Origin of the sequence: Caballeronia udeis (genome assembly GCF_001544555.2) — a bacterium.
GTDB classification, from domain to species: domain Bacteria; phylum Pseudomonadota; class Gammaproteobacteria; order Burkholderiales; family Burkholderiaceae; genus Caballeronia; species Caballeronia udeis.
Map to the genome: position 1 here is coordinate 169174 of NZ_FCOK02000001.1, position 115343 is coordinate 284516.

The following is a 115343-nucleotide window of genomic DNA, read 5'->3' on the forward strand; positions in this document are numbered from 1 at the left end:
CAATCTCGCGGGCTTCGACGCGGTCTATGTCCCCGGCTGGGATTGCCACGGCATGCCCATCGAAATCCAGATCGAGAAGCAGTTCGGCAAGTCGCTGCCGGCGCGTGAAGTCATGGAAAAGGCGCGCACCTACGCGAGCGCGCAGATCGAAAAGCAGAAGCTCGGCTTCCGGCGTCTCGGTGTGCTCGGCGACTGGGACAATCCGTACAAGACAATGAATTTCACCAACGAAGCGGGCGAAATCCGCGCGTTGGGAAAGATCCTCGAGAAGGGTTATGTGTATCGCGGGCTGAAGCCGGTGAACTGGTGTTTCGACTGCGGGTCGGCACTGGCCGAAGCCGAAGTCGAGTATCAGGACAAGGTTGATCCGACCATCGACGTGCTGTTCGCGTTCGCCGAGCCGGAAAAGACCGCGCAGGCGTTCGGCCTGAACGCCCTACCGAAGCCGGAAGGCGGCATCGTGATCTGGACGACGACCCCGTGGACCATCCCCGCGAACCAGGCGCTCAATGTGCATCCGGAGATTGTCTATAGCCTCGTCGATACGGAAAAAGGCCTGCTGATCTTAGCCGTTGATCGCGTGGAAGAATGCCTGAAACAGTACAAGCTGACGGGTTCGACCGTCGCGACCACGACGGGCGCGAAGTTGAGCGGCCTGCGCTTTCATCATCCGTTGAGCGTGGCCCACCCCGGCTATAAACGCACGGCGCCCGTGTATCTGGGTGACTACGTGACGACTGAAAGCGGCACGGGGATCGTCCATTCATCGCCGGCGTATGGCGTGGAAGACTTCTTGTCGTGCAAGGCGCATGGCATGACGGACTCGGACATCATCAATCCGGTCATGGGCGATGGGCGTTATATCGAGTCGTTGCCGTTGTTCGGCGGACTCTCGATCTGGGAAGCGAACGACCAGATCGTGGAAGCGCTGCGCGGCGCCAGGTCCCTGCTGAAAACCGAGCACTACAAACACAGCTACATGCACTGCTGGCGCCACAAGACGCCGATCATCTACCGTGCGACATCGCAGTGGTTTGCCGGCATGGACGTGAGGCCCAACGATACGTCGCGCACGCTGCGCGAAACCGCGCTGGAAGGGATCGAGAACACCGCGTTCTTCCCGTCGTGGGGCAAGCAGCGCCTGTACAGCATGATCGCGAACCGGCCGGACTGGACGCTGTCACGGCAACGCCAGTGGGGCGTGCCCATGGCGTTCTTCGTCCACAAGGAAACCGGCGAACTGCATCCGCGTACGCTGGAATTGCTCGAAGAAGTGGCCAAGCGCGTGGAAGTGAGCGGCATTGAAGCGTGGCAAACGCTCGATCCGGCAGAACTGCTTGGCACCGAAGCCAACATGTACGAGAAGAATCGCGACACGCTCGACGTGTGGTTCGATTCCGGCACGACGCATTGGCACGTGCTGCGCGGCTCGCACAAGGATTCGCTGCAATTCCCGGCGGACCTGTATCTGGAAGGCTCGGACCAGCATCGCGGATGGTTCCATTCGTCGCTGCTCACCGCCTCCATGCTCGATGGCCGCCCGCCGTACAACGCACTGCTCACGCACGGCTTCACGGTTGATGGCGAAGGCCGCAAGATGTCGAAGTCGCTGGGTAATGGCGTCGATCCGCATGAAGTGTCGAACCGGCTGGGCGCGGAAATCATCCGCCTGTGGATTGCATCGACGGATTATTCGGGCGAACTCGCGATCTCGGAAGAGATCCTGAAGCGCGTGACGGAGACGTATCGGCGGATTCGCAATACGTTGCGCTTCCTGTTGTCCAACCTCTCCGATTTCGACTTCGAGCAGCATGCGCGTCCGGTGGAAGACTGGCTCGAGATGGATAAATACGCCGTCGCCCTCGCGCAGAACCTGCAGGACGACGTGCTCGCGCACTACGAGAAATTCGAGTTCCACCCGGTTGTATCGAAGCTCGCGACGTTCTGCTCGGAAGACCTCGGCGGTTTCTATCTGGACGTGCTGAAGGATCGGCTCTACACCATGAAGCCGGATTCGCACGAACGCCGCGCGGCGCAGACGGTGCTGCATCACATCGCGCATGGTTTGCTGCGGCTGATCGCACCGTATCTGTCGTTCACGGCGGAAGAGGCGTACAAGGTGCTGCAACCTGGGCGCGACACCATTTTCACCGAGGTGTATCACACCTATCCGCAAGTGCCCGAGGCCGGCGAACTGCTCGACAAGTGGACGCTGATCCGCTCGGCGCGCAGCGACGTCACGAAGGCGCTGGAAGAAGCGCGGACAGCCAATCTGATCGGTTCGTCGCTGCAGGCCGAAGTGGACGTACGGGCGAGCGGCGCGCGGTATGACGCACTGACCAGTCTCGGCGATGACCTCAGGTTCGTGCTGATCACATCGGCGGCGCGGGTGGTCAAGGTGGCGAGCGAAGCGGAAGAAGGCGTCGACGTGCTTGCGTCGACGTACCTGAAATGCGAGCGCTGCTGGCACTATCGCGACGACGTGGGGGCATCGGCGGAACATCCTGGATTGTGCGGCCGCTGCATCACCAATCTCTTCGGCAACGGCGAAACGCGGAGCGCAGCATAATGGCAAGAACGATGTCGAAACAAAGCAGTGGTTCACTCGCGCCGTGGCTGGGCGTGGCGCTGATCGTGATCCTCTTCGACCAGTTGTCGAAGATCGCCGTCAGCCGCGTGTTCACGTATGGAGAACCGCACGCGCTCACACCGTTCTTCAACCTGTTCCTGATCTACAACCGCGGCGCGGCGTTCAGCTTTCTCGCCACCGCCGGCGGCTGGCAGCGTTGGGGCTTCACGGCGCTTGGCGTGGTCGCGGCTATCGTGATCTGCTACCTGCTGAAACGGCACGGCACGCAACGGCTGTTCTGCACGGCGCTGGCGCTGATCATGGGCGGTGCCATCGGCAACGTGATCGACCGGATCGTGTACGGCCATGTGATCGACTTTCTGGACTTTCACGTCAACACGTGGCACTGGCCGGCGTTCAACCTCGCCGACAGCGCAATCACCATCGGCGCGGTGCTGCTCGTTTTCGATGAGTTGCGGCGCGTGCGCGGAGCAAAGTAGGCGGCGTTATTCGGCATGTAAGCCGTCATGTGTACGGAGGCCAGGTTTGGACAACGCAGAACTCGCAGGAAAGCATCTCGTACTTGGGCTGTCGGGCGGTATCGCGTGCTACAAGATCGCCGAACTCACGCGTCTGCTGGTGAAAGCCGGCGCGACCGTGCAGATCGTGATGACCGAGGCCGCCACGCAATTCATCACGCCTGTCACCATGCAGGCGTTGTCGGGCCGTCCCGTGTACACGTCGCAATGGGATGCGCGGATTGCGAACAACATGGCGCATATCGATTTGTCGCGTGAAGCCGATGCAATCGTGATCGCGCCCGCCTCCACCGACTTCATCGCCAAGCTCGCGCATGGCAATTGCGACGACCTGCTCTCCACGCTGTGCGTGGCGCGCGATTGTCCGCTGCTCGTCGTGCCCGCGATGAACCGCCAGATGTGGCAGAACCCGGCGACGCAACGCAACGTCGCGCAACTGCGTGCCGACGGCGTGCAGGTGCTTGGGCCCGACTCCGGCGCGCAAGCGTGCGGTGAAGTGGGCGATGGCCGGATGCTGGAACCCTCGGCAACCTACGAAGCCATCTGCGCGTTCTTCCAGCCGAAGATCCTGCAAGGACATCGCGTGTTGATTACGGCCGGTCCGACCTTCGAACCGCTCGATCCCGTACGCGGCATTACCAACCGCTCGTCCGGCAAGATGGGCTTCGCGCTCGCACGTGCGGCGGCTCAGGCCGGTGCCGACGTACATCTTGTGGCCGGGCCAGTCGCGCTGGAAACGCCCTGGGGGGTGGTTCGCGAAGACGTGCAGACCGCGCAGCAAATGCACGACGCGGTGCTGCACGCCACGCCGGACTCGGACATCTTTATCGCGGTGGCGGCAGTCGCGGATTGGCGCGTCGATCACCTGAGCGAGCACAAGATCAAGAAGACCGCGAATCAGCCGATGCCAAGCTTCACGTTCGTCGAAAATCCCGACATCCTCGCGACCGTCGCACATCTGCCGAACCCGCCGTATTGCGTTGGTTTCGCGGCGGAAAGCGGCGATCTCGAAGTGCATGGCGAGGAGAAACGCGCACGCAAGAACGTGCCGCTGCTGATCGGCAATCTCGGACCGCTGACCTTCGGTCTCGACGACAACGAAGTCGTGCTGTTCGAAGCGTCGGGCATCACGCGCCTGCCACGTGCCGATAAAAAGCTGCTCGCGAAGTTGCTGATTGCCGAGATTGCGAAACGGGCGCCGCGTGGCGGTTCCCTGCTGTCTTAGCCTGCTCTTTTAGCCCATTGTCCGGACCATGACGACGAAACTCTCCGTACTCGATCAAACGCCGGTCATTCACGGTCACAGCACCGCCGACGCAATCGCGGCCACGCTGGATCTCGCGCGACTTGCCGATGACCTCGGCTACACGCGTTACTGGTGCGCCGAGCATCACGGTTTGCGCGGGGTATCGAATCCCTGTCCTGAAGTCATGCTCGCGCGAATCGGCAGCATGACGCAGCGAATCCGGATCGGCTCGGGCGGCGTCATGCTGCCCTACTACAGCTCGTTCAAGGTTGCGGAACAGTTCCTGATGCTCGAAGCGCTGTTTCCGAATCGCGTGGACCTGGGGGTTGGGCGCGCACCCGGCGGCGACATGCGTACCGCGCAAGCGGTGGCGGCAGGCGACTACAATCGCGGCGATATTTTCCCGCAGCAAGTGGGCGAACTTGTCGGCCTGTTCGACGGCACGCTGCCCGAGGATCACCTCGCGCATGGCGTGTTGCTGCAGCCAGAAATTGCCACGCGCCCCGAGTTGTGGATGCTCGGTTCCAGCGACTTCGGCGGCCTGCTCGCAGCGCAGCTCGGGATTCGTTTCGCGTTCGCGCATTTCATCAACGCGCAGTACGGGCACCGGGTGGCGGAGGCGTATCGCGAGCGGTTTGTGTCGCGCAATGACTCCAAAGCTTATCTCGCAGCGGCCGTGTTCGTGATTTGCGCCGATACCGAAGCGGAAGCCGCCGCGCTGGAACGCGCGGTCGACCTGCGCCGCGTGCAGATGGCGTACGGACTCAACATGCCGATTCCATCGATTGCGCAAGGCGCCGGGCAAGCATTCGGCGAACGCGAACTGAGCGTTATTGCCCGGGAAAAAAGTCGCAGCATCATTGGCACGCCCGAACGCGTGACTGAACAATTGCATGAACTCCAGCAACGTTTCGACGCCGACGAACTGATCGTGTTGACCGTTGCGGGAAGTTACCCGGCGCGCATGCGCTCGTATGAACTGCTGGCCGAAGCATTCGAACTCAACAAACAAACCCCATGAAACTCGACATCAAGATCCTCGATGCGCGCATGCGCGACTATCTGCCCGCCTACGCCACGCCCGGCAGCGCCGGACTCGACCTGCGTGCGTGCCTGGACGAAGCCATTACGCTCGAGCCCGGCCAGACCGTGCTGGTGCCCACGGGCCTGGCGATTCATATCGAAGATCCGGGTTATGCAGCGGTGATTCTTCCGCGTTCAGGACTTGGGCATAAGCATGGCGTGGTGCTGGGGAATCTGGTTGGCTTGATCGACTCGGATTACCAGGGCCAGTTGATGATCTCGACGTGGAATCGCGGCGCGACCGCGTTCACGCTGAACCCGTTTGAACGCCTCGCGCAAATGGTGATCGTGCCGGTGGTGCAGGCAACGTTCAATATTGTCGATGACTTCGCCCAGAGCGAGCGCGGCACCGGTGGTTTCGGCAGCACGGGCAAGCACTGAGCGTTTGGGCCGCTAAAAGCCTTATGCGCGGCACGCCGCCGCGTATATTCGAATGACCTGCCGCACGCGATCTTGCACCAATGCGAGCGGCTCGTTTTTCAACTGTCCGCGCCGCACCGCCCAATACTGCTCGGGCAAGTACTGGCTGAGCAGGTTCTCCGGAATCTTCAAGGCGCTCAGGTTGTCCAGCAGCGTTTGCGCCGCCGCGCCGATCTCCTGATCTGCCCAGTAATAACGCACGCGATCGCTGTAACTATAGGTGCGTAACACGCGTTGCTGTTCTGCATCGCCGTGATAATACCTCTCCCAGTAGCCGGGTTTGCTCACCATCACGCGTTCCACGACATCGCGCAGGTTCGATCGTTTACGCCCACCGACCAACTGCGTTTCGATATCCGCCAAAGCGTACAACGCCTCGCGCAATGCAAACGTCACGCCGGGACCGACCTTGAGAATGCGAAAGCCATCACGGACCAAGGCGCTTAGCGCTTCCGGCGTTTGGTAGTCAGTGGAATGCGCTTCGAAGACCATGCCATGCAGGTCATCCAGGGCGCTCTTCAACGACTCGGCGCGTGCCGGGGCATAGTCGATCACCTTCGTGTGATCGAACTCCACGCCGGGTTGCACAACGAGCGCAATGACACGCGGCCACGTGTCCTGTACGCCATATTCCTGCCACGCTTGCCTGTGGACCAAAGCCGTTTCAATCGCCGCTTCACGCGATGTCGGTTCAACGATATCCAGCTCTTCCGCCGCCCCGCCCGGCACGGGTACTTCGGTGCCGATCACGTACACAGGACTCACGCCGAGACCCGCACGTTTCACCGCGGCCTCCGCCACCGCGCACAGGCGCGCCGCCCTTGCAGCAACCACCGCATCCGACAAACGCTCGGGATCATCGGCGCACGACATGCTGGTATCGAGGTGAATCTTCGTGAATCCCGCCGATGCATACGCGTCGATCAACGCGTCCGCACGTTGCATGGCCTCATCGGCGGGAAGATGGCGCCACGCGTTTGGCCCAAGGTGATCGCCGCCGAGAATCAGGTGCTCGTGCGGGAAGCCGACGCGTTCAGCGATCCCTCGCACGAAGTCCACAAAATCAGCGGGCTTCATGCCGGTATACCCGCCGTACTGATCGACCTGATTCGACGTCGATTCGATCAACAACGGCGTCTGGTCTTCCAGCGCTTGCCGCATGGCCGCTTCCAGCACCCACGGGTGCGCGGAGCAGATCGAATAGATCCCGGCAAGCCATGCCGACGCCGGGTGTGCATTGCTCAGACGCGAGACGATAGAGTTCATGGCGTCACTCCTTGGCTGATTGCAGGAACGTATCGAGCTCGGCGAACGTTGCCGTGCCTTCCATCGGACCTTTCACGCCGACCGCGCGCGCGCCGCTTGCGCACGCATATTTCAACGCGGTGTCCACATCCTTGCCCTGCGCACGGCAACTGATATACGTTGCGCCGAAGCAATCGCCCGCGCCAGTGGGATCGAGTTCCTGCACCTTGAAAGCGGGCCGATGCGTCTCGCCGTTGGCATCGAAGTAACTGCAACCTTGCGCGCCTCGCTTCACGATCACTTCCTTTACGCCGCGCTTCAGCAGTTCATCAATTGCCCCCCGCTCCGACTTCGCGCTGGCGAGCAGGGTCACTTCGTGACCGCTTGGCAGGAAGACATCCGTGTAGTCGAGGATAAAGTCGAGCGCGTCGCGCATCTCCGGAATCCGCAGCATTTCCTTGCGGATGTTCGGATCGAAGCTCACCGTGCCGCCGTGCGTCTTCACCGTTTCAATGGCCTGCTTCATCGCCTCGATGATCCTGAACGAGAACAGCGACGACCCCATCACATGGAAGTTGCCGCACTTCGCGAGCAGGTCCTCACGCAGGTTCGCCACCGACAACTGCGCCGACGCGCTGTTCGTAATGTTGTAGATGAAATCACGGTCACCATCCTCGCGATACGTGACGAACGCGCTGCCCGTGGTCGCGTCTTTCAGTACCGCGATGCCCGACACATCCACGCCGTCACCGCGCAAGCGTTCGACGTTGAGCACGCCAAAATCGTCATCGCCCACGCAGCCGATCATCGCGCATGGGCTGCCGAGCTTCGCGACCTGATCGATGAAAATGGCCGGCGCGCCGCTCGCGAACGGCCCAATGAGCGTGCCCGGTTCACGAAAGCTCTGGCCTACGCGCGTGGCCATGATCTCGACCAGGATCTCGCCCATCGCGACGATGGTGCCGGGCCTGGAGGTAACAGCATTTGGATTAGGCATGACGTTTCTTCGTTTGAACATCGATACACACCGCGACCAGGATCACGATGCCTTTCACGATGAGTTGATAGAAATACGGAACGCTGAGCAGGTTCATCCCGTTGTTGATGACGCCGATAATCAACGCGCCGATCAGCGTCCCCGTGATCGTTCCGTAGCCGCCCGAGAGACTCGTTCCACCGAGAACCGCGGCAGCGATGGCGTCGAGCTCATAGCCAATTCCCGCATTCGGCTGCGCGGAATAGAGCCGCGACGTCATCAGTACGCCGCCAATACTCGCGAGCAAACCCGAAATCATGAAAATCATGATTCGCAGCCTGTTTACATCGATGCCTGAGTACAGCGCCGCCTCGCGATTTCCGCCCGCCAGATACGCCTTGCGTCCAAATACGGTACGCGAGAGCACGAAGTGATTCAACAGCAGCAAAACGGCGAGAATCCAGATCGGCAGCGGAATGCCCAGCACGAGGCCGTTGCCGAGGAAAGCAAAGCGGTCGTCGTCGATCGAAATGGGTACGCCGTTCGACGTCAGGTAGGCCAGGCCGCGAAAAACGCCCATGGTGGCGACCGTGACAATAAACGACGGGATTGTGAGCAAGGCGGACAGCGAGCCGTTCACGGCCCCCAGGACGAGCCCAGTGGCCATGGAGGCGAGCACGGCGGCGAGCGGCGAGGCGCCATGCTCCAGTGCGAACGCGCAGACGGTGCCGACCAGGGCCATGGTCGCGCCGACCGACAGGTCGATATCGCCGAGCAAAAGCACGTACGTCATGCCAAAACCGAGAATGGCGATGATGGACACCTGCATCACCACGTTCACGAGGTTGTTCACCGACATGAAGTTGGGCGACAGTGCCCAGAAGAAGCCGCACAGCACGATCAGCCCGACGACGATCCCGCCGTAGTGCCGGACCGCGCGCTGCAGCGCACCGCTTGCGTGAGAGCGGCGCGTGGACGCGGCGCCGCTGAGTTGAGTCGGGTTCATGCTGTTTTGGCTCCCGTTGCGTACGACATCACTTCTTCCTGCGTGATGGGTTGCGTGATCGGCAATTCACCGTGCGCATCAAATTCATGGACGATGCGTTTCTCGCGCATCACGACGAGGCGATCGCTCATGGCGAGCGCTTCCGGCAATTCCGACGAGACAAGAATGATCGCGGTCCCGGTCGCAGCCAGCTCGCGGATCACGCGATAAATCTCGAACTTCGCGCCTACGTCGACGCCGCGCGTGGGTTCATCGAGGATCAGGACCTTGGGTTTCAACGCCAGCCATTTCGAGAACACCACTTTCTGCTGATTGCCGCCGCTCAGGTTTCCGACCGCCTGAAACGGCCCGGACGCACGGATGTTCATGCGCGTGATCGCGTTCGCGGTTTCATCACGTTCGAAGCGGCGGTTCAGGATGCCGAAGCGCGAACCGTGTTCTTCGAAACTCGCCATGGTCACGTTGTGGGCGATCGAATGCATCAGCACGAGGCCTTCGTGCTTGCGGTCTTCCGTGACGAACGCAATGCCCTCGCGGATGGCATGCGCCGGATTGCGCAACTTAAGGCGCTTGCCGCTCATGGTGATCTCGCCACCTGGCCGCCCGATCCCGAACAACGCCTTCATCACGTCCGAACGACCCGCTCCGATCAAGCCGAAGAAACCGAGGATTTCGCCTGCGTGAATCTCGAAGCTGATGTCTTCGAATTGACCGGGAAGCGTGAGATGACTGACCGTGAGCAGCGGCTGCGGCGGACGAACATAGTGCGTCTCGCGGCGTGGATACACATCGCTCATTTCCCGGCCGACCATCATCGCGATCAAGGTGGCAATGGTGGTTTCGTCCTTTTGCAATGTCGCGATGTAACGACCGTCTCGCATGACCGAGATGTCGTCGGAGATGCGCATGATCTCGTCCATCCGGTGCGAGATATAGACGACCGCCGCGCCCTTCGCCGTCAGCTTCGTGACGATATGAAAAAGGATCTCCGCTTCGCGGTCACTCAGCGAGGACGTCGGTTCGTCCATGATCACGAGCGATGCATCGCGGCTCAGCGCCTTGCCAATTTCCACGAGCTGACGCTGCGCCATGGAGAGACGCGACACGGGCGCGGTGGCATCAATATCGATACCCAGGCTGTCAAGCAACGTCTGCGCTTGCACATACAACCGCTTGAAATCGACGACGCCAAACCTTCGCGGTTCATGCCCGGCAAACATGTTTTCAGCCACGCTCAAATTCTTCGCGAGGCTCAGTTCCTGATAGATGATCGCGATACCCGCCTTCTGCGACTCGCCGGGATTCGCAAACGTGGCCAATGATCCGTTCAGGAATATCTCGCCGCGCGTGGGCGCGTGAACGCCCGCGAGAATCTTCATCAGCGTGGACTTGCCCGCGCCGTTCTCGCCGAGCAGCGTATGAACGCGGCCCGGCAAGATGGAGAGCGACACGTCCTTGATCGCCTCCACCTGCCCAAACGATTTCGCGATACCGCGCAACTCGAGGAGCGGCACGGGGTCGCGAGGTTTTAAAACCGTATTCATTTCACTGAAGCATTCAGGTACTGACCCGGCGTCACCGGTTGCAGCTTCGGCACGGCCTGTTTCTCTGCAACCTTCACGGCGGTATCCACGGCGAGCGCGCCCATCTTGTCCGGGTACTGGCGGATCACGCCGACGAAGTTCGGGTTCTTGTCGACTGCTGCGCGTGCTTCCGGCATGCCGTCGAAACCGATCACTTTCACGTGATTCCCCGCCGATTTTCCCGCCACCGCTGCGGCCATGGCAGCGTCATCGCCAAAGCCGAAGATGCCCGCGAGATCAGGATTCGCCTGTAACATGTTTTGCGCCGCGCTCAATGCGTCGGCGCGTGTGATGCCCGGCTGCACCGCGACGATCTTCACATCGGGACATGCTTCCAGCGCCTTCTTGAAGCCCGTCACGCGGTCAATCACCGATTGAACCGTCGGATAGTCAATCACACCGACCTTGCCTTTGCCGCCCAACACCTTGCACATCAGCGCACCGGCTTGCAGGCCGCCCGCGTAGTTGTCGGTGGCAATGTGCGACGCGACTTCAACGCCTTGCGCGCTGATATCGACGGTGATCACGGGAATCCCCGCGCGCTGCGCCGTCAGCACGGCAGCCTTCACGCCTTTTGAATCCACGGGCGAAAGCACGATGACATCGACCTTTTTCGTCACGAAATCCTGGACGTCGGCAATCTGCTTGCTCAGGTCCTGGTTCGCGATCGCAATATCGATCTGCGCGTGATCCTTTGCCGCCTCCGCCTTCATCGCGTTGGCGAGTTCAACGTAGAACGGATGTTGTTGCGTGAGCAGCGACGCACCAATCTTCACATCCGCGGCGTGAGCGGCCGTTGCCGCGAACGTGGTGACGAGGACAGCCAAAAGTGAACGACGAAACATGCGATTGTCTCCAGTTATTGTTTAGGGTTACTGACTACGAAACTCAAGAATTCCTTCTTCCCGCCGATGCACGTCCAGTCCGGCCTTGAGAATCAGGTCGAGTGTCGGCGGGTCAATGGCGTCATCGAGCACCAGTCCGCCCAGGTGGCTGACGCGGCAGAAGGCCTCTCCATCGCCTTGCAATGCGGGCTGGTAGGCCACGACCACGCTGCGCTTCGCGTTCTTCAATGCGGCCTTGTACACGCCTGCCAGACGCGGATCGGCGCACAGCAAATTGCCTTCACGATCGATACCGCTGGCCTCCAGCACCACCAGATCCAGCGACAGCGCAAACAGCGAGCGCTCGGCGTCCGGCCCTAGCAGCACGGTGGAATTGTCGTCCAGCGAACCACCCGTGAGACGCAATTCGCAGCGCATGAAACGCTGGACGGTCGGCACCATCGAAATGTCGTTGAGCGTCAGCGCGAGGTTCGCGCGGTCGGCGAGCAGCGGCAGCAGCTTATGCGTGATCAGACCCGCGCCAATGAACGCCGACGCATGGTCATCGATGAAATCCGCGGCCATTCGCGCAATCGCCATGTCCGCAGCCTGCCGCATCGCGCCCGAAGGCTCTCCTGCCAACGGGTTCTCGCCGGGCCGCTGGGCGACGTACCGCGCCTTGCCGAACGCCCGGATCAGGTAGCGCTGCTGCTCCAGGTAGTTCAGGTCCGAGCGGATCGTGACGCTGGAGACGTCGAACGCCGTAGCGAGCTCGTCGACCGACACCTCCCCGCGCTTGCGGACAAGTTCGACGATACGCAGACGCCGATGAAGCGAGTTCTTGTTGGCCAACACAGGCAGTACCACCTTTGCACTTTCGTTTCGAAAGATTTTAGTTTCGAAACGAAAGTCATGCAAAGAAGTTTGTGGTCGGTGTTTACCCGCGCTTTCTGTACCAGAGCGCGTACGCGGAGACGAGAACGACCATGAATGCGAGGCCGTAGACGAGCGTCATGCGGAATTCGTTCGTGAAGGCGGTCGTGATCATGATTGCCGCCATCAAACCCGCCCCGGCCAAGCTTCCAAGCGGATGCAGCACCATCCGGAAGGACGGCGCCGGTCCGTCATAGCGGGCGCGAAAAAAGAGGTGCGTGACGAAGATCATCAGCCACGCGAACATCGCGCCGAAGATGGCGATCGACATCATCAAGCCGAACGCCATATCCGGCCAGAACGCGGTGAGGATGGTGGCCAAGGCGATACCACCGGTCGACAAGGACAGCGCGGCGGTGGGCACGCCATTCGCGCTCAGGCGCCCGAAGCGCGCCGGCGCGTAACCGGCCCGCGACAGGCTGAACATCATGCGCGTGGTGATGTAGAGCTGGCTGTTCATCGCGGAAAGCGCCGCGACCAGCACCACGAAGTTGATCACGCCCGCAGCAAACGGCACGTGCGTCGCGGCCATCACTTTGACGAATGGACTTTCGTCGGTGCTTGCCTGCGTCCAGGGGACGATTGCGAGCATCAACGCCAGCGTGAGCAGATAAAAGAGCACCAGCCGGAACACGGTCGAGCGAAACGCTCGCGCCACGGCACGTTGCGGGTCGCGCGCTTCGCCGGCCGCGACTGCGATTGTCTCGATGTTCAGGTAACTGAAGATGGAAACAATGACCGCGAACCACATGCCCTTCAGGCCGTGGGGAAAGAACCCGCCGTGCGCCGTGAAGTTGTTCAGCCCGACGCCGGATGACACCGGCGCGCCATACACGAACACCGCGCCGAGCAAGATAAACGCGACAATCGCCACGATCTTCAGCATCGAGAACGCGTACTCGATCACGCCATACACCTTGACGCTCGCGGCGTTCACGCCAATCAGCCCGGCGGAAAAACCAACGATCCAATACCAGCCCGGCACGTTCGCGAACCAGTACTTCATGAACACCGCGACTGCGCTGACCTCGGTACCGACCGCGAATACGACGGCCGACCAGTACGCGTAGCGGACGAGAAATCCCGCCAGCGGCCCGATGTAAAACTCCGCGTACGCGCCGAACGACCCGGAGGTCGGATGCGCGACGGTCATTTCCGCCAGCGCGCCCATCAGCAACAACGCGATCAGCGCGCCGATCGCGTAACTCACCAGGACGCTCGGTCCAGCGAAACCGATTGCGAAACCGCTACCTAAGAAAAGCCCCGTTCCAATCGCCCCGCCGATAGCGATCATCGACATCTGTCCGGCGGTCAAACTCCGGTGCAGCCCCTTCTCCCGTTCGACGATGGTCTCGAACGATCCCCGTTTAAAGCTCAAATCAACCTCTTGAAGTCATTATCCGCACCAAACGCGGACGCAAAAAAAGCGAGGCGGCGCGGGAAACTTCCCCGCGCCGCCTCGCCGATCATGACACACCTCAAGCGTGTGTCACCTGACTTCGGTCATTGCTACTACCCTGTCACTCGACCTCGACCGCTTCCGGATTCGGATTGCGCGGCACCGGACTTTCATCGAACGTGAGCGCCACCTTGTCGTTCTCGTCCACATCCACCGTCACACGTCCGCCCGACATCAGCTTGCCGAACAGCAGTTCGTCCGCCAGAGCACGACGGATCGTGTCCTGGATCAGGCGCTGCATGGGGCGTGCGCCCATCAGCGGGTCGAAACCGTGCTTCGCCAGATGCGCGCGCAAGCTGTCGGTGAAGACCGCGTCGACCTTCTTCTCATGCAACTGATCTTCCAGTTGCATTAGGAACTTGTCGACCACCCGCATGATGATTTCTTCGTCCAGCGAGCGGAAGCTGATGATCTGGTCCAGACGATTGCGGAACTCAGGCGTGAACATCCGCTTGATATCGGCCATTTCGTCGCCGGTTTCCCGACGATTCGTGAAACCAATCACCGACTTCTGCATGGCTTCGGCGCCCGCATTCGTCGTCATGATAATGATGACATTGCGGAAATCCGCCTTGCGGCCGTTGTTGTCGGTCAGCGTGCCGTGGTCCATCACCTGCAGCAGCACGTTGTAGATATCCGGATGCGCCTTTTCAATTTCGTCGAGCAACAGCACGCAATGCGGCTTCTTCGTGACGGCTTCTGTCAGCAAACCGCCTTGATCGAATCCAACATATCCCGGCGGCGCGCCAATGAGCCGGCTGACCGCGTGACGCTCCATGTACTCGGACATGTCAAAGCGCAGCAATTCGATACCCAGCGTGAACGCCAGTTGCTTGGCCACTTCCGTCTTGCCGACGCCCGTTGGGCCCGAGAACAGGAACGCGCCAATTGGCTTGTCCGTCTTGCCGAGACCCGCCCGCGCCATCTTGATAGCGGCAGCGAGTGCATCAATAGCCTGATCCTGACCAAACACCACGCTCTTCAGGTCGCGATCGAGCGTCTGCAGCTTGCTGCGATCGTCCACTGACACGCTTTGCGCCGGCACGCGCGCGATCTTCGAGATAATCTCTTCGATCTCGTTCTTGCCAATAGTCTTCTTCTGCTTCGATTTCGGCAGGATGCGTTGCGCCGCGCCCGCCTCGTCGATCACGTCGATAGCCTTGTCGGGCAGATGCCGGTCCGTTATAAAGCGTGCCGACAACTCAGCCGCCGCGGACAGCGCACCCGACGAATACTTCACGCCGTGGTGTTCTTCGAACCGCGACTTGAGACCGCGCAGGATCGCGATGGTCTGCTCGACGGTCGGTTCGGCAACGTCGACCTTCTGGAAACGACGCGACAACGCTGCGTCTTTTTCGAAGATCCCGCGATATTCCGTGAACGTGGTCGCGCCGATGCACTTCAACTGACCCGACGACAGCGCCGGCTTCAGCAGATTCGATGCATCCAGCGTGCCGCCGGAAGCTGCGCCCGCGCCAATCAGCGTGTGAATTTCGTCGATGAACAACACCGCGTGCGGGCGTTCCTTCAACTCCTTCAGCACCGTCTTGAGGCGTTGCTCGAAATCGCCACGGTATTTAGTACCGGCCAGCAAGGCGCCCATATCCAGCGAATACACCTGGGCGTCCGCAAGAATGTCCGGCACTTCGCCACGCGTAATGCGCCAGGCGAGCCCTTCCGCGATAGCGGTTTTGCCGACGCCGGCCTCACCCACCAGCAGCGGATTGTTCTTTCTGCGACGGCACAGCACCTGCACCACACGCTCGACTTCCAGTTCGCGGCCAATCAGCGGATCGATCTTGCCGTCCTTCGCGAGCTGGTTCAGGTTCTGCGTGAACTGCGCAAGCGGCGTTTCCTTTTGCGCAGCCGCGTCTTCCGCTTCGGGATTCGCGTCGCTGCTGGCCTTCGCGGCGTCGCCCGTATTCGTCTTCGCAATGCCATGCGAGATGAAATTGACGACGTCCAGGCGCGTCACTCCCTGCTGTTGCAGGTAGTAGACGGCATGTGAATCCTTTTCACCGAAGATAGCGACAAGCACGTTCGCGCCGGTCACTTCCTTCTTTCCATTCGATGTCGATTGCACGTGCATGATCGCGCGCTGAATCACGCGCTGAAAACCAAGCGTCGGCTGGGTATCGACGTCGTCCGTGCCGGGCACGGTCGGGGTGTTGTCGTGAATGAAATTGCGCAGGTTCTGACGCAAATCTTCAATATTTGCTGCGCATGCGCGCAACACTTCAGCCGCGGTCGGGTTGTCCAACAAGGCCAGTAAAAGATGCTCGACCGTAATGAACTCGTGCCGCGCCTGACGTGCTTCCATAAACGCCATGTGCAGACTGACTTCCAGTTCCTGGGCAATCATGCTTCCTCCATCACACACTGCAGCGGATGACCCGCTTGCCTCGCGTGGCTAACGACTTGCTCAACTTTGGTCGACGCGATGTCCCGCGTATAGACCCCACAAACTCCCCTGCCTTCGCGATGAACCTTCAGCATGATTTGCGTCGCAGTCTCACGATCTTTATTGAAATGTTCCTGCACGACGAACACGACGAATTCCATCGGCGTGAAGTCGTCATTCAGCAGCACCACTTTGTACATGGACGGCTGTTTCAGCTTTTGCTCCTGCCGCTCCAGTACGGTGCCATCCTGCTTGTTGGGATTGATCGCCATACGCCCATTCTAAACAACTCGGACAGGCTCGCCATCTCGCCAAAACTCCGTTCGCCGTGAGAACCGAACGGGGCCGCCGCACACTTCGCGCAACCTGTCGCTTGCTGAATTCCGCCAGCCTTTGTGACACAGGCCAGCCCTCTTGAAACATCGTTGAATCCAGTATCGCACAGCTCTCAAAAAAACGAATTGTCCATGCGGACGCGGCCGGCCTTGGGCGCCAAATTGGGCACTCTGCCGCTGCGGCTGATTCTGCGGCTGACTGAGTGACCGAGTTGTTCGAATCACTCGTGCGACGTACTTCTGCAACCCGCTGCGGCTATGGGTGGCAGCCGCCTGTTGCCTGTACTGCTCATGTGCGTCGATTATGCGACTTTTCAAGATGGAGTGCTTGTGCGGCGGGATACGCGCAAAGCGGGAAAAACCCTTGAAATGAGTTCTTTACAACGCCTTCGGCACCATCTCAAAATTCTCTTGACACTTGATTTAAGAGATTAAACAATCAATTTGGCACTTTTTTCCGACGTGGTTCAGGTGAAGAAAGGCCGCGGTGAGCTTGTGAGGAGGGGGCGTTTCACATTGTGGGTCGCCAAGCTTTTCGAGCGTGCTCGTGGTAGCGACGAGAGTAAGAGGGGAAGTGATGTCAACTGGTACGGTCAAATGGTTCAACGACGCGAAAGGCTACGGATTCATCACGCCCGATGAAGGCGGCGAGGATCTGTTTGCACATTTCTCGGCGATACAGATGAATGGTTTCAAGACACTCAAGGAAGGCCAGAAGGTCAGCTTTGAGATTGTCCAGGGACCCAAGGGCAAACAGGCATCGAACATCCAGGAATCTGCCTGACCGTTCGATAGCTCACTGTCCTCGAAACCCGGCTGCGTGCCGTAAAGCCGTTCAGATAAGTGTTTTGGCTATCCGGCGGTTGAATGGAACGGCGGGATTCAACGGTCCGAACGCATCGCGCTCGGGCCGTTTTTCATTGAGGCGCGGCTGAAGCTGTTTAGCGCCGCGCGAGAAACATCGGCGAGCCCGCCGAGGAGTCCGGCTTACTTGTCGAAAGAAAAGGTCTGCTGAAAGCGGGCTGGGTTGACGGGTGGGTGATTGCTGGCGTTTGCGCGGACCGAATGCGTCATTTGTTGGTGAGGCGTCAATTCTCCCAATGCCGTCTGCCTAAAATCAAAAGCAGAAAACAATTGAACGTGGCCCCGAGAGGACCCGTTACACGTGCTCGTGTTCCGGTCGAACCTTGCGCGGGCGGCCACCTTTCTTGCCATTTTCCCGGGACGACGCGGCCTTCGCGTCCGACCTGACCGAACCGGCGCGGCTCGCCAACTGCTTCATCCAGACCTTTGAACCGTAAATGCCCTCGAACAGCGCAGGCGCGTACAAGTCCACATCGAGCTTAGGAAAATGCAAGCCCCAACCCGTCGGGGAAATCTCGATCACTTTCAGGTCCGCATCGCTCGCGCCGCCGAGGCCCTGGATCAGGGCAACCGGGACGGCCAGCGTCACGCCGTTGTCGAAATCGACCTCTATTTTGGCGATGGAGCGACGGTAGCGCGCTGCGACTGCGCACGGGCCGATCGCCTCCCCCGCCTTTCGAGCCGCAGCGATGGACTCATTTGTAATTGCCATGAATATCTCTCCAGGCTCCGCACAGGGTGGATAAGGACGGCACAATCAGTTTCGCCACGCGGCGGATACTAGCGTTCGAAACATTCCCTTTGATATTGCGTACATCAAGAGGGCCATCAGGGCAATTCAGATCAAACACAATCTCGAATCCTGCTCCTTGCACATGAACGTGTGCCGGCCTATGGTCCGCCGGGTAGATCACTACTTTGAGGCCGTTCAGCGTAAGGATAGCGGGCATGGGAAGATCATAAACCTAACAGATAGGTTTATCAAATCCCAAGCGCGTCGCCCCCACGCAATTGCGCTTCGTTCGCAGTGCTCAAATCACGAGAGTGACTTACGCCGCCGAGATTGCGCCAATGCAGGGCGCACAGAAAAAACCCCGGCGAGTCAAACTCAGCCGGGGCTCCAGGGACTTCGTGAAGTTACGCGATACGAACTTACATATTTTCGATCAGCACCTGCCCGAAACCCGAGCATGAAACCTGCGTCGCGCCTTCCATCAAACGCGCGAAGTCATACGTCACGCGCTTTTTCAGAATCGACGCTTCCATCGCCTTGATGATGACGTCGGCCGCTTCGGTCCAGCCGAGGTGGCGCAGCATCATTTCCGCCGACAGGATTTCCGAACCCGGATTCACGTAGTCCTTGCCCGCATATTTCGGCGCGGTGCCGTGCGTGGCTTCGAACATGGCCACCGAATCTGACATGTTCGCGCCCGGCGCAATGCCAATACCGCCAACCTGAGCCGCCAGCGCGTCCGACACATAATCGCCGTTCAGGTTGAGCGTCGCGATCACGTCGTACTCAGCCGGGCGTAGCAGGATCTGCTGCAGGAACGCATCTGCGATAACGTCCTTCAGCACAATGTCGCCGCCCTTCGGGCTCTTGATCTTCATCCACGGGCCGCCGTCGATGAGTTCCGCACCGAACTCCTTCTGCGCCAGCGCATAGCCGAAATCACGGAACGCACCTTCCGTGTATTTCATGATGTTGCCCTTGTGCACGAGCGTGACGGTGTTGCGATTGTGGTCGATGGCGTACTGGATCGCCTTGCGAACCAGGCGCTCCGTGCCTTCACGCGACACCGGTTTGATCCCGATACCCGACGTGTCCGGGAAGCGGATCTTCGTCACGCCCATTTCTTCGCGCAGGAACTTGATGACCTTCTTCGCCTCTTCCGACTCGGCCGCCCATTCGATGCCGGCGTAGATGTCTTCCGAGTTCTCGCGGAAGATCACCATGTTGACCTTTTCCGGCTCGCGCACCGGTGAAGGCACGCCCTTGAAATACTGCACCGGGCGCAGGCAGACGTAGAGGTCGAGTTGCTGGCGCAGCGCGACGTTCAGCGAACGGATGCCGCCGCCGACCGGCGTGGTGAGCGGCCCTTTGATAGAGACGACATATTCCTTCAGCACGTCCAGCGTTTCATCCGGCAGCCACACGTCCGGTCCATAGACCTTGGTGGCCTTCTCGCCCGCGAAGATTTCCATCCAGTGGATCTTCTTCTTGCCTGCGTAGGCTTTTTCCACCGCTGCGTCGACGACCTTGATCATCACCGGCGTGATGTCCACACCCGTCCCGTCACCTTCGATAAAAGGGATGATCGGCTGGTCGGAAACGTTGAGCGAGTAATCCGCATTAACGGTGATCTTGTCACCGCCCGTCGGAACCTTGATGTGCTGATACGGCATGGTCGACTCCAAAGATGGCTGGGCTAGCTAACTACAGAAATGCGCAGAATGCGTTCGGAAATTCGGCGAAAAGGCGGACGAGCGAACGGTGGCCAGGGCCGCCAGCGCCAATACCCGCGCGGCGCCCAAGGCAACCAGAAGGCTATTCTAGCCCACCGTGTGGAGAGCCTGCCCGGCCCCCGCTTCGTTGCATTGCAGCAAAACGATGCCCGTGGACACGATCCGGACATGGCCCGCTGGTGACGTGGCTGCGATCGGCATTCGCCCGATTAATGTCTTATATCTTATATAAGACTAAGGATTTGATGTTTTGGATTATGCATTAATATCGCGCCATCCGCCATAGCCGGATTCCCGCGCGGCTCTTGGGCGCCACCTCGTTTTCCTGTCGATTTTCCCACCATGCCGTTGCTTGCTCTTAACAAACCGTTCGGCACGATCTGTCAATTTTCGCCGCACGAAAAGCACCCTTCGCTCGGCGTTTGGGTGAAGACGCCCGGCGTTTATCCGGCCGGTCGCCTGGACACAGACAGCGAAGGCCTGCTGCTGCTCACTGACGACGGCGCGCTTCAGGCACGTATCGCCGAGCCGCATCACAAGCTGGTCAAACGGTATTGGGCACAAGTGGATGGCGCGCCCGATGCAGCCGCTCTCGAGCGTCTGGCCGCGGGCGTCGACCTCGGGGATTTCGTGACGCGGCCATGCGGTGTGAAGCGGGTGGAACCGGTGGAACAGATAGAGCAACTGTGGCCGCGCAACCCGCCCATCCGGTACCGCGCCGCTATTCCGACCACCTGGATCGAACTGTCGATCACCGAGGGTCGTAATCGCCAGGTGCGTCGAATGACCGCAGCAGTCGGGTACCCGACGCTGCGACTCGTGCGCGTAGGTATCGGCGCACTCGATATCTTCACGCTCGGATTAGAGCCGGGTGCATCGATCAATCTGGCGCCACGCGCGCCATGGAACGGCATCGTCTGAAACGCGCCAAGTCGCTTCGATATTCAAACATTACAAATTCATTTCGTTTTCCAAACGATCGCTACTGCACGATCGCAAAAAAACACGTCAACGGACTCCCCGCATGCCGCGTTATTCGCAGCAGATGCCTTAAACCCGCCATCCGGCATTAGCGAAGAACCCCAACACACTGCCTGTATGCGAAGGCTTTATGTAAGGTTCAAGCGCTCGCAGCGGGATCGAAGTTTTGTTCGGATCCCCTGTCAACCAAAAGGTGGATGGCTCGTTTACCGACATGACTCCATCGACCGGGTCACAAGGTTAAATCAAACTAAAGCTGAGGATTCACAACATGAACAAACTGATCGCTGCTCTCGTCGCTGGCCTGTTCGCAACGGCTGCATTCGCACAAGCTTCGGCCCCGGAAGCATCGGCTCCTGCAGCTGCTTCGACCGCTCACAAGGCGTCGCACAAGAAGTCGACGACGCATAAGAAGGCTATGCACAAGAAGGCGGCTTCGGCTGCTGCTGCTTCGGCCGCGTCGGAGTAAGTTGGTAATAGATCGCGGCAACGCGACGCTACAACCAAGTAGTGCTGCCGCGAAAGCGGCATTGAAAGGCAGACACCCGCAACGGTTTCTGCCTTTTTCTTTGGGTCTCTGCGTGAGTCTGGTTATTTGCGCAGGGTGCATCCGCCACGCGCTTTTTGTCGGCGTGCGCGCGCTCAAGTAACATGCGCCAGTTCTTCACCGATTCTTCAGCTAACCGGCTTCATCTCATCAGGAGTTTCGCCGTGCGTCTTTCAGGACTCTCGCGCCGTTCGGTTTCATCGTTTGATCTTCGTCGCCTGGTGCGCCGCGCACTTGTTGCACTCGCCGTTCCGCTCGTCTCGTTCATTGCAGTCGCGCCGCTGACAGCTCACGCCCAACCGCTCGCCGCAGAACCGGGACAAATGCCGCCGGGTGCGAAGAAGCCCGCCGACTTCCCGCACACCAAACTTACCGCGGGCATGTATGTGATCGACGCCGCCGTTGCAGCGAACGACGCCGATCGCGAACAAGGCCTGATGTATCGCACGAAACTCGAACCCAACGAAGGCATGCTGTTCGTCTTCAATGAAACGGCCGTGCATTGTTTCTGGATGAAAAACACCCTGATCCCGCTGTCGATCGCGTTCATGCGCGCGGACGGAACGGTCACGGATATCGACGAAATGCAGGCTGAGACGGAAAACAACCACTGCCCGCGCAACAATGGCGTGTACGCGCTGGAAATGAGCAAGGGCTGGTTTGCGTCGAAAGGGATTCAGCCGGGCATGCAGATCAAGGGCTTGCCTGCACCGCAATAACGCGTGCCCCGAGCGGGATAGTTAGCGTCTCACGCCCCCGTTCACCCGGCGCCAGCCGTTCCGTTCGTGTCCGAAGCCGGCCGCCCGCTTTTTGCGCGCGCCGGCTTTTTGCTTGGTTTTGCTTATACGCTGCACAGGACGCCACGCGGGACTAAGCGCGGAATACGGTCCGCGCGTCATCAAAGATTCATCTTTTGCGGCGAGCTGGCAAGAATCCTGCAAAGACCCTGTCGACGCGCTATCCTAATAAACCAGCGAAGCGGCCACCCAGCACGACAAAGCTTCGCTCCGGAGCTGCCGGCCGGGCCATTGCGCCCGGTTCGGGCTACCAGGCTCCAACCAATCAACAGGAGGTTCAAGTGCCCCGCAAGACTCCCATCGACCGCTATCGGAATATTGGTATCAGCGCTCATATCGATGCCGGCAAGACCACCACCACCGAACGCATTCTTTTCTACACCGGTGTGAATCACAAAATTGGTGAGGTTCACAACGGCGCGGCCACGATGGACTGGATGGAGCAGGAGCAGGAGCGCGGCATCACGATTACCTCCGCCGCCACCACGGCCTTCTGGAAAGGCATGGCGGGGAATTATCCGGAACACCGGATCAACATCATCGATACCCCGGGACACGTCGACTTCACCATCGAAGTGGAACGCTCCATGCGCGTGCTCGACGGCGCCTGCATGGTCTATGACTCGGTCGGCGGCGTTCAGCCGCAATCCGAAACGGTCTGGCGCCAGGCCAACAAATACAAAGTGCCGCGCATTGCGTTCGTCAACAAGATGGACCGCGTGGGCGCCGACTTTTTCCGCGTGCAACGCCAGATCGGCGAGCGCCTGAAAGGCGTCGCCGTGCCCATGCAAATTCCCGTGGGTGCCGAAGAGCACTTCCAGGGTGTGATCGACCTGGTCAAGATGAAGGCAATCATCTGGGACGAAGCCAGCCAGGGCGTGCTGTTCGAATACCAGGAAATCCCCGCGAACCTGCTCGCCACCGCCGAAGAATGGCGCGAGAAGATGATCGAGGCCGCAGCGGACGCGAATGAAGCGCTGATGGACAAGTACATCGGCGGTGAACCAATCAGCGAAGACGAAATCAGGGCAGCCATCCGCGCGCGCACGCTCAGGAGCGAGATCGTCCCCATGTTCTGCGGCAGCGCGTTCAAGAACAAGGGCGTGCAGGCCATGCTCGATGCGGTGATCGACTACCTGCCGTCGCCGGCCGACGTGCCCGCGATCATGGGCGTGGACGAGTACGACAAACATGCGGAACGTCATCCGACCGATGAAGACCCGTTCTCCGCGCTCGCCTTCAAGATCATGACGGACCCGTTTGTCGGCCAGTTGATCTTCTTCCGGGTGTATTCGGGCGTGGTCAATTCCGGCGATACGGTCTACAACGCGATCAAGGAAAAGAAGGAGCGGCTTGGTCGGATTCTCCAGATGCACGCGAACGAGCGTCAGGAAATCAAGGAAGTGCGCGCCGGCGATATTGCCGCGGCCGTGGGCCTGAAGGAAGCGACCACCGGTGACACGCTCTGCGATCCGGCTCATCCGATCATCCTCGAACGCATGATCTTCCCGGAGCCGGTGATCTCCCAGGCTGTCGAGCCGAAGACGAAACCCGACCAGGAAAAGATGGGTATTGCGTTGAACCGGCTGGCGCAGGAAGATCCGTCGTTCCGCGTGCAGACCGACGAGGAATCCGGCCAGACGATTATTTCGGGCATGGGCGAGTTGCACCTCGAAATTCTGGTGGACCGGATGCGACGTGAGTTCGGCGTCGAAGCGACGGTCGGCAAGCCGCAGGTGGCGTATCGCGAGACGATCCGTATTCCGGTCGAGGATATTGAAGGCAAGTTCGTCAAGCAGTCGGGCGGGCGCGGTCAATACGGTCACGTGGTGCTGAAGCTTGAACCGCAGAAGCCGGGCGGCGGTTACGAATTCGTCGATGCCATCAAGGGCGGTGTCGTGCCGCGCGAATACATTCCGGCGGTCGACAAGGGTATTCAGGAAACGCTGAAAGCCGGCGTGCTGGCAGGGTATCCGGTGGTGGACGTGAAGGTGACGCTGACCTTCGGTTCGTACCACGACGTGGACTCGAACGAAAACGCGTTCCGCATGGCTGGATCCATGGCGTTCAAGGACGGCATGAGGAAAGCCAAGCCGGTGCTGCTCGAACCGATGATGGCCGTGGAAGTCGAAACGCCTGAGGATTTCATGGGCAACGTGATGGGCGATTTGTCCTCACGCCGCGGGATCGTGCAGGGCATGGAGGACATCGCGGGCGGCGGCGGCAAGATCGTGCGCGCCGAGGTGCCGCTGGCTGAAATGTTCGGCTACTCGACCACGTTGCGCTCGCTCACCCAGGGCCGCGCCACGTACACGATGGAGTTCAAGCACTACGCAGAGACACCGAACAACGTTGCGGAAGCCATCGTGAATTCGAAGGTCAAGTAGACGCTGTCCGGCTCGCCAGGCCAGGTTGGACGATTGAATCAAGTCCGTTGTTGCCTCCCGGCGGCAACGGACTTTTTGCTTTTTACGAGCGCCATTGTGGCGTAGATTGACTGCAACTTTCCATGAATAGGCGGAGACGAAGACAATGAGCGACGACCCTCAACACGAACACGAGCACGAGCACGACCATGAGCACACCGACTGGCGCGAGAACGGCGTCAAGGTGATCAAGGGCGATCAACTCGATACCAACACCGCGCAGACGCCCGGCATGAATCGCGCGGCGGCGATCAACGCGGCGCGCGTCGGCGCGCAGAAGATCTGGGCGGGCACGGTCACGATCCATCCGAACGCCAAGACCGGCGCGCATCATCATGGCGCGCTGGAAAGCGTGATCTACGTCGTGCGCGGACAGGCGCGCATGAAGTGGGGCAATCACCTGGAATTTACCGCTGAAGCCGGGCCGGGTGATTTCATCTTCGTGCCGCCGTACGTGCCGCATCAGGAGATCAATGCGCGCACCGACGAACCGCTGGAATGCGTACTCGTGCGCAGCGACAACGAGGCGGTGGTGGTGAATCTGAATATCGATGCGGTGGAGGAGCCCGAGGAAGTGTTCTGGGTCGATCCGATTCATAAACATCCGCATCAGCATTGAAAGCAGCGGCCTGACCCAAGCCCCACGGCGCGGAATTTCCTACCGCCCTCCCGACGCCGTGTCCGCCCACTTTCAGCAAGCTTTTCCGTAACGTCGCGCTCGTCCGACAGCCGCGCAATTAATTGATCCGCGATGCGCGCGGCGGGAATCGGAACAGTCTTTGCTCCGCTAAACTGAAAGCGCATCCGATTCCGTCACTGCCGCCGCCAAGACCGGATATCCGAACCCGGTTCAGCCAACGCAGTGTCGTCGAGTCAAAACAACAACCGCCCCCGAACCGGACAGCCCGATGAAAAAGACCGTACCCGATCTCACTTCGCGTTTCCCCTTCCATGCAGAGCTGGAACAGTCGAGGGGATCGGCGGGAGAACTCGGCAACCACGCGATCGATGAATTCAAGGCCGGCCGGCTTTCGCGGCGCGAGTTGCTGCGGCACGCGAGCTTGGCTGGTTTGTCGCTCGCCGCCGGCGGCCTGATCGGCATGCCGCACGCACGTGCGCAGACGCCCGCGGGGAAACCCGGCGGCACGATCCGCGTGGCGCATCTGACACCGTCGGGCCAGGTCGATCCGCTCACCGTCACCGACCCTGCCGGCCTCGCGTTGATCAACCAGACCGGCGAATTTCTTATCGACGACGACGGTCAGGAGCTCAAGCTCCGACCTTCCCTCGCGCTCTCGTGGAAGCCAAACGACAAAGGCGATATCTGGACCTTCAAGCTGCGCCCGAACGTCAAGTTCCACGACGGCCAGCCGATGACAGCCAAGGACGTGGCCGCCACCTTCAACCGCCTCGCCGATCCGGCCAGCGGGTCAGCCGCGCTGTCGGTGCTGAAGGGGGTGTTATCGAAGGGATCGGTGAAGGTTATTGACGACATGACGGTTGAGTTCCATCTCGACGCGCCAAACGGCAATTTCCCGTATTACGTGTCATCGGATACGTACAACGCCGTGATCCTGCCGGCGAATTTCAGCGGCACATACGAGAAGTCGTTTCCGGGCACCGGGCCTTTCAAGTTCGAGTCGTACACACCTAAAGTGGGCGCGGCGTTCGTGCGCAATCCCGGCTACTGGGGCGAGAAAGCGCTGCCGGACCGGGTGACGTTCGCGTTCTACGCCGACGAACAATCGGAACTGCTCGCGCTGCAAGGCCGGCAAGCCGACGTGATGGGGGATTTCACCGTGCAGGGCGGGCTCAGCATGATGACGAACCCCGAGTTCAAGGTGCTGGGTGTGAAGTCGAGCGCGCACAGGCAAATGCATATGCGTACCGACACCGGTCCGTTCAAGGACAAGCGCGTGCGTCAGGCGCTGGCGCTGGCGGTGAATCGCGACGTGTTGGTAAAGGGGCTGTTCAAGGGCCGCGCGGCGCTGGGCAATGACAGCCCGTTCTCCCCGGTGTTTCCGTCCAGCGACCTGTCCGTGCCGCAACGCAAGCTCGATGTCGCGAAGGCAAAACAGCTGCTCGCGGCGGCAGGCGTGCCGAACGGTTTCGACGTCACGCTCACGACCGAGAAGTACATGGAGATTCCCGATCTCGCGGTCGTGATCCAGAACGCCGCGAAGGCGGTCGGCATCCGCATCACGCTGAAGGTGGAAAGCCAGGAGCTGTATTACGGCGCCGGCACGTACGGCAAGTCGGACTGGCTCGACTCGCCGCTTGGCATTACGGACTACGGGCATCGTGGCGTGCCGAACGTGTTTCTCAACGCACCATTGACCAGCGGGGGCACCTGGAACGCCGCGCATTTCAAGAATCCGCAATACGACAAGCTGGTGGCGGATTTCGTGGCGGCACTCGACGTGGCATCGCAGAAAAAACTGTCGGGCCAGATCCAGGCCCTGTTGCTCGATGAAACGCCGCTTGTGATTCCCTATTTCTACGATCAGTTGATCGTCACGCGGGCGAACGTGAGCGGCGTGCGCTTCAATGCCATTTCGCAGTTGTACTTCCAACGCGCGACTATCGGCGCGTAGGCGGTTCTTTTTGAGTCTCGCGCTCATTGAAGTCTGCTGAATGAAGCCTGACCCGAGGACGCTCCGATAATGAACACGGTCTCTCCTCCCGCCGCGGCGGGCGCGTCGAAAACAAGCTCACGCAGCAACGCCGGAAGCGCCGCGCGCATTGCGCGGTTCGTAGGCGTGCGGCTGCTGCTCGCGATCATCACGTTGTGGCTGTTGTCGGTGATCGTGTTCGCCGGCGGCCAGTTGCTTCCCGGCGATGTCGGCCGCGCCATCCTCGGGCCGCTAGCCGACGCCCGCGCGGTCGCCGCACTCAATCATCAACTGGGTGTCGACCGGCCCTTGTTCACGCAATATGCCGGCTGGATCACCCACTTCCTGCGCGGCGACATGGGCGAGTCGTATTCGTATCGCGCGCCGGTGGCGCCCTTCATAGGCCAGGCGTTGCTGAATTCGGCGAAGCTTGGCGCGTTGGCGTTTATCGTGGTCGTGCCGCTGGGCATTGCCGGCGGTGTCTACGCCGCGCTGCACGAGGGGCGCTGGATTGACCGGACCATCAGCATTGCGGGGTTATCGGCGACGGTGGTGCCGGAGTTCGTCTCGTCCATCGTGCTGATCCTGATCTTTGGCATCTGGCTGCAATGGCTGCCGATTGAAGCGACGTATCCGCCAGGGTCGAACGGTTTCGTCCAGTTGCAGCATCTGATCCTGCCGGTACTGCCGCTGGTGCTGGTGTTCTTCGGCTACATCGCGCGAATGGCGCGTGCAGGTACCGTTGAAGCGCTCGATGCCGACTACACCCGCACCGCGATCCTCAAGGGCCTGCCGCGCCGCGTGGTGATCATGCGGCACGTGCTGCGCAATGCGCTGCTGCCGACCGTCACCGTCGCAGCCACGCAACTCGGCTACATGATCGGCGGCCTGGTGGTGGTGGAGACGCTGTTTCACTACCAGGGCATTGGCTCGCTCATTTATAACGCAGCCAAGGGCAAGGACTTTCCCATGCTCGAAGCGGGCGTGCTGACTGTGGGCGTGATCTACACGGTGGCAAACCTGATCGCGGATGCGTTGTATGTTGTGTTGAATCCGCGCTTGCGGGTGGGGAACGCACAATGAGTACCGCAACCGTCGCCCCCGCGCCGCACAAGGCACCGCGTTTTGAACGCAGCAAGGCTCTGCTGCGCTCGCCCACGTTCGTGATCGGCGCGCTGATCCTGTTGTTCTGGGTCGCATGCGCACTGATAGGGCATTGGGTCGTGCCGCAGGACCCGTATGCATCCGATCCGTTGAACTCGCTCACGCCGCCCGACGCCACGCACTGGTTCGGCACCGATCAGCTCGGCCGCGATGTGTTCGCCCGCGTGATCGTCGGCGCACGCGACATTCTCACCATCGCACCATTGGCCACGCTGCTTGGCACAGTGGCGGGGACGGCGGTTGGCTTGATCGTCGGTTATTTCGATGGATGGGTGGACAACGTGGCCGGCCGGCTGATCGACGCGGTGCTGGCGTTGCCGCTGGTGATCGTTGCATTGCTCGCCCTCGCGGCGGTTGGAGCGAGCAACCTCACCGTGATCCTGGTGATCGGCATCACCTTCACGCCAATCACCGCGCGCACCGTGCGTGCCGCGGTGTTCGCCGAACGCAATCTCGACTACGTGCTGGCCGCGCAATTGCGCGGCGAAAACGCGTTCTACATCATGTTCGCGGAGATCCTGCCGAACGTGCTGCAGCCGATCATCGTGGAAGCCACCGTACGGCTGGGTTATGCCATTTTCGCGGTCGCCACGCTGTCGTTTCTCGGCTTCGGCATTCAACCGCCGTCCGCGGACTGGGGCCTCGCACTCTCGGAGTGCTACACGCTGATGGCGGGCGGCGCGTGGTGGACGGTCGTGTTCGACGCCGCGGCGATCGCCTCGCTGGTTGTCGGCGTGAACCTCGTCGCCGACGGCATCCAGGGAGTGCTCGATCGATGAACGGACCGCCGCCCTCTGCCTTCCCCATCTTCGATGGATCGAAGAGCGCCGAAACCGACGCACTGACTATTGTCGGCCTGACGGTTGCGTACCGCTCGCGCGGCCGCGACCGCGAAGTATTGCAGGACATCTCGCTGCGGGTGAAACGCGGCGAGGCGTACGGGCTGGTCGGCGAATCCGGCTGCGGCAAATCCACCGCCGCGCTCGCAATAGTGCGTTATCTGCCGCGCAGCGGCCGCGTGAAGTCGGGGAAGATTTCGATCGCCGGCCGCGACATCGCTGCGATGGACGCCGACGTCTTGCGGCACATGCGCGCCAACGCGGTATCGATGGTTTATCAGGACCCGGGCCGCGCGTTGAATCCGTCGCTGACCATCGCGCGGCAGGTGTCTGAAGCATTCGAACTCGCGGGCGCGTCGGCGACTGAAGCGCTGGAACACACCATCGAGATCTTGCGGCGCGTGCGGATCGCGTCGCCCGAGCGCGTGATGGATAGTTATCCGCATCAATTATCGGGCGGCATGCAGCAGCGCGTGGTGATCGCCATGGCGCTCGCGTGCAATCCGGAGTTGCTGATCCTCGACGAACCCACTACCGGGCTCGACGCCACGGTGGAAGCCGAGGTGCTCGACCTGATCGCGCAACTGCGCAAAGAGCTGGGTACAGCGGTGCTTTTTATCAGCCACAACCTGGCGGTGATCGGACGGATGTGTGATCGCATCGGCGTGTTGTATGCCGGCAAACTGGTCGAAGAAGGCACGACACGCGATGTATTGGCGCGGCCGCGGCATCCGTACACGGTCGGTTTGCTGCGCTGCCTGCCGACCACGGGACGCAGCAAGGACACAGGGCGGCTCGACACCATCCCCGGGTCGCTGCCGCTGCCGGGATCGGTGACGCAGGGGTGTATCTATGCGCAGCGCTGCAAGCTCGCCGATGACCGTTGTCATCGTGACGCGCCGCCGCCGTATCGTGTCAAGGCCGCGCACGGCGACCAGATGGCGCGCTGCCACTATCACGAACGCGCGACCGAATTGCCGCGTGCAACCCCCGAGGTCCTTGGCGCGGGTATCGATCGGACGGATGCACCGGTTGCGTTGCGCGCGGAGAATTTATCGAAGACGTTTCATGTCGGCGGGGAATCGCTGAGAGCGGTGCACGATGTATCGCTTGAACTCGCGCTGGGCGAAACGCTTGGGCTTGTCGGTGAATCCGGCAGCGGTAAGACAACCCTCGCTAAGCTCCTGCTGGGCTTGCTCTCGCCGGACGCGGGCGGGTCCATAGAACTCGATGGCGCCGCCCTGCCCGCGCGCGTGACAAGCCGCAATGACGAGCAGGTCAAGTCGCTGCAGATCGTGTTCCAGAATCCGGATTCCGCGTTGAACCGGGCGCATTCGGTGCGCCGGCTGATCGCACGGTCGTTGTCGAAACTCGGCGCGTTGCGCGGCGCGGCGAAGGAAGCGCGGCTGCAATCGCTCACTGCCGCCGTGCGTTTGCCCGAACGGTACCTGAGTTCGCGCACGCGGCAATTGTCGGGCGGGTTGAAACAGCGTGTGGCGATTGCGCGTGCGTTCGCCGGCGATCCGAGAGTCGTGGTCTGCGACGAGCCCACCTCCGCTCTCGACGTCTCCGTGCAAGCCGCCATCCTGAACCTGCTCGTCGACTTGCAGCGCGAACGCGGCGTGAGTTACGTGTTTATCTCGCACGACCTGCATGTGGTGCGTTATTTATCCGATCGTATCGCCGTGCTGTATCTCGGCCGGCTGATGGAGATCGGCCGGGCGACGGACGTGTTCGACGGACCGCATCATCCCTATACCGAGGCGTTGCTGTCATCGATTCCGGCGATCGGCGATGAACCGCGGGCGCACGAGCGCATCCGGCTTTCAGGCGAGCTGCCGAGCCCGGCGAATCCACCCTCCGGCTGCGTGTTTCATACCCGATGTCCGCGCAAGATCGGTGCGATCTGCGAGCAGCAGGAACCACCGTACGCGCACGCCACCGATGGGCACCGGATTCGATGCCACATTCCCGTGGCCGACCTGAGGCGCTTGCAAAAGCCTGAATGAGCGCTTGGGTCCGCGCATGCGCATCAGGCCAGCATGTCTGCGTGTCAGCGGCCTGAAGGTTTAAAGCATTTCCAGCGAGCGTTTTGATTTCGGCGGTTTGAACTGGGTGTCGATGAGACTCAGTTCTTCCGTCGACAAATTCACCTCTCGCGCCGCCGCATTCTCGATCACGTGGGCGACACTCCCCGCTTTCGGGATCGCCATGACCTGCGGTTGTTGCAGGACCCAGGCGAGCGCGATTTGCATCGGGGACAACCCGCGGGCCTTCGCAATGTCATTCAGTACGCTTTGTTTCGGCAAGCGTGCGTGATCGACGGGGCTGTACGCCATTGCAGGCATATTGCGTTCGCGCAGCCATGGCAGGAGATCGAATTCGGGACCGCGCCGTGCGACGTTGTACAAGATCTGGTTGGTCGCGCACCGGTTGCCGTTTTCCAGCGCGAAGAGTTCGACCATGTCTTCCGTGTCGAAATTGCTCACGCCCCAGTGGCGGATCTTGCCCTGCGTTTTCAAGGCCTCAAAGCCACCGATCACCCCTTCAAGATCCTCGCCGCCACGCCAGTGCAGCAGGTATAAATCGATGCGGTCAGTCTGCAGCCGCTTGAGGCTTCGTTCGCATGCGGCCTTCACCCCGGCTTCGCTACCGTTATGCGGATAGACCTTGCTGACGATAAAAAGCGCGTCACGGCGATCCTTCAATGCTTCGGCGATCAGTTTTTCACTCTCGCCTTCGCCGTACATTTCCGCTGTATCGATCACGGTCAGGCCCAAGTCCACGCCGGCGTTAAGCGCTGCGATTTCCGCGTTGCGGGTTCTGGCGTTATCGCCCATTTCCCAGGTGCCCTGGCCCAACGCCGGAAGTTGCTCTCCCTTGGGAAGATGAACGGTTTTCTGCTGCGAAGTCATGGACGCTTCTCCTTTTATGCTTGATGTTGTTGGGCTCACGCCATGGCCCCCGGTTCAAACTTTTTTGAGTGCACGTGAGTGTGCATGAGTTCGCGCTATCCCGTGCACTCAACCCTTCATCAGACCAATCCCACCACCAGCGGTCCCAGCAGCGTCAGCAATACATTCGCCAACGCATAGGTGATCGCGAACGGAACCGTAGGCACCGCGCTTTCCGCCTTGTCCAGCACACCGCCAAACGCAGGATTCGCGCTACGCGATCCGGTCAGGGCACCTGCCAGAAGCGCTGCGTTTGTGTATCGCAACACGTATCGGCCGAACAGCATGGTGAGAACGAGCGGCAATATCGTGACAACGGCGCCCAGCAAAAAGATCGTGAGGCCGCTGTTCTTCACCGTCACCACAGCCGCCAGCCCGGAGTTCAGGCCGACCGCCGCCACGAACGCCGCGAGCCCGAAATCCTTCATCAATTGCGACGCCGCCGACGGCATCACGCCATACATCGGGTGCTTGCCCCGCATCCAGCCGAATACCAGCCCGGCCAGCAAACAGCCCCCGCCGGAGCCCAATGTCAGCGGCACGCCACCCACATTCACCACGATCACCCCGATCAACAAGCCGATCACAATCCCCACACCCATGTAGATGAAATCAGTCTTGTTGGTAATCGGCAATTCATAGCCCGCCGCATCGACGGCGCGCTTCGTATCCTGCGGCGAACCGTAGAACGTGATCACGTCGCCATGTTCGAGCTGGGTCTCCGGGAGAATCGGCAACGGCTGGTCCGCCCGGCGAATCTCCTGCACGAATACACCGTGCCGCAGATCACGATCCACGGTGGTGCGCACCGCGGCAATCGTCATGTGATTCATGCCCTTGCGCGTGAACACGCCCTGCCGGTTCTGCATCACGACACTGATGCCGTCGGTGTCCGCCACCTCTTCGCCAATGTTGGACGCCGCCGTCACCATGACCTCGCGCCGGCCGACGACCAGCACGATATCGTCGACTTGCAGCATCACGTCCGGCCTCGGCTCCACCGCCTTGCCCGCACGGCGGATTCGCTCGATCGTGATCATGTCGGATTCAGCCATCTCGATCTCGGCGACCGTCCGGCCTGCAGCTCCGCTCGCACTCACCGTGCCCGGACCAGCCTTGACGGCCAGCCCTCCCGGATCGGCACCGCCTGAGCGCACCGCCGCGCCTCTGCTGCCGCTGCTGCCCGTCACGCGATAAGCCCGCCCGACGAGCTCCGGCATCGCCGCCGTCTGTCCGGCCCCGTGCTCGGGCGCGCCGCCGAGCAAACTTTTCTCAGCCTCCGCGGCGGCTTCCTTCAAACCCTGCCCCATGAACTTCGGCAGGATGTTCACGCACACGATGATCGCGCCCAGCGACCCGAATACGTACGTCACGGCATACGCCACCGCCACGTCGCCCTGGAGCGCCTTGGTTTGCGCAACCGGCAGGCCGAGCCGGGCGATGGCATCGCCCGCCGTGCCGATGATCGCGGACTGGGTCAACGCGCCGCCTGCCAGCCCCGCCGCAATGCCCTTGTTCAAGCCGAACAGCTTCGCGCAGACGAGCACCGTCGCGAGCGCCGATACCGCGAGGAACACCGCCATCGCGATCTCACGCAAGGTCTTGCGCGACAGCGAATTGAAAAACTGCGGCCCCGAGTCGTAGCCGACCGCATAAATGAAGATCGCAAACATGACGGACTTGACGCCGTTATCGATCTGCACACCGAACTGGCTGATGACCACCGCCGCCAGCAAAGACCCACCCACCCCGCCAAGCTGGAACTTGCCGAAGTTGATCTGACCGATGAAGTACCCCACCGCTAGCGACAGGAATAGTGCAATCTCCGGCGATTTCGTCAATATCTGATGTATCCAATCCATAGTGCCCTCGCTAGTTTCGTGTGTCCTGCCCTACCCGCCTACGTGCCTATGCCACCTGTTACAACGTAAAAAGGATTCATCCCAGCTTGCCTGCCAGCCCGACGATCACCGGCCCCATCAGCGGCAGCAATACATTCGACAATGCATAAGTGATCGTGTAGCCGATTACCGGCGTCGCATTGCCGGTCACGCCGACCAGCGCGCTGATCGCGGGCGTGCTGCATTGCTGCCCGGCGATCGCGCCGAGCAGCATCGGCACTTCCAGTTTCAGCAACCAGCGCCCGACCGCGAGCGACACCAGCGCCGGCCCGAGCGTGATGACCACGCCCGCCAGCGGCAACGCGAAGCCATACTCTCGGATCAGGCGGATGGCGTCCGCGCCTGCCCCCAACCCGACCGCCGCGATAAACGTGCATAAGCCGAAATCCTTGAGCACTTGCGCCGCGGCGGAAGGCAGCGAACCGATCACGGGATAACGCGAGCGGATCCAGCCGAACAGCAGCCCGGACAGCAAACAACCGCCGCCCGTTCCCAGTGCGACCTGTACGTCGCCGAGGGGCACGCTCAAGTGCCCCGCGACAATCCCGGCAATCACACCCAGGCCCAGGAACACGAAGTCAGTCTTCAGCGTTGTGCGCACCACGTAGCCCAGCTTCGCCGCGCCGCGCCGCGCCGCACGTCCTCGGCCGCCCCGATCAGCGTCAACACGTCGCCGCGATGCAACTCCGTCCCCGGCAACGCCGGGATCGTGCTGTCCAGCCGCGTAACGGCCGATATATAAACGCCGTGACCATCGGCGGGCGTCGCACGGGCGCGCACCTGCGCTACCGTCAGGCCATGCACTTCGCGCCGCGTGAGCATGACGTCGAGGGTGGTGGCATAGACGTCGGCAACATCGCTGCCGGTGACTTCCTCACCAATCGCGGGCAACGCCTCCACGAGTGCCGCGCGACGCCCGCCAATCACGATCCGGTCGCCCTTCTTCAACACAAGATTTGGCTGTGCCTTGACCGGCGAGCGGCCGCGCATCACCCGTGCGACGGTGAGTTCGTTGCCATAGCGGCCTTCGAGGGTATCGACGCTCAGGTCCGCCGCGCCCGTGACGCTGACCTCGCGCGCCACCAGCGACGGTGCGGCCAGCCGCTGGCCCTCCGCCAGCACGCTGTCGCCACCGAGCGCGCGCCACAGGCGCTCGGCTTCATCGCGCAGATTCACGCGCAGCAACAGCGGCGCGATCTGGCTGGTGAACAACACGATGGTGACGAGCCCGAACAGGTAGCTCACGCTGTAGGCGGTGACAATGTTGGCCTGCAGCCGGGCAATCTCGGCAGCAGGCAGCGCGAGCTTGCCAATGGCTTCGGATGCCGTGCCAACCACGGCCGATTCCGTCGCGGCGCCGGCGAGCAAACCGGCCGCGGTGCCGCGATCCAGCCTGAAGAGCGCGACGGCGCCGAGCACGAGTCCGAGTACCACCACCAGCTCGACAACGGAAAGGAGCCCATAACGCCAGCCCCGGCCGATGTTCGCAAAGAATTGTGGTCCGCCGGTGAAACCCAGCGCGAAAATAAACAGCGCAAATGCAATATTCTTCAGATCCGGTGAAAGGCGCGCACCGCTTTGTCCGAGAATCAGCGCCACAATCAAGGTGCCGCATACCCCGCCGAGCTGTATGGGTCCGAACTTGAAAGAACCAATGAAAAAGCCGATTGCCAGGCTCGCGAACAATGCAATTTCGGGTTGACTCGCCAACAAGTTCCAGATCATGAAATTATCACCTCTATTGATTATTCAAATGCAACGATCAAGCGGCTTGAATTATTAAATTAAGGATTCGATTAATTATGATCGCGATTCTGAAATCGATGAATAGTGCGCCTCTTGGATGTGAGTTTGCCAGCCGTCAAGCCGGGACGGTATGAATTTAACTTCCTCCCTGATTTTTGACGCACGACCAACGTGTTTTTACTCAATAAAACAGCTGTTTGACTAAGTCCGGCAGAGTACCTCCCGGTTCGGCAAGGCGGATTGCCTGTTTGTATTCAATAAGCCAGGAGGCTTATCAGTGCCTCAAAAAACAGAATGACGTAACACAACTCTTGAAACAAGCATTTGAATAAATCAGACGATCCATTCCAAAATTTGCGCAAGTGTAAATTTTCATTGCAATGAATAAACAGATATGAAAGTCTTGCGGTTAATGCGGAATGCAAACGAGAAACGAAGGAAATATTGCAATTCCGCATAGGTGTCAATACGTTTTTTTTGGCGCCGATCAAAAAATGCCGTATGCGTGGTCATGCGCAATACGGTCCCACGCTGAGTTGGACCCTGAGAGGTAAGAGACGATGAATCAAATTCATGCCATGCGTGTGTTCGTACGAGTGTCGGAAACCGAGAGTTTTCGGAGAGCGGCACAACAACTCGATGTATCAAACGCGCTCGTTACTCGCGCAATTGCAATGCTCGAAGCGCATTTGCGCGCCCGGTTAATCAATCGCACTACTCGTAACCTCTCACTGACAGAAGCCGGCACGCGTTATCTTGAAGGCTGCCGCGCATTGCTCGAAGAACTCGATCATCTCGAGTCGATGGTGGCGCATACCGAGGGCGACCCCAGCGGCACATTGCGCGTTGTGGCTTCCGGATCGCTTTCGCTGATGGCGCTGACACCGCTGATAGACGGTTTCCGGCAGGTCTATCCAAAGGTGAACGTACGGCTCACCTTGTCCGAGCGTCATGCGGATCTGGTGGAAGACGGATTTGACGTTGGTATTGTCACGGCATTCATGGTCTCGAGCACGGCATTGGTCGAACGCCCGGTCGCCACCAACACGCTGATTCCCGTCGCGACGCCGGCTTATCTTGAAGAACACGGCTCGCCCAGCACCCCGGGCGACTTGCTGCACCACTCGTTCGTCGCGCTGCCCAGCGAAATGCGCAGCGCGACCTGGCACTTCCGGCATCGCAACAACGGCAGCGCGGATCAAGTCACGCTCGCGCCTGTCTATACTGTCAACAGCGCGTTGATGGTACGGCTGGGGACGCTTGCGCACATGGGCATTTCCATCATTCCCGAAGGGATTGTTGCGGCGGACCTGGAGGACGGTTCCCTGGTACGCGTGCTGGGCGATTACGCTACTGATGATCCGGACGTGAAGGTGTCGATCGTTTATCCGGGACGCCAGTATCTGCCGGCCAAGACGCGCGCGTTCATTGACTACACGCTCGAGCACATGGGCCCGGGCGGAGAAGTCGGATTGCCGCAGCCGGAAACCGTTCTCGCACGGCTTTCGATGGTGCCCCCGACAAGCGCGGTGGTTAATTAACTGACACAGATTTTCCAGGCTGGCGGGGAGACCGTTCGATGCCGATTCACATGATCGTCTTCAGCAGCCGGCAATATGACCGGGACGTCTTCACTGCAGCAAACGCGGCGTTTGGTTACTCCCTGCAGTTCCAGGAATCACAGCTCGACGCGCAAACCGCCGTGCTTGCTCACGGTTGCGCAGTGGTATGCCCTTTCGTGAACGACATCCTGGACGAAGCCACCCTGGAAACGCTTCACGAAGGCGGCACGCAACTCGTGGCGCTACGCTCGGCAGGCTTTAATCACGTCGATCTGGCAGCGGCAGTCCGGCTCGGAATTGGCGTCGTACGTGTGCCTGCGTATTCATCGCATGCGGTGGCCGAGCATGCCGCCGGGCTGATCCTGACGTTGAATCGCAAACTGCATCGGGCGTATGCCCGGACTCGCGATGGCGATTTTTCGCTTAACGGCCTGCTGGGTTTCGACCTGCATGGCAAAACGCTTGGGATTATTGGCACGGGCGTGATCGGACGGGTATTCGGACGCATCATGGCCGGGTTTGGAATGAAGCTGCTGGCGTTTGATCCTGGCGCGCCAGCAGCCGATCTTCTACAAGCGGGGGCGCATTATGTGCCGCTGGATACACTGCTGGCGGAGTCGGACATTGTCAGCCTGCATTGCCCGCTTTTACCTTCCACCTATCACCTTATCGACACCGCCGCACTCGCCCGCATGAAACACGGGGCAATGCTGATTAATACGGGCCGCGGCGGCTTGATCGACAGCCAGGCGCTCATTGGCGCCTTGAAAAGTGGCCAGTTGGGCCATCTCGGCCTCGACGTTTATGAAGAAGAAGGCGGGCTGTTTTTCGAAGACCATTCCGATCACATGCTGCAGGACGACGTCCTCGCGCGGCTATTGTCGTTTCCGAATGTTATCGCTACCTCGCATCAGGCTTTCTTCACACGCGAAGCGCTCGGCGAGATCGCCAATACCACGCTTGGGAATGTAAAAGCGTGGTTCGATGGCTCTCCGCGCTATCAGGTACTTCCCTGAGCAATTCATTTACCTGATTCGAATGCAGGCGGAATGTTTTTTATAGTTTCCGTCCGATAAATCGGCTTTTCCGATAATCCATCAATTCTTCATACAATTAATAATTACAAAATCATTTCAGCTTTATTGCGCAGGTGGCACGCCATTTGCTGTGGTTCAATGCCGTTTAGACGGCTGGGCTATCTGCGTCAGTCGTTCAGGGTCGCCCCGTTTCCGGGCCGGTCTTAGTCTGGCGTTATCGATTTATTCGCGAGTGGGGACCGGTTGGACGCATCGCAAGACTTGATTGTCGCGAGGCCGGAAGGCCTCTATTGCCCGCCGGGCGATTTCCATATCGACCCTTGGCGGCCCGTCGAGCGGGCAATCATTACCCACGCCCATGCCGATCACGCCCGCTTCGGGCATGCGAGTTATCTGGCGGCTGAACCGGGTGTCGGCGTGTTGCTGTCTCGGCTGCCGGGTATTTCGTTGCAAGGTGTTCCGTACGGCGAGCGCCTTATCGTCAACGGGGTCGCCGTGTCGCTGCATCCGGCCGGACACGTGCTCGGCTCCGCTCAAGTACGCGTGGAACATGCGGGGCGCGTCTGGGTCGCCTCCGGCGACTACAAGGTCGAACCCGATCCCACTTGCGCGCCGTTCGAACCGGTTCGCTGCGACACCTTCATCACGGAATCCACGTTCGGCTTGCCGATTTATCGATGGGACCCGTCCCGCACGATCTTCGACGGCATTAATTCGTGGTGGCGGCATAACGCAGCCGAAGGCCGGGCTTCCGTGCTGTTCTGCTATGCGTTCGGCAAGGCGCAGCGAATTCTTGGCGGAGTCGATCCGGCCATTGGCCCGATCTTTTGCCACGGCGCCGTGGAACCGCTGAACCGGGCGTACGAGCAAGCAGGCGTCCATTTGCCATCCACGCGGCCCGTCAGCGACATCGCTGCGAAAGACAAGACGGCGTTCAAGGCCGCGCTGATTATCGCGCCGCCATCGGCGCAGGGCAGCGCATGGATGCGCCGCTTCGGCGACTATAGCGACGCGTTTGCGTCGGGCTGGATGCGACTGCGTGGCACGCGGCGGCGGCGCGGCGTGGACCGCGGTTTCGTGCTCTCCGATCACGCCGACTGGCCTGGGTTGCAAACCGCGATCGATGCAACGGGCGCGCAACGCGTGATTGTCACGCACGGACAAATCGAGCCGATGGTCCGATGGCTGCGCGAACAGGGTCTGGAGGCGAGCGCGTTCAAGACCGAATTTGGCGACGACGCGATAGAAGCCGACGCAGCGGAGAGCGCCGCCGACCCCGCTCCTTCGCCCGCGGCCGACTCACAATGAAACGCTTCGCCGCGCTCTACGCCGCCCTGGACGCCACCACGTCGACGAAAGAAAAGCTCGAGGCGCTGATCGCGTATTTCTCGGCGGCCGAGCCCGAGGACGCCGCGTGGGCGTCGTATTTTCTGAGCGGCGGCAAACCTCGCCAGTCGGTACCAACCCGTCTTCTCACCGAGTTCGCCCGCGAGCGCGCCGGCTTACCCGAATGGCTCTTCGACGAGTCGTATCAAGCGGTCGGCGATCTGGCCGAAACCATCGCGCACATCCTGCCACCCGCACAGCGCACATCCGAACTCGGCCTCGCGCAATGGATCGAGGGACGCGTGCTGACCTTGCGCGGTCTGGAGCCCGCCGAACTTCGAACCCGCTTGCTCGGCTACTGGGACGAACTCGACTGGAGCGAACGTTTCCTGCTGACCAAGCTGATAGGCGGTGGCTTTCGGGTGGGCGTCGCGCGGCAGCTCGTCGTGCGCGCGCTCGCCGAAGTCGCGGGGGTGGATCACAAGCGCATTGCGCAGCGCATGGTCGGCTGGACCGACTCGCAGCAAGCGCCGGGCGCGGCGCGTTATCTGCGGCTGATCGGACCGGAAAGCACGGCCGAAGAAAACACCGCCACGCCGCACGAAAGCGATCTCGGTTTGCCCTATCCGTTTTTCCTCGCACATCCCTTGCAAGCCGATCCGACGACGCTCGGGATGCCGTCGGATTGGGTTATCGAATGGAAATGGGACGGCATTCGCGCGCAACTCGTGAAGCGCGGCGGCCGGGTGTGGTTGTGGTCGCGCGGCGAAGATCTCATCACCGACCGCTTTCCCGAACTCGCGTCGCTGGGTGCAGCGCTGGCCGACGGCACCGTCATCGACGGTGAAATCCTCGCGTGGGAACCCGGCGGCGACACGCCGTTGCCGTTTGCGCGGCTGCAACCGCGGATCACGCGCAAGACCTTGTCGAAGAAAGTGCTTGCCGACTCGCCCGCCACGTTTCTCGCCTACGACCTGCTGGAAGCCGGTGGCCGCGATCTGCGCGTCACGCCGCTGATCGAACGCCGCGCGCAACTCGACGCATTGGCCGCCGCGTTGGGCGAAACATTGGCGGTGGACTTGCTGCGGGTCTCGCCCATGGTCCATGCGCCCGATTGGGAATCCCTCGCCGCGTTGCGCGACGAAAGCCGTAGCCGGGGTGTTGAAGGCCTGATGCTGAAGGGACGCGAGTCGATGTATGGCGTAGGGCGAACGAAGGCGTCGGGGACCTGGTGGAAATGGAAGATCGATCCTTACGCCATTGACGCGGTCCTGGTTTATGCGCAACGCGGCCATGGCCGGCGCGCAAGTTTGTACACCGACTTCACCTTCGCTGTGTGGGACGAAGCCGATGGCGTGCGCACCCTCGTGCCGTTCGCCAAGGCGTATTCGGGCTTGACGGATGAAGAGATGCGCAAGGTCGATGCGGTCGTGCGCAAGACGACCATCGAAAAGTTCGGACCGGTGCGCAGTGTCACGCCGACGCTCGTGTTCGAGATCGGCTTCGAAGGGATCCAGGCGAGTCCGCGCCACAAGTCCGGGATTGCCGTGCGATTTCCGCGCATGTTGAGATGGCGCACGGACAAGCATATTGACGACGCCGATACGCTCGGCATGCTCAAGGGTTTCCTCGACGGGGCAGCGCCATGAGCGCACCGGCCGATGAGGATGAACGCAATGATCAGGATGCCAAATCAAAGCGCCATGTACCGCGTGCGCGCCGGGTACCGAAAACACGCGCGGCACAGGCGAAGGCCGATGCAGTGGCAGAGTTGTTTCGGCCCGCGCCGATAACCATCGACCCGGACGTGGCGAACCTGCCGTTCCAGGCACGTCTGGCCGCATGGTTCGAACGGCGCGGTTGGCAACCGTTTCCGTTTCAACGCGAAGTGTGGACCGGGATTCCAGGAGGCGCGAGCGGCCTGCTCCACGCGACCACCGGCGCCGGCAAGACGTGGGCAGTATGGCTGGGCGCGTTGGCGGCATACGTTCCCGAGGACACGAGACGCACCACGCTGCCCGCGCCGCTGACCGTGCTGTGGATCACGCCCATGCGTGCCCTCGCCGCCGATACCGCCCGCGCATTGCAGACTGCCGTGACAGAACTCGCGGTGCCGTGGAGCATCGGTTTGCGCACCGGCGATACCCCTTCCGCGGAACGCGCCCGGCAAAACAAGCGCATGCCGAGTGCGCTGGTCACCACGCCCGAAAGTCTCACGCTGATGCTCACGCGCGCAAATGCCAAAGACGAGATGAAGCACGTGCGGCTGATTGTTGTCGATGAATGGCACGAGCTGCTCGGCAATAAGCGCGGCACGCAAACGCAGCTCGCCCTCGCTCGTCTTGCGCACTGGCGGCCCATGCTGCAAGTGTGGGGGTTATCGGCGACGCTCGGTAATCTTGATCTCGCCCACGACGCGTTGCTCACGCCGGTGAAAACGCCGCGCGTCGTAGTGCGGGGCGCGCAGCCGAAAACGCTGATCGTCGATACGCTGATTCCTGGGACCATCGAGCGTTTTCCGTGGGGCGGCCACCTCGGCACACGTCAGGTTGGACCGGTCGCCGCCGAGATCGACCATGCACGCAGTTCGCTTGTTTTTACCAACACGCGCTCACAGGCCGAGGTCTGGTATCAAGCGCTGCTTGAATCGCGTCCCGACTGGGCGGGTCTGATCGCACTGCATCACGGTTCCCTCGATCAGGAAGTCCGCCAGTGGATTGAACTCGGGCTTAAAAACGGCCTGTTGAAAGCGGTGGTTTGCACGTCGAGCCTTGATCTGGGCGTCGACTTCCTGCCGGTCGACCGCGTGTTCCAGATCGGCTCGCCGAAAGGCGTCGCGCGTCTGATGCAGCGCGCGGGACGCTCGGGCCACGCGCCAGGGAGGACGTCGCGGGTGACGATCGTGCCCACCCACGCGCTCGAACTCGTGGAAGCGGCTGCCGCGCGCTGGGCCGTCGAGGAACGCCGCATAGAAGGCCGGGAGATGCCCGACAAGCCGCTCGATGTACTAGTCCAGCATCTGGTGACCATTGCGATAGGCGGTGGTTTCAAGGCACCCGATCTCTTCGATGAGGTACGCACGACGTACGCGTATCGCAACCTGACGCGGCAGGAGTTCGACTGGGCGCTGGCGTTTGTCGAACGCGGTGGCGCTTCGCTGGCGGCGTATCCCGACTTTCACCGTGTGACGCGCGATGCAGACGGTGTGTATCGCGTGCCGCGTGAGGATCTGGTCAGGCGCCACCGCAACAACGTCGGCACGATTGTCGCGAACGCGACCATCAACATCGCGTATATGACAGGTGGCCGGATTGGCGCAATGGAAGAGTCATTCATCTCGCGCCTGAAGCCTGGCGACGTGTTCACATTCGGCGGCCGCGCACTGGAGCTCGTGCGCGTGCGCGAGATGACCGCGTATGTGAAACGCGCAACGTCCTCGCGCGGCGCGATGCCTCAATGGGCCGGCAGCAAGATGCCGCTGTCATCCGAACTCGCCGATGCCACGCTGATGATGCTGGCCCGCGCCGTGAACGGCGTCTACAACGAGCCCGAGATGCAGGCTGTGCGGCCGCTGCTCGAACTGCAGGCGAAGTGGTCGGCGCTGCCCGAGCCGGGTGTGCTGCTGGTCGAGCTGATTCGTTCGCGCGAGGGGCATCACCTGTTCTGTTATCCGTTTGCAGGACGAATGGCGCATGTCGGGCTTGGGTCGCTGATCGGCTGGCGCATGGCGCGCGACCAACCGAGCACTTTCTCCATATCGATGAACGACTACGGCTTCGAGTTGCTGTCCGCGCAACCGTTCGACTGGGAAACGCTCATACGGGACGGACTTTTTTCGCCGGATAATCTCGAACACGACATCCTCGCGAGCCTCAATTCGTCGGAGCTTGCAGCACGGCGTTTTCGCGAGATCGCGCGGGTGTCCGGGCTGGTCTTCCAGGGTCACCCCGGGCAACAAAAAAGCGCGCGCCAATTGCAGGCATCGAGTGGACTTTTCTATGAAGTTTTTCGCCGGCACGACAGCGGCAACCTGCTGCTTGCGCAGGCCGAGGAAGAGGTCATGTTGCAGGAACTCGACCTGGAGAGGATTCGCACGGCGCTCGGGAGCATGAGCGCGAGCCGGCTGGCACTGACTCGCCCGAAGAAACCAACGCCCTTTGCGTTTCCGCTGATCATCGCGCGGTTGCGGGAGAAGGTGAGCACCGAGAAGCTGTCCGATCGCGTCGCGCGTATGCTCGCCGATCTGGAAAAGGCGGCACGCGCATGATGCTCGAGGCGTTGACGGTGGATATTGGCGGCCATGCGCTGGTGTTGTCGGCGGAGCGGGCGGCATTCGATCCGGTGCGGCAAACCTTGTTCATCGCCGATGCACATATCGGCAAGGACGCCGTGTTTCGCGCTCGCGGTATTCCTGTCCCGGAGGGCTCGACGGGGGAAACGCTTGCGCGCCTGGACGCCCTGATCCTGACGCATCGGCCGGTGACGATCGTGTTCCTCGGCGACCTGCTGCACGCACGTGAGTCGCATGCGTTGAGCACGCTTGGCGCGTTGGCCGAATGGCGCGGGCGGCATGCCGGCTTGCGGCTGATCCTTGTGGAGGGCAATCACGATCGGCACGCGGGCGGCCCGCCGGATGCGCTGGCAGTCGAGGTGGTTGCGGAGCCGTACAGACTCGGGCCTTGGGCGCTGTGTCATTACCCGCAGCGCGTGGCGGGCGCGTATGCGTTGGCGGGGCACGAACATCCGGTGTACCGGGTCGCGACCCGGCGCGATAGCGCGAGATTGCCGTGTTTTCGTTTCGGTGCAGAGGCCGGCGTGCTGCCCGCGTTCGGCGCGTTTACCGGCGGCTTCGAGGTGAACGAAAGCGCGCGCGGCGAGCGGGTCTTCGTGGTCGCCGGGGAACGGGTAATGGCGGTGCGGACTCAGTGATAAGTCATCTTCGACGAAGTCAGTTTCGTGAGCGTCCCGCGCTGGAACCTGTACCAGCCATCGGTGCTTTTCAGCACCACTTCATCGCGCTGCCAGAACACGCCGGTGAGTTTCATGCGTTTTGTCAAACGCTCGACCGTGGGTGGACGCCTGCTGAAATCGTAGAGAACGAGTTCGGGTGCGCCGGTATCGAACGCTTCGACAATCATCCGCGCACCCGACGGCTCGTCGAAATGCGCAATGCGGCGGGCGTTCAGTCGGTCGAAGGGTTTGCCATCGATCTGGGCTTCCATACTGTCTCCTTGCTGAACGAACACCACGCTGCCGCCCGTGGTGCGGATCGGCCCGGCGCTCACGTTGGCTTCCTGAGCCAATGCCCCCGGCGCGACCGCGAACGCCAGCAGCGCGGCAACAATCAACGGAAAAAATTGCCGGAGCGCAGTCATCAAGGTCCTTGTTGGAAAAGCAGGAATCCGCAACCTAGTCCGCGCGATGACAAAAAGCAACACGGATCGCCAAAGGCGTAAGGCCGAAAGCCCAACTGCTTGAATCAACTGCACAAATCTCAGGGTTTTCACTAAGAAAACCAGCAACGTTCGGTACAATTTGATTCCTTCAGCTCGCCCGAGCCTGCGTCCTTCACTCCGATAACGCGCGACCGGCCAGCACACAGTCACCGCTTACCCCATGCCTCTGCCCCTTCTTGCCCTCGCCATTGCCGCGTTCGGTATCGGCACGACCGAATTCGTCATCATGGGCTTGCTGCCCAACGTCGCGCGGGATCTCGGGGTGTCCATCCCCGCGGCCGGCATGCTTGTGTCGGGTTATGCGCTGGGCGTGACCATCGGCGCCCCCATTCTCGCGATCGTCACCGCGAAAATGCCGCGCAAGAAAGCGCTGATGAGCCTGATGGGCGTATTCATAGTCGGCAACTTGCTGTGCGCGATCGCGCCGGGTTACTGGATGCTGATGGTGGCGCGCATTCTGACCGCGTTCTGTCATGGCGCCTTCTTCGGCATCGGTTCGGTGGTCGCCGCGGATCTGGTCGCGCCCAACCGCCGCGCGCAGGCCATTGCGCTGATGTTCACGGGCCTTACGCTGGCGAATGTGCTCGGCGTGCCGCTTGGCACCGCGCTCGGTCAGGCGGCCGGCTGGCGTGCCACGTTCTGGGTCGTGACGCTGATCGGGCTGGGCGCGGCCGGCGCGCTCGCCGTGTGCCTGCCGAAGCACATCGAGATGCGCGAATCCAGCATCCTGCGCGAATTCAACGTGCTCAAGAATCCGCAAGTGCTGATGGTGCTGGGCATCAGCGTGCTGGCATCGGCGAGTCTGTTTTCCGTGTTCACCTACATCACGCCGATCCTCGAAGACGTCACCGGCTTTTCGCCTCATGCGGTCACGCTGGTGCTGCTGTTGTTCGGGCTTGGGCTGACGGTAGGAAGCACGCTCGGCGGCAAGCTCGCGGACTGGAAGCTATTGCGCTCGCTGCTGACGTTCCTTGTATCGATCATCGTGATCCAGGCCATTTTCGCCGTTACGATGCACGCAGCCATTCCCGCGATGATCACCATCTTCGTCTGGGGCGTGCTCGCTTTCGCGATCGTTCCGCCCTTGCAGATGTTGATCGTGAACCGCGCCAGCGATGCGCCGAATCTCGCGTCCACGTTGAATCAAGGCGCATTCAATCTCGGCAACGCGACAGGCGCGTGGCTCGGCGGCATGACAATTGGTGCGGGTGCCGCGCTCACTGCGCTGCCGTGGGTGGGCGTACTGATGGCCTGCGGCGCGTTTGGATTGACGCTGCTGTCGGCGTCGCTGGATCGACGGACACGGCGCGCGAGTATCGGGCAGGCGGTTTAGGTTCAGCCTTCTGAGAAGCGCAGCGCCGAGGCGCTGCGCTCTACTCGGCGACGCCACGCGCGGGCAAAATCACACCTTTGCATTCGCCGAATCCCACACGATACCCTTCGCCCTGACACCATCCGGTGAGCGTCAATTCATCGCCGTCTTCAATGAACCTGCGCTCGCCGCCCTCCTCCAGCGTGATCGGGCGCTGTCCGTTCCACGTCATTTCAAGCAGGCTTCCACATGAATCCGGCGTCGGGCCGCTGATCGTGCCGGAACCCATCAGGTCTCCCACGCGTGTGTTGCATCCTGCCACCGCGTGATGCGCGAGTTGCTGCGCCATCGACCAGTACATCAGCTTGAAATTGGTTCGCGAGAGCTTCGTTGCCGACTCAGCCAACGCGGGCCGCAGATGCACTTCGAGTTCGATATCGAATGCGTGATTGCCGGTATGGCGCAAATACGGGAGCGGTTCGGGCTCCTGTTTCGGCGTGGCGGTACGGAACGGTTCGAGCGCGTCGAGTGTGACGATCCACGGCGAGATGGTGGTCGCGAAACCCTTCGAGTTGAACGGCCCGAGCGGCACGTATTCCCATTGCTGGATATCGCGGGCGCTCCAGTCGTTAAGCAGCACCATGCCGAAGATATGCGACTCGGCCTCTTCACAGCCAATGGGTTCACCCAGCGCATTTCCCGCGCCGATGACAAACCCCGTCTCCAGTTCAATATCCAGCTTGCGGCACGCGCTGAACACGGGCCGCTCCGCATCGGGCAGCTTGATCTGGCCGCTCGGCCGGCGCACTGGCGTGCCGCTCACTATCACCGATGAAGCGCGCCCGTTGTACCCAATCGGCATCTCCGACCAGTTCGGCAGCAGCGCGTTCTTCGGATCGCGGAACATGGAGCCGACGTTGGTCGCGTGTTCCTTCGATGAATAAAAATCCGTGTAGCCGGGGATATCTATGGGCAGATGCAGTGTTGCGCTCGCCCTCGGCACGAGCGCTCGCGAACGTAACCCCGGATCGTTTTTAAGCGTGTCGCAATCGGCGGCGAGCAGCGCACTCACCTGGACACGCACGCTTCGCCACGCGTCGCGTCCCAATGCGATAAACGCATTCAGCGTGGGCTGCGCGAACACGGGGTCGCCTTCGATCAACCCCGCGCGATGCACGACGGCGAGATCGAGAATCCAGTCGCCGATCGCAACGCCCGCGCGTGGCAGCGGATTGACTTCATCGGAGAAAATGCCGAACGCCAGGTTCTGGACCGGGAAGTCGCTTGCCGGATCGTTCGCGGATTCTATCCAGCTTTTAAGCCTTGAATCACGCGTCGCTTCAAGCACTTCATGAGTCGGGCCGGCTGAAAAACTCATCGTTGCTCCGGGTTGAAATGTTTGGTCAGCCCCTGCCAGCACTCGTAGTAATGCGCCTGAAGCTGCGCGGTTTCCAGGGCGAAGCGGGTCGGCTTGATCAGCGTGCGCGTTTCGAACATGAACGCCATCGTGTCGCCTACTTTCACCGGCGTCGATGTATCCGCGTTCGATGCCTTCTCGAAGGTCTGCGCGTCCGGCCCGTGTCCCGACATGCAGTTGTGCAGGCTCGACCCGCCAGGCATGAACCCTTCGGCTTTCGCGTCGTAGACACCGTGCACCAGGCCCATGAACTCACTCGCGACGTTGCGATGAAACCAGGGCGGCCTGAAGGTATCCTCATTCGCGAGCCAGCGCGGCGGGAAAATCACGAAATCGATGGCATCCACACCCGGCGTATCCGTCTGCGATTGCAGCACGAGGAAGATCGACGGATCGGGGTGGTCGAAGCTGATCGAACCGATGGTGTTGAACAGGCGCAGATCGTATTTGTACGGCGCATAGTTGCCGTGCCACGCGACCACGTCGAGCGGCGAATGACCAATATCCGCGCGCCACAACACGCCGTTCATCTTCGCGACGAGTTCGAACGCGCCTTCGCGGTCCTCGTAGGCCGCATGCGGCGTGAGAAAGTCGCGCGGGTTCGCAAGACCATTCGAGCCGATAGGTCCAAGGTCCGGCAGCCGCAATAACGCGCCGAAGTTCTCGCAGATGTAGCCGCGCGCGGTGGTATCGGGAAGCGAGACGGAAAAACGCACGCCGCGCGGAATGACCGCTATTTCGAAGGGTTCTATATCGAGCCGGCCGAGTTCGGTCGCAATGGACAACCGCCCTTCCTGCGGCACGATCAGCAGTTCGCCGTCGGCGCTATAGAAGAAGCGGTTCTGCATCGAACGGTTCGCAGCGTAGAGATGGATCGCGCAACCGTGCATGGATTCAGCCGCGCCGTTACCGGCCATTGTCACCCAGCCGTCGATGAAATCCGTGGGCGCACCGGGCATTGGCAGCGGGTCCCAGCGCAGCTGATTCGGCGGAGTGGGCGGCACCTCGGCGAAGTTCGCGACGAGTTTGGCGCGTAGTTCATCACCTTCCATTTGAGTGAACGGTTGATGCACCGCCGCCGGCCGTATCCGATACAACCACGAGCGCCGGTTATGCCCGCGCGGCGCAGTGAAGGCAGTGCCGGAAAGCTGCTCGGCATACAGCCCATAGTTCACGCGCTGCGGTGAATTGCGGCCGAGCGGCAGCGCGCCGGGCAACGCCTCGGTCGCGAAGTCGGCGGCAAAGCCCGATTGATAGTGGCGGCTCGTTTCAGTGTGACTCGTGAATGCGCCAGGCGATTCTGGTTTCATGGCTTGTCCTTTTCTACAATTTCATACCCTGGCGGTTGAGGCCGCAACACCGCTTCGGGCCATCGACATCGCTTCGCGCAGCACATCCATATCGCCGATCTGGTTCGACAGCAGCAGGATCAATTTCGCGTTCACCAGTTGGCTTTCGTTGTTGCCAAGATCGCGATGCATGTCAATCAGCGCTTCATAGAAGGCATCGGGATCGGCGAGACGCAGGGTGGTATCGAGCATGGCGGACCTCATCATGCAGGCTGGGTTTCGTTCAGGGAGCAAGTCGTGCGGGAGAGTGCTTCGCGCACGGCGTGAGGATCGAGGCGACGGGCGCGCATGGCGACGTGCTGGTCAGGGCGAAGGAGATAGAACGTGCCGGGATGCGCATCGAAACGTTGGGCCAGCAGACCCTTCACGTCTTCCAGTACTTCAATGCCTTCGCGCACTTTGACCTCGGAACCTGACGGCACGATCAAGACAAGCTTCACTGGCGGACGCAGATCTTGCAGCGCGGTCAAGGCATCTGCGGATTCACCAAACAGTACACCCGCAAACGATGACCCCATGCGCTGCAAGAACCATGCGTTCTGGCCGCCAAAAAACACAGGCGCATCCGCCGCCACCGCACCCGGCACGAGCGCGCAATTGAAGGTATCGCGATCCGGCGTGTTCAGCGGCGAGTCATGCAGCACCGAAGCCGTCGATAACCGCCCGCTGTTCACAATCCGCCGCGCAAACGCGCAATCTTTCGCAAGCCGCAAAGCAGCGTCGCGGAACACACGCGATACATCGCTCTTCGGCGTGATGAAATCGGTCGAACGCGTGGAGTGGCGGATGTTTTCATCGGCGGCGGCTTCACGCTCGCTGGCGTAGGTGTCGAGCAAAGCATCGGGTGCATCACCATCGATCACCAGTTTCAACTTCCAGCCAAGATTGTCCGCGTCCTGCACGCCGCTGTTCGCGCCGCGCGCGCCGAATGGCGACACGCCGTGCGCCGAATCGCCAGCGAACAGCACGCGGCCGTGACGAAACTTGTCCATGCGCTGGCATCGGAACGTATAGACGCTCACCCATTCCAGTTCAAATTCGACGTCGGGTCCGAGCAACGCGCGCACACGCGGAATCACCCGCTCGGGCGCTTTCTCCGCGATGGGGTCGGCGTCCCAGCCCAGCTGGAAATCGATGCGCCACACGTTGTCCGGCTGGCGATGCAGCAGCACCGATTGATTCGGATGAAACGGCGGATCGAACCAGAACCAGCGCTCGGTCGGGAAGTCGGCTTTCATCCGCACATCGGCGATCAGGAAGCGGTCCTTGAAGGTGCGGCCGTGGGTATCGAGATGCATGAGCGCACGCACCGGGCTACGCGCGCCGTCAGCGGCGACTACGTAACTTGCTCGCAGCGTGTACGGACCGTCAGGCGTCTCGATCTGCAGCAAAACGCATTCATCCGATTGCGTGATGCCCGTGACCTTGTTATGCCAGCGGGCATCGAGCAAGGGCAACTGACGCGCCCGCTCAGCCAGATACCCTTCGACGTAATACTGCTGCAGATTGATGAACGCGGGCCGCGCATGATCCGCTTCGGGCAACAAATCGAACGCATAGAGCAGTTCCTTTTGCAGGAACACCTTGCCGACGTTCCAGCTCACGCCCTTCGCGATCATTGGTTCGCCGCAGCCGAGCCGATCGAAGATCTCAAGCGTGCGCTTCGCAAAGCAAATGGCGCGCGATCCCGACGACAACGTGTGGTCATCGTCGAGCAGCACGACGGGCGCGCCCTGCTGCGCGAGGTCGATCGCGGTCGCGAGACCCACCGGCCCCGCGCCGATCACAACAACCGGATGCGGCGGCGCGGGGGCGTTCTGATGGCCGTCCTGGTCGGGTGAGCGGCGGTACTCGAATGTGAGCGCCTGAAAGTCGATAGCCATGATCGTTGTCGTCGCCATTCAGCTTTCGAGCGTTTCCCACATTTCCTTGTCGCGCTGCGCCGTCCAGATGCGCGGATCGCGATATCGCGTGGCTTCGTCGAAAGCGCGCGTGACGTCGAACGGCATGCAGTGGTCGAAGATGACCCAGTCGCCGAACTTCGGCTTGAGCGCGGCATAGGTGAGCTTGTAGATCTCGTTCAGGTCCTTGCCCGCTGCTGCACCCAGCTTCACCTGGTTGAACAGTTCGCTCACGAAAGCCCGGGTTCCCGCAATACCGTCCGCCACTTGCTGCGGCGTCTTCAGCGCCGCGCCACGGCCCGGTACGAGCTTCTCGGGATTGAAGGCCGCGAGCGCGTCGAGCGTTGCGGGCCAGTCCTGGTAATAGGCGTCGCCACAATATGGCGTCGCGCCGTATTCAACCAGGTCGCCCGACAACATCACCTTGTCCTCGGGCAGCCACAGCACCGTGTCGCCTTTGGTGTGACCCCGGCCGAGTTGCATGATCTTCACTTCCAGCTTGCCGAGCCACAGCGTCATCTCGCCCTTGAAGGTGAGCGTTGGCCACGTGAGCCCCGGCACCGATTCCACCGCGTTGAACAGGCGCGGAAAACGCTCGATCTCGCTCTTCATGTCCTGCTCGCCGCGCTCGACGATCAGGTCGTACGTGTCCTGGCTCGCGATGATCTGCTGCGCGCCATACGCTGACGCACCGAGCACCCGCACCGCGTGATAGTGCGTGAGCAGCACATATTTGATGGGTTTGTCGGTCACTTCGCGGATCCGGCGAATCACGTCCTGCGCCATGACCGGCGTGGCTTGCGTGTCGGCGACGAGCACCGCGTCGTCCCCAATCACAATGCCCGTATTCGGATCACCCTCCGCCGTGTACGCATAGGCGTGCTCGGAGAGACGCTCGAACGTCACCTTCTTTTCCGTGAGGTCGGCCTGCGACGCAAATTTCTTCTCAGCTGCCATGCGAGTCTCCTGATAGTTTGCCATTTCAATTACGCATAGTAAAACGAATTACGTTAAGTGAAATTAATGTTAACCCTAGTCATACGCGGCGAGTTGGTTTCGGCTCATATCAATATGTGGATTTTGTGCAAGGCACCACCCGCGGCACTGCTACCATCGACGCTATACCTCCTACATACTCGTCTTCATGATCGCGCCAACCGTCCAGCAACTCGTTTCGCGTGCCGCGGATTACCCGTTTCCCGGCGCGCGCATTGTCATGGGCGACGGAGCGAGCGCGGGCACGGCCATCGCGTTCTACGAAGGGTTTTGCCTGGCGAGCGCCTACGAACCTATCTTCGATGTCACCACGCGAGGGCTGCCGCAATCGCTGACGGCGTCGGTGGAAAGTGCCGAACGATTCGGCGATGAACTCGGCTTCCAGGCGATGACGCTCACCGGCGACGGGGCGTCGTTTGATCCGTTCGCGCAACTCGACGACGACCCGAAGCTGGTCGAACTCGACCGGCTCTCACGCGCATTGCACGCGTTTAATTTCTTTGGCGCGCAGCGGCCGGGGTTGTTGTTCCTGAGGGTGCACGAGCGTCTGCTGAAGAGCGTGAAATATGACCACGGCAAGCACTTTTCTTCCGTGTTGATCGAGTTTGGGTTGAACCCGGCAAGGATCGTCATCGAGTTGCCGCCGGCCGCGGTCGCGCATAAGACCTTCCTCGGGTATCTCGTGAAGAGTTATCAGAAGTACGGGTTCAAGGTTGCGGGAAATTTGCCCAATGCCGGACAGATCATGTCGGTGTCGGACATGGCGCGGCTGGATTTCATCAAGATGGATGCGGGTCTGGCGTTGCGGGATTCAGTGGTAAAGCCGTTGGTTGGCTATGCGCACCGGCTGAAGATTCCGCTGATATTCAACCACGTCGACGACGAAGCGCAGTTCGAAGCGCTTCAGCAATTCGAAGTGAGTTTTGTGCAAGGGCCCGCGTTTGAGGCTCATGCGATTGTTCCCGGACGGGTTTGAAGGGTTCGTTCGCACTCGCCTACCAGCGGCAACAACGCCGGCCAGTGGGCTATCTGACGAGCACGGGCAGTGGTGGACATAGCGAGCCACCACGGAAAATTCACCTCGCAGTAAACCCGCCATCGATCGGCATGACGATGCCTGAAATCATCGCGGCGGCGTCACTCAACAAAAACAAAATGGGCGCGGCCACTTCGTCCGGCTCAACAAAACGCCCCAACGGAATCCCCTTCAACGCGGGATCACGTTTAGCGGGTTCGCTCCATGCCTTGATTGCCATCGGGGTAAGCGTGACAGTCGGATTGACGCTGTTCACGCGAATTCCATGCGGCCCAAGTTCCAGACACAACACGCGCGTAATAGCATCGAGTGCAGACTTCGATGCGCAATACGCAAGGTGATCTTCAATCCCCACCAGCGCCGCCTGACTCGATACATTCACAATACTGCCGTGCTTGCCCGCCGCTATCATCCCTCGCGCGACCTGCTGCGCAACGAGCGCAGCACCTCGAGCATTCACCGCCATGAGCTGATCGAAATCCGCAGCAGAAAAATCAACGCCCTTATCCAACGCCGTCGTGCCTGAACAATTGACGAGACCATCGAAAGCATCGAGGTCTTTCAACGCAAGCGCTATCTGCGCCGGATCGGATACATCAAGAACCAACGGCTCGCAGCCTGTTTCATCTGCGAGCGTTTGCAACGCATCCAGGTTGCGCGCCGCCGCCACCACCCGCGCACCCGCCGCACGCAAATGAACGACCGTCGTCCGTCCAATACCACTCGATGCCCCCGTAACCAGCACCGACCGCCCGTTGAAATCGAAGTGTGTCTGCATGATTCAGGATGCCTGCAAGCGATGCATGATCGGCTTCAACGCCGGATATAAATCGACATAAACACCAAAGCGCTCCGCGTACAACTTCTGCCGCTCCGCGTCCGGCTTCGCGCGTTCGACCAGCGTGACCCAGCCGCCCTCAGCGGTCTCCCGCGTGATCAGGTTCGTGCCTAATGCCGCAAGCAACGCGGCGCCCATCGCGGCTTCCACCTCCTCTTCGATTGACCAGACCGGATACTCCGTGACATCGGCGATGATCTGCATCCACAAGTCCGAATGCGCCGCACCGCCGACCACAATAAGTTTGTCGTCAAGCGATTGCGCACCTCGGCGACCCGCCTCCATGTTGTGCCTGAGCGCGAATGCCACGCCCTCCAAAACCGCGCGATACAGCGTGGCACGTGTGTGGTACAGGCTCAGGCCAACAAATGTGCCACTGGCTTTTGCATCCCACACGGGGCTGCGCTCACCCATCAGGTAGGGCAGGAAGACCACTCCATCGGAGCCCGCTTTTATGTTCGCCGCAGCTTCTTCCAGCAACCGATGCGGATCGCCGTGAGGGGTCGCTTTAGCGGCTTCTGTCTCTGCACGACAAAACTGTTCGCGATACCAAGTGACCGACGCACCCGCGGTAATAGCGCCGCCGAAAATGTATATGTCCTTCTGCGAGTTGTAGACGTGCGGCATGCTGATCAGGCCATGACTCGCATCGACGCTCTGATTGATATACCCCCAGCACATGCTCGTACCGATCATGGCAACGTGATGGCCTGCGCGCGTCACGCCTGCTGCGAAAGTTGCAACCGCTGCATCCACTCCACCCGCAATCACCGGCGTGCCCTCTTTCAATCCAAGTTCAGCGGCCCATTGAGGCAACAGTCCACCCACTATCTCTGACGAATCCACTAACCGCGATGGCATCATCTCCACTGGAATGCCGAGCATGGTCAGCGCTTCTTCCGACCACCCACGCTTCTCTATGTCGTACACCCCGCCGATATTCCCCGCCGAGCTATGGTCCACCGCCAACGCTCCCGTCAGCTCACGAATGATGTACGCGTTGGGCGGCAGGAAGTATTGGGTCTTGCTCCACACCTCGGGATGATTGTTCTTCAGCCAAAGCATCTTCGTATAGCCGTAATAGCTGTCTATGCCATTGCCCGTGATCTGCTTAAGGCGGGCGGTATCGATGCTCTTCTCGACCCACTCCACTTCCTGCGTCGCCCGGCGGTCCATCCAGATCAGGCACGGATATAACGCGCGTTTTTCTTGATCTACAGGAATCCCGGAACCGCCATACAAGCTGCTTATGCAGATAGCCTTGATGTCTTCTCGGGCTATCCCCTTCGCGGCGGCTTTTTCCGCGCAGGCCTTGATCGTCGCCTTGACCGCATCCAGCCAGACCGAAGGCCATTGCTCCGCCCACAATGGTCGTGGCGTGTCGGGATGGTATGCACTCGAATGCTGGGCGACGATCTTTCCTTCCACGTCGACTAACAATGCCTTCGTGCTCTGGGTGCCAATATCAACGCCTATTACATAAGCCATTGCGCTTGCTCCACGTCTCGATCTTTTCAGCCCCGCTTGTTTGCAGGGCTTTTCTGGTTTTTTATATTATCGCGGCTTTAGCAAGACCTTGATGGAATCCAGTGAATCCGCCACCTTGATCGCTTCGTCCCATTCCTCAAGCGAAAAGCCATGCGTCACAATACCCTTCGATGTAACCAGGCCACGCGCCAACAGATCAATCGCGATGGGGTAGCAGTACGGCCCAAGGTGCGCGCCCCGCACATCCAGTTCCTTCCGGTCGCCGATGATCGACCAGTCAACCGTCGTATCACTTCCGAACACCGAGAACTCAACAAAACGCCCCAGCTTTCGGATCATGTCCAGACCCTGCGACACGCCTATGGGTGCACCCGTCGTTTCTATATAGACATCGCATCCATATTGATCCGTGATCGACTTGATGATCGCCAATGCATCTTCGTTCTTCGGATTGATCGTGATGTCCGCGCCGTATTCGCGCGCCAGCGCCAGGCGTTCCTCCACTAGATCGATTACCACCAGTTTCTTCGGTGTCTTCAGATGCGCGACCTGCGTCATCATCAACCCCAGCGGTCCCGCGCCCGCAATTACAACCACATCATCCAGCTGGATGTCACCACGATTCACCGTGTGGATCGCGCACGCCAACGGCTCGATGATCGCGGCGTCCTCCAGCGAAATACCGTCCGGAATCTTATGGACGATGGCAGTCGGCGGGATACGCATGTACTCGGCCATTCCGCCATCCGCCACTTCGCGCTGGAAGCCGAAGATGTTGTGCACTTCGCACATCCAGTACTGCCCCGACTTGCAATAGCGGCATTTTCCGCAAGGCACGATCTGCTCGGCGATAACACGCTCGCCCAGCTCCACGCCGAAATGTTCTGCCGCGCCTTCCCCCAGTTCTTCGACGTATCCAAAGAACTCGTGCCCCGGAATGACCGGTGCCTTGACCCAGGGGCTGGGGCCGCCCCAGAACATCTTGGCGCCCGAGTGGCATTTGCAATCGCTCGCGCATATCCCGCAAGCGGCAATGCGAATAACCAGTTCATTGCGCCCGGCCGTTGGTCGCCGTACCGACTCGACCCGGTAATCCTTGGGCGCGTGGCAAACAATTGCGGTCATCCGGGTTGCTTCGTTTGATGTGCTCATAGTGCTCTCGTCTCGTTCTGCGCAGGTTCGTGGTTCTTCCCGGAAAACACCTTTAAACAAGGGTTTTCCGTCTCTGGTCATGACCGCTTCTTTAATCACTTACGGCGTCGATCGCGGCTGATGTAAATCGCCAGCAAAATGATTCCGCCCTTGATCACATTCTGGACATACGGGTTCACACCAACCATGTTCAAGCCGTTGTTCAGCACGCCCAGCAGCAAGGCGCCAATCAACGTGCCGACGATCGAGCCGCGCCCGCCGGAAATGGAGGTCCCGCCCATTACCACCGCCGCGATTGCATCGAGCTCAAAACCAACCCCGGCGTTAGGCTGCCCGCTCATCAACCGCGCGGTGAGGACGATGGCCGCCAGCGCCGATGTCAGCCCCGCCAGTCCGTACACAATCAGCTTCACCCGCGCCACGCGCACGCCGGACAACCTCGTGGCGTCTTCATTGCCGCCGATTGCGTAGACGTATCGCCCGAACGGCATGCGCTCGAGCAACACCCACGCAAGCAGGTAGACCACGAGCATGATGACCACGGGCATCTGGACGCCCAGCACCTTGCCGTTACCAAAGAAGGCGACCCAGTCAGGCAAGCCGTCGATCGGATAACCACCCGTGTAGATCAGCGCCAGCCCGCGAGCGATACCCATGGTCGCCAGCGTGACGATGATCGGCGGCATGCCGGCAAACGCGACGAAGATGCCGTTCGCCACACCAAAGCCAAGTCCCACGGCAATGCCGACCACGAGCGCCGCCACCGCGTTCATGCCCGATACCATCAAGCCGGCCGCCAGCGTGCCGGACAGCGCCATGACCGACCCCACCGACAGATCAATGCCTCCCGTCAATATCACGCACGTCATGCCCACTGCGATGATCGCGTTGATGGACACCTGCCGCGCGATGTTCTCGATGTTCGCCGCCGACAGGAAACTGTTACTCGCGAACACCATCACCAGGCACACGACCACCAGTCCGACGAACGGATAAAAGATGGTTGATCGTTTAAGACCGGCCCACGTCAATCGCACGGGTGCGCCGGGCGATACCGAATCGACTGTGGCGATTTTAGGTTCCATCGTTAATTTACTCATGGCTGACTCCCTGCCCGACCGACGCGGCACTGGCCGTCGTCGCGTGCGTCATGACTGCATTCGATGTGATCTGCTCACCTTCAAGAATGGCTTCTATGCGACCCTGCCGGAACACAGCCACGCGATCGCTCATGCCCACGATCTCCGGCAACTCCGACGAGATCATGATGATTGCGTAACCCCGCCCGGTCAGCTCGCGCATCAACACGTAGATCTCGGCTTTCGCCCCCACGTCAATGCCGCGCGTGGGTTCGTCGAAGATCAGGATGTTCGCGTGATGATTCAGCCAGCGTGCAATCACCACCTTCTGCTGATTGCCGCCGGAGAGCGTGGACACCTGCGTGTTCATGGTCGGCGCCTTCACGCCCACACGCTTCATGATCGCGGCGGTCGTACGCGCTTCGTTGCGTTGATCGATGAAAAATCGCGCTTGGACGTACTTGCCGAAGTTGTTGATCGAGATGTTCTGCTTGATCGAGAAGTCGGTGATCAGCCCTTCGGTCTTGCGGCTTTCCGGCAGGATGCCGATACCCGCATCGAGTGACGCAGCCGGGTCCGCCAGCTTCGTCTCCCGCCCGTTGATCTTCACCTTCTTCACATGGGCGGGATCGGCGCCGATCACCGCGAGCGCGGTCTCCGTACGACCCGACCCCACCAGACCCGCGAAGCCAAGGATCTCGCCTTCACGCAACACGAATGCGTTGACGGGCCCGTCCTTGTCGATCTGCAGCGTCTCGACTTCGAGCACGGCTTTTGCATCGGCTCGTGGCGGGGGCTTCGGCGGAAAGCTGTTCTCGATCTTGCGGCCGACCATCATCTCCACGAGGCGGCCGACGTCAGTATCGGCGACGGCTGTATCGCCGACATACTGGCCGTCGCGCAGCACCGTGATGCGATCGCAGACTTCAAAAATCTCATCGAGGTGATGCGAAATGAAGATCATCGCAACGCCCTGCGTTTTCAGCTCGCGCATGATGTCGAAGAGATGTTCCGCTTCGGAAGGCGTGAGCGTGGCGGTGGGTTCATCGAGGATCAGGATGCGCGCTTCAAGAGACAACGCCTTGCCGATCTCGACGAACTGCTGCTGTGCCACCGACAACTCCCGGATAGGCACCGACAAGTCAATATCCACTTTCAGCCGCGCAAAAATTGCCGCCGCCGAACGCCGCATGGCCGCTCGATCCAGCATGAAACCCTTCTTCAGCTCACGCCCGAGAAAGATATTTTCGACCGCGTTGAGAAACGGAATCAGGCTGAATTCCTGGAACACGATACCAATACCCGCCGCCACCGCGTCGTGATAATCCGTGAAGGTACGGGTCGTGCCGTTGAGCGTGATCGTGCCTTCGTCAGGCTGATAAATGCCGCTGAGGATTTTCATCAGCGTGGACTTTCCCGCGCCGTTTTCGCCGAGCAGCGCGTGCACTTCACCGGCGGCGACGTCGAGATGAATGCCCTGCAACGCCTTCACGCCGGGGAAGCTCTTCGTGATGTTGTCGAGTCTGAGAATGGAGTTCATCCTGGTCACCTGCCGGACCGTGCATTAAATGCGTGATATGAAAATCGCTTACCAGCTGAAGCCCTTGGCATTGCTCTTGTCGATCAGCTTCACGTCAATAGGAATCACCTTCGGCACATTGGCGCCCCACTTCTTCGCAAGAGCGATCCCAATTGCAATACGCACCTGGTCGCGCGGAAACTGCGCCGACGTTTCAATGAACTTCGAGTCCGGCTTTTGCATGGCCGTGATGGCTTCCGGCGCACCGTCTACGCTCGTCAGCTTGATGTCCTTGCCCGATGCGTCAATCGCCGCAAGCGCGCCCATCGAGCCGCCATCATTCACGCTGAATACGCCCTTGAGATTCGGATGCGCCTGGATCATGTTCTCGGTCACGCTCAGCGCGGTCGCGCGTTCCTGCTTGCCGTTTTGCGTATCGACAAGCTTGATGTTCGGGAACTTGGCGAGTGCCGCCTTGCAGCCGCGTACGCGCTCCAGAATAGGGACGACCGGAATGCCGTCGAGGATGGCCACCTCACCCGTGCTGCCAATCGCCTTGCCCAGGTATTCGCACGACATCACGCCCGCGTCGTAATTCTTCGATCCCACGAACGAGTCCACCGGGCCGTTCGCGTTCGCATCGACAGCCACGACCACCACGCCGGCCTTCTTCGCCGAGTTCACGGCCGAGACAATGCCGGTGGAGTCAGTCGGGTTCACGAGCAGGATGTCGATCTTCTTCTGCAGCATGTCTTCAACATCGCTGACCTGCTTGCTGACGTCGTGGTGGGCGTCAGTCACGAACACTTGCGCGCCGATCGATGCCGCCGCTTCGTTCAACGCTTTTTGCATGGAGACGAAATACGGGTTATTCAGCTCCTGGAACGTCATGCCGATCTTCAGCGGCTCAGCGGCGTGGGCGGCGGACATTGCAAGCGCCGTAGCAAGACCTAACGTGGCGAAGGCGAGTTTCTTCGGGAAAAGGAAAGCGTTCATGGCTGTCTCCATCTGTTATTGATTGGACTGGGTTTGACTTGACGCACTTCATGGCAAAGCTGAAACCGCGAGGACGAGCTCATTCCGCGCGGTGCTTTTGCAAGCACCGCGTTTCGCGGTCTACGGTTAAGAAAAAAGCGCTAGACGGACACGTCGAGGGCCTGTGCAGCGTCAGACGGTTCGGTCGCGCTTGCAGCATTGAGCTGCTGGTACGCACGCCATCGCGACGGCGACATGTCTTTGAGCAACAGGAATTGCCGGTTGAAATTCGACAGGTTATTAAAGCCGACCTGATAACAGATGTCCGTGATATTGAGTTCGCCCGACATAAGCAGCTGGCACGCGAGATTAATACGCAGCCGGTTCACGTACTGCACGAAAGGCAGCCCTGTGTGGCGGCGGAAATATCGCGAGAACGCGCTGACACTTTGTCCCGCGAGCGCCGCGAGTTCGGATTCGCGCAGTTCCTGCGAGAGGTTCTTGCCGATATAAGCCAGCACGTGATTGATGCGCGTCTCGGCATACTTCGCCGGGTCCGCGCGATACGCCGCGCTGGCCAGCTTCACCGGGTCGGCGCTCTGCACGAGCAGGTCGAGCAGCGCCAGGAACAACGTGATGCGCCGCATACCCTGCGCGCCAAGCATCTCGCGCATGATCGGCTCGGCCGCCGCGCCCGTTTCCGGCGTGAACAGAAGACCCCAGCACGACGCATCGAGTAAAGCTTCAACGCGCTTCAGTTCCGGGAATACGTCGATGGCACGCACCACGAACTCCGCATCGAATTGCAGGATCAGGCAGCGTTCGTCGACATGCTCGCCTGGCGGCACGTCGCTCACCCAGTTGTGCGGCAGGTTCGATCCCATCATCACGAGATTGCCGGGCACGAAGTTGCCGATGTAATCGCCGACGAAGTATTTGCCGCTCGTCGTGGTGATGAGCTGGATTTCATACTCGGGATGGAAATGCCAGCGCACGGTGCGGTACGGATAACCGTGCGACCAGACCTTGAACGATTCGTCGCGCGCCACCGCGACCACCTCAAGATCCGGCTGGAAAATGTTGGCCCGGCGCGCGTCCGTGCGCGCTGCGCGGCAATAACCGCACGTTCCGCACCGGCACGACGGGGCACTCGGTATTGCGTGCATCTGCCTTCCTCCTGATCCGCTTTTGTTTTCGGCGCCGCGGATAAAAACGGTTCGCGCCTGCCATGACTGAAAATTATCCCTGTCACGGTTAATTCACCACTGAAAATGACACGGCCCGCCGATACTTTTTTGCATTGGGGTTAGTCCGTAGGGGCTCGAGCAACAAATTTTGTGCAATGCAATAGCGCGCGAATGCCCGCAAAGCATCGTCACCCTGCCTCAAAAAAATCACGCAAAAACACAAACGGAAATGCTGCGCAGTGCCTTGACTTTCATCGAATCGAATACGATCATTCGCTCACAGAACGAGCAAATGATCGACGCAACGCGAATTTGGCCCGACGCCCAATCCGTTCGACGACAACGAGACACAGCACAGCGCCCCGCACCGCATGCGGCGCATCCAGATCAGAGGAAGGACGACATGACTACCGAAAGCCAGGCAGCCGCCGACGTGATCCTGCACATCGGCGCGGGTTCTTTTCATCGTGCGCATCAGGCGTGGTACCTGCACAAGCTGATTGAATCCGGCGACACGCGCTGGTCGCTGACGGTCGGCAATATTCGCGGCGACATGAATGCGGTGCTGGAAGCACTGGCCGCACAGAACGGCACCTATACGCTGGAAACCGTCACGCCGCACGGCGAGCGTGCGTACGAAACCATTCGCTCGATCACGAAGGTGGTGCCGTGGGCAGCAGACCTGAACGCGTTGGTCGCGGCGGGGTCGGCGCCGGAGTGCAAGATCGTATCGTTCACGGTGACCGAAGGCGGTTATTACCTCGATGAACACCATAAGCTGGATACAGCAAATCCCGATCTGGCAGCCGACCTGAAAGGTGCCCGCACGACCATCTATGGCGCGCTGGCCGCTATTCTCGACGCCCGCGTGAAGCAGAACGCGGGCAAGGTGACGCTGCAAAACTGCGACAACCTGCGCAGCAACGGCGATCGTTTCAAGGCCGGCATGCTGGAATTCCTGCAATTGCGCGGCGAGACTGCCCTGCGCGACTGGATGATTGCGAATACGTCATGCCCGAACGCGATGGTCGACCGCATCACGCCGCGCCCCACGCCCGATGTCCGCGAACGCGTGCTGGCTGCAACCGGTTTCGACGATAAAGCCCCCGTCATGGGCGAAGCGTTTATCCAATGGGTGATCGAGGACGAATTCATTGCGGGGCGGCCGGCATGGGAGAACGTCGGTGCGGAAATGGTCCACTCGGTGCTGCCCTACGAAGAAGCCAAGATCCGTATTCTCAACGCGACGCATAGCTGTATTGCCTGGGCGGGGACGCTCGTCGGCCATCAATACATTCACGAAGGCACGCAAGACGCCGACGTCCGCGCGCTCGCCGAGGCCTACGTCACCGAAGACGTGATTCCGTGCCTGTCGCCGAGTCCGATCGACCTCGCGAAATACCGCGATGTGGTGCTCGACCGCTTCGTCAATCCCTATATCCAGGACACGAATCAACGCGTGGCCGCCGATGGCTTCTCGAAGATCCCCGGCTTTATCGCGCCGACCTTGCGTGAATGTTTTGCGCGCCACGTGGATCCGAACGCCACCGCGATGTTGCCCGCCCTGTTCTTCCGCTTCCTCGAACGCTGGCATGAAGGCAAGCTGCCGTACGCGTACCAGGACGGCGTGATGGACCCCGCCACCGCGCACGCTTTCTTCGAAGCAGACGACCCGGTGAAGGCTTTCGTCGCCGATAAACTGCTCTGGGGCAGTCTCGCGCAAAGCGCCGATCTCGAACGTGTGCTGCGCGCGGCGCTTGGCCGTGTCGATGCGTGGCTCGCCAAGCGGGCCTGAGCATCTCACGCTTCGTTTCACCCCTCTTCGTGCCCGTCCGGTGTTATTGCCAATGGCGTAACACCGGCAGCGGCGCTACATTAGCGCCTCCGGTTTCTCGCGGCTTTCAGCCTTCATCAAGGGTTCGTCCATGTATTTAGGCATCGATCTCGGCACCTCCGAAGTCAAAGTTCTCCTGCTCGCGAGCGACGGCAGCGTCGTCGGCACGGCGGGCACCCCCTTCACCGTTTCGCGTCCCAAACCCCGCTGGTCCGAGCAAAATCCGCTTGACTGGTGGAACGGCACACGCGCCGCGCTGTTCGCTTTACGCGATAAATTCCCGCAGGAGTTCGCACAGGTGCGCGGTATCGGTTTGTCGGGACAGATGCACGGCGCGGTGCTGCTCGATTCCGAGGATCAAGTGCTGCGGCCGGCGATCCTCTGGAACGACATGCGCAGCGACAAGGAATGCGACGAGTTGACCGAGCGCGCGTCGGGGTTGCACGAAATCGCCGGCAATCTCGCGATGCCCGGTTTCACCGCACCGAAGTTGCTATGGGTGCAGCACAACGAGCCGGACATTTTCAACCGGACCGCGTGCGTGTTGCTGCCGAAGGATTATCTGCGGCTGCATCTGACCGGCACGAAAGTATCCGATCCGTCGGACGCCGCCGGTACCTTGTGGCTCGACGTCGCGCGCCGCGACTGGTCGGATGAACTGCTCGCCGCCTGCAACATGACACGCGCCCAGATGCCGGCGCTGGCCGAAGGCAGCGAGCCGTCGGGCACCCTGCTGCCCGCGCTCGCCCGCGAACTCGGATTGCGCGATGGCGTGGTCGTCGCGGCCGGCGGCGGCGACAACGCGGCGAGCGCGGTGGGTATCGGCGCAACGGAACCGGGCGATGGTTTCCTGTCGCTTGGAACGTCGGGTGTGCTGTGCGTGGTCGGCGACCGCTTCCGGCCGAATCCATCGTCGGCGGTGCATGCGTTCTGTCACGCCATTCCCGATCGCTGGCATCAGATGAGCGTGGTGTTGTCGGCTGCGAGCTGCCTGCGCTGGGTCTGCAAGCTCACCTCCACCGACGAGCCCACGCTGCTCGCTGAAATCGCCGCGCTTGATCCCGCCGCGCTCGAGATCGCGCCGCTCTTCCTGCCGTATCTCAGCGGCGAACGTACGCCGCATAACGACCCCTACGCGCAAGGCGTGTTCTTCGGCATGACCCACGCAACCGACCGCGCATTGCTCGGTTACGCGGTGCTCGAAGGCGTGACGCTTGCGCTGACCGATGGCCTCGACGCGTTGCAGGCCGCCGGCACCGAAGTGCACGCGCTGTCGCTCCTGGGTGGCGGTGCGCGCAGCAAATACTGGGGCCAGTTATTAGCCGACGCCCTCAATACGCGCACGCGCACGCATGGCGGCGGCGAGACCGGCGCGGCGCTTGGCGCTGCACGGCTCGGCTGGCTGGCCGCGGGCGGCGATCCGGCCGTGGTGCTTGCCAAACCACCCGTGAAGGACGAGTTCATCCCCAACGCGGAACGCCACGCCATCCTGCGGCAACGGCTGAAGGGTTTTCGCGAGTTGTATCAGCACGTGCGTCCGTTGTTCGATCCGGCGCGCCCGCGGCTCGCGTGATGGTTTAAAAGACACCGGGGAGTTTTTGTCCGCAGGCGCCGAGCGTGCACAATGTCGATCTTTCGCGTGCCTTTACGGCGCGCGATTCTCTTTGTATTCGACACGAACGACCCAGACATCGAGCCACCGTGCCCAAGTCCAACGAAAAACTCGATCTCGCCACCCGCGCCGCGTGGCTGTATTACGTCGCGGGCAATACGCAGAATGAAATTGCGGAGAAGCTGCAGATCTCGCGGCCCGTCGCGCAGCGGCTGGTCGCGTTCGCGGTCGAAAAGAACCTGATCCGCGTGCGCGTGGACCACCGGATTGCCGATTGCCTCGCATTGGCCGCGAAGTTATCGAAGCGATACGGCTTGTCGATGTGCGAAGTCGTCCCCGTCGACGGGGACTCTCCCGAGCAAGTGGACCGCAAACTGGCGGTCGCGGGCGCGCAGGTCATGGAACGCTATCTCGCCGATGAAAAACCGCTGGTGATCTCGATCAGCACCGGCCGGACCCTGAAGGCCGTGGTGGCGCAAATCGGGCAACTGGAGCGTCCGCAGCACCGCTTGGTGTCGATGGTAGGGGCTATTGCCCAGGACGGCTCCTCGAACCGCTACGACGTCGCACAGCACCTGTCCGAGAAGACCGGCGGCAAGCATTTCATGTTGCCCGCGCCGTTGATGGCCGACAGCCGGGCCGAGCGCGAGCAATGGTGCAATCACCGGCTGTACCGGATTGTCGATGCGCTGTCCGCAAACGCCGATGTCGCGTTTATCGGGATCGGAAATATCGGGATCAATTGCCCGCTGCATGAGGATGGCTTCATCACGACCGCCGAAGTGGAAGAGATGATGCAGGCTGGTGCGGTGGCTGAATTGCTCGGCTTGCCCATCGACGCGCAAGGCGTGCGGGTGCAATCAACGACCGGTGAGCGTGTGACCAGCTTGCGCCTGGACGCGCCGCCGAAGCGGCCGACTATCGGGTTCGCGGGCGGCTTGAGAAAACGTGAAGCCGTGATTGCCGCGTTGCAGGGTAAATGGCTGTCGGGGCTGGTGACCGATGAGCTGTGCGCGCAGGCGGCGCTGGACGACTGAGAGCGTTTTAGTCACCGCATAAAGAAACGCCCGGGCCGTTGATGACCCGGGCGTTTTTACATCGAAGAATGCAAACTCACGCTGCCGAGAGTACCTCGACAATCTTCCGCTGATACGCAATCCCGTCTGCGTTGAACAGATGGCAATGTTCAGGCGTCGCGCCGAGCTTCAGCATTTCGCCGCGTGAATGGCGCTCCAGCGGCGGGATGCGCGCAATTATCCCCTCCGGCGCCACGGAAGACTCCGCGTACAGATAAGCGGCATCGCCGAGCGACTCCACGGCCATCGTCTTCGATGAAACGCCGTGCTCAAGCGTTGCCGCCGTGCCCGCATGCAAATGCTCCGGACGAATCCCGACCGTTACCGCATCGCCCACCTTGGCGTTGCCCGGTTCGACGGCGGCGAGTTGCGTTTCACCCGTCGCGTACTTCACCAGGATTCCGTCGCTCAACACCTGCGTGACTTCGCCGTTCAGGAAATTCATCTTCGGCGAGCCGATAAAACCCGCCACGAACTTGTTCTGCGGCGCGTGATAAAGCTGGTTCGGCGAACCGACCTGCTCCACGTTCCCCGCCGACAGCACCACGATCTTGTCCGCCAGCGTCATGGCTTCCACCTGATCGTGCGTCACGTAGATCATCGTGGTCTTGAGCTCGTCGTGCAGCCGCGCGAACTCCAGGCGCATCTTCACGCGCAACGCCGCGTCGAGGTTGGACAGCGGTTCGTCGAAGAGGAACACCTTCGGCTTGCGCGTGATCGCACGGCCGATCGCCACCCGCTGACGCTGCCCGCCCGACAGTTGCTTAGGTTTCCTGTCGAGCAAATGGTCGATGTGCAGGATCTTCGCAGCCTGCTTGACGGCTGCATCGATTTCCGGCTTTTTCGTACCGGCCAGCTTCAGGCCAAAAGCCATGTTGTCGTACAGCGTCATGTGCGGATACAACGCGTACGACTGGAACACCATCGCAATCCCGCGCTTGGCCGGCTGCACGTCGTTCACGCGCACGCCGTCGATGGTCAGGTCGCCGCCGGTGATATCTTCCAGACCGGCGATCATCCGCATCAGGGTGGATTTGCCGCAACCGCTTGGGCCCACGAACACGACGAACTCGCCGTCGGCGATATCGAGGTTCACGCTGCGAATCACTTCGGTTTCTTCGTAGCGCTTGTTGATGTTGCGCAGATTCAGGCTTGCCATGATGGAGTCTCCGTCTTTAACTTGGCTTCGTTTTCTGCGAGCAAGACGCTCACGGCAGTTCGAAGCTTGCGTTTTGCAGCCACTGCCCGACGAGCGTGGGCAGATGCCCCATCTCGTCGAACACGACACTTGCGCCAGCACGTTTCAGCGCATCAATCTGTCCTTCAGTTGCATGACCGCCGCCCAGGAAACCGAGCACGGTCATGCCCGCCGCCGCCGCCGCGGTGACACCGGTCACGCTGTCTTCGACCACCACGCAGCGTTCGGGTGCAACCCGCATGGTCCGCGCCGCCGCGAGGTACACGTCGGGCGCGGGTTTCGGGTTCGGCACTTTATCGGCGCAAAACAAACGTTCGCCGAAAAACCGCACGAGGCCCGTGCGGTTCAGCACGGCTTCCACATACGACGTAAAGCTGTTGCTCGCGCAGGCCTTGCGCAGCGGGATCGCAGCCAGTGCGGCCTCGATTCCGTCGACCGCCGGCCCTTCCACGGCCGCGGCTTCAACGACCGCCCGGATTGCATCGATCTGGGCTGCATCGAGCGTCCGGCCGAGCGCTTCAGCCGTGCGCTGCAGCACCGTTTCGATCCGCAGCCCGAGCAGCGGCGTGACGATCGGCTCGGCATCCACGCCGGGCCAGAGCGCCTCCATTTCCTGCACGAGCACGCGTCCCGCGATCGCTTCGCTGTCGATCAATACGCCGTCGCAGTCGCAGATCAGCAGATGCCCGTCGAAGGCATCGGCTGGAGCGAGCACGTCCGGTACGCCGGCTTGGGACAAGTTCAGGTTCACTGGATCAGCCTCGCGTTCCACCTCGGGTTCCACTTCCTCAGGTTCCACTTCCTCGGGTTCCACTTCATTTCACCGCGCCGAAGGTCAGGCCGCGCACCAGCTGCTTCTGCGACAACCAGCCGACAATCAGGATCGGCGCCACGGCAAGCAGTGAAGCTGCCGAAAGCTTCGCCCAGAACAAGCCCTCCGGACTCGAATACGACGCAATGAACACCGTCAGCGGCGCCGCGTTCGAACTCGAGAGGTTGATGCTCCAGAACGCCTCGTTCCACGACAGGATCACGAGCAGCAACGCGGTAGAGGCAAGCCCGGGCAGCGACATCGGCATCAGCAGATAGATGATTTCCTGCCATGTCGCCGCGCCGTCAATACGCCCCGCTTCCAGGATGTCACGCGGGATTTCGTTGAAGTACGTGTAGGACATCCAGACGGCGATCGGCAGGTTGATCAGCGTGTAGACAATGATCAAACCCCACACCGTGTCGAGCATGCCGGTGTTTTTCCACAGCAGGTAGATAGGCACGAGCACGCCCACCGACGGCATCATCTTCGTCGAGAGCATCCACAGCAGCACTTTCTGCGTTTTCCTGGTCGGGAAGAACGCCATTGCGTAGGCGCACGGCACGGCGAACAGCAAGCAGATCACCGTGACGCCGACCGAGATCAGGATGGAGTTCCACGCAAACGCAAAGTAGTTACTGCGCGCGAACACCTCGCGGAAACTGTCGAGCGTGGGTGTAAAGATCAGCGACGACGAATACGCCTGCTGCTCGGTCTTGAACGCCGTGATGGTCATCCAGAAGATCGGGAAAAACAGCAGCAGCGCGAACAGCCACGCGATCACACCCAGCACGCCACGCTTGAGCGTGTCGAGGATCGGCACGGACGTTGTTGCGGTAACGGGATGGCTCATGATTCGTACTCCCCTTTCAGGTTCTTCGCGAGCATGCGCACCAGGAAGAATGCAACGACGTTCGCCAGCACGACCGCCAGAATGCCGCCGGCAGAAGCCAGGCCGACGTCGAATTGCTGCAGGCCAAGCGCGTAGATCAAGTACGACAGGATGGTGGTCGCGGTGCCTGGGCCGCCGCCGGTCGTCGTGTAGATTTCAGCGAAGATGGAGAGCAGGAAAATGGTTTCCATCATCACCACCACGGCAATCGCGCGCTTCAAGTGCGGCAGCGTGATGTAGAAGAACATGGAGATCGCACCCGCGCCGTCAATGCGCGCCGCTTCCTTCTGCTCCTGGTCCAGCGACTGGATCGCCGTGAAGAGAATCAGGAACGCGAACGGCAGCCACTGCCATGCAACGATCACGATCACCGCGAAGAGCGGATAGTTGCCAAACCAGTCGATCGGCTGGAGCCCCAACGCCCGCATCAACTGCGCTATCAGCCCATACACCGGATGCAGGATCATGTTCTTCCAGATCAGCGCGCTGACTGTAGGCATGACGAAGAACGGTGCGATCACCAGCAGCCGCGCAATACCCTGACCGTAGAACTTGCGGTCGAACAGCACGGCAAGCAGCACGCCGCCGATCACGGTAATCAGCAACACCGATCCGATCAGGGTCAGCGTGTGAACAATCGACGGCAGGAAGGCCGGATCAGTGGCCAGGAACTCATAGTTATCGATGCCGGCAAACCCTTTGACATCGGGGTTGAGCAGGTTGTATCGGGAGAACGAATACCAGATGGTCATCGCAAGCGGGATGGCCATCCACAGGAACAGTACGGCGGTCGACGGCATGATGAGCCAGCGGACCGACTTCGCGCGTCTCTTGTCGCGCGCTGCGGCGGATTCCGCGTAACCGTCTGTGAGGGGGGGATTAAGTTGACTCATGATCGTGTCACCTCTCGATGATGATGCGCAGGCCGCGCGCTTGACGCTTCTTCACAGAAGCGGCGCGGCCCGCTGTCCTACATTAGGCGCAACAAGTTACTGCTGCTTCGGGTCCTTACTTCTGGTACCCGGCCTGCTTCACGGCACGATTGGCTGCGGCGTTGCCCGCAGTCAATGCGGCATCAACAGTCGTCTGTCCGGCGACCACACCGGCGATCGACTGGCCGACCACGGTACCGAACGACTGGAATTCAGGAATCCCGACGAACTGGACACCGGTGTACGGCACCTTTTTCAGCGTTGCATCGGTCGGGCTTGCCGATTCGATTGCGCTCAGCACGAAGTCGCCGAACGGCGCCGCTTTCTTGTATTCCGGATTGGCGTAGGTCGACTTGCGCGTGCCCGGGGGAACCGAGGCCCAGCCTTCGTCCTTGGCAGCCAGTTCGATGTACTCCTTCGATGTAGCCCACATTGCGAACTTCTTCGCAGCGTCTTGCGACTTCGAGGTCTTCGGAATCGCGAGCGACCACGACCACAACCAGTGCGAACCCTTCGGCGTAACCTCGACCGGCGCTGCCGCGAAGCCAATCTTGTCAGCCACCTGCGACTGAGCCTTGTTGTACAACATGCCGGCCGCGACCGTGGCGTCGATCCACATCGCGCACTTGCCCGAGGACATCAGCGTCAGGTTCTCGTTGAAGCCATTCGAGCTGGCTCCCGGCGGCCCGTCTTTCTTCAGCAGGTCCGAGTAGAACGTGAGAGCCTTGTGCCATTCCGGGGTATCGAGCTGGGCCTGCCACTTCTCGTCGAACCAGCGGCCGCCGAACGTATTCACGACCGTCGAGAAGAACGCCATGTTCTCGCCCCAGCCCGCTTTGCCGCGCAGGCAAATGCCGTACTGCTCCTTGGATTTGTCGGTGAGCTTGTCGGCGAATTGCCTGATCTGGTCGTAGGTCGGCTGATCGGGCATCTTCAGGCCGGCGGCATCGAACAGGTCCTTGCGGTAAAACGTCATCGAGCTTTCAACATAGAACGGCAACGCATACAACTGGCCGTTATACGAGAGGCCGTCGCGAGCCGTCTTCACCACGTCGTCGAGATCGTAGCTGGCCGGCAGGTTGGTCATGGGCGCGAGCCAGCCGCGCTTGCCCCACTGCGGCGCTTCATACGTGCCGATCGCCATCACGTCGAACTGGCCGCTGTTCGTGGTGATGTCGGTGGTGGCGCGCTGACGCAGCACGTTTTCTTCAAGAATGACCCACTTCAGCTGAATGTCAGGATTCGCTTTTTCGAATGCCGGCGACAGCTTCTTCAACTCGATCATGTCCGGGTTGTTGAGCGTGGCGATTGTCACGGTCGCGGCCTTGGCGGCGATTGGCGCAATCGCCGCAAGGGCGAATGCAGCGAATGCGAGCGAGCGTATCGGCAGGGTCTTGAGGGTGAAGTTGGCGCGTTTCATGTTGTTTCGTCTCCTTTATCGTTAGCACGGGCGCTGGTCTTGCGTTGCGTTGCTTGAAGCAGTCGATACTCGGGTAATACAGGTGCTGCTTTAACTACTTTCGCTAATGATCTTCACCGCGGTGGCTTGGGATGCTTGCGTGCGTTTGCACGTCTGCAAGGCGAGCCCTCAACTCATCCAGTTGCCGCCGTCCACGTTCAGTGTCTGTGCCGTGATGTAGTCCGAATCCGCTGAAACGAGGAACAGTGCCGCGCCCGTCAGGTCGTTCGGGAGGCCCATGCGGCCTAGCGGCACGGCCTCGCCGACCAGCCGTTTCTTCTCGCCGAGCGGGCGGTTTTCGTACTTCGCGAAGAGCGCGTCGACCGTCTCCCACATGGGGGTATCGACAACACCCGGTGCGATGCTGTTCACGTTGATGCCATGCTTGGCGAGCCCCAACGCGGCTGATTGCGTGTAGCTGATCACGGCGGCTTTGGTTGCGCAATAGTGGGAAACTAGCGCCTCGCCGCGACGCCCGGCCTGCGACGACATGTTCACGATCTTGCCGCCACGGCCCTGCTCCACCATGCGCTGCGCGACGAGTTGCATCAGGAAGAACATGCCCTTCACGTTGACCGAGAAGAGGCGGTCGAAGATGTCCCAGGATTCGTCGAGGATCGGGCGCATGTCGAAGAGCGCCGCGTTATTGAACAGGATGTCGATGCCGCCAAACTTCTCGACGGTGGTCGAGACAATGCGCTCCAGGTCTTCGCGCTTCGTGACGTCGGCCTTCAAAGCCAGCACACGCCCGGCGCTTTCCGGGAAACGCTGCGCCAACTCGGTTTCGTCCTTCAGATCGACGACGACGACTTTCGCGCCCTCGTCCAGAAATCGTTTCGTTACCGCTTCGCCAATCCCGCTGGCCGCACCCGTCACGATAGCTACCTTGTCCTGCAATCTCACGGCTGTCTCCGGTTCGTCCCTGATTCGACTTGCTGAAAAAAAACGCTCGGTTGACACGCGGCATGGTGAGCGAACGCTCTTTGCGCGATCAATTGCTCTCTGCGTGGTCGAATGATCGGTGAGGTGTGAGGCGGTGTCAAGGCACGCCGCCATGTTTCGATGCTGCGACGCGCAAAGCACCTCAAAACTGCGGGAAAACCCCAACCAGCGTGGGTTTGCGGGTTATCGGAGGACACCCGGAAAGGCGTTCGTCATGTGCCTGCGGATGCAAAATACAGTGATACGTTATATCATCACGATCGATTCGGGCGGTCGTAGCCGTGCACGCAAAACGCGAACGCTACCCACCCGTCGGCCTCTTTCCACCCCATTCCAGGAAACACCATGAGCAAACTTGCCGCCGCCATCCTGACCTGCGCCGCTCTCTTATCTGCCAGCTTTTGCGGCACAGCCACGGCGCAGACGGCGTCTACAGGCGTGGTGCCGGTGGTCGCGGCCGAGAATTTCTACGGCGATGTCGTGCGCCAGCTCGGCGGCACTCATGTCCAGGTGACGAGCATCCTGAGCAACCCCGACGAAGATCCGCATCTGTTCGAAGCCAGCCCAAAGACCGCGCGCGCGTTGCAGAATGCGGTGCTTGTCGTGTATAACGGCGCCGATTACGATCCGTGGATGGACAAGCTGCTGTCGGCGTCGAAGGGCAAGGGGCGCACGACTATCGTCGCGGCGCAACTGATGGGCAGGAAATCCGGCGATAATCCGCATCTCTGGTATGACCCGGCGACCATGCCGACGGTGGCGAAAGCAGTGAGCCAGTATCTGGTCCAGGCGGACCCGGCGCACAAGGCTGACTACGATGCGCGCCTCGCGACGTTCCTGGCGTCGGTGAAACCCATCGACGACAAGGTCGCCGCGCTCAAGAGCCAGTACAAGGGCGTACCCGTGACGGCGACGGAGCCGGTGTTCGGTTATATGTCGGATGCGATCGGCCTCGACATGCGTAACAACAGCTTCCAGCTCGCCGCGATGAACAACACGGAACCAAGCGCGACGGATATTGCCGCGTTCGAAAAAGATCTGCGCGAGCGCCGCGTGCACGTGCTGATCTATAACAGCCAGGCTACGGAAGCACTCACGAAGCGCATGTTGAAAGTCGCCCACGATTCACACGTGCCGAGCATCAGCGTCACCGAGACGCTGCCCGCCGGCAAGACCTTCCAGACATGGATGACGTCGCAGCTCGACGCGTTGTCGGTTGCGCTGCAGGGAAAAACACAATGACGGGATGTGGCAGTAGCAAAATCGCGCTTTCGGGCGCATTGCAATGACGGCTCCGGACCCGGGTTCAGCACGAGGTAAAGCGGGCGCGCTGGAAGTCGAACACGTTGCGCTCGAACTCGGCGGACGGCCGATCCTGAAGGACGCCAGCTTTACCGTCGCGGCGGGAGAGTTTATCGGCGTGCTGGGTCCGAACGGCGCCGGCAAGACCACGCTGATGCGCGCGATGCTGGGGTTGTTGCCGTTATCGAAGGGCGCGATTCGCGTGAACGGTGCACCGGTCGTACGCGGCAATCCGTCGATTGGCTACATGCCGCAAACGCGCAGCGGTCTTGCCGGCCGGCATGTGCGCGGCCGCGACTTCGTCGCCATGGCTGCTAATGGGCACCGCTGGGGCCTGCCGCTCGCGAACGCCGCGGCACGTGCCGATGTCGACCGCGTGCTCGATCTGGTCGGCGCCCGGACGCTCGCCATGCGGCCGTTGTCCGAGTTGTCGGGCGGCGAACGGCAGCGTTTGCTGCTTGCACAATGTCTGCTTGGCGACCCGAAACTCCTGCTCCTCGACGAACCCCTGATCAGTCTCGACCCGCGTCATCAAACCGGCGTGGTCGATCTCGTGCGCAGCGTGCAGCGTGAACTCGGCATTACCGTGCTGTTCTCCGCGCACGAACTCAATCCGCTGCTCAACTCCATCGACCGTGTGCTGTATCTCGGCAATGGAAGTGCGGCGCTCGGTACGATCGATGAAGTCATCACGAAGCCGGTTTTATCGCAGCTATATGGATCGCCCATCGACGTGATGCGCGTGAACGGCCGCATCTTCGTGATGGCGGGCGACGTGGAAGTCGACAAGCTCGATCACGCGCACGAAGACGGTCCCGAAGGCCACTCTCATTCCCACGATCACGACCACGCTCAAGGCCACGGCCACGGCCACGGCCACGGTCACGCTCATCACCACACCGGAACGCATTCCCACGATGTTTGAATACGAGTTCATGCAAAACGCCTTCGTGGCGTCGGGGATTGTCGCGGTGCTGGCGGGCGTGGTCGGCTACTTCCTTGTGTTGCGCGGCCAGACCTTCGCGGGTCACGCGTTATCGCACGTGGGTTTCACCGGTGCGACCGGCGCGGTGCTGGCCGGCGTGTCGCCGCTCTGGGGCATGATCGGCTTCACGCTCGCGGCGGGTATCGGCATGGGCGCGCTCGGCGAAAAGCTCGCTGGACGCGATGTCGCTATCGGCGTGATCCTGACGTTGTCGCTGGGCTTCGGCTTGCTGTTCCTGCACTTCTTCACCGCGTACGCCAGCCAGGCGACCGCGCTGCTGTTCGGCAATGTGCTCGGTGTGAGCCATGAAACGCTGGTGGTGCTCCTCGGGCTCGCGGTGGTCAGCCTTGGCGCGCTCGCGATCATCATGCGGCCGTTGTTGTTCGCTTCGCTGCAACCGGAACTGGCCGAAGCCAAAGGGGTGTCATTGCGCCTCATGTCCATCCTGTTCCTTGCGATCACGGCGCTGGCGGTGGCGGCATCGACGCAGATAGTGGGCGTTTTGCTGGTCTTCGCGTTGATGGTGGGACCGGCTGCGGCGGCTCAGAACGTAGCGACGCGGTTGTCCACCGGCGTGCTGCTGGCGGCGGTTTTCGCGCTCGCGCAGGCGTGGTTGGGGTTGACGCTGGCGTATTACACCGACTGGCCAACCAGCTTCTGGATCACGATCCTGGCGGCGGGGGTGTATGGATTGAGTTTGTTGGGGCGGAGATGAAGTTGGACGTGAACGATGAAAGCGAAAGCGCACACGCGCTTCCACGTGATCCACTCTCAAGCACACAACGTCCGTGCATGAAACGCAATATGCTCGCCGATAAACGTCGAGATGAAGTAGTACCCGTGGTCATAACCTTCATGCCTGCGCACGGTCACCGCCTGCCCTGCCGCCTTGGCCGCCGCCTCGAATAACTCCGGATGCAACTGCGCCGCGAGGAAGTTATCGGCGAGACCCTGGTCTATCAGGATGCCCGCTTCAAATTTCGACGCCGCCGTCTTCACCAGTTCGCTCGCGTCATATTGCTTCCACGTTTCCCGATCCTCGCCGAGATAGCCTGAAAACGCCTTGACACCCCAAGGGCATTGCGAAGGCGCCGCGATCGGCGCGAACGCGGACACAGACTTATAAATGCCCGGGTTCTTCAGCGCGAGAACCAGCGCACCGTGGCCGCCCATCGAGTGTCCAAAAATACCCAGCCGATCCTCCCGCACCGGCAATTCAGCAAGCACCGTCGCGAGCAGATCCTGCGTCACATATGAGTACATCCGGTAATTGCGCGCCCACGGTTCCTGCGTGGCATCGACGTAAAACCCCGCCCCCACGCCGAAGTCCCACGCAGCGCTTTCGTTCGGCACGCCTGCACCGCGAGGGCTCGTGTCCGGCGCGATCAATGCAATGCCATGCTCGGCCGCATAACGCTGCGCGCCGGCCTTGATCGGAAAGGTCTCTTCGGTGCAAGTGAGGCCTGCCAGATAAAACAACGCGGGCACTTTCCCCTTGGATGCCTCGGCCGGCAAGAACACCGAGAAGCGCATGGGCAAGCCAATAGATTCCGAGTCGTGTTTATAGGTTCGCTGCACGCCGCCGCAGCACTTATGTTCTTCCACAAGTTCTAGCATTGCTTCATCCCTTCCCTATTTTGCCGAGGCGGCGCGCCGCCCCGGCTCGTGCTTCGCTCAATACACTTAATACAACACCACCGAGCGGATCGATTCGCCCTTCTTCATCAGGTCGAAGCCTTCGTTGATGCGCTCGAGCGGCAGTGTGTGCGTGATCAGGTCGTCGATATTGATCTTGCCTTCCATGTACCAGTCGACGATCTTCGGCACGTCGGTACGTCCACGTGCACCGCCGAACGCCGAGCCCTTCCATTCACGGCCTGTCACCAACTGGAACGGCCGCGTGCTGATCTCCTCGCCCGCCGCCGCTACGCCGATGATGAACGACTGGCCCCAGCCTTTATGCGTGCACTCAAGCGCCTGGCGCATCACCTTCGTGTTGCCGATACATTCGAACGAATAGTCCGTGCCGCCATCGGTCAACTGCACGATGTGATCGACCACGTTGGGCACTTCGTTCGGGTTGATGAAGTGCGTCATGCCGAACTTCTTTGCAAGCTCCACACGGCCCGGGTTCAGGTCAACGCCAATGATCTTGTCCGCCCCGACCATCTTCGCGCCTTGAATTACGTTCAAGCCGATACCACCAAGGCCAAACACCACCACGTTCGCGCCGGCCTCGACCTTCGCCGAATACACGACCGCGCCCACGCCCGTGGTTACGCCGCAACCGATGTAGCAGATCTTGTCGAACGGCGCATCTTCACGCACCTTCGCCACCGCAATCTCCGGCACGACGATGTAGTTTGAAAACGTGGACGTGCCCATGTAGTGAAACAGCGGCTTGCCGCCGATGGAGAAACGCGACGTGGCATCCGGCATCAGGCCGCGGCCTTGCGTAGAACGAATCGCCTGGCACAGGTTGGTCTTGCGCGACAGGCAGAACTTGCATTGCCGGCATTCGGGCGTGTACAGCGGAATAACGTGGTCACCCTTCCTCAACGTGCCCACGCCCGGACCGACGTCGACGATCACGCCAGCGCCTTCATGCCCAAGAATTGCCGGGAAGATACCTTCCGGATCAGCGCCCGAGAGCGTGTAGTAGTCGGTGTGGCAGATGCCCGTCGCCTTCACTTCAATCAGCACTTCACCGGCGCGCGGCCCTTCGAGATCCACTTCCTCGATGGTGAGCGGCTTTCCGGCTTCCCATGCAATGGCGGCTTTCGTCTTCATGTGTTCGACTCCTTTCCTTGATCGTTGATTCAGAGTGGGCTGGCGGGCAGCACGTAGCACTGTGTCAGGACACGACGTTTAGTACTTCGTAGCATGCACCCATGGTGTGATAGTCGACCTTCCCGGCCGGGCTTTTTTCGTTGCTGTATTTCGTGTTGTCGCGTGCGAGTATCCGGTACCACGCGCCCCATTTGTGATCGACGAAGTGGTCCCAGCTATAGGCCCACAGACGGTCGTAATCGTTCCAGTAACGCGCTTCCGTAGCCGTGTCACCGACCCGCGCAGCTTGGTCGGCGAGCAGCGCGGCCGCGGCCAGGGACTCTGCCTGGACCCAGAAATACTTGTCTTCGTCGTAGAACTCACCCTTGATATCGAAGCCGTACACCATCCCGCCGTGCTCGTGGTCCCACGAAAATTCCAGCGCGCGGTCAAACAGTTCCCGTGCGCGCGTGACGTGCCATGGGTCCGGACGATGCCGGTCGAGAATCAGCAGCAGCTTCGCCCATTCGGTCTGATGGCCCGGCTGGAATCCCCACGGCCGGAAGATGTTGCTCTTGTCGCCCTTGTTGTATTCCCAGTCGACCGACCAGTCCGGCCTGTAGTGTTCCCAGACCAGCCCGCCGGCAAGCGCAGCCTGGCGATTCACCATGTTGTCGGCGAGCAGCGCGGCGCGGTCCAGATAACGCACATCCTGCGATGCTTCGAAGGCAGCGAGCATCGCTTCGCAGGCGTGCATGTTGGCGTTTTGTCCGCGATAGTCCGACACCACCCAGTCAGCACTCGCCTCGTCTTTGTATAGTCCGTGGGCCGCGTCCCAGAAGCGCGTCTCCATCAGGTCCCAGGTTTCTTCAAGGTACCCGCGCGCTTCTTCGAAACCCGCTTCCAGCGCCTTCGCATAAGCCAGCACGACGAACGCGAGGCCGTAGCAATGATTGGTGGCGTCGGTAACATCACGGCCGTTGAGCGTCCACGCGTAACCGCCGGTCTGCTGATTACGATGAAACTCGCGCAAGTACTCAATGCCATGCAGGACACCGCCGCGGTACTCATCGAGCCCGAAGTGCTTGTACGCCATGGCGTAGTTGAAAACGAAGCGCGTGCTCGACACCAGATGCCGCGACTTGCGGTCGTAAATAGTGCCGTCGTCCTGGTAGAAATGATAAAAACCGCCCGCCGGATCCATGCAGTGCGGGTGATAAAAGGTCATGGTCCGCAATGCGTGATCCAGCAGGAACTCGCGCGAGCGAAAGTCGGGATGGTCGGGATCTGAAATCGGGGACGTGGTTGTATCGGACATATGTCGTATCGGGCTTTTCGTGCTGTCTCTTGGATTCGCTTGAGCGAGCGTTAGTTTAAGCGGAGGTCGAAATCATGCGTTAAAACCAGCTCGCGTTACGCTGGTATAAATCGATGAAACGCGTATGACGGAGCGCCAGATCCTCGTCGTCACCCGGCGATGCCACGAGCGTCGCCGATGGCGCCAGCGCCGCCAGATCTGCCGCGTGCCAGGACCCGAGCGCGATACCGCCCAGCATTGCCGCACCGCGCGTGGCCGCATTCGGGCAATCGACGGCTTGCAGGTCGGCGTCGAGCGCGTCGGCCAGAAGCTGGCGCCAGCGCGGATCGATTGAGCCGCCGCCAGCAAGCCGCAGGGTTCGTACCACGGCAGAAGATCCGCTGTTCAGACGAATGGCATCGAGGCCGGCGCGCAGGGCGAACGCTACGCCCTCGAAGGCCGCACGCATCATCGTGCCGCGTGTGTCGCCCAGGCCGAGGCCGAGCCACCCGCCCCTTGCCGCCGGGTTCATCCACGGCGAACGCTCACCGCTGACATAGGGCAAGAACGTCAGGTGCGTAGACGCCGGCGCACTGAACGCGTCTTCATAAGCGCTCGGCCAGTCCGTGTAGCCGAGCCAGCCCCGCACCGCTTCGAGCGCCACGCCCACGTTCTGCATCGCAGCCATTCGATACCACTGATCAGTCGCCGCTCGATACGCGTGCAGGCCGGTGACTGAGGCCGGCGCATCGGCAGACACCACCACGATCTGGCCGCCGCTGCCGGTGGTCAGCAACGCGTCGCCATCGGCAAAAAGACCGCTGCCGAGTGCAGCGCACGCGGTGTCGCCGGCGCCCACGGCCAGCACAATGCCCGCCCGCAGGCCGAGCAGTTTCGCGCCTTCGGCGTTCAACGTGCCAGCCGCTGCATACGATGGCGCGAGCGGCGCAAACCACTCGCGCCGCAACCCGATTTCCGCAATCAACGCGTCGTCCCATACACCCGAAGGTGCAGCAAGCGCGGTGGCGCACGCGTCCGACGGATCGGTGCAGACTTCGCCGCCCAACGCCGTGCGCAACCAGTCTTTCGGCTGCAGGGCCCAGCGTGTCTTGTTCATCACCGCGGGCTCGTTCACCGCAAGCCAGCGCAGCAACGGCCCCGCCATGCCGGGTGCGACGGGATTCGGTTGCGGTGCGGGCCATGCGTCGAGCAAATCGAGCGCGCGGGTATCGGGCCATAACATCGCGGGACGCAGCGCGTGGTTGTTCTCATCCGTGACAACAACGCCATGCATCTGCCCTGAGAAACCGATCGCATTCACCTGCTCGCGCTCATGCGCGGGCAGGCGCGCGGCTGCATCGCGCAACGCGTTCCACCAGGATTCCACGGACGTTTCCGCCCAGCCGGGAAACGGCGTCGTGACTGCGTACGCGACGCTCGCGAAGGCGCGTTCGTGACCGTCTTCATCGACGATTGCGAGTTTCAGCGAAGCCGTGCCCAGATCGATGCCAAGAAATCGCATGGAGATTCGTAGAAAAAAATAAGCGGTAAAAACGGGTTGCGACGGGTTTACCCGCTGCCTGCACCGAGCCTCCGGAAAACCGACTATGCGGAGCGGCAGATAACCATCATAACCACGCCGGGTATCCGAATGCCCTGCCAGGCGCGACGCCAATCGTCCTTCGCCCGCCAGCCGTGGCTTCACTACGCCAGACACGATATTAAGGCACTCGCGGCATATCAGCCCGGCTAAGGGGGCCATACGCCAACGTCGACTTGTTCTCGCTTTTTGCGCCGCTTACCTTGAATCGCTAATTCGACACGCTTGAAGAGCAAACAACTTTCATGGGACCGGAGTAAGCGCTAAAGCGCCAACTCCGGTCGACCGCGAACAACCAGCATGGGACCGGAGTAAGCGCTAAAGCGCTAACTCCGGTCGACACGACACAACGGAGACAGAGACAACATGGCATCGACCCCGGTTCATCCGTGCGACGAACGGTTACCCGCCGCCCAGTTGCTTACGCTAGGCATTCAGCATGTACTCGTGATGTACGCGGGCGCCGTCGCGGTCCCGCTGATTCTTGGCGCAGCGCTCAAACTGCCGAAAGACCAGATCGCGTTCCTCATCAGCGCCGATCTGTTCTCGTGCGGCGTCGCAACGCTTATCCAGACGCTGGGCCTTTGGATCTTCGGCATCCGCTTGCCGGTCATCATGGGCTGCACGTTTGCCGCTGTCGGCCCGATGGTTGCCATCGGCACGAATCCGGGGCTAGGCATTCTCGATGTGTTCGGTGCGACGATCGCGGCGGGCGTGGTGGGGATTTTCCTCGCGCCAATGATCGGAAAGTTGCTGCGCTTTTTCCCGCCCGTGGTGGTCGGCACCGTGATCGCGGTGATTGGTTTGTCGCTGATGGGCGTGGGCATCAACTGGGCAGCCGGGGGTGTCGGGAACCCCGAGTATGGCAATCCGGTTTATCTGCTGCTGGCGCTTGTCGTGCTCATGCTGATCCTGCTGATCAACAAGTTCGCACGCGGATTTATAGCGAATATTTCCGTTCTCCTGGGGATCGTGGCGGGGTTCGGGATTGCAGCGTCGCTCGGGCGTGTTGATCTCAACGGCGTGACGAGCGCGCCGTGGGTCGGCATCGTGCTGCCGTTTCACTTCGGCCTGCCGCACTTCGACCCGCTGTCCATTGCAACCATGGTCATCGTCATGTTCGTCACGTTCATTGAATCGACGGGCATGTTCCTGGCCGTCGGCGACATGGTCGAGCGTCCCGTCGATCAGGATGCGCTGGTGCGCGGATTGAGAGTCGATGGATTAGGGACGCTCATTGGCGGCATCTTCAACTCGTTTCCGCATACATCGTTCTCGCAGAACGTCGGGTTGATCGGCGTCACGGGCGTGAAGAGCCGGTTCGTCTGCGCGACGGGCGGCGTGATCCTCGTGGCGCTCGGGCTGTTTCCGAAGATGGCGCAGGTAGTGGCCTCCGTGCCGCCGTTCGTGCTCGGCGGAGCGGGCATTGTCATGTTCGGCATGGTCGCGGCGAACGGGATCAAGGTGCTGTCGAAGGTCGATTTCGTCAAGAATCACCACAACCTGTTTATCGTCGCGGTGAGTATCGGACTGGGACTCGTGCCGGTGGTCGCGCCGAAGTTCTTTTCGCAGTTACCGCACGCGCTGGAACCGATTCTGCATAGCGGGATCCTGCTGGCGTCGGTGTCGGCGGTGCTGCTGAACATTGTGTTCAACGGGGTGAGGAAGGAACGCGAGGCGACGTGTGCGATCCATCGTGCCGGAAGGGATTTTGACGGGACGGCGAAAGTGAAGCACTGAGGGGTACGTCAAAACGCGGTTGGTGCAGACCTGAGAGACGATAAAAAAAACCGCAGCCCCAAAGGGCTGCGGTTTTTTTAACATCTGAGCCACCTGCAACTTTATCCAGCCGATCCCGCTGCTTTCCCCTCGGCATCGACCTGGGGCTTGGCCGCCGGCACCAGATGCTGCACCGGCACCAGCTTCGCAGGACCCGTTGAAGCCGAGCTGACTGCCGTAGCGGAAGCCGCAGGCGCAACGGCTGCCGTCGGCGTGCCGATATCGCGGTAATTCGGCATGGCATCCGAAGGACGTGGCTGATCGCCGGCATGCTCGATCCAGCCGCCACCCAGCTCACGATACAAATCGACGAGATTCGTCGCCCGGTTCAGCCGCGCCGCAATCAGCAACTGCTGCGCGGTGTACAGGTTCGTCTGGGCCGTCAGCACGGCCAGATAGCTGTCCACACCGTTGCGATATCGCATATCCGACAGCTCCAGGCTGCGCGACTGCGACTTCACATTCAACTCCAGCGCCTTGATTTGCTCGTCGTAAGTCCCACGCGCGGCCAGTCCATCGGCCACTTCGCGGAACGCGGTCTGGATCGCCTTCTCGTAGGTCGCGATCTCGATGCGCTTCTGGATCTGCGCGACATCCAGGTTGGCAAGATTCGCCCCGCCTTCGAAAATAGGAATCGAGATTTGCGGTGCGAACGACCACGCCGCCGAACCCGGCTTGAACAAGCCGCCAAGCGTCGGCGACAAGGTCCCAAAGCTACCCGTCAGCGAAATCTTCGGGAAAAACGCCGCACGCGCCGCACCGATGTTCGCGTTCGCCGCGAGCAGCGAATGCTCCGCCGACGCAATATCCGGACGCCGCGTGAGCAGGTCCGAAGGCAAGCCGGCGGGGATATCGGTGAGCAGGTTCTGGCTGTCGAGTGGCAAGCCCGGCGGCAGATCTGCCGGCAACGGCTCGCCCATCAACAGCACCAGCGCATTCTCATCCTGCGCCCGCAGACGCAATTGCGACTGCAGGTTGGCCCCAGCCGTTTCCACAACGCCTTCCGACTGACGCACGGCGAGTTCAGTACCCACGCCGTTATCGAATTGCAGCTTCGTGATCCGATACGACTCCTCCGCCGTCTTCAGCGTATTGCGCGTGACGATGAGCAGGTCATCGTCCGACAGCATGGTCAGGTACTGGTCGGCGACTTGCGACACCAGCGATATTTCCGCCGCCTTGCGTGTTTCCGCAAGCGCGAAATACTGCTCGAGCGCCTGGTCCTTCAAGCTCTGGATCCGCCCGAAGAAGTCGATTTCCCAGGAGGCATTCACTCCGACCGAATAGGTGGTCGAGAGGGTCTGCCCGGGCAACGACAGATTCGCCGGCGTGCGCTGCTTCGTCTGCGACCCGACCGCGTCGAGCGTGGGCATCAACTGGGCACGCGTGATCTGATACTGCGCGCGCGCCGCTGCCACGTTGAGCATGGACACGCGCAGATCACGGTTGTTCTTCAGCGCGATTGCAACGATCTGCTGCAAGCGTGCATCAGCAAAGAAATCGCGCCAGCCGATGTCCACCGCCGGCTTTTCCTGCGCCGAAGCGCCTGGCGAAGCCGGCGACGCTGCGTCCGGCTGCCGGTTATAAATGCCGCCCGTCGGGAACGTCTGGTCGACGGGCGCCGCCGGGCGCTCATACTTCGGCGCCATCGTGCAGCCAGCCGCGAAAAGCGCGACCGCTGCCGCTATCAAGGAGTGTTTTAGCATCTCAATGTCCTTCCTTGGCCGGAGCAGACGTACCGCCTTGGCCACCATTGTCGCCGTCGTGGTTATGTGCCGGCGTACCCTTGTCGTGGCTGATTTTGCTGATCACCACAAAGAACATCGGGATCATGAAAATGGCCAGGAAGGTCGCCGTCAACATCCCGCCGATCACGCCCGTACCAATGGCGTGCTGGCTCGCTGAACCGGCGCCGTTACTGACTGCAAGCGGCAACACGCCGAGAATAAATGCCAGCGACGTCATCAGGATCGGGCGCAACCGCTGCCGCGCCGCTTCCATTGCCGCTTCCACCGTGGTCCTGCCCTGACTACGCAAATCGCGTGCGAATTCCACGATCAGAATTGCGTTCTTGGCCGACAACCCCACCGTAGTCAGCAAGCCGACCTGGAAGAACACGTCGTTTTCCAGCCCGCGCAAGGTAGCCGCGAGCAACGCGCCCAAGATACCGAGCGGCACGACCATGATCACCGAGAACGGAATCGACCAGCTTTCATACAGTGCCGCGAGACACAAGAACACGACGAGAATCGAGATGCCGTACAAGATCGGCGCCTGCGAACCCGACTGGCGTTCTTGCAGCGACAAGCCCGTCCATTCGTAGCCGATACCCGCCGGCAACTTCGCCGCAATCGCCTCGATGGCCTGCATGGCCTGACCCGTCGACTTGCCCGGCGCTGCGGCACCCTGGATTTCCACCGCGGAAATACCGTTGTAGCGTTCCAGCTTCGGCGAACCGTAGATCCATTCGCCGGTACCAAATGCACCGAACGGAACCATTGCGCCGGCGCTATTGCGCACGTACCACCTGTTCAGGTCTTCCGGGTTCATGCGGAACTGCGCGTCGCCCTGTACATAGACCTTCTTGATCCGGTTATCGACGTCCAGGAAGTTGTTCACGTACGACGAAGCCCACGCGATCGAGAACACCTGGTCGATAGTCGCAGGCGACAGACCCAGCGCATTCGCCTTCTCGCGATCCACGTTCACCTTGAACTGCGGCGTATCGTTCAGGCCGTTAGGACGAACCTGTGCGAGCGTCGGATCCTTCGACGCCATGCCGAGCAGCATGTTGCGCGCTTCCATCAGCTTCGCGTGACCGAGACCCGAGCGATCCTGCAACTCGAAGTCGAAGCCTGACGCCGTGCCCAGTTCCGGAATGGACGGTGGATTGACCGGGAAGATCATCGCGTCCTTATAGCTGGCGAAGTGCCCGAACATCCGTCCGACCAGCGCGCCCACCTTCTGGTCCGCTCGCTGCCGCAGTCCGTAATCCTTCATCCGCACGAACACGAGGCCCGAGTTCTGGCCGCGGCCCGCGAAGCTGAAGCCATTCACGGTAAAGACCGCTTCGACGATGTCCTTCTGGTCCGTCAGCAGCCAGTTGGAAACATCGGCAAGCACCTTGGCCGTGCGCTCCTGCGTGGAACCAGCCGGCGCCTGGACAAGCACGAACATCGTGCCCTGGTCTTCGTCAGGCAAGAAAGACTTCGGCAGGCGAACGAACAGGAAACCCACCGCGACGATCACCACCAGATAGATGATCAGCCAGCGGCCCGAGCGCTTGATCACATGCTCCACGCCGCTGTGATACTTGTCCTGGCTCTTTGCGAAAGTGCGGTTGAACCAGCCGAAGAACCCCTTCTTCTCCTCGTGATGACCCTTCTCGATTGGCTTCAGGAGCGTCGCGCACAATGCCGGCGTCAAAATCAACGCGGTCAGCACGGACAAGATCATGGCCGCGACAATGGTCAGCGAAAACTGCCGGTAGATCGCGCCCACCGAACCGCCCGAGAACGCCACCGGCACGAACACGGCCGACAGCACGAGCGCCACGCCGACCAGCGCGCCGGTAATCTGGTCCATCGCCTTGCGGGTGGCGTCCCTTGGAGATAAGCCCTCCTCGGCCATCACCCGCTCGACGTTTTCCACCACCACGATCGCATCGTCCACCAGCAAGCCGATGGCGAGCACCAGCCCGAACATGGAGAGCGTATTGATGGAGAAACCCACCAGCCCCATGACCGCGAAGGTACCCAGCAGCACGACCGGCACGGCGATGGTCGGAATCAGCGTGGCCCGCAGGTTCTGCAGGAACAGGTACATCACCAGGAACACCAGCACGATCCCTTCGATCAGCGTCTTGACCACTTCTTCAATAGACAGCTTCACGAACGGCGTGGTGTCGTACGGATACTTCACGACGAGACCCGGCGGGAAGTACTTCGACAGGTCGTCGATCTTCGCGCGCACAGCCTTCGCCGTATTCAGCGCGTTGGCGCCCGTGGCAAGCTGAATACCGAAACCAGCGGTCGGCTGACCGTTGTACTTCGTGTCGAAGTTGTAGTTCTCACCGCCCAGCTCGATGCGCGACACGTCCTTCAGCCGCACTTGCGAGCCATCCTGATTCACCTTCAGCAGGATGTTGCCGAACTGCTCAGGCGTTTGCAGCAGCGTGGCTTCCGTAATGGTTGCCTGCAGCATCTGGCCCGGCACTGCCGGCGTACCGCCCAGGCCGCCGCCTGCCACCTGCACGTTCTGTGCAGAGACGGCGTTCGTCACATCGAGCGGCGTCAACTGGTAGTTGTTCAGCTTGGTTGCATCCAGCCAGATCCGCATGGCGAATTGCGAGCCGAACAACGTCACCGTCCCCACCCCGTCGATACGGCTGATCGGATCTTCCACCTTCGAGGCCACGTAGTTGGCGAGGTCGTAACGGCCCATGGAGCCGTCTGTGGAGACGAACGCCATCACCATCAAGAAGCTGCTGCTCGACTTCGTCACCTTGGAGCCAAGCTGCTGAACGGCTTGCGGCAAGAGCGGCGTGGCGAGTTGCAGCTTGTTCTGGACCTGCACCTGCGCGATGTCCGGATTCGTGCCGGCCGCGAACGTCAGCGTAATGGTGGCCGTACCGGAGTCGTCACTGGTGGAAGACAGGTACAGCAAGTGATCGAGACCGCTCATCTGCTGCTCGATCACCTGCGTTACCGTGTTTTCCACCGTGCTGGCGGACGCACCCGGGTACGTAGCACTGATCTGAATGGCCGGCGGCGCGATCGTCGGATACTGCGCGACCGGCAAGGTGAAGATCGAAGCGATCCCCGCCAGCATCAGAATAATGGCGATCACCCACGCGAAAATCGGGCGATCGATAAAGAACTTTGCCATGAAACAGGCTCCCTTTTATTGCGCCTGATTACGCGCCTGATGCCGCGGATGCGGGTGCCGGATTGCTCGAAGCCGCCACGCCGCTCGCGCCGGCGTCCGCTGCCGCCGGAGCCGCGCCCGGAGCGGCACCCGATGCCGATTGAGCCGCCTGGGCCGGAAGCTGCGCGTCGACAGCCTTCACGGTCGAACCTGGCCGCGCTTTTTCCGTCCCCTGCACGATCACGCGATCACCCGGATTCAGGCCGCTATCCACGACCCACTGGTCGCCGTACGTACCCGACGTCACCAGCTGGCGCAACGCCACCTTGTTGTCCGGACCGACCACCAGAGCCGTTGGCTGGCCCTTCTGGTCATGCGTCACGCCGACTTGCGGCACCACCAGCGCCTTGTCGTTCACACCTTCGTCAATACGCGCACGCACGAACATGCCCGGCAGCAGCACGCGGTCCTTGTTCGGGAAAATCGCGCGCACCGTGACCGAACCGGTGCCCTGGTCCACGCTCACGTCGGAGAATTGCAGCTTGCCCGCCTCCGGATACTGGCGGCCGTCTTCCAGGATCAGCGTGACCTTGGCGGCGTTGGCGCCGCTGGTATGCAAACGGCCTTCCTGGATATCGCGACGAAGCTTCAAGCCGTCCACGCTTGATTGCGTCAGGTCGACATAGACCGGATCGATCTGTTGAATCGTGGTGAGCAGCGTAGCGGCGCTAGCCTGCACATAAGCGCCCGGCGTGACCTGCGACAAGCCCGTGCGGCCCGTGATAGGCGACACGACGTCCGTATAACCCAGGTTGATCTGCGCGGTGTCGACAGCCGCCTTGCCCGACGCCACGTCGGCCACAGCCTGGCCCTGGGTTGCCACGGCGTTGTCGTAGTCCTGCTTGCTGACCGCGTTTGCGGCAACCAGGATTTTGAAGCGAGCGGCCTGGGCGTTCTGCGTGACCACGTTGGCTTGCGCCTTGGCGAGCGTTGCCTTGGCGGTATTCAGGGCCGCGATGTACGGCGCCGGATCGATCTTGTAGAGCCGCTCGCCTGCCTTCACGTCTGCACCTTCCGTGAATTCACGGCGCAGCACGATGCCGTCGACCCGTGCACGAACCTGGGCGACGAGAAATGCGCTCGTGCGGCCCGGCAGTTCGCTCACGACAGGAACGGTGGTGGGTTGAACGGTAATGACCCCGACTTCGGGTGTCTGGGGCGGCGGTGCTGATGGTTTTTGTCCGCAGGCTGCAAGAATCACGGCAGCCGTCGCGGCACTGATTAAGCGGAATGGAACCCGTTCGACGCGCATGGAGCGACCTCTGTCAAAGACTGAGATTGAAATAAGTGCGCGGCCGCCTTCTACGGGCGGGCCGCTACGAGCGTCTGGAGACGCTTACCAGTAGCCAGTGGGCGCAAAAACCAGTGCCCCGACCAGCAGTCGTCCTCCGCGCCGGAAGCCGTCAATGTTTACGGCTGCCGCTGACAACGACCTTGGGATGGGCCACGCGGATGGACGGCGGATTGAAAGCTGTGTCGGATATTAACCGGTCAGTGCTACTTGGGCTATCGTTGGACGGATGGTATTGTATATACATTCACGAGTGAACGTAAAAGTGACGATCATATGTGAACAAGAGCAGTGCGAGGGGAATCGTCTCGAAGGGCTGGTGAGCGATAAACAAATGCATGACGTCGCTGCAGTGCAATGTAAGCCGGCGTTAATGTTTGCGCCGGGCAAGTAAGCTGGAACCCACGAAATAATGGTCAGACGAACCAAGGAAGAAGCGGCAGAAACGCGCAATAGTATTCTCGACGCGGCAGAACGGGTTTTTTTCGAGAAAGGCGTTTCGCGCACCACGCTGGCCGACATCGCGCTGGAAGCCGGTGTTACGCGCGGCGCAATCTACTGGCACTTTGCGAACAAGGGCGACCTGTTCACCGCCATGTTCGACCGCAGCCTGTTACCGCTTGACGAACTGGTCGAAGCAACGCTCGACACCAAAGAGGCGGACCCGCTTGGCCGGATCCGCGACATCTTCATCTGGTGCATGCGCAATATCGCGCTCGACGAGCAGCGCCGCCGCGTATTCGACATCCTGTTTCTGAAATGTGAATTCGTGGAAGACATGGGGCCGGTGCGCGAACGGCATCAAACGAACATGCGCGAGGGGAAGGAGAAGATCGAGCGGGGACTGCGCAATGCGGTTGATAAGGGCCAGTTGCCGGCCTCGCTCGACACGCACCACGCCACCACCATCCTGCACGCGCTCTTCACCGGCATTCTCTACGACTCACTGATGTGGCCCGAGAGCATCGATCTCAAGAATGATGCCGAACGCATGATCGATTCCTGTTTCGACGTCATGCGCTATAGCCCCAGCATGCTGCTGCGCCCCGACGAATCCTTGTAGCCGGGCGCTCCTGCGGTGCTATCGCAGACCGTAGCGCTGTGCGAGAAACAGGAAGATGGCAACACAGCAGAGCATCGCGGCCCAGGCCCAGGCGGGCAGGCTGTGCGGATGCGGATGGCGAGGCGCGTGACCGGGGAGCCGGTGGCGCAAGACGCCGCCAATGGCATCGGCCGTCGCCGCCGCGCGGGATTTTTGCGTCGCGGGGGTGCCGTGACGGGCGAACGCCGCCGACATGGTGATTGGCCGCAAGAACACATGGCGCCGCGAGACTCCCGGTTCGGGCATGACAGCCGGCGGGTGGCCATGCTTCGCCCGCACGACTTCGCAGAATTCGATGAAAAAATCGTCGGCGACTTCACGCAGCGAGTTTTCGATCTGGCGCGCGGGCAAACCTGCCAGCGGCCCGGAGAGCGTTGCCCAGACCGTGTATTCAATCCATGTGGATGCCCCGTCCTCGTCCGGAATCAGCGCCACCGCGATTTGTCCGCGCAACGATCCCACGCCTTCGCCGCGCGCCTTGAAACTGAGGGTTTGCGCGTCGACCTCGCCGGGCCGGCCGTCATGGCGCGGCAAACGGGTGGCGTCGGCGACGTGCGCCCGGATCGCGTAGTGCGCCCGCAGCGCGCCGAGCGGCACCGTCAACCTCAACGTATATTCGCCGCCGGCGAGACGCACCAGGGATTCGCAGTTATCGATACTCGCGCGCACCAGCGCAAGATCTCCCAAGGCCTCGCGCACCTGGGCAGGCTCGAGCGGGATGCGTAAGGCATCGGCGACTTCCATCAGACTCTCCCCTGTGTCGGCCAGAGTTCGCGCTTCAGCGCTTACTCTGGTCCCATGCAGGTCGCATGGCGCCCACTGTAATGATATTGACCCGGCGTTTCAGGTACCGGCCGTCTCGTCGATACGATCGACTCGCGACGGATAAAACGCCAGATAGCTTTTAATTTGCGCGACGCCTTCTTTCGGTTGCTCGTAGCTCCAGACGGCGTTCTCGACCGGGCCGTCCTCTGTCAGCAGATGGTAGTACGTAGCATCGCCCTTGTAAGGGCAATGTGAGGTGTGCGTGGATTTCGAGAGGCGCGCCATGTTGACATCGGCACGCGGGAAATAATGCACCGGATCGTGGCCCGTTTCGCTCAGCGTCAAGGCCGCATGGGTGTCGGCAAACGTTACCCCCTGGTGAATCACGCGATGGCGTCGCGCATTCAGCGAAATTTCGATGTGATGGGTGTCGGTACTCATGGCACGCTCCCGGTACCAGGAAACGAAACAGCCGCCGCGGTGTTTGCAGCAACGACATAAAAAAGCCACGGGTTTTCGGGACCCGTGGCTTTCATTATGAGACAAGTTCGGGGTGCTTGTACAAGCTCCGCGAACGTCTTTTGGTACCTGCGCCACACTTAACGCTGCATCGCAATCCTTTGTTTCATATGCGGTTTTGCGTACGGTGGCTCGTCACGGCGCATGCTGCTTCTGTTGGCGTTCGAAGACTTACTGCATGGACCAGTGGAAATCGGCCTTCGCCTTGCCATCGCCGGCCACCGTCACTCCCTGCTTCTTTTCCGAATCCTTGTAGCGGGCGTAAACCGTGTAGTGGCCAGGGGGCAATTTCACCAGCATGTATGGGCCCTGAGCGTCGGCCTTCAGCACCTCGGTGTTCTTTGCATCGGCAATACGCACGTGGACGTCAGCCAGATAATCCGACGTCGGCCCCGTGAAACGCAGCGACAGCGGCCAATGCGCCTGCGCGCTAATCAGCGCGTGCGATTCGTCGAGCCCCACGCCGCCGGAAGTGAACGACACATCACCCTGCGTCTGGATCTGCGGCAAGCCACCGCCATTCGTGTTGCCGGCGCTGCTCATGTCGCTCGTTCCCCCGCCCACGGTCTGGGCAAACGCGCCACCAGCCATACCGAACGTCATCACGGCCGCGAGCACCGCAATGGACGCTTTCGTCACCGCAGGCCGGTTGTGTTTAGTCAATGCACCAGTGTTTGCTTCGGTATTTGCTTCAATCGCTGTTTTAGTCGTCTTGGTCATCGTCATCTGCTCCTTATGGACTTCAGACGCCTTTATCGGCGTTCCGCTTTTCCCCTGCCGTGTCCAGCACGCAACGTTTTGGGCAGTCGGGCCAAAGCGGTTCGGGAGAGAAACTATCAGCACGGTTCGTGCCTGCATCCCACCCCATTTTCCAGGGCGGCCCGCGGTGCGTGCCGCCCTGTTCCCGCATCGGATGGAGTTCAGCCGGCGCTTACATCATCTGGCGCATGACCTGATGCATCACCCGGCAATCAACCCAGATCCACCGGCACGAAGATCTGCGCATCGTCGCGCTGGATCAGCAACGCGATGCTGTCGCCAGCGTGAGCCACCATCGTCTTCAATTGCTGCACGGTCGTGACGGGCTGGCCGTTGACCGCCAGGATCACGTCGCCGGCCTGGATACCGGCGCTTTCCGCGGCGCCACCCGACTGTTGCACCAGCAAACCACGAGACAGCGACGCGCTCTGCTTCTCTTCAGGCGTCAACGGCCGGACGGCGACACCCAGACGGGCATCCTGGGATGCCGAATCGCCCTTGTCCGCACCCTGGCCCGTGCTGGCGGTCTTGGTATCGGACAACGTGCCTACGGTCACCGTCAGGTCCTTCGTGGCCTTGTCGCGCCAGACCTGCACCTTCGCCGTGGTTCCCGGCGCGAGCGCCGCGACTTGCGACGGCAACGCGTTCGAGTCCGCAACCGGCTGGCCATCGACCGAGAGGATCACGTCGCCGGGCTGGAGACCCGCCTTCGCCGCCGGGCCGCCCGCTTCAACCGAACTTACGAGCGCGCCATTCGGGCTTTGCAGGCCGAACGACTTCGCGAGCGTCTGGTCCATGCCCTGCACGGTCACGCCAAGACGGCCGCGATCCACATGGCCGGTCTTCACCAGCGCATCTTTCACCTTCATGGCTTCATTGATCGGGATTGCGAACGACAGTCCCTGGAAGCCGCCGGTCTGCGAATAGATCATCGAGTTGATGCCGATCACTTCCCCTTGCAGGTTGAAGAGCGGGCCACCCGAGTTACCCGGATTCACCGGCACGTCGGTCTGGATAAACGGGGTGTAATTCTCGTTGGGCAATGAGCGCGATTTTGCGCTGATGATGCCGGACGTCACGGTGTTGTCGAAACCGTAAGGTGAGCCGATTGCGACCACCCACTGGCCGACCTTGCTGCCGTTCGGATCGCCAATCTTGACGGTCGGCAGGTTCTTCGCATCAATCTTCAGCACGGCGACATCCGACTGCTTGTCCGAACCGATCACCTTCGCGCGGTACTCACGCTTGTCGGTGGTCTTGACCGTGACCACGTTCGCGCCATCGACCACATGGGCATTGGTCAGGATGTAACCGTCGCTGCTCACGATAAAGCCCGAACCCAGGCTTTCGCTGGGGGTATCGGCGGCATTCTGGCCGTCGTTGCCACCCATGCCCGGCACGCCATTACCGTAGAAGTGCTTGAAGAACTGGTAGAACGGATCGCTCGGATCGATCGGCAATTGCGGATTGCCCCCGTTCATGCCGCCGTTCATGCCATTGCGGCGCGACGCGGTCTTCACCACGTGTTTCGCGCTGATATTGACGACCGCCGGGCCGTAGGTTTCGACCAGGCCGGAGAAATCGGGAATACCGGTCTTCGCCGCGGCTTCGGCCGGCATCATCGCGGCTTGCGCCGGCGCGATGACCTGCGGTGCCGGGACGTTCCGGTTTCCGGCCACATAACCCGCCGACAAGGCAACGGCAACTGCAACCGCAACGGCGCTGCGGGAAATGATCTTCGCTTTCATCGTGTGCTCCTCGGGAATGCGCTTCAGAATGAAACGAAGAGTAAGAGGCCCCGCTTAAAGGGCACTTAAAGCCGGCGACTTAGGCCGCTTCAAGCCGATTTGAATTGAATCGAGACCAGCAAACCGCCGTTTTTCGATTCGGCGAGCGAAACTTTCGCGTCGTGCTGCATCGCGATCCGGCGCACGATTGCGAGGCCCAGGCCGCTGCCCGCCACGTCCGTGCGCGCCCGGCTGGAGCCCGCTCCCACGCGATAAAACCGGTCGAACACCCGCTCGCGTTCATCGGCGGGAATACCCGGACCGGTATCGGAGATCTCCACGGTGGGCTTGCCGTCGTCCACCTGCAGGCAGACATCCACGCGGCCGCCGCTTGGCGTGTATTTCGTGGCGTTATCGATGAGATTGTTGAACATCACGCGCAACGCATTCGCGTCGCCGGTGATGGTCGCCGGTTCGCTCGCTTCAATGCCCAGGTCGACACCACGCTGTTGCGCCACCAGCACGGACGCGCCCACGCATTCGTCCAGCAGTGCGTGCAGGTCCACCCGCTTGGTTTCGCTCTTGCCATCAGGTTCCGAGCGCGCAAGCGCCAGCAGTTGCTCGGCCAGCCGCGTGGCGCGCGTGATACCCGCTTGCAAGTCGTCCAGCGCTTCCTTGCGCGACTCGTCGTCCTTCGCTCGCGCCACCAGTTGCGACTGGATCTGCACGGCGGCGAGCGGCGTGCGAAGCTCGTGGGCAGCGTCGGCAACAAACGCCTTTTGCGTATCCAGCGCGGTCGCGAGACGGGCGAGCAGCGCGTTCAACGCACGCACGACAGGGACGACCTCTTCCGGCAAGCGGTTGTCGGGTAAAGGCTCCAGCGCTTCAGGATGACGGGTGTCGAGCGCACGCGTGACGCGTTGCAGCGGCATCAAACCCCGTCCGACGATGATCCATATCGCCATGCCGAGCAGCGGCAACAGCACCACCAGCGGCCACAAGGTTCGCCACGCAACACCCGCCGCCAGCCGGTTGCGGATAGACAACGGCTGCGCGAGCTGCACGACGTTGTCGCCGACAATGGCGCTGTAGACGCGCCAAACACCGCGCGCTGTGGATTCGGTGGAAAAGCCCAGTTCCGCATGCGGCGCCAGCGGCACGCGCGGATGCGAGTAATACATGAGCACGCCGTTACGGTTCCAGATCTGGATCACAACGCCTTCGTCGCTGTCGCTGCGCGATTGCAGCACGGACGAAAACGGCTCCGACGGCAACGCGGCCGCGATCTGTTCCAACTGGTAATCGAAGAGTTCGTTCGCTTCGGCCAGCGCCTGACGGTAGATCAGCCAGCCCGCAAACCCCACGCCGACGATCACCAGCGCCAGCAGCCAGACCAGCAGTTGGCGGCGAATGGAATGCATCAGGCTTCCTTCGACACCATGTAACCCAGTCCACGAACATTGCGGATAAGGTCGGGCCCCAGCTTTTTACGCAGCGAATGGATGTAGACCTCGACCGTATTACTGCCGATTTCCTCACCCCAGCCGTAGATTTTTTCTTCGAGCTGGCTCTTCGATAAAACCGCGCCCGGGCGGGCCATCAGGGCTTCGAGCAGCGCGAATTCGCGGGCTGAAAGGGCTACGGCGTTACCTTCGAGTGTGACCTGGTGGCCCACCGGGTCCAGCGTCAATGCGCCATGGCGGATCAGGGAGTCGCCGCGGCCCGCATGGCGGCGGATCAGGGCACGCATGCGCGCACCCAGTTCGTCGAGGTCGAAGGGTTTGACGAGATAGTCGTCGGCGCCGGCGTCCAGGCCTTTCACCCGGTCGGCAATGGCGTCCCGGGCAGTGACGATCAGCACGGGCAACGCGTTGCCTTTTGCTCTCAGGCTTTTGAGGACGTCGAGGCCGTCGCGTTTCGGCAGGCCCAGGTCCAGCAGAATGAGATCGTAAGGTTCCCCGCCTACCGCCGTCAGGGCGGCTTCACCGTCCTGCACCCAGTCCACCGCGAATCCATCGCTGCGCAGCGCCTTGCGGACGCCTTCCGCAATCATTCTGTCGTCTTCTACCAGTAGGATTCGCATCGGTTCAGGTCACGGCTTGTCTTGGCTTTGCAGCCCGGACAACCATTCTAGCCGGGACGAGTTAAGGCGGGCTTAAAAGGGCCTTAAGACGGGTCTTCGTCGCCGTCCGCCTTGCACACCCTTGGGTTCGCTCATTTTTAGCGACCCCGCCGCTGGCGCTAATGAGCAATGCACGCCGATTTTGTCTCCGTGAAACCCTCAATCGCGTATTTGCCGAATTCACGGCCTATCCCCGACTGCTTGTATCCGCCAAACGGCATGCCCGGATCCAGCGGAACGTGGCAATTCACCCATACCGTCCCCGCTTCCAGTCGAGGGATCAGGTTCATCACCGCCTTGAGGTCATTACTCCACAGGCTGGCAGCCAATCCATAAGGGCTGTCGTTCGCCAGACGGATTGCTTCGGCCGGATCGTCGAACGGCATGACAGCAAGCACGGGGCCAAAAACCTCGTCCCGTACGATCGACGCGTCCGCCGGTACGTCCGCCAGCACCGTCGGCCGGACGTAGTAACCCCGGCCCATGACCGGCGTACCGCCCGCAAGGAAGCGCAAACCCTCCGCATGCGCGCGAGCAATATGGTCCTCGACCCGATCGCGATGTCGTGCCGATACAAGCGGATTGATTTGCGCCGACGGGTCAAGGCCAGGACCCAGTTTCATTGCGTTGGCGATGTCGGCGAGTCCATCAGCAACTTGCCGGTATCGGCTGCGATGCACATAGATCCGCGAGGCGCCCGCGCAAACCTGCCCCTGGTTGAAGAAACCACCCATGACGGCGCCCTTCACCGCTTGATCGACATCGATATCGGCGAGCATCACGGCCGGATTCTTGCCGCCAAGTTCAAGCGAGAACCGCGTCATGTTATTCACCGCGGCAGCGCCCACGAGTTTGCCCGTGGGCGTCGAACCGGTGAACGAGATCTTGCTGACGCCGGGATGGGCTGCAAGCGCGGCGCCGCATTCGGGTCCGCCCGTGATCACGTTGAAAACGCCAGGCGGCACACCCGCCTCGAGTGCGAGTTCCGCAAGCCTGAGCGCGGTGAGCGGCGTCTCCGCCGAAGGCTTGATGACAACCGTACAGCCCGCCGCAAGCGCAGGCACGAGCTTCCAGACGGCGATCATCAGCGGGAAGTTCCACGGCACAATCCCCGCCACTACGCCAATTGGCTCCTTGCGGGTGAAGGCCGTGTATTTCGTGCCCGGTGGAAACGGGATCGAGACATCGAGCGTCTCGCCGGTGATCTTGGTCGCCCAACCCGCCATGTATCGCACATATTCAATGGCCGCTCCAACCTCTACCGCCCGCGCGACGTTGATCGATTGCCCCTGGTTGAGGGTTTCCATTTGCGCCAGGTCTTCGCCGTGGGCCTCCAGCAAATCGGCCAGGCGCAACAAGATGCGCTCGCGCTCTGAAGGACGCAGGCCGCTCCACACGCGGGCGTCGAATGCCGCGCGGGCGCTCCTAACCGCGCGATCGACATCGTTCGCGTCCGCGTCCGGCACGCTTGAAATCCGCTCGCCATTCGCGGGATCGAAGATATCGAGCCGGCGCGGGGAATGCGCAGGCTGCCACGCTCCATCGACAAAAATCCCCAGTTCGCGCTTCAAGAATGAACGAACGTCGTTGTTGACTACCACTAGTCCTGCGTTATGCATCTCGATGTTTTCCGAAGTGAAGAGTGTTGGAACCGAAGGAGACCTACCAGTCATATGGAGCCGCCGACGCCGACGCTTACGCTCATCGGCCTCACGACTCTCACGACCCGCGCACTACCAGCCGGCCGCGCCGATCGATCTTCATTCATTGTGGATACCGCGTGATGTTGAGCACCGTGGCCTGTGCACCGACCGGAAAATTCGAGACCGCGTCGAACGAATCACCCTGATAGCCAATGATCTTGCCGTCAGTTTTCATGCCTGCCAGATCGATCATCACCACGCCAAGTGTCGGGATGACCTTTTCGCGCCAGACGAACAGATAAAGCTGCTCGTCGATGCGAAAAGAGTGGCACCGGTCAAGGTCTGCCAGCCCCTTCTCCGCGCCTTCCAGGCATTGCCACGCGTAGAAATGCTCGTAGCGCTCGGTCTCGCTATAGATGTAGAGATTGCGCATGCCGATCAACTCGGCCGTCGGGGCATGCAGCGCGGTTGCATCGACCGTGGGCGCCGCAGCCACGCCGGGTGCGATCACACCGTGCCGGAAGCTTGCGTGCACAGCGGTCAATTCGTCACCACGTTCGGCCCGGGTAAACGCGTCGACGCGCGTCTCGCGCTCGCTAGGCAAGGTACCGGTGACCGACGTAGCCAGTCCGCGACGCAGGTCGAGTACGAGGCTGGTCGATGACGCGCCGCTTTCGCCGCCGGAATAATCGACGAAATAAATGCCGGCGCGCACCGAGGTTGCGCGATAGGCGTGTTCGCCGCGATTCGTGCGCAAGGTGCCGGCGGCGAGGAATTCCAGTGCAAGGGAGGAACCGTCGCTGAATTGCAGCCGCATGTCTCGGCCGGCCAGATCCGCGGTGGCGGGCAGGATGTTGCTGTCAGGCGCGAAGCCTTCGGCGAGCGCGCCGACATGGATGAAACCGGGCTGTGATGTCATGGCAATAGAACTCCTTGAGAGTTGAACAGTTGAACGAATGGGGCTTCGACGGACAAACGCTTGCCGCGAAAATCACCGTGAAAATCCAGCCGCCAATTCATCGATTAGCTGACGCTGGAACTGCACGAACCGTTCGCCCGGTTGCTGCGCGATAGCAAGATCGAGCATTGGATCGATTACGTCAGTACCCACGCCCGCAAGCGTCTCGACAATCGCGTGGCCGCAAAACGGCACATACGCTTCCGAATATCCGCCTTCGTGAACGATGGCGAGGCGCCCGTCGCAATGCCGGTCCGCGGCGTCGAGCATGAGGCGCGTCATGGCGCGGTAGCTTTCGGTGTGCAGCAGCATCCGCGCAAGCGGATCGACGGCGCTCGCATCCAGCCCGCTCGCTACCACGATCAGTTCGGGCCGGAACCTGTCGAGCGCGGGAATCACAATGCGCTCCATGGCGTACAGATACGCGTCGTGCCCGCCGCCCGGCAGCAGCGGAATGTTGATGTTCACGCCGAGCCCCGCGCCTTCGCCGCGCTCCTCGGCACCGCTATAACCCGGTGGAAAACATCGGTCCTGATGAAGGGAGACGGTCAGCGTGTTGGGGTCGTCGTAATAGATCGACTGCGTCCCGTTGCCGTGGTGGACATCCCAGTCGATCACCGCGACACGCTGCACCTGATGCTTCGCGCGCGCCGCCTCAATAGCGACCGGAATGTTGGCAAGCAGGCAGAATCCCATCGGCTTGTCGCGCAGGCAGTGGTGGCCTGGCGGCCGGGACAGCGAAAACGCGTTGCCCGAGCGGCGCCCAAGCACGCGATCGATGGCACCAATGGCCAGACCGGCCGATAACGCCGCGATCTCGTAACTGCCTTTGCCGAACGGTGCAAGGTCGCCGGGGTCGCCGAGATCACCGCCCGTTGTGTCGCTCAGGGCCTTGAAGCGGCTGAGGTACTCACGCGGATGAATACGCATGAGTTCGTCATCGGTTGCAATGGGAGCGCTGCACATGTCGAGCTGGCCGCCCAGGCCTGACATCTGGATCAATGAGAGAAGGCGTCGTTTCGAGTCGGGAGATTCGGCGTAGCCACCGCTCGAAGGAGGCTGAACCCAGCCGCCAACGGGGAAAAATAAAGCGTGGGCGCCGCTGGTGTGCCAGAACGTCCGTTCATCGGTGAAAAAAGCGGTGTGGGTCATCGTGTTGGTCATCGGGTAACTCGTTTGGAAAGGGTTCGGTTCAAGGGCAGGCGAGAACCGTGCTTCAGCTTCGCTCGACGCGAAGCAGGCAGACGAGTGAAAGCGTGCAAATTGCCGCCGCCCCGGCGAACAGCGCGTGGAGGCTGGCGCCTGCGTCAAGCAGGACACCTGCTATCAGCGGGCCCATAGCGAGACCCGCACCGATCACAAAGTTGAGCGAAGCGATCAGGCGCCCGGAGTGGTCCTTGTTCGCGGCTGCCGCGAGAATGAACGGCAGCACGAAAGTCCAGGCGAACTTGAAGGCGAAGATCGCCGTCATGTAAGCCCCGACGCCCGAATGGACGGAGAGTCCGGCCAACGCGGCGAAGAGCAATCCGTACCCCGCGACGAGCATCACGCGGCGGGCAAGGCGGCCGCCGATCAGCGAGGCCACGCCCGCGCCGGCAATGCCCATCACGCTGGCGATCGCGAGCACGCTGCCGCTGCGGCTCGCATCGAGTCCCGCAAGCGAGGCGGCCTCGCTCGCAAAAGTCCAGACGCCGCCAATGGCAAGGTAGAACGCCAGGACGCCGGCAACGGCGAACGCTGCGCTGGCTGCGCCGGAGGTGTTGCCAGCTGTCGCGCGGACCGTGTGCTCGTTGTGTGGGTCGCGCTGAAGCCGCTTGCCGCCAAGTGCGGGATCAAAGCCGCGAGTGAGCGGAGCGGCGCAAACCGCCAGCAGCGCGAGCGTGACGTAAAGCGCACGCAAGCCGAACGCATTGAAGAGATGCGGCAGCAAGAGCAGGCCGAGCGCGCCCGCCACCAGTTGTCCCACGACCCACAAACCATAGACCCGGTCGCGGTCGCCGCTCGTCGCGGCGCTCGTCATGCAAAGCACCATGAGCGTTCCGCCACCGAGCGCCGTGACGGCCCGCAGCGCCAGCAACGCGACGAAACCTGGCATCACGAGCGCGGTGATCAGGTTACCGACGCAAAATACGGCCGTCGCACATGCCGCCACGCGGCGAGCATCGACGCGGCCGAGCCATAAGTACGAGGGCGCGGTGGCCAGGCTGAATGCGCCGAGTTCGACAAAAAAGTACGTGCCGATCTGCGATGCGCTCAAGCCCATCGGTCCGCCGAGTTGCGCGGCGACCGCCGGTGCGACCAGCAGGAGTAACGGTGCTATCGCGGAGAAAACGACGAGGGAGACAAGCGTCGACCGGGTGAACCCGCGTGCGGGACCCGCGCTGAGCCCGACGGGGGCCAGATAAGTTTTCATAAGTAGCGGGTCTCAGAAGAGGTGGTACATGCCGACCATCGCGCCGAGCTGCGATGCGCCGTCGAGTGGAGCCGGGTCGTATTCGTAGACCGTCTGCGAGCTATGCCCGCTGTTACGCGCAAAGCCGAGGTTGGCGTAGACGACTGAACGCTTGGAAAGGTTGTAGGTGCTGCTTGCGATAAAGAGCGTTGGATGGCCGATGCTTGGCGTGTTTGAAAACGTCTGATAGACGCCACCTGCAAAACCGAGAGCCGGGGCGGCCTGATAACGAACGCCGGCCCAGCCAACCGTCCTGGCAGGCGCCAGCGAGCCGGTGAGCCGTTCGACGCCGCCATACAACGTGAGGGGATCGATACTTAAGCGCGCGGCGAGCGTCCCGACCGTCAACTGCTGGCCGGAGGCATCGGTCGCTCCCGCAACCTCGCCTTGCCGACGATGCAAAACCGCGCTCGCGCCCAAGACCTTGCTCGCATATTCACCGCCGATCTCCAACACCCGGCCGCTACGTGAGTTGCCGGCGACACCACCCGTTGCCGCCAGTGCTTCCGCGTTGAAGCCACCAAATTCGCGGGTCTTGTACTTGAATGCGTTGTCGATGAAATTCGACATCATTGGCATGAGTACGCCCTGGCCGCCATACGCCGCGTATTGCAGCGGGTCATAGAGAACGGTCTTGTCGAACAGCACGCTGAACTGACGGCCGATGGTCACGCTGCCGAAGTGACCCGTGAGGCCAACATACGCACCGCGGAAGAACGCAAGCCCGGGCACTGTCGGCGTCCCGTCGTTGAGGTTCAGGCCTTGCTCGAGCTTGAAGAGGGCCTGCAGGCCACCACCCAACTCCTCCGTGCCGGTCACCCCGATCTGAGACGGCAGGACTCCATAGTTTTGCAGGCCCACCGACGCATGCTGTCCATCGGCACGGGTCAGATACTGCACGCCTGCGTCGAGTATTCCGTACATCGTCACGCTCGATTGCGCCGATGCCGCGCGTGGCGCGAGAACCTGCGACGCGAGCAGACAGCAATACGCGGCATGAAGCCTCCGATAGTTCCGTTTCATTAGTCAGGCTCCAAAGGTGTTGCTGTGGATGTGCCGCAGAAACAGTGTCTGCATCCCGATGAGCGTTGAACAGTCGTCCAGATGGACGATGCGGGAAACCCTTGGATAGCCATCGAAGCCGGACCTGGCGGCATTGCCGGATGAAGCGATGGCACGAGACATTCTGGTGCGTCTCGCAGAGGATGCGCACACCCCTCAAATGGAGGGGACTGGCTCGATTTATACGTAGGACTATTTAAATAGTCCGGGTATGATTTATCTTGATCAGGCGAAACGGCTCAACGAGCATCCCTGGCCCGTGCGAGGAGCAGAGCGTCACATTTATCGTTGACCCTGGCGGAATGGCTGTACAGATCGAGGACGTGCCGGATGCCATATCGCTCGACCATCGCACGGCCCCGTCCGGGCGTGCACGCCGCCTGGATTTCGAAGGGGCCTTCGCCCGCAACGGCACGTCGTCGCGGGACCTGAGCGTCCTGTTGCTGGAGCTCTATGCGCTCGCCGGCCGCAGCGGCATCGGTGAATTTGAGAAAGGTTTTTTCGGGCTGCTCGCCGAGCAATTGCCCTTCGATGCCGGCTGGACTGGCGTGGCGACCCATGCGCTCAGCGGCCCCGTGATGCACAACAGTTTCATGGTCGCGCTAAACGAAGACTTTTTCGCCGGCTGGACCGGCATTCGCGATTGCGATCCGCTCGCACAACGCATGTCGGGCCGCTACGGAGAAGCCATGTCGATTTCCATCGTCGACCCTGGCATTGCTCCGCGCTTTCGCGACTGGGCCATCAAACACGGCCTCGCGCAGTTGATGTGCGTCTTTACGCTCGACCATCGGTTCGGCCTGACCACTTTTCTCTCGGTGTATCGGCGAGCATTGGACAAGCCGTTCACGAAAGAAGATGCCCGCAGGATCGAAGACGTGATTCCGCATCTCGCTGCGGCGCTCACGATCAACCGCTCGTTCCAACTCACGCGCGAACGTGCGGACGGCGCGAGCGTACCGGGACGCGCGCTGTGTGATCGATTCGGAACCGTGCATCAGGGGGATGCTGGATTTTTCGCCATTCTGCGCAGCGAATGGCCGGATTGCGAAGATGGCTGGCTGCCGCACGCGTTGGTGCGTCATCTGCGCAACGATGCGCGGCGTGCCTATGCGGGGAAGTCGATAGTAATCCGTTGCGTGCCCGTAGCCGGGTTGTTTCAGCTCGACGCGCAGCCTCGCTCGCCGCTCGATCGTCTGAGTCCGCGCGAGCTGATCGCTATCCGGCTCTTTGGCGAAGGGCTGTCGCACAAGGAGGTTGCGCAGCGCATGGCAATCGCGCCGACAACCGTGCGCCACTACTTGCGCTGCGCTTATAAAAAGCTGGAAATGCACAACAAGAGCCAGATTCAGCGGTTGCTTGGCCTTGGCGTGCGCGGCAACGTCCCATTGAGTGGAGATGATTGAGTCGTGGGGCGCGCGCTGTACTTGCGTGCGTGTGGCACGAAATCGAGCACTGGTTTCTCGCCCCTGCAGCTTGACGATTGCGCCGCGCCCATCGCGGCTCCGCGTTCTTCAGCGCTCCGCGCCAAATCCGCCGAAGAACGCGCGCGCATTCACCTCCAGCGTATCAATGTGATATCCGCCCTCCTGCACGATCAGCGTCGGCAATTTGAGCGCGCCGATCCGAGCGCCGAGCTTGCGGAAACCCTCGGTGGTCACCGCGACCATCGACTGGGGATCGTCCTTATATATGTCGAAGCCGAGCGCGAGCACCAGCACGTCCGGCTGGAAGCGCTCGAGCACGCGCGCGGCGGTATCGAGACGATCGAAGAACACGTCCTCCGGCGAACCATGCGGCATCGGCAAATTCACGTTATAACCGTCGCCGGCCGCGTGGCCGCGCTCGTCGTCGAAGCCGGCAACGACCGGATAGAAGTTCGTCGGGTCGCCGTGAATGGAGACATACAGCACGTCGCTGCGGTCGTAGAAGATTTCCTGCACGCCCTGGCCGTGGTGCATGTCGGTATCGAGGATAGCTACGCGGCCGACCTTCGCACGCAGCGCCTGCGCCGCGATTGCCGCGTTGTTCAGGTAGCAGAAACCGCCAGCCGCTTCAGCCCGCGCATGGTGCCCCGGCGGCCGGCACAATGCATACGCCTCACGCGCACCGTCAAGAATGGCGTTTGCCCCCGCCAGCGCGCTTTGCGCCGACCAGTACGCGGATTCGTACGTATCAGGGCCGACCGGGCAACTGCCGTCGGCGAGATAACGCGCTGCTTGCCCGAGCACTCCACGCAGCGGATTGTTCTCGCGGATATACACATTCGACATCACTTCGTCGCCCCATTCACCGGGCGCCTTTTTCCACTCACGATGCGCCTCCTCAAGGAAGCGCAAGTAGTTCATGCCGTGCACGGCGGCGAGCGGCGCCGCGCCAAAGTCGGCAGGTTCACGGACATCGAAACCCAGGGCCTTCGACGCCTCGACCAGCCGCAACGCGCGCTCCGGAATCTCCTGCGGCGTGCGCATCTGGCCACGCGAAAAATACGTGCGCGGATGGTGCTTGAGTTGCAAAGGATGGAAGTAAGTCAGCATTGTCGGGTCCTTGTTACACGCTGATCGTCGCGCCAATCACCGCACGCGCCAGCACCGCATTGATCAAAACGTTCGCACCGCAGGTAACGTCTTCGGAAAGCGCATCCTCCGCTTCGTTGTGCGACAGCCCATCCACGCAGGGGATGAAAACCATGGCCGTGGGCACATGCCGCGCGAGGTGGATGGCGTCATGCCCCGCGCCGCTGACAATGCGCTCGTACGCGTAGCCGAAGCCTTTCGTGGCTTCTTCGACGAGATCGACGCACGCGGAATCAAACGGCGTCGCGGGGCTTTTCCAGTACGTTGCGATCTCGGCCTCAAGCCCTCGATCCGCAGCGATCCTGCCGAAGGCCGCGCGCACTTCGTTTTCCATCGCGTCGATTTGCGTATCGTCGGGATGACGCAAATCGACGGTGAACGCAACGCGCCCCGCAATGGTGTTACGCGATGAATTCGGCACGTCCACCTGGCCGATCGTGACCAGGCCGAGCGGCGTGAAACGTTGCGCGATAGCTTCAAGTTCAAGCGCCATCGCCGCACTCGCAAACAACGCGTCCTTCCGATACGGCATCGGCGTCGTGCCGGCGTGCGCGGCAACACCGGTGACTTCGACATCGAGCCAGCGGATCGCCTGCCCGCCCGTGACTACGCCGATAGGATTGCCGTGACTCTCCAGAATCGGCCCTTGTTCGATATGCGCTTCGAAATACGAATCGACGTGTTGCACGCCGGGTCCGCGTGTTCCCGCACAACCGATTTCGTTCAACGCCTCGCGCAACGTCACGCCTTCAGCGTCCTTGGTCTGCAGCGCAGTGTCCAGCGGCGTCGCGCCGACAAACACCGCCGAGCCGAGCATGGCCGGCGTGAAACGCGCGCCCTCTTCGTTCGTCCACGAGACGATCTCGATGGCCTTCTCGGTCACCACATCGTGATCGTTCAACGTGCGCACCACTTCCAGCGCGGCCAGAACACCGTAGACGCCATCGAAGCGACCGCCTTCCGGTTGTGTATCCAGATGACTGCCGATCAGCACGGATTTCGCCTTCAAGTCCGTTCCTTCGCGACGCGCGAACAAGTTGCCCACTTCATCGGTACGCACCGTCATTCCCGCTTCGCTGCACCACGTGGCGAACAACTCGCGCCCGCGCCGGTCTTCTTCCGTCAATGCAAGGCGACGCACGCCGCCCTTCGGAGTCGCGCCGATTTTCGCCATCTCCATCAGGGTCGCCCACAAACGCGGACCGTCGATTTTCAACATGATTCGGTATCCTCCAGATTCAGCGGGTCGCCAGTGCTTCCGGAGCATCGGCACGGCGATGTTTCAGCGCATCGAGTGCAACGATGGACAGCAGTGAAATCCCGGCGAGACACGTATAAAACACCGCGAGCGGCCACCATTGCCCGGTGAATTTATGTGCAAGCCAGGTGCCCACGAGCGGCGTCAAACCGCCCGCAATCGCGCCGCAGGCCTGATACGAAATCGAGATTGCCGAGTACCGCACGCGCACCGGGAACACACCGCTGACAAAACCCGCGATCACCGAATAGAAGCTCGCCATGCAGACCACCGCAATCGCGATGCCGATAATCATCGACACCATGTTGCCGCTCTGTACGAGGATGAACATGGGATACGGCGAGATCATCGCGCACAGGGCCGTGAGCTTCAGGAAGCGCGCACCGCCGATCTTTTCGGCCAGCCACGCGGCGAGCGGCTGCGTGAGAAACTGGATGATTGCAACCGCAAACAGGCAATCGAGGATCAGCGATTTCGTCACGCCCACATATTGCGTGGTGTACGAAATCATGAAGGTATTGGTGAAATACACGCCGGCAATGCCGATCGTATTCGCGCCAATGCAGAACGCAACCAGCGCGCCCGATGAGCGGAACACTTCGGCAATCGGCAATTCAACCGTGCGTTTGGACAACTTCTCGCGCTCGAATTCCGGCGACTCGTTCACGCCCATTCGAATGCAAATGCCGACCACGAGCAACACCGCGCTTATCAGGAACGGCAGACGCCAGCCCCACGTTATGAACTCCTCATGCGGCATGGAGGTCACCGCGCGGAACGCGATCAGCGAAAGGATCAGTCCGGCCGGGCTGCCCAATTGCGCGAACGACGCGAAGAACGTCCGCCGTCCCTTGGGTGCATGTTCGGCGGCCATCAACACGGCCCCGCCCCATTCGCCGCCGACCGCGATGCCCTGCACCACGCGCAGCAGCACGAGCAAGACCGGCGCGAGCACACCGACCTTCGCATAAGCCGGCAGCAAACCGACGCATACCGTCGCCACGCCCATCATCATCAGCGTGGTCATCAGCGCTTTCTTGCGGCCGATCTTGTCGCCAAGGTGCCCGAAGATCACACCGCCCAAGGGCCGTGCGAAGAAACCAACGGCAAAGGTGGCGAACGACGCCATGGTGCTGATGAACGGATCGTGCGACGGGAAATACAGCTCGCCGAACACCAGCGCGGCGGCAGTGGCGTAGATGTAGAAGTCGTACCACTCGATCATCGTGCCGATAAAAGCGGCGGTCGCCGCGCGCACGGGCTGGCGGGTTGAAATGGGTGCTGGGGTCACGGTGGCTCCTGAAGCGCTGCGGATACAACAAATCAACAAATCAACAAATCAACAAATCAACACGTTGTCAGGCTGTTTTATCGCCAGCCATAAAACATTAGTCCAATTTCGATTTATTATTCGCCGTATAAGTTTGGCTAATACCTCTGCCTGTACAACGGACCTCTCCATGACTCAACGGCGGGTGGATATCGCGCGGTTCCTGAATGACCGGCTCGACTGGAACCTGCTGCGGACCTTCCTGGTCATCATGCAGGAGCGCAGCGTGAGCCGCGCCGCCGCGCGCCTGCATCTCACGCAACCGGCGGTGAGCCAGGCGCTCAAGCGCCTGGAAGACACGCTCGGGCGCAACCTGATCCACCGCCGCGGTCCGCACTTCGAGCCCACGCGTGCGGGCGAAGAGGTGTACCGGATCGCAAGCGATATCTACGGCCACATGTCGCGGCTCGAGACCGAACTCGATGACCGCAGCGAGGACATCACCGGTTCGATCCGGCTCTTGACGGTGAGCCGCATTGATTCCGGCGTGTACGACGAGTTTCTCGGCGAATTCCACCGGACTTATCCGCGCATCGACTTGCATATCGAGGTGATGCGTTCGTCGGACATCATTTCGTCGCTGCTGCAAAAGACCGCGACGGCGGGGCTCAGCTTGTGCCGTACGCCCATCGATAAACTCGAGCAGCGCTGTTTCCTGCGCCAGCGATACGCCATTTTTTGCGGCCGGTACCATCGCTTGTTTGGACGGCACGGGCTGTCCATGAAAGACCTGCTCGCGGAGAATTTCGTGTCGTTCACGAGCGACCAGATTGGCGACAGCTTGTCGCCGCTGACCGTCTTTCGTGACCAGCGCGGGTTCACGGGACGGATCGTGGCGGCCTCGCCAAGTCTGGACGAAGTGCGGCGGCTGATCTTCGCGGGATACGGCATCGGCTGCCTGCCCGAGCACATTGTCCGCGACGACCTCTCGCAACAGCGCCTGTGGCGTTTGCCGCCGGAAGAGGGTCTGGTCGATGTCGACGTCGACTTGCTGTGGCATCGCGGACGCAAGATGAACGCGGCGGAGCAGGCGTTTCTCGACGGCATGGAGCGCACGATGCAGCGTTATTCACTGCCCGAGCGGCTGGCCCCGCGCTGAGCCCCAAGGTGGACTGCGGCGCGCCAGGGCTTCGCACCCGCCGCCGGATGAAAGCCGGCAAACCTTAAACCGTAAGCAGAACCCCCATACAATAGCCGCACCGCTCAGGTGCCCCTCGCCCTGCAATCCGCAAAACCGCACGACATCACGATCCGACCACATGTATAGAGCCTCTTTTCTGAACAGGAAAAATCCACTTGCCAAACGTTGGCGTGCAGCCGCGACCCTGGTCATAACCGCAGCCACTTTCACCTTCGCGATAAACACGCCCGTCGATGCCCGCGGCGGCGGCGGTCCCAAAGCGGAAGCGCAGCAGCAAACAGCGAAACGCGCCGCGGCGAAGAAGTCGAAGTTCAACAAGCGCGTCGTCGTCCCGGCCGGCCCGCTGCCGGCCACGGTCATGGCGGCGCTGGCACGGGCCCACGTGCCGCTTTCATCGATGAGCGTGGTGGTCGAGCGGATTGGCGGCAACGGCGTGCCGCTCGTCGCGATCAACGCCGACGAGCCGATGATGCCCGCCTCCACCATGAAGCTGGTCACCACGTACTCGGGCTTGTCGCTGCTGGGCCCGGATTACCGCTGGAAAACCACCGCCTACGCCGACGGTGAAGTCGATGCAAACGGCGTCCTTCACGGCAACTTGTATATCCAGGGCACGGGCGATCCGAAACTCGTGCCGGAAGAACTCATCGACCTGGTGGATCAGATCCGCCGCAACGGCATCACGGGCATTGACGGCGCGCTGGTGCTGGACAAACGCTACTTCGATACGTCCACGCGCGACCTCCCCGCCTTCGACGCCGACGAAAGCGCGCCCTACAACGTCGGCCCGGATCCGCTGCTGTACGCATTCAAGTCGCTGTCGTTCACGCTGACGCCGAGCCCGGACGGCCAGGTGGCGATCGATGTGCTGCCGCAACTCGCGCAGTTGCAGATCGACAACGAACTGCACGTCACGCGCGGCGCTTGCGCGGGCTCCCTGCCAGCGGCGTCGCCGAGCGTGGCGCAAACCACGGGCGGTTTTGTGCAGGCGTCGTTTATCGGCGACTATCCGCTGCGCTGCGGCCCGCGCACCATCAACGTCGCCGCACTCGATCACTCCACCTTCTTCGCCGGCGGCTTCCTGGCGCTGTGGAAACAGGCGGGCGGCACCTTCAACGGCACCACGCGCGAAGGCCCGACACCGGTCAGCGCAAGGCTGGTCGGCACGCACCGCAGCCCGGTGTTGTCGGATATCGTTCGCGACATCAACAAGTTCAGCAACAACGTGATGGCGCGCAACCTGTTCCTGACCATTGGCGCCGCGATGGGCAAACCGCCGGCGACAACCCAGAAATCATCAGCGGCGATCCAGGCGTTCCTGCATCGGAGCGCGCTGCCCATGACCGGCCTCTACCTCGATAACGGCTCGGGCCTGTCGCGCGAAGAACACATCACGGCGCAATCGCTCGCCGACCTGCTCACGGCGGCGAATTCGAGCCCGGTGGCACAGGTCTTCATCGAGTCGCTGCCCATTGCGGGCGTGGACGGCACCATGCGCAACCGGCTCACCAACGCGGGCGCGGGCGGCAACGCCCACATCAAGACGGGCACGCTGCGCGACGTGCGGGCCATTGCCGGCTACGTGGGCGCGGATAACGGCGAGAGCTACGTGGTGGTGAGTTTTATCAACGATCCGCGCGCCGAGGCGGCGCGGGCGGCGCATGACGCGCTGCTCGAGTGGGTTTATGAAGGCGCGCGCCGCAGTACGGCATCGGCTGAATGAGGCGCTTCCTGACCCGCTTAGAACCCGAGGACGCGCAGTCTGCAAGCACAGGCAAACCCTCGTAGGAAACAATCTCAAATCCTCTTAAAGATTCGGTAAGCTATCGCCACGCCAAGCCGACGACACGCATTGTCCGCAGTGCGTGTCGTTTGAAGCCAGCGCCCAAGCGGAAAGCCAGCCGGCAGAAAACTCGAAGCGGCGTGCAGACCACATGACCAGATAAACGAGGACCGAGGAGATGAAGTCAATGAAACCAGCCCTGACGAAACCTGCTGCGCGTCAAACGCGCTGGCTGCTCGCCGTCCAGACGGCCACGGCATGCGCTGCGTTTGCATTGCTGGCCGCATGCGGCGGCAGCAGCAATAACAACAACAACACGCCCCCGGGCGGTGTGACGCTGCAAGTGGTGTCGTTTGGCGACAGTCTCTCGGACGTGGGCACGTATGCGCCGGTTGCAACAGCGAACTTCGGCGGCGGCCGCTTCACGACGAATCCCGGCCAGGTCTGGACCCAGAACGTGGCGCAGCATTACGGCGGCACGCTGACAGCGGCGAATACCGGCGGCTTCGGCATCCCGCTTTCGGCGGCCAGCGGTTTGGGCTACGCACAAGGCGGCGCACGCGTGACGCTGCAGCCGGGCGTTGGCCATGCCACGCCGGGCACGCCGAACGCCGACTACTCACAGGCCACGACGATCCCGATCAACGACCAGGTGACCCAGTTCATCACCTCGCATGGCTCGTTCAACGCCAACCAGCTCGTGCTGGTGAACGGCGGCGCCAACGACATCTTCTACAACCTGACCGTCGAGCAAGCGACTGCCGCCGGCATCCAGGCCCAGCTCGCCGCGGGAACCATCACGCCGGCGCAAGCGCAGGCAGCGGGCGCCGCTGCGCAGACTGCCGCGACAACCGCCATCAGCCAGGCGGCAATCGACCTGGCGACGTTGGTTGGCCGGGTGCTGCAAGCCGGTGCGACGCACGTGGTGGTGTCGACGGTTCCTGACATCGGCGGAGCGCCGCTGGGCCTGGCCAGCGCTGATAAAGGCGTGACCTTCTCGCAAGTGACGCAGTTGTTCAACGGCACGCTGAAAGGCGCGCTGCAGCAGGCCGGGCTGTTGTCGAAGGTGGTCTTCGTCGATGCCTACAGCTGGGTGGACGGTATCCAGGCGAACTTTCAGGCGAACGGCTTCACGGTGTCGAACACGGGTACGGCCTGTAATCTCAACGCAATGATCGCGGCTGCGACCAAGCTGGGAGAGCCAGACCCGACCGCATTCGGCACGTCGCTGTTCTGCTCGCCGCAAACCTACACGGTGGCCGGCGCGGACCAGTCATATATGTACGCCGACACGGTCCACCCGACGACGCACCTGCACGCACTGTTCTCCACGTTCGTGGAGCAGCAGATTGCTGCAAGCGGGCTGGGGAAATAAGTCCGGCTGGACGAGCGTGAAATAAAAAATGCCCGGTCGAAGAAGACCGGGCATTTCTCATTGGGCTGGTGATCATGCGTACGCTGGAAAATCCCGACGCCGCCTGACCAGCCGGATAGTTTTGGCACGAATGTCTGCCGAAAACCAAGGGGGGCGTATTTTAGAAAAGCGCCGCGTACCATTGCAGATCGCGGCACTCGTAACCCCTTTCTGAAAAAGCTCCCTTCTCGGCCGTCGTGAATACGGGCGAAAACAGCGCTTTCTCAACGGTCCAACCGGCTACTCTTCTGCCTTCTTTTGTCGAGAGGAACCTCTCGATATGCGTTTCGAACTTCGCGAGAGACGCCCCATCGTGTGCGCTCGCGTTGCGCTTGCATGAACCGAATCGCACGCGTTGATCGTCGGCATCCAGCGCGACAATATCGATCTCAATGTCGTTGTCCACATTGCGCGCCCGGTTCCAATATCCGAGCTCGATGGAGCTCAGGGAGAAATCGCCCAGGCCCTTACGTGAGCATTCAATATGCAAATGCCGGATCAGCTTTTCGAACGCAAAACCTTCGTGCCCGAAACAACGCGGCATCGCGCGTTCGATTGCCTTGGCGAGCGGGCGCATGCGTGAGGTGTCGCGCGCCGGCTTGACCACCGCCAGCCACGCCTGCAGAAAGTTGTCGGTAACGTAGTACCGGGCATTGCGGCTGTTGCTGTCGGAAAACACGGGCTGACGCTTGTCGATCATCTGGTAGTTTTCAACCAGTCGCCTGATGTGCGTGCCCAAAGGCGTCATGTCATCCTCCCTGTTGACGGCCGCGACCACATCACCGTTGCTGCAACCAGGGTTCTGCGCAAGGTAGTTCAGGATGGACAGCATTTTCCCCTTCACCTCTCGCAGAAATGATGTGTCCGCTTCCTCCGCCAAAGGACTTCCCTCCTTGAGGAACATCCGTTCCAGCAGAGCTTGGGGGAAATTGTCCCGGGGCACGGAAAACAGGCCCTGATCGAAAGCGTCTCGATAAAACTTCGGTACGCCCTCGAAAAAGCTCCATAGCGTGAGCCATTGGTAAGGATCCTCGATCTCGTGCGCGCGATAGACGGTGGTCAGATCTTCAAAATCCCAATGCTGCAATTCGATGGTCGCGGTCAGCCGGCCGAAGAGCGGCGCGCCTTTGTCGTCGAGCAGTGCGCTCATTTCCGATTGAAGCGAGCCGAGCACAAACAAACCGCCTTTATGCGTCTCGCGAAGCCGATCCACTTGCTCCTGCAAAAACGAGTTGAAAGGCCGAAGCTTCGGCGCCGTGAAGTACTGAAATTCGTCAAGTACGACGACAAGCCCGTCGCGGCACAAATCGCCAATAGCGGAAGCCATGGAACTGAAATCCACTACCGAATCGGCCAGGGAGTTCGCAAAAGGGGACTCGCAATCGCCGAGCGTACGGCGAAAACTCGCGGCGACGTCGCGCTCATCCGAGTCGGGAATTTGCATGTAAACCATGCGGGCCAGCAATGTTCCGTCGGATTTGGAAAGCTCGCGCAACAGCGTTGTCTTGCCTATACGCCGACGACCTTGAATACGGCAAAAGAACCAAGCTGGTCCGTGAACCAGTTTGTCGAGCGTCTCCAACGTGCCCGTGCGACCGTAAAACGACCATTGCGCCATGCCGATACCCTTAAGATACTTTTTTGTATCTTAACTTTTTTACAGATCTAAGCGCATGATTTTTATCATAATTTTTGGCTAAATTAAGAACACAACGAGCGATCAGTCACCGGGGTTTTGGCCAAATGCGCTGTTCGACAAAGTTAAGATACATTTTTGTATCTTAACTTTGTCGAACACATGCAAACCGGCCGCCCGTCTAGCCCTGCTCTTCAAACGCCGCCGCCGCGCGTCCCAGCCGGTCGTTCACCGCGCTCCATTCCGCCGATACCGGCAGCGTCTCGATCAAGATCCGCTCGACATTGGCGCAATCGAGCGCGCGCAGCAGACCGTACAGTTCGCGTGCGTAGCTCTGCGGGTCATCAGGCGCAGCAATGAAATGGACATTCGGCGCGTGGGCCCATTTACCCGCGCTCGATGCACGCGCGACCAGCGCCAGCTTCTTGCCGCCGCTCGGCGGATGCGCGGCGAGCATCCGTTCCAGCGCCGCGAACGGCAGCAAACTGAGCGGCGTACGCGGCGCGTAGTGCGCCTTCAGCGTGCCGGAGGCGCGCGGCGCGCTGGCGTCGCTGCCATCGGGCAGACGCGGCATCACGCCCAGCACGTCCGCAATCTCCAGCGGACTCACATGCCCCGGCCGGAGCAACGCGGGAAAGCCCCGCGACAAATCAAGAATTGTCGATTCGATGCCCACCTTCGCCGCCCCGCCATCGAGCACATGTACGCTTGCGCCGAATTCATCGCGGACATGTTGCGCCGTGGTCGGGCTGACATGCCCGAACCGGTTCGCCGATGGCCCCGCCACGCCGCCATGGCCATCGCGCAGGGTGCTGAAGGTGGTGAGCAGCGCCTGCGCCACCGGATGCGACGGGCAGCGGATAGCGACGGAATCCTGCCCGCCGCTGACCGCCGCCGGCACGTGCGCCGCGCGCTTGAGGATCAGCGTGAGCGGGCCGGGCCAGAATGCATCGATCAGTTTCTGCGCGTCGGCTGAAAGCGTCTGGACCCAGTACGCCGGATCGCTGCCGGGCGCGAGATGCACGATCACCGGATGATTCGACGGCCGCCCCTTCGCCGCATAGATCCGCGCGATGGCTTCGGCATTCTCGGCATCGCCGCCCAGCCCGTAGACGGTTTCAGTCGGAAACGCGACGAGCTGGCCGGCGTCGAGCAACGTGGCCGCCTCCCGGATCTGCGCGACGGTGGGGGTGTCGAAAGTCATCGAAGTCAGTCCAGCGCAATGTGCAGCATGCGGGCGCAATCGCGCGCCGCCGTGCGCACTTCCTCCAGCGTGGCCCCGGTGAAATTCACGTGGCCCATCTTGCGGCCGGGCCGCGCCTCCTCCTTGCCGTACAGATGCAGGCGCGCAGTCGGCAACGCCATCACGTCATGCCACGGCGGCGTGCGCGCTTTCGCGCCTTCGAACCAGATGTCGCCGAGAATGTTCAGCATGGCGGCCGGCGAATGCTGGCGTGTGTCGCCGAGCGGCATGCCGGTCATCGCGCGGACTTGCTGCTCGAACTGGCTGGTCGCGCAGGCATCGACGGTGTAGTGGCCGGAATTGTGCGGGCGTGGCGCCATTTCGTTCGCGATCAGCGTCCCGTCTTCGAGGATGAAAAACTCCACGCACAGCACGCCGACGTAATCCAGCTTCGCGGCGATAGTCAGCGCGGCGTCCTGCGCCTGGGCCACGAGAGCAGGCGACGCATCCGGCGCCGGCACGACGGTCTTCGCCAGAATTCCGCCAACGTGCTGGTTCTGCGCGAGCGGAAAGACGGCCGACTTCCCGTCGCCGGCGCGCGCGATCAGCACCGACACCTCGAACTTCAGCGGCATGCGCTTTTCGAGCACGCACGGCACGCCCGCGAGCGACCCGTAAGCCGTGCGCACTTCATCGACATTGCGCACGCTGGTCTGGCCTTTACCGTCGTAGCCCAGGCGCGCCGTCTTCAGAATGCCCGGCAACACGGCGGCGATCTGTTCGTCGCTCAAGGCGGCCAGCGCCTCGGGCGACTCGATCACCACATGCGGCGCCACCGGCACGCCCGCGCTCGCGATAAACCGTTTCTCCGCCACGCGATCCTGCGCAATGGCGACACACCGGCCGGCGGGGCTCACGAAGGTGGTTTTCGCGATGAAATCGAGGCTGGCGGACGGCACGTTCTCGAATTCCGTCGATACCGCCGCGCACAAGCGCGCGAGTTCGGTCAGCGCGGCGGGGTCGTCGTAGGCCGCGCGCAGGTGTTTATCGGCGACGGAACCGGCGGGACTCGCCTCGTCCGGATCGAGGACCGCCACGCGATAGCCCATGGACTGCGCGGCGAAACAGAACATGCGGCCAAGCTGGCCGCCGCCGACCATGCCGAGCCATGCGCCCGGCTGGATGGGAGAATTGGGTTGGATGTGTGCGTTCATCTTGTGGGGTCGGTCAATCAGTCTCGGCCGGAAATATTGCCGGAGGTGTTACGTGAAACGGCTGCATCAACGGGTCGCTTACAGCGGCGGGAGGACCATGGCGTGCGCTGCGCCGTTCTGGCGCGCGCGGAATGCCGCGAGCTTGTCAGCGTAGGCCGTTTGGGTGACAGCGAGTATGGAGACCGCGAACAACGCCGCGTTCGCCGCCCCCGCCTCGCCGATAGCAAACGTCGCCACGGGCACGCCCTTGGGCATCTGCACGATCGAATGCAGCGAATCCACGCCCTTCAAATATTTACTCGATACCGGTACGCCCAGCACCGGCACCGTGGTCTTGGCGGCAAGCATGCCCGGCAAATGCGCCGCGCCGCCCGCCCCCGCGATGATCGCCGCGAGGCCACGCGTGCGTGCGCTTTCGGCGTAGGCGAACATTTCGTCGGGCATGCGG

93 protein-coding genes and 1 pseudogene (2 of these 94 only partly in view) are annotated in these 115343 nt (G+C 61.3%); 35 read left to right on the plus strand and 59 right to left on the minus strand.

The features are described from left to right. The 5 genes in view from ileS to dut are tightly spaced (at most 46 nt apart) and all read left to right on the plus strand, a layout consistent with a single transcriptional unit that may run on beyond the window. Nucleotides 1–2569 carry the 3' portion of an isoleucine--tRNA ligase gene (ileS, locus tag AWB69_RS00850; RefSeq protein ID WP_062081073.1) on the plus strand. It extends 266 nt beyond the left edge of the window, so the window shows 2569 of its 2835 coding nt (coding positions 267–2835); its start codon lies beyond the left edge, outside the window; it ends in the stop codon at nt 2567–2569. Next, the gene (lspA, locus tag AWB69_RS00855) at nt 2569–3069 is read left to right on the plus strand and encodes a signal peptidase II (RefSeq protein WP_062081074.1); all 501 of its coding nucleotides are present in this window, start codon (nt 2569–2571) and stop codon (nt 3067–3069) included. The genes ileS and lspA overlap by 1 nt, the downstream gene beginning before the upstream one ends. A 46-nt stretch (nt 3070–3115) precedes the next feature. After that, nucleotides 3116–4333, plus strand: a complete 1218-nt coding sequence (coaBC, locus tag AWB69_RS00860; protein ID WP_062081076.1) for a bifunctional phosphopantothenoylcysteine decarboxylase/phosphopantothenate--cysteine ligase CoaBC — start codon at nt 3116–3118, stop codon at nt 4331–4333. A 28-nt stretch (nt 4334–4361) separates the two neighbouring features. Then, a complete protein-coding gene (locus tag AWB69_RS00865; protein WP_062081078.1) occupies nt 4362–5375 on the plus strand; it encodes an LLM class flavin-dependent oxidoreductase in 1014 nt (337 codons plus the stop codon). Further along, nucleotides 5372–5818, plus strand: coding sequence for a dUTP diphosphatase (dut, locus tag AWB69_RS00870; RefSeq protein WP_062081080.1), 447 nt, complete (start codon nt 5372–5374; stop codon nt 5816–5818). Before AWB69_RS00865 ends, dut begins: the two co-directional genes overlap by 4 nt. Before the next feature lie 21 nt (nt 5819–5839). On the opposite strand, the gene AWB69_RS00875 is transcribed toward dut, so the two are convergent. The 9 genes from AWB69_RS00875 to clpS form a co-directional block, all read right to left on the minus strand. Beyond that, entirely contained in the window at nt 5840–7123 is a 1284-nt protein-coding gene (locus AWB69_RS00875) for a D-tagatose-bisphosphate aldolase, class II, non-catalytic subunit (protein ID WP_062081081.1), read from the minus strand. A 4-nt stretch (nt 7124–7127) separates the two neighbouring features. Beyond that, nucleotides 7128–8099, minus strand: coding sequence for a tagatose kinase (locus AWB69_RS00880; RefSeq protein WP_062081083.1), 972 nt, complete (start codon nt 8097–8099; stop codon nt 7128–7130). After that, nucleotides 8092–9084 carry an ABC transporter permease gene (locus AWB69_RS00885; protein WP_062081084.1) on the minus strand — a complete coding sequence of 331 codons (993 nt, stop codon included), beginning with the start codon at nt 9082–9084 and terminating at the stop codon, nt 8092–8094. Before AWB69_RS00885 ends, AWB69_RS00880 begins: the two co-directional genes overlap by 8 nt. Continuing rightward, entirely contained in the window at nt 9081–10628 is a 1548-nt protein-coding gene (locus AWB69_RS00890; protein WP_062081086.1) for a sugar ABC transporter ATP-binding protein, read from the minus strand. The genes AWB69_RS00885 and AWB69_RS00890 overlap by 4 nt, the downstream gene beginning before the upstream one ends. Continuing rightward, nucleotides 10625–11512 carry a substrate-binding domain-containing protein gene (locus AWB69_RS00895; protein WP_062081088.1) on the minus strand — a complete coding sequence of 296 codons (888 nt, stop codon included), beginning with the start codon at nt 11510–11512 and terminating at the stop codon, nt 10625–10627. Before AWB69_RS00895 ends, AWB69_RS00890 begins: the two co-directional genes overlap by 4 nt. 27 nt (nt 11513–11539) lie before the next feature. Further along, nucleotides 11540–12346, minus strand: coding sequence for a DeoR/GlpR family DNA-binding transcription regulator (locus tag AWB69_RS00900; protein ID WP_062081333.1), 807 nt, complete (start codon nt 12344–12346; stop codon nt 11540–11542). Nucleotides 12347–12428: 82 nt separating this feature from the next. Continuing rightward, nucleotides 12429–13724, minus strand: a complete 1296-nt coding sequence (locus AWB69_RS00905; protein ID WP_407923002.1) for an amino acid permease — start codon at nt 13722–13724, stop codon at nt 12429–12431. A gap of 220 nt (nt 13725–13944) precedes the next feature. After that, the gene (clpA, locus tag AWB69_RS00910) at nt 13945–16245 is read right to left on the minus strand and encodes an ATP-dependent Clp protease ATP-binding subunit ClpA (RefSeq protein WP_062081092.1); all 2301 of its coding nucleotides are present in this window, start codon (nt 16243–16245) and stop codon (nt 13945–13947) included. Further along, nucleotides 16242–16556, minus strand: a complete 315-nt coding sequence (gene clpS, locus AWB69_RS00915; RefSeq protein ID WP_031359828.1) for an ATP-dependent Clp protease adapter ClpS — start codon at nt 16554–16556, stop codon at nt 16242–16244. The genes clpA and clpS overlap by 4 nt, the downstream gene beginning before the upstream one ends. 640 nt (nt 16557–17196) lie before the next feature. On the opposite strand from clpS, the gene AWB69_RS00920 reads away from it, so the two are divergent. Beyond that, entirely contained in the window at nt 17197–17403 is a 207-nt protein-coding gene (locus AWB69_RS00920) for a cold-shock protein (RefSeq protein WP_035497884.1), read from the plus strand. 375 nt (nt 17404–17778) lie between these two features. Here the strand turns inward: AWB69_RS00920 and AWB69_RS00925 are convergent, their stop codons facing one another. The 3 genes from AWB69_RS00925 to icd form a co-directional block, all read right to left on the minus strand. After that, nucleotides 17779–18195: a DUF2442 domain-containing protein gene (locus AWB69_RS00925; RefSeq protein WP_062081094.1), complete on the minus strand. Its 417-nt coding sequence runs from the start codon at nt 18193–18195 to the stop codon at nt 17779–17781. After that, entirely contained in the window at nt 18179–18433 is a 255-nt protein-coding gene (locus AWB69_RS50670; RefSeq protein ID WP_075643845.1) for a DUF4160 domain-containing protein, read from the minus strand. Before AWB69_RS50670 ends, AWB69_RS00925 begins: the two co-directional genes overlap by 17 nt. Nucleotides 18434–18635: 202 nt before the next feature. Beyond that, the gene (icd, locus tag AWB69_RS00930; RefSeq protein WP_062081096.1) at nt 18636–19889 is read right to left on the minus strand and encodes an NADP-dependent isocitrate dehydrogenase; all 1254 of its coding nucleotides are present in this window, start codon (nt 19887–19889) and stop codon (nt 18636–18638) included. A 402-nt stretch (nt 19890–20291) separates the two neighbouring features. Between icd and AWB69_RS00935 the strand changes: the two genes are divergently transcribed. The 9 genes from AWB69_RS00935 (at nt 20292) to AWB69_RS00975 (ending at nt 31324) form a co-directional block, all read left to right on the plus strand. Next, the gene (locus tag AWB69_RS00935) at nt 20292–20870 is read left to right on the plus strand and encodes a pseudouridine synthase (protein WP_062081098.1); all 579 of its coding nucleotides are present in this window, start codon (nt 20292–20294) and stop codon (nt 20868–20870) included. A 331-nt stretch (nt 20871–21201) separates the two neighbouring features. Next, nucleotides 21202–21399 carry a hypothetical protein gene (locus AWB69_RS00940; protein WP_062081100.1) on the plus strand — a complete coding sequence of 66 codons (198 nt, stop codon included), beginning with the start codon at nt 21202–21204 and terminating at the stop codon, nt 21397–21399. 242 nt (nt 21400–21641) lie between these two features. Further along, nucleotides 21642–22196, plus strand: a complete 555-nt coding sequence (locus AWB69_RS00945; protein WP_062081336.1) for a DUF192 domain-containing protein — start codon at nt 21642–21644, stop codon at nt 22194–22196. A gap of 359 nt (nt 22197–22555) precedes the next feature. Beyond that, nucleotides 22556–24661 carry an elongation factor G gene (fusA, locus tag AWB69_RS00950; protein WP_062081102.1) on the plus strand — a complete coding sequence of 702 codons (2106 nt, stop codon included), beginning with the start codon at nt 22556–22558 and terminating at the stop codon, nt 24659–24661. 145 nt (nt 24662–24806) lie between these two features. Continuing rightward, nucleotides 24807–25319: a cupin domain-containing protein gene (locus AWB69_RS00955; RefSeq protein ID WP_062081104.1), complete on the plus strand. Its 513-nt coding sequence runs from the start codon at nt 24807–24809 to the stop codon at nt 25317–25319. A gap of 289 nt (nt 25320–25608) precedes the next feature. Continuing rightward, nucleotides 25609–27294, plus strand: coding sequence for an ABC transporter substrate-binding protein (locus AWB69_RS00960; protein ID WP_062081106.1), 1686 nt, complete (start codon nt 25609–25611; stop codon nt 27292–27294). Between the two features lie 69 nt (nt 27295–27363). Next, entirely contained in the window at nt 27364–28395 is a 1032-nt protein-coding gene (locus AWB69_RS00965; RefSeq protein ID WP_062081108.1) for an ABC transporter permease, read from the plus strand. After that, nucleotides 28392–29255 (plus strand): ABC transporter permease, encoded by an 864-nt coding sequence (locus AWB69_RS00970; RefSeq protein WP_062081110.1) that lies wholly within the window; start codon nt 28392–28394, stop codon nt 29253–29255. The genes AWB69_RS00965 and AWB69_RS00970 overlap by 4 nt, the downstream gene beginning before the upstream one ends. Beyond that, on the plus strand, nt 29252–31324 hold the full coding sequence (locus tag AWB69_RS00975; protein WP_062081113.1) for a dipeptide ABC transporter ATP-binding protein: 2073 nt from the start codon (nt 29252–29254) through the stop codon (nt 31322–31324). The genes AWB69_RS00970 and AWB69_RS00975 overlap by 4 nt, the downstream gene beginning before the upstream one ends. A 60-nt stretch (nt 31325–31384) precedes the next feature. Here AWB69_RS00975 and AWB69_RS00980 read toward each other — a convergent pair whose 3' ends face one another. From AWB69_RS00980 to aspT, 3 genes and pseudogenes are all read right to left on the minus strand, one after another. Next, nucleotides 31385–32230 (minus strand): aldo/keto reductase, encoded by an 846-nt coding sequence (locus AWB69_RS00980; RefSeq protein WP_062081115.1) that lies wholly within the window; start codon nt 32228–32230, stop codon nt 31385–31387. A gap of 119 nt (nt 32231–32349) precedes the next feature. Further along, nucleotides 32350–34131, minus strand: coding sequence for an aspartate-alanine antiporter family protein (locus AWB69_RS00985; protein WP_062081118.1), 1782 nt, complete (start codon nt 34129–34131; stop codon nt 32350–32352). 76 nt (nt 34132–34207) lie between these two features. Beyond that, nucleotides 34208–35895 (minus strand): annotated as a pseudogene (gene aspT, locus AWB69_RS00990) (aspartate-alanine antiporter). A 581-nt stretch (nt 35896–36476) separates the two neighbouring features. Between aspT and AWB69_RS00995 the strand changes: the two are divergent. From AWB69_RS00995 to pdeM, 6 genes are all read left to right on the plus strand, one after another. Then, on the plus strand, nt 36477–37457 hold the full coding sequence (locus AWB69_RS00995; protein ID WP_082913213.1) for a LysR family transcriptional regulator: 981 nt from the start codon (nt 36477–36479) through the stop codon (nt 37455–37457). A 44-nt stretch (nt 37458–37501) separates the two neighbouring features. Beyond that, complete coding sequence (locus tag AWB69_RS01000; protein WP_062081338.1) at nt 37502–38494, plus strand: 2-hydroxyacid dehydrogenase; 993 nt, start codon at nt 37502–37504, stop codon at nt 38492–38494. Nucleotides 38495–38758: 264 nt separating this feature from the next. Next, nucleotides 38759–39823 (plus strand): ligase-associated DNA damage response exonuclease, encoded by a 1065-nt coding sequence (locus tag AWB69_RS01005; protein WP_062081121.1) that lies wholly within the window; start codon nt 38759–38761, stop codon nt 39821–39823. Beyond that, complete coding sequence (locus AWB69_RS01010; RefSeq protein ID WP_062081123.1) at nt 39820–41490, plus strand: ATP-dependent DNA ligase; 1671 nt, start codon at nt 39820–39822, stop codon at nt 41488–41490. The genes AWB69_RS01005 and AWB69_RS01010 overlap by 4 nt, the downstream gene beginning before the upstream one ends. After that, the gene (locus tag AWB69_RS01015) at nt 41487–44108 is read left to right on the plus strand and encodes a ligase-associated DNA damage response DEXH box helicase (protein WP_062081125.1); all 2622 of its coding nucleotides are present in this window, start codon (nt 41487–41489) and stop codon (nt 44106–44108) included. The genes AWB69_RS01010 and AWB69_RS01015 overlap by 4 nt, the downstream gene beginning before the upstream one ends. Next, nucleotides 44105–44770, plus strand: a complete 666-nt coding sequence (pdeM, locus tag AWB69_RS01020; RefSeq protein ID WP_062081127.1) for a ligase-associated DNA damage response endonuclease PdeM — start codon at nt 44105–44107, stop codon at nt 44768–44770. Before AWB69_RS01015 ends, pdeM begins: the two co-directional genes overlap by 4 nt. Here pdeM and AWB69_RS01025 read toward each other — a convergent pair. Continuing rightward, the gene (locus AWB69_RS01025; RefSeq protein WP_062081129.1) at nt 44764–45216 is read right to left on the minus strand and encodes a hypothetical protein; all 453 of its coding nucleotides are present in this window, start codon (nt 45214–45216) and stop codon (nt 44764–44766) included. The genes pdeM and AWB69_RS01025 overlap by 7 nt on opposite strands. Before the next feature lie 241 nt (nt 45217–45457). Between AWB69_RS01025 and AWB69_RS01030 the strand changes: the two genes are divergently transcribed. Further along, nucleotides 45458–46630, plus strand: a complete 1173-nt coding sequence (locus AWB69_RS01030; RefSeq protein ID WP_062081131.1) for an MFS transporter — start codon at nt 45458–45460, stop codon at nt 46628–46630. Nucleotides 46631–46670: 40 nt separating this feature from the next. Here AWB69_RS01030 and fahA read toward each other — a convergent pair whose 3' ends face one another. Genes fahA through AWB69_RS01055 form a run of 5 tightly spaced genes read right to left on the minus strand, consistent with a single transcriptional unit; the run spans nt 46671 to nt 52233 of the window. Continuing rightward, nucleotides 46671–47987, minus strand: coding sequence for a fumarylacetoacetase (gene fahA / locus AWB69_RS01035; RefSeq protein WP_062081134.1), 1317 nt, complete (start codon nt 47985–47987; stop codon nt 46671–46673). Continuing rightward, the gene (gene hmgA / locus AWB69_RS01040) at nt 47984–49336 is read right to left on the minus strand and encodes a homogentisate 1,2-dioxygenase (protein ID WP_062081136.1); all 1353 of its coding nucleotides are present in this window, start codon (nt 49334–49336) and stop codon (nt 47984–47986) included. The genes fahA and hmgA overlap by 4 nt, the downstream gene beginning before the upstream one ends. Before the next feature lie 21 nt (nt 49337–49357). Next, nucleotides 49358–49567, minus strand: a complete 210-nt coding sequence (locus AWB69_RS01045; protein ID WP_062081340.1) for a DUF2783 domain-containing protein — start codon at nt 49565–49567, stop codon at nt 49358–49360. A gap of 11 nt (nt 49568–49578) precedes the next feature. After that, complete coding sequence (locus AWB69_RS01050; protein WP_062081342.1) at nt 49579–51258, minus strand: FAD-dependent oxidoreductase; 1680 nt, start codon at nt 51256–51258, stop codon at nt 49579–49581. An 18-nt stretch (nt 51259–51276) separates the two neighbouring features. After that, complete coding sequence (locus AWB69_RS01055; protein ID WP_062081138.1) at nt 51277–52233, minus strand: MBL fold metallo-hydrolase; 957 nt, start codon at nt 52231–52233, stop codon at nt 51277–51279. Nucleotides 52234–52420: 187 nt separating this feature from the next. Here AWB69_RS01055 and AWB69_RS01060 point away from each other — a divergent pair, with 187 nt between their 5' ends. After that, entirely contained in the window at nt 52421–53248 is an 828-nt protein-coding gene (locus tag AWB69_RS01060) for an EAL domain-containing protein (protein WP_062081140.1), read from the plus strand. Between the two features lie 100 nt (nt 53249–53348). Here AWB69_RS01060 and AWB69_RS01065 read toward each other — a convergent pair whose 3' ends face one another. The 7 genes from AWB69_RS01065 to AWB69_RS01095 all read right to left on the minus strand — a co-directional run bounded on the left by AWB69_RS01065 (nt 53349) and on the right by AWB69_RS01095 (nt 61525). Then, the gene (locus tag AWB69_RS01065; RefSeq protein WP_062081142.1) at nt 53349–54086 is read right to left on the minus strand and encodes an SDR family oxidoreductase; all 738 of its coding nucleotides are present in this window, start codon (nt 54084–54086) and stop codon (nt 53349–53351) included. 3 nt (nt 54087–54089) lie between these two features. Next, nucleotides 54090–55634 carry an FGGY-family carbohydrate kinase gene (locus tag AWB69_RS01070; RefSeq protein ID WP_062081144.1) on the minus strand — a complete coding sequence of 515 codons (1545 nt, stop codon included), beginning with the start codon at nt 55632–55634 and terminating at the stop codon, nt 54090–54092. 66 nt (nt 55635–55700) lie between these two features. After that, entirely contained in the window at nt 55701–56786 is a 1086-nt protein-coding gene (locus tag AWB69_RS01075; protein ID WP_062081146.1) for an alcohol dehydrogenase catalytic domain-containing protein, read from the minus strand. Between the two features lie 95 nt (nt 56787–56881). Beyond that, nucleotides 56882–57871 (minus strand): ABC transporter permease, encoded by a 990-nt coding sequence (locus AWB69_RS01080; RefSeq protein ID WP_231936946.1) that lies wholly within the window; start codon nt 57869–57871, stop codon nt 56882–56884. Nucleotides 57872–57878: 7 nt separating this feature from the next. Beyond that, entirely contained in the window at nt 57879–59405 is a 1527-nt protein-coding gene (locus AWB69_RS01085) for a sugar ABC transporter ATP-binding protein (RefSeq protein WP_062081151.1), read from the minus strand. Between the two features lie 48 nt (nt 59406–59453). Beyond that, the gene (locus AWB69_RS01090; RefSeq protein ID WP_231936947.1) at nt 59454–60314 is read right to left on the minus strand and encodes a substrate-binding domain-containing protein; all 861 of its coding nucleotides are present in this window, start codon (nt 60312–60314) and stop codon (nt 59454–59456) included. Between the two features lie 206 nt (nt 60315–60520). Continuing rightward, nucleotides 60521–61525: an AraC family transcriptional regulator gene (locus tag AWB69_RS01095; RefSeq protein ID WP_082913214.1), complete on the minus strand. Its 1005-nt coding sequence runs from the start codon at nt 61523–61525 to the stop codon at nt 60521–60523. 424 nt (nt 61526–61949) lie between these two features. Between AWB69_RS01095 and dalD the strand changes: the two genes are divergently transcribed. The 3 genes from dalD to AWB69_RS01110 all read left to right on the plus strand — a co-directional run bounded on the left by dalD (nt 61950) and on the right by AWB69_RS01110 (nt 66029). Next, nucleotides 61950–63341, plus strand: coding sequence for a D-arabinitol 4-dehydrogenase (dalD, locus tag AWB69_RS01100; RefSeq protein ID WP_062081346.1), 1392 nt, complete (start codon nt 61950–61952; stop codon nt 63339–63341). A gap of 130 nt (nt 63342–63471) precedes the next feature. Then, the gene (xylB, locus tag AWB69_RS01105; protein WP_062081156.1) at nt 63472–64953 is read left to right on the plus strand and encodes a xylulokinase; all 1482 of its coding nucleotides are present in this window, start codon (nt 63472–63474) and stop codon (nt 64951–64953) included. 128 nt (nt 64954–65081) lie between these two features. Continuing rightward, complete coding sequence (locus AWB69_RS01110) at nt 65082–66029, plus strand: sugar-binding transcriptional regulator (protein ID WP_062081158.1); 948 nt, start codon at nt 65082–65084, stop codon at nt 66027–66029. Nucleotides 66030–66105: 76 nt separating this feature from the next. On the opposite strand, the gene AWB69_RS01115 is transcribed toward AWB69_RS01110, so the two are convergent. The 6 genes from AWB69_RS01115 to AWB69_RS01140 all read right to left on the minus strand — a co-directional run bounded on the left by AWB69_RS01115 (nt 66106) and on the right by AWB69_RS01140 (nt 72263). Beyond that, nucleotides 66106–67227, minus strand: a complete 1122-nt coding sequence (locus AWB69_RS01115) for an ABC transporter ATP-binding protein (protein WP_062081160.1) — start codon at nt 67225–67227, stop codon at nt 66106–66108. A gap of 49 nt (nt 67228–67276) precedes the next feature. Beyond that, nucleotides 67277–67981, minus strand: a complete 705-nt coding sequence (locus tag AWB69_RS01120) for an HAD family hydrolase (protein WP_062081348.1) — start codon at nt 67979–67981, stop codon at nt 67277–67279. A 100-nt stretch (nt 67982–68081) separates the two neighbouring features. Continuing rightward, nucleotides 68082–68930, minus strand: coding sequence for a carbohydrate ABC transporter permease (locus AWB69_RS01125; RefSeq protein WP_062081162.1), 849 nt, complete (start codon nt 68928–68930; stop codon nt 68082–68084). Next, the gene (locus AWB69_RS01130; protein WP_062081164.1) at nt 68927–69862 is read right to left on the minus strand and encodes a carbohydrate ABC transporter permease; all 936 of its coding nucleotides are present in this window, start codon (nt 69860–69862) and stop codon (nt 68927–68929) included. The genes AWB69_RS01125 and AWB69_RS01130 overlap by 4 nt, the downstream gene beginning before the upstream one ends. Nucleotides 69863–69977: 115 nt before the next feature. Beyond that, nucleotides 69978–71321 (minus strand): ABC transporter substrate-binding protein, encoded by a 1344-nt coding sequence (locus AWB69_RS01135; protein WP_062081166.1) that lies wholly within the window; start codon nt 71319–71321, stop codon nt 69978–69980. A gap of 168 nt (nt 71322–71489) precedes the next feature. Beyond that, nucleotides 71490–72263 carry an L-iditol 2-dehydrogenase gene (locus tag AWB69_RS01140; RefSeq protein ID WP_062081168.1) on the minus strand — a complete coding sequence of 258 codons (774 nt, stop codon included), beginning with the start codon at nt 72261–72263 and terminating at the stop codon, nt 71490–71492. 384 nt (nt 72264–72647) lie between these two features. Here AWB69_RS01140 and AWB69_RS01145 point away from each other — a divergent pair, with 384 nt between their 5' ends. Genes AWB69_RS01145 through AWB69_RS01155 form a run of 3 tightly spaced genes read left to right on the plus strand, consistent with a single transcriptional unit; the run spans nt 72648 to nt 75304 of the window. Continuing rightward, nucleotides 72648–73544, plus strand: a complete 897-nt coding sequence (locus AWB69_RS01145) for a metal ABC transporter solute-binding protein (protein ID WP_082913215.1) — start codon at nt 72648–72650, stop codon at nt 73542–73544. Nucleotides 73545–73587: 43 nt separating this feature from the next. Continuing rightward, nucleotides 73588–74529, plus strand: a complete 942-nt coding sequence (locus AWB69_RS01150; RefSeq protein WP_062081171.1) for an ABC transporter ATP-binding protein — start codon at nt 73588–73590, stop codon at nt 74527–74529. Then, nucleotides 74522–75304, plus strand: coding sequence for a metal ABC transporter permease (locus AWB69_RS01155; RefSeq protein ID WP_062081173.1), 783 nt, complete (start codon nt 74522–74524; stop codon nt 75302–75304). Before AWB69_RS01150 ends, AWB69_RS01155 begins: the two co-directional genes overlap by 8 nt. Before the next feature lie 56 nt (nt 75305–75360). Here the strand turns inward: AWB69_RS01155 and fghA are convergent, their stop codons facing one another. From fghA to AWB69_RS01175, 4 genes are all read right to left on the minus strand, one after another. Beyond that, nucleotides 75361–76206: an S-formylglutathione hydrolase gene (gene fghA / locus AWB69_RS01160; RefSeq protein ID WP_062081175.1), complete on the minus strand. Its 846-nt coding sequence runs from the start codon at nt 76204–76206 to the stop codon at nt 75361–75363. A gap of 66 nt (nt 76207–76272) precedes the next feature. Next, nucleotides 76273–77379, minus strand: coding sequence for an S-(hydroxymethyl)glutathione dehydrogenase/class III alcohol dehydrogenase (locus AWB69_RS01165; RefSeq protein WP_062081177.1), 1107 nt, complete (start codon nt 77377–77379; stop codon nt 76273–76275). A 64-nt stretch (nt 77380–77443) separates the two neighbouring features. Continuing rightward, entirely contained in the window at nt 77444–78676 is a 1233-nt protein-coding gene (locus tag AWB69_RS01170; RefSeq protein ID WP_062081180.1) for an AGE family epimerase/isomerase, read from the minus strand. A 79-nt stretch (nt 78677–78755) separates the two neighbouring features. Further along, a complete protein-coding gene (locus tag AWB69_RS01175) occupies nt 78756–80177 on the minus strand; it encodes a xylulokinase (protein WP_062081182.1) in 1422 nt (473 codons plus the stop codon). A 444-nt stretch (nt 80178–80621) separates the two neighbouring features. Here AWB69_RS01175 and AWB69_RS01180 point away from each other — a divergent pair, with 444 nt between their 5' ends. Further along, the gene (locus AWB69_RS01180) at nt 80622–81995 is read left to right on the plus strand and encodes a nucleobase:cation symporter-2 family protein (RefSeq protein ID WP_062081184.1); all 1374 of its coding nucleotides are present in this window, start codon (nt 80622–80624) and stop codon (nt 81993–81995) included. A gap of 101 nt (nt 81996–82096) precedes the next feature. Here the strand turns inward: AWB69_RS01180 and AWB69_RS01185 are convergent, their stop codons facing one another. Genes AWB69_RS01185 through AWB69_RS01195 form a run of 3 tightly spaced genes read right to left on the minus strand, consistent with a single transcriptional unit; the run spans nt 82097 to nt 88212 of the window. Next, complete coding sequence (locus tag AWB69_RS01185; protein ID WP_082913216.1) at nt 82097–83740, minus strand: efflux transporter outer membrane subunit; 1644 nt, start codon at nt 83738–83740, stop codon at nt 82097–82099. Between the two features lies 1 nt (nt 83741). Further along, nucleotides 83742–86921, minus strand: a complete 3180-nt coding sequence (locus AWB69_RS01190; protein WP_062081186.1) for an efflux RND transporter permease subunit — start codon at nt 86919–86921, stop codon at nt 83742–83744. A 28-nt stretch (nt 86922–86949) separates the two neighbouring features. Next, on the minus strand, nt 86950–88212 hold the full coding sequence (locus AWB69_RS01195) for an efflux RND transporter periplasmic adaptor subunit (RefSeq protein ID WP_062081188.1): 1263 nt from the start codon (nt 88210–88212) through the stop codon (nt 86950–86952). Nucleotides 88213–88663: 451 nt separating this feature from the next. On the opposite strand from AWB69_RS01195, the gene AWB69_RS01200 reads away from it, so the two are divergent. Beyond that, nucleotides 88664–89314, plus strand: a complete 651-nt coding sequence (locus AWB69_RS01200; protein ID WP_062081190.1) for a TetR family transcriptional regulator — start codon at nt 88664–88666, stop codon at nt 89312–89314. Between the two features lie 18 nt (nt 89315–89332). Here AWB69_RS01200 and AWB69_RS01205 read toward each other — a convergent pair whose 3' ends face one another. The 11 genes from AWB69_RS01205 to AWB69_RS01255 all read right to left on the minus strand — a co-directional run bounded on the left by AWB69_RS01205 (nt 89333) and on the right by AWB69_RS01255 (nt 101321). Continuing rightward, nucleotides 89333–90097 (minus strand): CoxG family protein, encoded by a 765-nt coding sequence (locus AWB69_RS01205; protein WP_062081193.1) that lies wholly within the window; start codon nt 90095–90097, stop codon nt 89333–89335. Between the two features lie 99 nt (nt 90098–90196). Then, nucleotides 90197–90559, minus strand: coding sequence for a DUF427 domain-containing protein (locus AWB69_RS01210; protein WP_062081195.1), 363 nt, complete (start codon nt 90557–90559; stop codon nt 90197–90199). 249 nt (nt 90560–90808) lie between these two features. After that, on the minus strand, nt 90809–91240 hold the full coding sequence (locus tag AWB69_RS01215; protein ID WP_062081353.1) for a carboxypeptidase-like regulatory domain-containing protein: 432 nt from the start codon (nt 91238–91240) through the stop codon (nt 90809–90811). 368 nt (nt 91241–91608) lie between these two features. Next, complete coding sequence (locus tag AWB69_RS01220; protein ID WP_062081197.1) at nt 91609–93144, minus strand: DegQ family serine endoprotease; 1536 nt, start codon at nt 93142–93144, stop codon at nt 91609–91611. Nucleotides 93145–93233: 89 nt separating this feature from the next. Next, nucleotides 93234–94544, minus strand: coding sequence for a sensor histidine kinase (locus AWB69_RS01225; RefSeq protein WP_062081199.1), 1311 nt, complete (start codon nt 94542–94544; stop codon nt 93234–93236). Next, nucleotides 94544–95206, minus strand: coding sequence for a response regulator (locus AWB69_RS01230; protein ID WP_062081200.1), 663 nt, complete (start codon nt 95204–95206; stop codon nt 94544–94546). The genes AWB69_RS01225 and AWB69_RS01230 overlap by 1 nt, the downstream gene beginning before the upstream one ends. Before the next feature lie 158 nt (nt 95207–95364). Then, nucleotides 95365–96864, minus strand: coding sequence for an aldehyde dehydrogenase family protein (locus AWB69_RS01235; protein WP_062081202.1), 1500 nt, complete (start codon nt 96862–96864; stop codon nt 95365–95367). A gap of 145 nt (nt 96865–97009) precedes the next feature. Further along, nucleotides 97010–97807: a MoaF C-terminal domain-containing protein gene (locus AWB69_RS01240; protein ID WP_062081204.1), complete on the minus strand. Its 798-nt coding sequence runs from the start codon at nt 97805–97807 to the stop codon at nt 97010–97012. A gap of 72 nt (nt 97808–97879) precedes the next feature. Further along, nucleotides 97880–98998: a class II histone deacetylase gene (locus AWB69_RS01245; protein ID WP_062081355.1), complete on the minus strand. Its 1119-nt coding sequence runs from the start codon at nt 98996–98998 to the stop codon at nt 97880–97882. Nucleotides 98999–99062: 64 nt separating this feature from the next. Next, nucleotides 99063–100259, minus strand: coding sequence for an MFS transporter (locus AWB69_RS01250; RefSeq protein ID WP_062081206.1), 1197 nt, complete (start codon nt 100257–100259; stop codon nt 99063–99065). Nucleotides 100260–100271: 12 nt separating this feature from the next. Next, nucleotides 100272–101321 (minus strand): porin, encoded by a 1050-nt coding sequence (locus tag AWB69_RS01255; RefSeq protein WP_062081208.1) that lies wholly within the window; start codon nt 101319–101321, stop codon nt 100272–100274. Between the two features lie 341 nt (nt 101322–101662). On the opposite strand from AWB69_RS01255, the gene AWB69_RS01260 reads away from it, so the two are divergent. Beyond that, complete coding sequence (locus AWB69_RS01260; RefSeq protein WP_062081210.1) at nt 101663–102766, plus strand: helix-turn-helix transcriptional regulator; 1104 nt, start codon at nt 101663–101665, stop codon at nt 102764–102766. A gap of 108 nt (nt 102767–102874) precedes the next feature. On the opposite strand, the gene AWB69_RS01265 is transcribed toward AWB69_RS01260, so the two are convergent. From AWB69_RS01265 to AWB69_RS01275, 3 genes are read right to left on the minus strand one after another with little or no spacing between them, the layout of a single operon-like run. Continuing rightward, on the minus strand, nt 102875–103897 hold the full coding sequence (locus AWB69_RS01265; RefSeq protein ID WP_062081212.1) for a histone deacetylase family protein: 1023 nt from the start codon (nt 103895–103897) through the stop codon (nt 102875–102877). Nucleotides 103898–103910: 13 nt separating this feature from the next. Beyond that, complete coding sequence (locus AWB69_RS01270; RefSeq protein ID WP_156528696.1) at nt 103911–105155, minus strand: Zn-dependent hydrolase; 1245 nt, start codon at nt 105153–105155, stop codon at nt 103911–103913. 19 nt (nt 105156–105174) lie between these two features. Further along, the gene (locus AWB69_RS01275) at nt 105175–106485 is read right to left on the minus strand and encodes an MFS transporter (protein ID WP_062081217.1); all 1311 of its coding nucleotides are present in this window, start codon (nt 106483–106485) and stop codon (nt 105175–105177) included. A 169-nt stretch (nt 106486–106654) separates the two neighbouring features. Between AWB69_RS01275 and AWB69_RS01280 the strand changes: the two genes are divergently transcribed. From AWB69_RS01280 to AWB69_RS01290, 3 genes are all read left to right on the plus strand, one after another. After that, complete coding sequence (locus AWB69_RS01280) at nt 106655–107623, plus strand: LysR family transcriptional regulator (RefSeq protein WP_062081219.1); 969 nt, start codon at nt 106655–106657, stop codon at nt 107621–107623. A 160-nt stretch (nt 107624–107783) separates the two neighbouring features. After that, entirely contained in the window at nt 107784–109388 is a 1605-nt protein-coding gene (dacB, locus tag AWB69_RS01285; RefSeq protein ID WP_082913217.1) for a D-alanyl-D-alanine carboxypeptidase/D-alanyl-D-alanine endopeptidase, read from the plus strand. 247 nt (nt 109389–109635) lie between these two features. Beyond that, nucleotides 109636–110823, plus strand: coding sequence for an SGNH/GDSL hydrolase family protein (locus AWB69_RS01290; protein WP_062081359.1), 1188 nt, complete (start codon nt 109636–109638; stop codon nt 110821–110823). 160 nt (nt 110824–110983) lie between these two features. Here the strand turns inward: AWB69_RS01290 and AWB69_RS01295 are convergent, their stop codons facing one another. The 4 genes from AWB69_RS01295 to purE all read right to left on the minus strand — a co-directional run. Beyond that, a complete protein-coding gene (locus tag AWB69_RS01295; RefSeq protein ID WP_331712651.1) occupies nt 110984–112306 on the minus strand; it encodes an ATP-binding protein in 1323 nt (440 codons plus the stop codon). A gap of 373 nt (nt 112307–112679) precedes the next feature. After that, entirely contained in the window at nt 112680–113702 is a 1023-nt protein-coding gene (locus AWB69_RS01300) for an L-threonylcarbamoyladenylate synthase (protein WP_062081224.1), read from the minus strand. 5 nt (nt 113703–113707) lie between these two features. Next, nucleotides 113708–114895 carry a 5-(carboxyamino)imidazole ribonucleotide synthase gene (locus AWB69_RS01305; RefSeq protein WP_062081227.1) on the minus strand — a complete coding sequence of 396 codons (1188 nt, stop codon included), beginning with the start codon at nt 114893–114895 and terminating at the stop codon, nt 113708–113710. 78 nt (nt 114896–114973) lie between these two features. Beyond that, nucleotides 114974–115343, minus strand: partial view of a 5-(carboxyamino)imidazole ribonucleotide mutase gene (gene purE, locus AWB69_RS01310; RefSeq protein ID WP_062081229.1) — the 3' portion only. Its footprint extends 158 nt past the window's final position; 370 of the gene's 528 nt are visible here — the last part of the coding sequence; its start codon lies beyond the right edge, outside the window — the gene reads right to left on this strand; it ends in the stop codon at nt 114974–114976.

Excerpts from the sequence above, each read along its gene's own strand:
- AWB69_RS01200 (WP_062081190.1), top strand. The coding sequence starts at position 88,664 with ATGGTCAGACGAACCAAGGAAGAAGCGGCAGAAACGCGCAATAGTATT.
- AWB69_RS01125 (WP_062081162.1), bottom strand. The coding sequence starts at position 68,930 with ATGAGCCATCCCGTTACCGCAACAACGTCCGTGCCGATCCTCGACACG.
- AWB69_RS01230 (WP_062081200.1), bottom strand. The coding sequence starts at position 95,206 with ATGCGAATCCTACTGGTAGAAGACGACAGAATGATTGCGGAAGGCGTC.
- AWB69_RS01215 (WP_062081353.1), bottom strand. The coding sequence starts at position 91,240 with ATGACGTTCGGTATGGCTGGTGGCGCGTTTGCCCAGACCGTGGGCGGG.
- AWB69_RS01280 (WP_062081219.1), top strand. The coding sequence starts at position 106,655 with ATGACTCAACGGCGGGTGGATATCGCGCGGTTCCTGAATGACCGGCTC.
- AWB69_RS00875 (WP_062081081.1), bottom strand. The coding sequence starts at position 7,123 with ATGAACTCTATCGTCTCGCGTCTGAGCAATGCACACCCGGCGTCGGCA.
- AWB69_RS00935 (WP_062081098.1), top strand. The coding sequence starts at position 20,292 with ATGCCGTTGCTTGCTCTTAACAAACCGTTCGGCACGATCTGTCAATTT.
- icd (WP_062081096.1), bottom strand. The coding sequence starts at position 19,889 with ATGCCGTATCAGCACATCAAGGTTCCGACGGGCGGTGACAAGATCACC.
- AWB69_RS01135 (WP_062081166.1), bottom strand. The coding sequence starts at position 71,321 with ATGAAACGCGCCAACTTCACCCTCAAGACCCTGCCGATACGCTCGCTC.
- AWB69_RS01055 (WP_062081138.1), bottom strand. The coding sequence starts at position 52,233 with ATGGCAGCTGAGAAGAAATTTGCGTCGCAGGCCGACCTCACGGAAAAG.
- AWB69_RS00925 (WP_062081094.1), bottom strand. The coding sequence starts at position 18,195 with ATGGCAATTACAAATGAGTCCATCGCTGCGGCTCGAAAGGCGGGGGAG.
- AWB69_RS01225 (WP_062081199.1), bottom strand. The coding sequence starts at position 94,544 with ATGCATTCCATTCGCCGCCAACTGCTGGTCTGGCTGCTGGCGCTGGTG.
- fahA (WP_062081134.1), bottom strand. The coding sequence starts at position 47,987 with ATGAGTTTTTCAGCCGGCCCGACTCATGAAGTGCTTGAAGCGACGCGT.
- AWB69_RS01090 (WP_231936947.1), bottom strand. The coding sequence starts at position 60,314 with ATGTCCGCCGCCCACGCCGCTGAGCCGCTGAAGATCGGCATGACGTTC.
- AWB69_RS01065 (WP_062081142.1), bottom strand. The coding sequence starts at position 54,086 with ATGCAGACACACTTCGATTTCAACGGGCGGTCGGTGCTGGTTACGGGG.
- AWB69_RS01070 (WP_062081144.1), bottom strand. The coding sequence starts at position 55,634 with ATGGCTTATGTAATAGGCGTTGATATTGGCACCCAGAGCACGAAGGCA.
- AWB69_RS00965 (WP_062081108.1), top strand. The coding sequence starts at position 27,364 with ATGAACACGGTCTCTCCTCCCGCCGCGGCGGGCGCGTCGAAAACAAGC.
- AWB69_RS00985 (WP_062081118.1), bottom strand. The coding sequence starts at position 34,131 with ATGGATTGGATACATCAGATATTGACGAAATCGCCGGAGATTGCACTA.
- AWB69_RS00940 (WP_062081100.1), top strand. The coding sequence starts at position 21,202 with ATGAACAAACTGATCGCTGCTCTCGTCGCTGGCCTGTTCGCAACGGCT.
- AWB69_RS00995 (WP_082913213.1), top strand. The coding sequence starts at position 36,477 with ATGAATCAAATTCATGCCATGCGTGTGTTCGTACGAGTGTCGGAAACC.
- AWB69_RS00955 (WP_062081104.1), top strand. The coding sequence starts at position 24,807 with ATGAGCGACGACCCTCAACACGAACACGAGCACGAGCACGACCATGAG.
- fghA (WP_062081175.1), bottom strand. The coding sequence starts at position 76,206 with ATGCTAGAACTTGTGGAAGAACATAAGTGCTGCGGCGGCGTGCAGCGA.
- AWB69_RS00890 (WP_062081086.1), bottom strand. The coding sequence starts at position 10,628 with ATGAATACGGTTTTAAAACCTCGCGACCCCGTGCCGCTCCTCGAGTTG.
- AWB69_RS01265 (WP_062081212.1), bottom strand. The coding sequence starts at position 103,897 with ATGCTGACTTACTTCCATCCTTTGCAACTCAAGCACCATCCGCGCACG.
- AWB69_RS01300 (WP_062081224.1), bottom strand. The coding sequence starts at position 113,702 with ATGACTTTCGACACCCCCACCGTCGCGCAGATCCGGGAGGCGGCCACG.
- AWB69_RS01195 (WP_062081188.1), bottom strand. The coding sequence starts at position 88,212 with ATGCGCGTCGAACGGGTTCCATTCCGCTTAATCAGTGCCGCGACGGCT.
- AWB69_RS01165 (WP_062081177.1), bottom strand. The coding sequence starts at position 77,379 with ATGAAGACGAAAGCCGCCATTGCATGGGAAGCCGGAAAGCCGCTCACC.
- AWB69_RS01290 (WP_062081359.1), top strand. The coding sequence starts at position 109,636 with ATGAAACCAGCCCTGACGAAACCTGCTGCGCGTCAAACGCGCTGGCTG.
- AWB69_RS00970 (WP_062081110.1), top strand. The coding sequence starts at position 28,392 with ATGAGTACCGCAACCGTCGCCCCCGCGCCGCACAAGGCACCGCGTTTT.
- AWB69_RS01115 (WP_062081160.1), bottom strand. The coding sequence starts at position 67,227 with ATGGCAAGCCTGAATCTGCGCAACATCAACAAGCGCTACGAAGAAACC.
- lspA (WP_062081074.1), top strand. The coding sequence starts at position 2,569 with ATGGCAAGAACGATGTCGAAACAAAGCAGTGGTTCACTCGCGCCGTGG.
- clpS (WP_031359828.1), bottom strand. The coding sequence starts at position 16,556 with ATGGCGATCAATCCCAACAAGCAGGATGGCACCGTACTGGAGCGGCAG.
- AWB69_RS01235 (WP_062081202.1), bottom strand. The coding sequence starts at position 96,864 with ATGCATAACGCAGGACTAGTGGTAGTCAACAACGACGTTCGTTCATTC.
- AWB69_RS00885 (WP_062081084.1), bottom strand. The coding sequence starts at position 9,084 with ATGAACCCGACTCAACTCAGCGGCGCCGCGTCCACGCGCCGCTCTCAC.
- AWB69_RS01185 (WP_082913216.1), bottom strand. The coding sequence starts at position 83,740 with ATGCTAAAACACTCCTTGATAGCGGCAGCGGTCGCGCTTTTCGCGGCT.
- AWB69_RS01190 (WP_062081186.1), bottom strand. The coding sequence starts at position 86,921 with ATGGCAAAGTTCTTTATCGATCGCCCGATTTTCGCGTGGGTGATCGCC.
- AWB69_RS01295 (WP_331712651.1), bottom strand. The coding sequence starts at position 112,306 with ATGCAAATTCCCGACTCGGATGAGCGCGACGTCGCCGCGAGTTTTCGC.
- pdeM (WP_062081127.1), top strand. The coding sequence starts at position 44,105 with ATGATGCTCGAGGCGTTGACGGTGGATATTGGCGGCCATGCGCTGGTG.
- AWB69_RS00975 (WP_062081113.1), top strand. The coding sequence starts at position 29,252 with ATGAACGGACCGCCGCCCTCTGCCTTCCCCATCTTCGATGGATCGAAG.
- AWB69_RS00920 (WP_035497884.1), top strand. The coding sequence starts at position 17,197 with ATGTCAACTGGTACGGTCAAATGGTTCAACGACGCGAAAGGCTACGGA.
- hmgA (WP_062081136.1), bottom strand. The coding sequence starts at position 49,336 with ATGAAACCAGAATCGCCTGGCGCATTCACGAGTCACACTGAAACGAGC.
- AWB69_RS01250 (WP_062081206.1), bottom strand. The coding sequence starts at position 100,259 with ATGAAAACTTATCTGGCCCCCGTCGGGCTCAGCGCGGGTCCCGCACGC.
- AWB69_RS01145 (WP_082913215.1), top strand. The coding sequence starts at position 72,648 with ATGAGCAAACTTGCCGCCGCCATCCTGACCTGCGCCGCTCTCTTATCT.
- AWB69_RS01150 (WP_062081171.1), top strand. The coding sequence starts at position 73,588 with ATGACGGCTCCGGACCCGGGTTCAGCACGAGGTAAAGCGGGCGCGCTG.
- AWB69_RS01060 (WP_062081140.1), top strand. The coding sequence starts at position 52,421 with ATGATCGCGCCAACCGTCCAGCAACTCGTTTCGCGTGCCGCGGATTAC.
- clpA (WP_062081092.1), bottom strand. The coding sequence starts at position 16,245 with ATGATTGCCCAGGAACTGGAAGTCAGTCTGCACATGGCGTTTATGGAA.
- dacB (WP_082913217.1), top strand. The coding sequence starts at position 107,784 with ATGTATAGAGCCTCTTTTCTGAACAGGAAAAATCCACTTGCCAAACGT.
- AWB69_RS01210 (WP_062081195.1), bottom strand. The coding sequence starts at position 90,559 with ATGAGTACCGACACCCATCACATCGAAATTTCGCTGAATGCGCGACGC.
- AWB69_RS01010 (WP_062081123.1), top strand. The coding sequence starts at position 39,820 with ATGAAACGCTTCGCCGCGCTCTACGCCGCCCTGGACGCCACCACGTCG.
- AWB69_RS01015 (WP_062081125.1), top strand. The coding sequence starts at position 41,487 with ATGAGCGCACCGGCCGATGAGGATGAACGCAATGATCAGGATGCCAAA.
- xylB (WP_062081156.1), top strand. The coding sequence starts at position 63,472 with ATGTATTTAGGCATCGATCTCGGCACCTCCGAAGTCAAAGTTCTCCTG.
- AWB69_RS00905 (WP_407923002.1), bottom strand. The coding sequence starts at position 13,724 with ATGTCGATGATCGCTATCGGCGGGGCGATTGGAACGGGGCTTTTCTTA.
- AWB69_RS01080 (WP_231936946.1), bottom strand. The coding sequence starts at position 57,871 with ATGGAACCTAAAATCGCCACAGTCGATTCGGTATCGCCCGGCGCACCC.
- AWB69_RS00865 (WP_062081078.1), top strand. The coding sequence starts at position 4,362 with ATGACGACGAAACTCTCCGTACTCGATCAAACGCCGGTCATTCACGGT.
- AWB69_RS01095 (WP_082913214.1), bottom strand. The coding sequence starts at position 61,525 with ATGCACGCAATACCGAGTGCCCCGTCGTGCCGGTGCGGAACGTGCGGT.
- AWB69_RS01045 (WP_062081340.1), bottom strand. The coding sequence starts at position 49,567 with ATGCTCGATACCACCCTGCGTCTCGCCGATCCCGATGCCTTCTATGAA.
- dut (WP_062081080.1), top strand. The coding sequence starts at position 5,372 with ATGAAACTCGACATCAAGATCCTCGATGCGCGCATGCGCGACTATCTG.
- AWB69_RS01240 (WP_062081204.1), bottom strand. The coding sequence starts at position 97,807 with ATGACATCACAGCCCGGTTTCATCCATGTCGGCGCGCTCGCCGAAGGC.
- AWB69_RS01205 (WP_062081193.1), bottom strand. The coding sequence starts at position 90,097 with ATGGAAGTCGCCGATGCCTTACGCATCCCGCTCGAGCCTGCCCAGGTG.
- AWB69_RS01050 (WP_062081342.1), bottom strand. The coding sequence starts at position 51,258 with ATGGCTATCGACTTTCAGGCGCTCACATTCGAGTACCGCCGCTCACCC.
- AWB69_RS01180 (WP_062081184.1), top strand. The coding sequence starts at position 80,622 with ATGGCATCGACCCCGGTTCATCCGTGCGACGAACGGTTACCCGCCGCC.
- AWB69_RS01085 (WP_062081151.1), bottom strand. The coding sequence starts at position 59,405 with ATGAACTCCATTCTCAGACTCGACAACATCACGAAGAGCTTCCCCGGC.
- AWB69_RS01170 (WP_062081180.1), bottom strand. The coding sequence starts at position 78,676 with ATGTCCGATACAACCACGTCCCCGATTTCAGATCCCGACCATCCCGAC.
- AWB69_RS00980 (WP_062081115.1), bottom strand. The coding sequence starts at position 32,230 with ATGACTTCGCAGCAGAAAACCGTTCATCTTCCCAAGGGAGAGCAACTT.
- AWB69_RS01155 (WP_062081173.1), top strand. The coding sequence starts at position 74,522 with ATGTTTGAATACGAGTTCATGCAAAACGCCTTCGTGGCGTCGGGGATT.
- AWB69_RS01305 (WP_062081227.1), bottom strand. The coding sequence starts at position 114,895 with ATGAACGCACACATCCAACCCAATTCTCCCATCCAGCCGGGCGCATGG.
- AWB69_RS01245 (WP_062081355.1), bottom strand. The coding sequence starts at position 98,998 with ATGACCCACACCGCTTTTTTCACCGATGAACGGACGTTCTGGCACACC.
- dalD (WP_062081346.1), top strand. The coding sequence starts at position 61,950 with ATGACTACCGAAAGCCAGGCAGCCGCCGACGTGATCCTGCACATCGGC.
- AWB69_RS01130 (WP_062081164.1), bottom strand. The coding sequence starts at position 69,862 with ATGAGTCAACTTAATCCCCCCCTCACAGACGGTTACGCGGAATCCGCC.
- AWB69_RS00960 (WP_062081106.1), top strand. The coding sequence starts at position 25,609 with ATGAAAAAGACCGTACCCGATCTCACTTCGCGTTTCCCCTTCCATGCA.
- AWB69_RS01255 (WP_062081208.1), bottom strand. The coding sequence starts at position 101,321 with ATGAAACGGAACTATCGGAGGCTTCATGCCGCGTATTGCTGTCTGCTC.
- AWB69_RS00880 (WP_062081083.1), bottom strand. The coding sequence starts at position 8,099 with ATGCCTAATCCAAATGCTGTTACCTCCAGGCCCGGCACCATCGTCGCG.
- AWB69_RS50670 (WP_075643845.1), bottom strand. The coding sequence starts at position 18,433 with ATGCCCGCTATCCTTACGCTGAACGGCCTCAAAGTAGTGATCTACCCG.
- AWB69_RS00895 (WP_062081088.1), bottom strand. The coding sequence starts at position 11,512 with ATGTTTCGTCGTTCACTTTTGGCTGTCCTCGTCACCACGTTCGCGGCA.
- AWB69_RS01270 (WP_156528696.1), bottom strand. The coding sequence starts at position 105,155 with ATGTTGAAAATCGACGGTCCGCGTTTGTGGGCGACCCTGATGGAGATG.
- AWB69_RS01025 (WP_062081129.1), bottom strand. The coding sequence starts at position 45,216 with ATGACTGCGCTCCGGCAATTTTTTCCGTTGATTGTTGCCGCGCTGCTG.
- AWB69_RS01220 (WP_062081197.1), bottom strand. The coding sequence starts at position 93,144 with ATGAAAGCGAAGATCATTTCCCGCAGCGCCGTTGCGGTTGCAGTTGCC.
- AWB69_RS01260 (WP_062081210.1), top strand. The coding sequence starts at position 101,663 with ATGGCTGTACAGATCGAGGACGTGCCGGATGCCATATCGCTCGACCAT.
- AWB69_RS01175 (WP_062081182.1), bottom strand. The coding sequence starts at position 80,177 with ATGCGATTTCTTGGCATCGATCTGGGCACGGCTTCGCTGAAACTCGCA.
- AWB69_RS01030 (WP_062081131.1), top strand. The coding sequence starts at position 45,458 with ATGCCTCTGCCCCTTCTTGCCCTCGCCATTGCCGCGTTCGGTATCGGC.
- AWB69_RS01075 (WP_062081146.1), bottom strand. The coding sequence starts at position 56,786 with ATGAGCACATCAAACGAAGCAACCCGGATGACCGCAATTGTTTGCCAC.